Below are 115343 nucleotides of genomic sequence, written 5' to 3'. Positions count from 1 at the left end.
TTGAGATCGGTCAGAAGCTGATCTTCAAGGACATGTCCCACTACACCATGGTCAAGACCACCACCTTCAATGGCACGCGCCTGCCGGCCATCGCGGTGTGGAACTCCGAGACCGGTGAGCTCAGGGTGATCCGCGAGTTCGGCTATCAGGACTTCCGCGAACGCCTGTCCTGACCGCAGGGTGGAAGGTTCGAGTCCGAGGTTCTGGCGCTCGACTGACGCGGATCGTGGTATCGATTCGATCGGACCGTCTTCGATACGCCAGCCGCCCGCCCCGTTCGGCAGTGCCGAGCGGGGCGGGCGTCTTTTCGTCTGCGCCTTAAAAACCTTCGAGCACGATCTTGCCCTTGGCCTTGCCGCTCTCGATCAGCGCGTGGGCGCGCTTGAGGTTGCCGGCGTTGATGGTGCCGTAGCTGTCAGTGGCGGTGGAGCGAACCCGCCCCGTGTCGATCAGCCCCGCCACCTTGTCGAGGATCTCGCCCTGTCGGGCGATATCGTCGGTGGTGAAGAGCGCGCGGGTAAACATCAGCTCCCAGTGGATCGACACCGCCTTGGGCTTGAACGGCGTGATGTTCAGCGTCTCTGGGTCATCGATCAGCCCGAAGCGGCCCTGGGGGGCGATCAACTCGGCCACCTGGGGGGCATAGTGCTCCGAATAGTTGGTCGAGAAGACGAAGGCTGGCGCACCCAGGCCCAGCGCCTCGACCTGTTCGGGCAGCGGTTGGCTGTGGTCGATCACATGGTGGGCGCCGAGTTCCTTCACCCAGGCCTGGGTCTCGGGGCGTGAGGCGGTGGCGATGATCTGCAGGTCGGTCAAGGCACGCAACAGCTGGATGGTGATGGAACCCACGCCGCCGGCACCGCCGATCACCAGCACCGCACGGGCGGCACCGGGGACCGGATCAAGCACCCGCAGGCGATCGAACAGCATTTCGAAGGCGGTCAGGGTGGTGAGCGGCAGCGCCGCTGCCTGGGCGGTGGGGATGGAGCGAGGCGCATGCCCGACGATGCGCTCGTCGACCAGGTGGTACTCGCTGTTGGTGCCCGGGCGGGAGATATCGCCGGCGTACCAGACCTGGTCGCCCACGGCGAAGCGTGAGGCCTGGTCGCCGACGGCGACTACTTCGCCGACCGCGTCCCAGCCGATCACCGCAGGCTGACCTTCTTCGGGGGCGCGGGCCTGGCGAATCTTGACGTCCACCGGGTTGACCGAAATCGCCTCGACCTTGACCAGCAGGTCAAAACCGCTGGCCTGTGGTGTGTCGAGGGTCAGATCGACCAGGGCGTCGTCGCGGTCGATGGGGCCGGGGGCGTGGTAACCGATAGCTTTCATGGGATCTCCCGTTAGGTGTTCATCAATGGCAACACCTTAGCGTGCTATGGAGTCGTGAAACACCGGCGGCCGCCAAACACACTATTCGGGATTCCCGGACAATGACTGGCTCAGATGGCGACAGGTTTTCGCTTTCCTTGGCGTCAGAGACATGACTACACTTGGCGTTTCCCATTGCCCACAGGACGTTGCATGGCAAGCTCGCGGCCCAGCTACGCAAGAATAAAGGAATATCTGCTGTCCGAGATCGAGAGCGGGGCCTACGTCGCCGGTGATCGAATCCCTGCCGAGAATGCGCTGGCTACCCAGTTTGGGGTCAGCCGCATGACCGCCAACAAGGCCATACGCGATCTGGTACAGAAGGGCTTGCTGGTGCGCCGGGTGGGGTCCGGTACCTTCGTCAGTCAGCGCAAGTCTGAATCGTCGCTGTTCGACATTCGCAATATCGCCGACGAGATCCGCCTGCGAGGCGGCGAGCACTCAAGCCAGATCATCGCCTTGAAGGAGGTGGCCGCATCCGAAGAGGTCGCCATCTTTCTGGGGGTGAGGACCGGGACCCGGGTGTTCTACTCCGAGATCGTGCATCGGGAAAATGGCGTGGCGATCCAGCTCGAGCGACGCCACGTCAACCCGAAGCTGGCGCCGGACTACCTGCAGCAGGACTTCGAGCGCCAGACGCCCAACGCCATCCTGGTGGCGCGTTATCCGGTCACCGATGTCGAGAACAGCGTCGAGGCGATGCTGCCAAGTGACGAGGAAGCGGCGCTGCTGGAGATGTCTCCCAGCGATGCCTGCCTGCTGGTGGTGCGGCGTACCTGGTCAGGAGAGCTGTTGATCAGCTACACCCAGCTTCTGCATCCCGGCAAGCGCTACAAGCTGAACGCCTCCCGCAATACCTGAAGCTACCCTGGCGCATCGCCGCGCTGTTCGGACGGCTTCCCTTCGCAGGTCTTTACTGTGAGGGTGGCGACGGCTGTGGCTTGGTGTCATGCAGCGCTCGCGTTTTCACCTCACTCTCTCGGTGATCTCCCCCGGCAAGCTCTCTCGCCGAACTCCCTCCTATCACCCTGCTATCTCTCTGCTGTCTCTCTACTGGCAGCGCTGACGAACGCTTGGCGCCCGTCGTTCTCCCCCTCCCTGAAGTTGCCCTCGATGACCATCTCTCGGGTTCCCGGCGGGCTTCAGGGTGTCGTGCCGCGGACTCCCTCGACATCGGTGCGGGCCGTCGATGACGCTAGATGTATATACCAATATATGCCACAAGCGCCTGGTGTCACCATTTTTCATTAGACCTTGGTCGATAATTTTCAAGGCCTGGTTTATAGAAAATGTTAAAAAAACAATAAATAAGTTTTGTTGTGAGATTTTTGGCAAGAATGTCTGGGTGGAAAGCTGAGCAGTTTGGCGATAGATATGTATATACATATCGAGCGGCCGTCAGCGCTCGATGTCACTGCCAACAACAAGACCGGAGGCAAGACGCTATGCAACCACTCAAGGGGATCACCGTCCTCGACCTGTCCCGGGTGCTCGCCGGGCCCTACTGCACCGCCATGCTGGCCGACCTGGGCGCCGAAGTGGTCAAGGTCGAGTCGGGGCAGGGCGATGACAGCCGTCATATTGCGCCTTACGTCGAGGGCGAAAGCCTGTACTTCTCGATGCTCAATCGTGGCAAGAAGAGCCTGTGTCTGAACCTCAAGGACCCCCAGGACCTGGAGCGCTTTCATCGGCTTTGCGAGCGCGCCGACGTGGTGGTGGAGAACTTCCGGCCCGGGGTGACCGAGCGCCTGGGAATCGACGAGGCGACGCTGCGTGCGCGCTACCCCCGTCTCATCTACTGCTCGATCTCCGGCTTCGGTCAGAGCGGTGCCATGCGCGCCAAGCCGGCCTACGACATCATCGCCCAGGCGCTGTCGGGCATGATGGCGGCCACCGGTCCCGATGGCGGCATGCCGACCCGCATCGGCGAGTCGCTGGGAGATGTGTGCGCCGGAATGTTCGCCAGCTGGTCGATCGCAGCGGCGTTGTTCGCGCGTGAACGTGACCCCGAGCGCCAGGGCTGCCACCTGGATGTGTCCATGCTCGATTGCCTGTTCTCGATGCAGGTCACCAACCTGGCGCAGTTCGTCGCCAGCGGCCAGGCGCCGTCCCCCATCGGCAACCGCCATCCGCTGTCGGCGCCCTTCGACAGCTTCGGGGCCAACGATGGCCAGGTAATCATCGCGGTGATCAACAACACGCTGTTTTCTCGCCTGGCCGAGTGCATGCAGGCGCCAGAGCTCGCCGAGGATGCGCGCTTCGTCGACGACGAGCAGCGCTGTCTCCACCAGGCCGAACTCAAGTCGCTGATCGAAGACTGGACCGGCCAGTTCACCGTGGAGGAGGTCTGCGCGCGTCTCGATCAGGCGGGAGTGCCGGCGTCTCCGATCTGGAACATCGCCCAGCTTGCCGAATCCCGGCATGCCGAAGACCGCCAGCTGCTGCTCGATATGGGGCACTGGCGCTCGCCGGCTCAACCGGTGTTCTTCAATGGCCGACGGGTCGTCTGCGATCGCCCTGCGCCGACGCTTGGCCAACACAACGCCTGTCTCGAATCACAGCACCTCGACAAGGAGATCGACGCATGAACTTTACCTTCAATGAAGATGACATCGCCTTCCAGGACGCCGCTCACCGCGTCTGCGCTGAGGTGCTCAAGACCAATGCGGCGCGCTACGACGAAACGCGGGAGTTCTGCCGCGAAAGCCTCGACGCCCTGGGCGAGCTGGGCTTCTGGGGCATGAACCTGCCCGAGCAGTACGGCGGTGTGGAGATCTCGAGCATCGCCATGTCGCTGGCGGTGGAAGAGATCGCCTACCACTGCGCGGCCACCTGTTCATCGCTGACCGCTCACTTTCTGGCCACCGACTCGGTGCTGATCGGCGCCACCGAGGATCAGAAGCAGACACTGCTTCCCCAGTGTGCCAGCGGCGAGAAGCTGGGCGCCTTCGCCCTGACCGAACCCGGGGCCGGCTCCAATCCCGCCGAGATGCGCACCCGGGCGGTACGCACCAGCGACGGCTGGCACCTGACCGGCACCAAGCACTACATCACCAACGGCGCCTTCGCCGACTTCCTGGTGGTCTACGCCAAGACCGACCCCGATCAGGGCCACCGCGGCATCTCGGCCTTTCTGGTCGATCGCCACACCGCGGGTCTCGAGTTCTCGAGCCCGGAGAAGACCCTGGGCCTGCGCGGTAGCCATATCTACGAGATCGGCTTCGACTGCGTGCTGCCATTGGATGCGCTGATGGGCGAGGAGGGGGCCGGATTCGCCACCGCCATGGAGGTGCTGGATCGCGGCCGGGTCGAGGTGGCGGCGATGAGCGTCGGTATCTCGCGGGCCGCTCGGGATGCGTCGCTGGCCTGGTCGAAGGAGCGCATCGTCGGTGGCAAGCCGCTGTGCCGGCACCAGGGCATCCAGTGGATGCTGGCCGAGATGCACGCCCAGCTCGAGGCCGCCAAGCTGGTGACCTACAAGGCGGCCGACGCGCGGGACTCCGGCCAGCGCTTCAGCCTTGAGTCGGCGGTGGCCAAGCTGGTGGCATCCGAGGCGGCGGCCAAGGTCACCGACGCCGCGGTGCAGGTCCATGGTGGCTACGGCTACATCTCCGACCTGCCGATCGAGCGCTACTACCGTGACGCCCGCATCACCCGCATCTTCGAGGGCACCTCGGAGATCCAGAAGATCATCATCGGCCGTGCCATCACCGCCTGACCGCCCAGCAAGGGAGATAGCCCATGAAAATCCTTGTCGCGGTCAAGCGCGTCATTGATCACAACGTCAAGATCCGGGTCAAGCCGGACCACTCCGGCGTTGACCTCACCAACGTCAAGATGGCCCTCAACCCGTTCTGTGAAATCGCCGTGGAGCAAGCGGTTCGCCTCAAGGAGGCCGGCCTTGCCAGTGAGGTACTGGTGGTCAGTGCCGGGCCGAAGGCGGTGCAGGAGCAGTTGCGCACGGCGCTGGCCCTCGGCGCCGACCGTGCCCTGCACATCGACACCGAGGTCGCGCTGGAATCGCTGGCGGTGGCGCACCTGCTCAAGGCGGTCGTCGAGCAGGAAAAGCCGGAGCTGGTACTGCTCGGCAAGCAGGCCATCGACAGTGACAACAATCAGACCGGCCAGATGCTGGCCGCCCTCGGCGGCATGCCCCAGGGCACCTTCGCTTCCGCCCTGGAGGTAGAGCAGGGCCAGATCAAGGTCACCCGCGAGATCGACGGCGGCCTCGAGACCCTGTCGCTGGCGCTGCCGGCGGTCATCACCACCGACCTGCGCCTCAACGAGCCTCGCTACGCCAAGCTGCCGGACATCATGAAGGCCAAGAAGAAGCCCCTGGCCATGACCACGCCCGACGCCTTGGGCGTCGACGTCAGCCCTCGGCTCAGGCTCAAGGCGGTCGAGCCGCCGCCCGAGCGGCAGGGCGGGATCAAGGTGGCCTCGGTGGCCGAACTCGTGGACAAGCTCAAGAACGACGCCAAGGTGATCGCATGAAGATTCTGGTCGTGGGGGAACATCATCAAGGACAGCTCGGCGAGGCCACCGCGCGGGTAGTCGCCGCCGCCCGGCAGATAGCACAGACCGCAGCGGACCCAAGTGGCGTCGATATCGACGTGCTGGTAGCCGGTGAGGGCGTCGCGGGTATCGGCGAGGCGGCGGCAAGGCTTGAGGGCGTCAGCCGGGTACGGCTGGCCGATCAGGAGAGCCTTGCCCATCAACTGGCCGAGCCAGTGGGAGATCTGGTGGCGGCGCTGGTCGGGGACTACACCCACGTGCTGGCGGCGGCATCGACCAGCGGCAAGAACGTGCTGCCGCGGGTAGCGGCGCTTGCGGATGTCGCCCAGCTCTCCGAGGTCATCGCGGTAGAGTCCGCCGATACCTTCAAGCGGCCGATATACGCCGGCAACGCCATCGCCACAGTACAGAGCCTGGACCCGGTCAAGGTCATCACCGTGCGGGTCACCGCCTTCGAGGCGGTGGCCGAGGCCTCAAGCGCAGCACCCATCGAGTCCGTCGACATCGCCATCGTCAATCAGCACTCGCACTTTGTCGGCGAGACCCGGGCGGTGAGCGAGCGCCCGGAGCTGGGCGCTGCCAGGGTGGTCATCTCCGGCGGTCGCGGCATGGGCAGCGGTGACAACTTTGCCCTGCTCGAAGGTATCGCCGATACCCTTGGCGGCGCCATCGGAGCGTCGCGGGCGGCGGTGGACGCCGGCTTCGTGGCCAACGACCTGCAGGTGGGGCAGACCGGCAAGGTGGTCGCGCCGGAGCTGTATATCGCGGTGGGTATCAGCGGCGCCATCCAACACCTGGCGGGGATGAAGGACTCGAAGGTCATCGTCGCCATCAACAAGGACGAGGAGGCGCCGATCTTTCAGGTCGCCGACTACGGTCTTGTCGCGGACCTGTTCCAGGCACTGCCCGAGCTGGACCAGGCACTGGCCGAGCGCTGATTCGGGTATTGCGGCACCCGTTCTTCTCCTGCCCATCACCCGTTCCGCAGGCGCCGATGACGGCGCCGGCACCACCGAGCATCCGCCCCCGCGGGCGGTGCTCATCGCAAGCCCCACTGGAGACACAACATGAACAATCCCAAGGTGGCAGCCCCTCCACGCAGCGCTGGCGTGACCTCGCTGGTCGGCAGCCTGATTGGCCTTTGCATCTTCTTTTTCCCCTTCCCGACGGCAGATGGCTCGCTGAAGATCCCGCTGGTGATCATCATCGACTATCTGAAGTCTTCGCTCGGCGGGACCCTCGAGTATCTGACGCTTGGCCTGGTCGCCCTGTTGTGCGTGACCTGGCTGCTGTCACGCCTGGTGGCTTCCTCCGGGGCGTCTTCTCCATGGCGCCGAGCCGTCGCCGCCTACCATGAGAAGGATGGCACGATGACCGGTCTGACCTTCCTGCTGGCGGCGGTGTTCACCTTCATGCTGGTGTTCCAGATCGGGCCCGACTGGCTGCTGCACAAGGATGTCGGTGGGCTGGCGCTGTATCTGGGGGGCAGCGTCTTTCTGACCGTGGCCATCGCCGGCCTGTTTGTGCTGTTTCTGACCGAGTTCGGCTTCCTGGAATTTGTCGGCACCCTGATGGAGCCCTTGATGCGTCCGCTCTATCGTCTGCCGGGCAAGTCTGCGGTGGACGCGGTTGCCTCCTTCGTTGCCGCCCCGGCGGTGGGCATCTTCATCACCAACAAGCTCTATCTGGAAGGCCACTATACCCAGCGGGAGTCGGCCAGCATTGCCACCAACTTCAGTATCTGCAGCCTGGGCTTCTTCGCCCTGCTGGCGTCCATCGGCGGCATCATGGCCTACCTGCCGCACATGATCATCGTCTCCTTCATCATCAACTTCACCCTGGCGGCGCTGATGGTCCGGATTCCGCCGTTGTCGCGCAAGCTCGACGTCTACCATCAGGGCAACACCCAGACGGCTCAGGATCTTGAGGTTTCCAGTGATGGACACATCCTGGCCCGGGCCTGTGGTGCCGCCGCCGAGCGCGCCTCCCAGACCCGTCTCGATGTGTTCTACAAGGGCTTCTGGGAGGCCATCACCTTTGCCCAGAAGATCGTCGCCTACATCCTGGCCATCGCCACCCTGGCGCTGCTGCTGGCGACCTACACCCCGGTATTCGACTACCTGGGCGTGCTGGTGGAGCCGTTGATCTCTGCACTTCAGTTGCCCGATGCCGCGGCCATTGCCCCCACCGTGCTGGTGTCGATCGCCGAGATCGCGCTGCCGGCGATCATCATCTCCGGCGCCGACGTCGACCCCATGGCGGTGTTCTTCGTGTGCACCCTGTCGTCGGTACAGATCATCTTCTTTACCGAGAGTGCCAACGCCATGCTGGAGTCGGACATCCCGCTGACGGTGCGTGACCTGGTCGTGGTATTCCTGCTGCGCACCCTGGTGGCCATGCCCATGGTGGCGCTGGCGACCCATCTGCTGTTCTAAGGCTTGACCAAAGCCTAGGGCTTGTCTGAAAAGTGCCTGCACTCGGTAATACGGCGTTAAAAATCGGATCAAAATGCTCATTTACACCCCGTAAACTGCGCTTTCTCACCGATTTTTGCCTTGTCTAACCTTCGCTCGTCGACTTTTCGGACAGCGCCTAGGCCTCGTCTCTTTGCATCGCGCATTGGCGCTTCCGTCCTCCGTCGGCAGCGCTTTTTCATGTCGGGCGCAAGGCGCAGGTCATACGCCAGGGTCGGGATAGGCGAGGCTGCCGGCGTGGTGCAGGCGATGGCTTTGCAAGAAAACCGAAAACTGATTGCGCCGCTTGCCGGCTTATCGTCGGCACAGGGCTGCACTAGCATGGGGGAAAACATGTCGCCGCACCGTTATCCGGTGACCGGCGCCGCCAGGAGATTGCCATGAAGACGATATTGATCACCGGGTCCACCGATGGGATTGGCCTTGCCACCGCCAGCGAGCTGGCGTGCCAGGGCCATCGCGTCATCCTGCACGGACGCAATCCGGACAAGCTCGCGGCGGCCCGTGAGCAGTTGGCAGCGATCTCGCAAGGCGAGGTGCCTGCAGGGCATGTCGCCGACCTGTCACGTCTGGCCGAAGCGGCGGCGCTGGCGGCGGAGGTCGAGCAGAGCGACAAGCGCATCGATGTGCTGATCAACAACGCCGGGGTCTACCGCACCCCGGACACCCGTACCGCAGACGGCCTCGATGTGCGATTTGCCGTCAATACCCTGGCGCCCTATGTGCTGGCCCGTCGCCTGGCGGCTTTGCTCGGAGACAAGGGGCGGGTGGTCAATCTGGCCTCCGCTGCCCAGGCGCCGGTGTCGCTGGCGGCACTTGCCGGCACTGCCGACGCCGACGGTGACTTCGACGCCTACGCCCAGAGCAAGCTGGCGCTGATCATGTGGACCCGCGACCTGGCCGCCAGGTCCAGTGCCGGTGATCCCATGGTGGTGGCGGTCAACCCCGGCTCCTTGCTGGCCAGCAAGATGGTCAAGGAAGGCTTTGGCGTGGCCGGCAACGACCTGTCCATCGGCGTCGACATCCTGGTCCGGGCGGCGCTGTCCGAGGAGTTCGACAACGCCGGTGGCCAGTACTATGACAACGACGGCAAGGGCTTCTCGTCTCCCCATGCCCACGCCATGGACGATGGCCGATGCCGTCGCCTGGTCGAGGCCATGGAAGAGGTGCTGGAGCACTGCCTGGGCTAGGCCTGGGTCGTTTGGCCCAGTGCACAAGATAAAGCCCCCGCTCACCGTGAAGGCGAGCGGGGGCTTTGGGTTGCCTGCTGTTGGTGACGGCTCAGGTGGTCTGATATTCGCCGCTGGAGGTGGTCGTTTTCTCGGCGGACGACGTCGTGCGCCAGATGGCGATATTGGCGTAGCCGTAGAACAGCGAGATGGCGATGACCAGCATGTGATACCAGAGGAAGGGCAGGTAGGCCATGGTGGATACGCCGAGGGTGGTGGCCATGAACACGCCACCATCGGTCCAGGGCACCATCGGGGTGGTCACGGTGCCACCGGCTTCGGCGTTGCGCGACAGCACCCGACGATCGATGCCCTGGTCGTCGTAGTTCTTCTCGGTGATGGTGCTGGCGGTGATCAGCGAGACGTAGGCGGCGCCCCCGAAGAAGTTGCCGAAGAAGCCACCGAGCATGGTCGACAGGGTCAGCCGGCCCGGGTTGTTGGCCCAGCGCAGGAAGCCGTTGCTGATCGCCTTGAGGATGCCGACCCGGTCCATCAGGCCACCGAGGCCCAGGGCGAAAAGGATCAGTGCCACCACGCCGAGCATCGACTGGATGCCGCCGCGATTGAGCAGTGTATTGAGGAATTCCACATCGGAGGTCATGGCGTTGCCGTCATAGGCGATGCGAATGGCATCGACCGGAGACACGTCCTGGGCCCACCAGGCGCAGATGCTGCCCAGCACGGCGCCGAAGGTGATTACCGGGATGGCGGGGAATCGGCGCGTCAGCAGGCCGATCACGATCACCGCCGGCAGCAACAGCCAGGGGCTGATGGTGAAGTGGGTCTCCAGCGCCTGCATGGCGACGGTGGCACGGGAGGTGTCGACGTCGCCGTCGATAAAGAAGAAGCCGACCACCAGAAACAGCACGCCGGCGATCAGGATTGCCGGTGCACTGACCAGCATCATCGAGCGGATATGGTCGATCAGGTTGACCTTGCACAGCGAGGCGGTCATCACGGTGGTATCGGACAGTGGCGACATCTTGTCGCCGACGTAGGCACCGGAGATCACCGCGCCGGCGACCAGCGGCAGCGGGATGCCGAAGCTGTGGCCGATGCCCATCATGGCGACACCGGCGGTACCTGCGGTACCGAAGGAGGTACCGGTGGCCAGCGAGGTGAGGGCACAGATGATGAAGGCAGCGAACAGGAAGATCTGCGGGTCCATCACCGTCAGACCGTAGTAGATGATGCTCGGCACGATGCCACCGGCGATCCAGGTGCCGATCAGGGCGCCAACGGTGGTCAGCACCAGCACGGCTTCCATGCCGTTGTGAATGCCGTTGATCAGTCCTTCCTGCATGCTGGCGTAGCGGATCTTGAGCCTGACGCCCAGCGCCATGACCAGAAACCAGGAGGCGAACAGGGCAAGCTGGATGGGCAGGCCAAGGACATTGATGCTCAAGAACATGATGGCGATGAAGCCGATCATGACGGCCAGAACCTCGGCCATGCCGGGTAGGCGGATGGGGGTGGAAGACGACGTCATGGGATCTCCTTTGGTGTTGTTGTGGGTTCTGCGGTGCAGAGGCCGAGCGGTCATGCTCAGAAGCGCTCGAGCCGATAGGGCGACAGTGGCGGGAGTGGCGATGGTGGCGGGAGTGACACCGGGCCGGATCCGGTCGCTGGGCCCGTCCGCCCCGTCGCCAGGCGGGCGACAAGCTGTGCCGTCACAGCGGCCTGGGTCAGTCCCAGGTGGTGGTGCCCGAAGGCCAGCAGCACGCGGCCGTCCCGGACGCTGTCGATGATTGGCAGCGAATCGGGAAGGGAAGGGCGAAAGCCCATCCAGGGCTTGGCATCGGTGCTGTCCAGGTCGTGCTCGAACAGACCCTGGCTCAGGCGGTGGAGCTGCCAGGCGCGGGCCATGTTGGGGGGGCGCTTGAGGCCGGCGAATTCGACAGTGCCGGCCAGGCGCAGGCCGTCACTCATCGGCGTCATGATGAAGCGGCGCTCCAGCGAGGTGACCGCCACCGGCAATCGGTGTCGCTCTGCCGGCAGCATCAGGTGATAGCCACGCTCGGTATCCAGTGGCACACGGCGACCGCTGAGGTCTGCGGCCAGGGGGGCCGAGTGGGCGCCGCAGGCCAGCAGTACCCGTTCACAGTCCAGCGCCCCCGAATCGGTCTGGAGGCTGACGCCCTGGCCATGGACACGGGCAGTGCGTACCTCTGCCGTGGCGAAGGTAACGCCTTCCTGGCGGGCGGCGTCGACCAGGGCCCGGGAGATGGCGGCGGGGTCGACCACATGGGCGGTGGCGGGAAAGAAGAGGCCGCCACGGAGCTTGGCCGAGAGGGACGGCGCGAGCTCGCGTATGGCGTCGCCCGACCAGGATTCGAGGGCTACCCCCTGGGCCGACATGGCACCAGCCAGCTGGTCGATCCGAGGCTTTGACAGGTCCTGCTCATAGACCAGCAGCGAGCCGTCTTCCTTCATCAGATGGCGACCATCGATCGAATCGAGCAGCTTGCGCCAGGCGTCCAGGCTGGCCTCGTTGAGGGCGCGAATCCCGGCCACGCTGCTGGCGTAGGGGGCTGAGCGCAGGTTCAGCAACAGACGAGTGAACCAGGGCAGGGCGCGGGGCAGGTAGCGCCAGTCCAGTCGCAGCGGCCCCATCGGATCACGCAGCATGGCGGGAAGCTGCGTCAGAATCGAGGCGTCGGCGATGGGAAAGACCTGCTCGGTGGCCATATGCCCGGCGTTGCCGTATGACGCCCCCATGCCGGGAGCCTGACGATCCAGTACCTGCACCGAAAAGCTCTGGCGGCGTAGCTCGAGTGCGCAGGTGAGGCCGATGACGCCAGCACCGATCACGGTAATGCGCGTGTCGCCGGGTTGGCGGTCTTGTCGCGAGCCGGGTGAACCCATGGTTTGCCTCTGCAGCGTTTGTCTTTGTCGATTGTATAAAATATAAGATAGGTGCCCTTTCGGATCAATAGGGGCGATATTCAACGTTGTCGTTATCCGCTGGGGCGGTCTGCATGGGCGACGCACCGAGGGGGAGCACATGAACGACGTGCTGGGGCCGGAGCGCAAAGGAATGCGCCGGGTTCGGGGCGCATGAAAAACCGCGCCGTGTTCGGGGCGCCGAGAAAGCCGTGCTGGGGTCGGAGCGCATAGGAAGCCGCGCCGTGTTCGGGGCGCATGAAAAACCGCGCCAAGGGGATGGAGCGTCAGGACGGTGCGTTCAGGGCAGGGCCTTGAACAAGCCAGCGCAAGGGGGAACCTTGATGCCAGGCGGCTGGCGCCGACGGGGGCGATAACGCCACTGGCAGGCCAAGGGCGACGACCGCGAAAGCGGGCAGCTCACCCGCGGACGTTCAGGGGGCTATGGCGTTGACGCCAGGGTTCTAGCGAGTCGGCGCCCGCAAGGCGCCGACAGGGCAAGCACAAGGGGAGGGATGGCGCATTAGTCTGCGTCGCCGCGCTGGGCGCGTTCTTCGAGCAGGGTCACGATGCCTTCACAGGCTTCCTGAATATGGCGCTGGAGCAATTCGCAGGCCTCGTCGGCCTGGCCCTGGCGGGCGAAGTCGAGCAGCCCATGGTGTTCGCGCTCGGCCTTTTCGATCTCCTGGGTGTAGAGCAGTTGCATGCGGATGTAGCGATCCGACTTGGTGTTGAGCTGACTGATCAACGCCAGGGTTTCGGGCAACCTGGCCGGTGCATAGAGGGCCTGGTGGAAGGCGAAATTGTACTCGCTCCAGTTGTCGATCTCGCCGCCGCTGTTCAGGGCATCGTCGTACTTCTCGAGGATGCGCTCTGCCTTGAGCAGGTCGTCTTCCGTCAACTCGCTGATGGCATGGCGCAGGACGTAGGTCTCGAGCAATACTCGCAGGTCGAACAGTTCGCGAATCTTGGCGACCGACAGTTCGGTGGTAAAGGCACCGCGGTGGGCATGGAACTCGACCAGCCCTTCGGACTCCAGGGTCAGCAGGGCTTCGCGCACGGGAATACGGCTGACGTCATAGTCCTTTGCCAGGGCATCCTGGCGCAGCTGGGTTCCGCCCTGGAACTCTCCGCCCAGGATACGCCTGCGCAGGTCATCCGCGACGAACTGTGCGCGTGTCTTGAAAGTCGCCATAGCCTCTCTCTGCCCATCGGATGTTATTGCACACTGTATACAAACCGCGATGAATGTCCATGGGCAGGCGGCGGCCCCAGGGGGCCGCCGCCTGGGCAAGGGACCTGATTCAGGCCTCGCGCTTGCCGTCGACGAGGCGGCCAAGGGCCCAGGGGTTGTCGTCGCGCAGTGCCTGGGGCAACAGCGCTTCGGGCAGATCCTGATAGCACACCGGGCGCAGGAAGCGCTGGATCGCGGCGCTACCCACCGAGGTGGTTCGGGCGTCGGAGGTGGCGGGGAAGGGGCCACCATGCACCATGGCGTGGCATACCTCGACCCCGGTTGGCCAGCCGTTGACCAGGATACGTCCGGCCCGGCGTTCGAGGATCGAAAGCAGGCCGCGGGCCGTCTCGGTATCGCCGTCGTCCATCTGCAGGGTGGCGGTCAGCTGGCCCTCGAGACCTTCGGCCAGCGCCTTGACCTCACTTATGTCGGCACACTCCAGCACCAGGGACGTCGAACCGAATACCTCGGCCTGTAGTGCTTCGTCGCCGAGAAAGTCACTGGCCGTGGCCACGAACAGACCCGCCTGACACTGATTGACACCTTCGCCTTGCGGCCCGCGTGCGATTTCTCGGACCTTGTCGCTGTCGCCAAGGGTCTCTACGCCCTGGGTGTAGGCGTCATGGATACCCGGGGTCAGCATGGTCTGGGCGCCCGCAGCCTTGACGGAGTCGGCGGCCGACTCGATGAAAGCGTCCAGGGCCTCGCCCTTGACCGCGATCACCAGCCCCGGGTTGGTGCAGAACTGTCCGGCACCCATGGTCAGTGAGCCGACAAAGGCCTCGCCGAGGTCCTTGCCGCGGGCCTTGAGCGCCTCGGGCAGCAGGAACACCGGGTTGATCGAGCTCATCTCTGCGTAGAAGGGGATGGGGTCCGGTCGGCGCTGGGCGCTTTGCCACAGGGCCATGCCGCCAGAGCGAGAGCCGGTGAAGCCGGCTGCCTTGATGCGGCGGTCCTCGACCAGCGCCTGGCCTACCACGCGGCCGGAGCCGAAGATCAGCGAAAACACGCCTTCGGGCAGCTCGCACCGGGCCACCGCCTGTTGTACTGCGCGGCCGACCAGCTCGGACGTGCCGGGGTGGGCCGAGTGAGCCTTGACCACCACCGGGCAGCCAGCGGCCAGGGCCGAAGCGGTGTCGCCGCCGGCCACCGAGAAGGCCAGCGGAAAGTTGCTGGCACCGAATACCGCGACAGGCCCCAGGGCGATCTGACGCTGACGCAGTTCGGCACGGGGCATGGGCTGGCGTTGTGGCTGGGCAGGGTCGATGCGAACGTCGAGCCATTCGCCCGCGCGTACGGTGTCGGCAAACAGTCTGAGTTGTCCGCAGGTGCGTCCGCGCTCTCCGGCAAGGCGGGCCTGGGGCAGGCCGGTTTCCTGCATGGCGCGCTCGATCAGCGCATCGCCGAGTGCCTCGATTTCCGATGCGATGGTCTCGAGAAAACGAGCGCGTGTCTCGAGCGTGGTTTCGCGGTAGTCATCGAAGGCGGCCTCTGCCAGGGCGCAGGCGCGCTCCACCTCGGCCTGGCTGCCGCCCGGGTAGGCCGGCTCCAGGCGCTTGCCGGTGGCGGGGTCGATGGCGTGGATCGGCGCCTGGCTGCCAGTCACGGCGTCCTGTCCGATCAGCATCTTGCCTTCCAGTGTCATTTGACTCTCCTGTCGAGGGGGAAGTGCGGGAAACAGCATGGGCGAAAGGGGTGTTGTGCCAACGCCCCTGTCGCCCATGCCGAAAACAACAGGAGGCCCGGCGTCGAGCGAGCCTCCCCGGTGGTTTCAGGACATGTCGGGCTTCAGGACAGGTCGAGCGAGGCTGACCAGCCGGCGTACCAGGTGCGGAAGAGGTCGTACTGGGTCTCGACGTAGCGACGCTGGGCATCACTGAGGGCGTCGCTCTCGTTGAAGTGCAGGCGATACTCTTCGTCACCGTTGAGCACCATCAGGTGCTTGTAGTAGAGCACCAGGTCGGCACCTTCATCGAAGGAGGACAGCACCCCCAGGGCCTGCTCGAGTTCCTGGGCCCGGCGGCGGGCCTCGACATCGCCCTTGGCAGCCTTCTTGCTGAGGGCCACCAGCGTCAGCACCTCGTGGGGCAGAGCATTACCGATGCCGGTGATGGCGCCGGTGGCGCCGCAGTTGACGAAGCCATGGAAGACGGTGGTGTCGACGCCGACCATCAGGGTGACCTGATCATCCTGGGAGGTGATGTGCTCGGCGGCGTAGCGCAGGTCATCGGCGCCACCGAATTCCTTGAAGCCGATCAGGTTGGGATGCTGGCGACGCAATTCGAAGAACAGGTCGGCGCGGGTGGCAAAGCCATAGTAGGGGCTGTTGTAGATGACCGCGGGGAGGTCCGGCGCGGCGTCCAGGATCGCGGCGAAGTGTGCCTTCTGGGCGGTCACCGAGGTGCCGCGAGACAGCACCCGGGGAATCACCATGAGGCCATGGGCGCCGACCTTGGCGGCGTGGGCAGCGTGGGATACCGCTTCGCGGGAATTGACCGCGCCGGTGCCGACGATGGTGGGGATGCCGGCTTCCACCAGGCGGGCGACGCCTTCCTGGCGCTGGGCCTCGGTCAGCAGCGGCCAGTCGCCCATGGAGCCACAGTAGACCACGCCGCTCATGCCGGCCTCGATCAGTTCACGGCCCTTGGCGACCAGGGCGTCGAAGTCGGGCTGGCGGTCCTTGGTGCACGGGGTCATCAGGGCGGGGATGCAGCCGGTGAAGATATTGTCGTTCATGTCGGGTCCTTGAGTGGGACGATGTCACGGGTCAGGGAGGCGCCGCCCTTCTTGGGCAGCCGCCGATGGGTAAAAACGTCAATGGCCGTCGTCGGGTACTGGGGCGCCAGCCGCTGGGGCTTCAGCCGCCGATGCCCCAGGCGAAGGGGTCTTGCTCGTCGATCAGCAGGGTGCTGTCGGCGCTCATGAAGGCGCGTCCGGTGATGCTGGGGCGGATCTGATCGCCCTGCCATTCATAGCTCGCCTCGAACAGGCCGCCGCAGACGCTGGCCTGGCGCCAGCGTTCGCCGGGAGCGAGCTTGCCGTCGGCGGCCAGGCACGCCAGCTTGGCGCTGGTGCCGGTACCGCAGGGGGATCGGTCGTAGGCCTTGCCGGGGCACAGCACGAAGTTGCGGCTGTCGGCCTCGTCGTCATCGGCGAACAGCTCGATGTGGTCGATTTCGCCCCCGTTATCGCCGGTGATGCCCTGGCCTGCAAGCGCCTGACGAATGGCCCAGGTATAGCCGGTCAAGGTCTCCACATTGTCCAGGGCGATGCGCTGTCCATGGTCGCTGACCAGAAAGAACCAGTTGCCGCCCCAGGCAATGTCGCCATGGACCATGCCGTGGCCGGGCACTTCCACCGCGACCTGCCGGCGGTAGCGGTAGGAGGGGACGTTGCGCACGGTCACGGCACCGTCAGCATGCAAGGTCGCCTCGACCTGGCCCACCGGCGTGTCGATGCGGTGGTCGCCGGGGCTGAGGTGGCCCAGGTGATGCAGCGAGGCGACCAGGCCGATGGTGCCGTGACCGCACATGCCGAGGTAGCCGGCGTTGTTGAAGAAGATCACCCCGCAGGTTGCGTCCTGAGATACCGGCTCACAGTAGAGTGCGCCGACCAGCACGTCGTGGCCGCGGGGCTCCAGCATCACCGCGCGGCGCCAGTGGTCGTGTCGGTCGCGCAGACAGTCGCGTTTCTCGGCCATGGTGGCGCCGGCAAGCGTCGGAAAGCCGTCCATGACCAGGCGCGTGGGCTCGCCGGCGCTGTGGGAATCGATGACGTGTACGCGTTGCATGGAGTACCCCGGTTTGTTGTCGGTTGTGGTGATCGACGATCATCTGGGCGTCGTTGATCAGGTTTTATATTTTATACAATCTTCAAGAGGCGTTGTGAAGTCATCAAAGAGGATTCTTCGCGGGCGACGGGAAAGCCGGTGTCATGAGCGGAGAGGAAGGCCTGTGGTTGGGCGCTTTGCCGACACGGGGGGTGGTCAGCCAGAGGGCTCGTTGTCGGCCGAGGCACACGTCACAGGGCGCGGGGGCTGGCGCGAGCAGGAAGAGCGGCAGGCACAGGAAAGACCGGGAGGCCGGCGCGGAAGGACAGCGGTTGGGTACGAAGGGCGAGCAGCAGGCACAAAAAAGGCGAGGGGCAGGGCCCTCGCCAAGTCGTCAAAAGGAGGGGGCTGGTGTCATTGAGCGGTGATCACGCTCATCACCAGGTTGCCGTCGACCTTGACCGGGCCGTCTTCGCTGGCGCCCAGGGTGTATTCGAAGATGCCGGTCTGCATGCCGCCGTCCTCGCCGTGGAGCATCAGCATCAGATGTTCGCCGCTGCTGACCTCTTCGGTCAGGATGGCCGCGATGTCGGTGTTCTCACCGGCCTTGAGCGGGGCGTGACCGACGACGCGCCCTGGTTTGTGGCTTTCGTCGGTACGGTGGACGACCAGCCAACCGTTGTTCTCGGCGACGATGCGATCGGCGGTGACGGTGCCGCTCTCCACCGACTGATCTTCGGCCCAGACGCCGAGATGGCCGGCTTCGTCCATCTCTCCATGGTGGGCGGCCTGGGCGCCGGTGGCCAGGGTGGCTGCGCCGACGAGGAGGGCTGAGGTGATGAGGGTACGTGCTGCCAATGGCTTGAACATGGTGATGGTCTCCTGGTGTTGCTGATTGGCTTGCCGAAGGTGCTCCACGACAGGATGGCTGCCGAGTTGATAACAGCTACGTGCCGATGCCACCGAGGGTTTCAGGTCATCGAAAAAAATGTTGTGCCCTGACGCCAAGGCGAGAGCCGACGTCCAGATAAAAAAGGCCACTCGAACGAGTGGCCAAGCAGGGAAGTCGTGGTGCGGGGCGTACGCCTCGAGGGTGTCGAAACCCACGCCCGCCACGATGACCCCGCCATCGGCCATTGCCGGTGGCGGGGTCATCGACTAGCTACGCAGGGAAGGCGAAAAGGTTTCAGTGAGGGCTGAAATTCTCAGAGACGCTGGCCGCCGCTGGGCTCGGTGGGGTACAGGTAGCCGTGGATAGCGGGGCCGGTAGGCTGGCCGGTGGGCGAGCCACCCGGAGGCTCGACGCTGATGCCAAAGGTGGCATGCTTCAGCAATTCAGGTTCGTAGTCGCGCAGGGCGGCCTGGTCGAGGCTCAGGTCATCGTCGAGTACACCGACGGACCGGGGAGCGGAGCCCAGATCATCATGCTTGATCCAGAGCTGATAGGAGCGGTCGGGCAGAGGTTCGGCGCTGACCGGGCGGACATGCAGGCGGCGCTGCTCCAGGTTGACGCTGAGCATGAAGGCGGGCTGGCGATCGTCCTGCTGGAACACCGCCACAAAGTTGGACTCACTGGTGGACGGCGACGGCTGTGCCAGCAGCACCGCCGCCAGGATGACCGCCGCGGCGCTGGACAGGCCGGTGGCGGCCTTCCAGAAGGCCAGGCGGCGGTGCAGCGGCGTGACGCTGGCGGTGCTCGGGGGGGCGTCGGATGCCGTATCGCCACGCGCGGCGTCCTCGATGGCCTTGATGCGTTGCTGGATAAGCGGCAACAGGTCCGGGCCCGGGGTGAGGTCCTGGATCTCGTCGGCCAGAGGCGCCAGCCGGCTCTCCCATTCACCGATACGCTGCTCGAGTTCGCTGTCGTGTTGACGCTGGCGGCGCACCCTGTCGCGCTCGTCACGATCCAGGGTGCCCAGCACGAACTCGGCGGCCAGCATGTCCTTGTCGTCGCGGTCGCTCATGATCCCAGGCACCCCTTGAGTTGTTTCAGTGCACGATGCAGCCAGGTCTTGACGGTATTGACCGGCTGGTCGAAGTGGCTTGCCAGTTCGGCCCGCGACCAGCCCTCCAGATAGGCCAGGCGCACCATTTGCTGCCGGCTCTCTTCCAGTTCATCAAGGCACAACGTCAGCTGTGTCGACGTCTCGTCCTGGTGACGCTGATCGTAGGCGGAGGGCGTCTCGGCGACCCAGTTCTCGAGGATACTGTCGCTCTCGGTGGGCCGTGTCGGTGCCTTGCGTAGCTCGTCGATGGCCGCATTACGGGCGATGGTCACCATCCAGGTGATGGCGGAGGCGCGCTCGCTCTCGAAGCGTCCGGCCTTCTGCCAGATGGTCACGTAGACCTCCTGGATGACATCGTTGGCCCAGGCCTGCTGCTTCAAGATACGTAGCACCGTGCCGAAGAGTTTCGCCACGCTGGCCTCGTACAACTCGGCGAAGGCATCCCGGTCCTTGTCGGCGACTCTGGACAGCAGATGCACCAGCCGCTCCGGGGAGGACAGCGGCGGGGATTCCTGGTGCGCCGGGGGTGGGGCGCGAAAGGCATTGGACATGGCGGCGATCTCTGCGCTGCGGAGTGTTGTTGTCGTGGTGGCAGAAGGGTGACGCTGCCTGACCGGCAAGGTCAAGCAGCCTGTAACGACGGTATCGGGCTGCCGTTTAGACGATGCCAGTGGGGTGGGAAGGTCTGCCTTCAGGCTCGAGCCCGGATAGGCGGGCCTCGCGCACCGGCGTATCCCGGGTGACGTGTCGGGGTTCCGCTGCGGCCGCTGCCACGAGGTGACCCTTGGCCAACAGTGCCTTGAGCTCTTCGGCCGGGACCGGTTTGCTGAACAGGTAGCCCTGGTACTCGTGGCCCTGCAGCTGGCGGATAAAGGCCAGCTGTTCTTCGCTCTCGACACCTTCTGCGATGATATGAAGCCCCAGGCACCTGGCCAGCGAGATCACCGCCTGGACGATGGCCGCGTCCTGTTCGCAATCGACCACGCCTTGCATGAAAGTGCGGTCGATCTTCAGACGGTCCACGGGCAGATACTTCAACTGGGTCAAGTTGGAATAGCCGGTGCCGAAATCGTCGATGGACAGCAGCACACCCATGTTGCGCAGGGTACTCAGTACTTCCAGGGCGCGATCAGGGTTCTGTACCAGGGTGCTTTCGGTCAGTTCGAGTTCCAGCAGGTGAGGGGGAAGCTCCGATTCGGCAAGCGCAGCCTCGATGGTGGCCACGAAGCCGCGATGATTGAGCTGAATGGCCGAGATGTTGACCGCCACCGGCAATGGCTCGCCGGACTCCTTGAGCCACTCGCTCGAGAACCGGCAGGCGGTGCGTAGCACCCATGCGCCCAGGGGAAGGATCAGGCCACAGTCTTCGGCGACGGGAATGATCTCGTCAGGAGTGACCTGGCCGAGTTCCTCATCGTGCCACCGCAGCAGCGCTTCGACGCCAGAGACCTCACCGCTGTCGACGCGGATCTTCGGTTGATAGGCCAGGCTCAGGCGATCCTCCTCGATGGCCTGAGTCAGGCGTCGCTCGAGGGTACTGCGCCGGTCCGCCTCGGAGGTCATGTCCAAGGCGAAGAACTGGAAGTTGTTGCGTCCCTGCTGCTTGGCGCGATACATGGCGGCGTCGGCGTGGACCATCAGGGCGTGCTTGCTGCGCCCGTGGTCGGGGTAAAGGCTGATGCCCAGGCTGGTGGAGACCTTGACCATGCTGTTGCCGATCTGGAAGGGCTTGTCCAGCGAACTGACGATGCGCTGGGCCAGCGCTTCAGCGTCGCCGCGCCTGGCAACCTGATGGGTGACCACCATGAATTCGTCGCCGCCCACCCGGGCGACCAGGTCGCTGTCGCGCACCGCCATCTGCAGGCGTCGGGCCGCGCCCTTGATCAACTCGTCACCCACATGGTGGCCGAGGCCGTCATTGACCTGCTTGAAGCGGTCCAGGTCGACGAAGAACACCGCGAAGGTATCGATGTTGTCCTCGAGCAGTTCATCGAGGTGCTCCTCGAGCTTCAGTCGGTTGGGCAGTTGGGTCAGGACGTCATGATGGACCAGGTCCTTGAGCTCCTGATTGGCCTGCTGTAGCGAACGTGCCAGCTGAGCATTGCGCGAGGACAGATGGGCGTCGTAGATCGACATCATCAACGCTGCCAGCATGATGCAGGTGGCGATCAGCGCCACCACGATGGCCAGCCGGTCGGTGCCGATGCCCGGGGCCGAGGCCGAGTAGCTCAGGGTGCGGTAGCTGGTGGCGGCCATGCCGGTGTAGTGCATACCCGAAATGCCTGCGGCCATGACCAGCGAGGCCAGGCCACGTTGCCACAGCGGGGAGCGTCCCCCCACCGGGTTGAGTCGAAAGGCCAGGCTGAGGGCGACCGCCGAGGCCAGCACGGCGATGACTACGGACAGGGCAAACAGGTCCGGTCGGTAGCGCAGGCTGTCTACCGACAGCATGGCCTCCATGCCGATGTAGTGCATCAGGCAGACGCCGCTACCCATGATCAGCGCGCCGACGGCCAGGCGAGGACCGGTGAGGTGGCCTGACTGCACTGTTGCCAGTGCCAAGGCGGAAGCGAGAAGGCTCGCCAGCAGGGACGCCAGGGTAAGGGGGATCCCGTAGGCGAAGTGCGAGTCGGGGTCCATGGCCAGCATGCCGACGAAGTGCATCGACCAGATGCCGGTGCCCATGGCGAAGGCACCGCCGGCAAGCCACAGGTGGCGGGCAAGGCCCTGGCTCGCTCTGACGCGTCCGGCGAGATCGAGGGCAGTGAGCGAAGCGATGGCGGCGATGCCAAGGCTCAGGGCGACCAGTGCCGGGTTGTAGGACGCAAGCGAGTGGTCCATGCAGGTGAGATCCTTGAGAGTAAAGTATTAGTATCGGCCAGGTGTCGCATTCACTTTACCCTCAGCCTTGTGCAGGAGGTGAGGCAATCTCCTGAAAAGCCAGCTTTTCTTAAGTTTCTGACGGAGTCTGGAGGGGGGATCTGTGGGTCGGTGGGGGAGCCGCAGGCCCTGCCGGGTATCCTCGGCGGGACGGGGTAGCAGAAGATAACCGTGCCGCCCGGGAGAAGGCTGCGCTTCTCCCGGGGGACTCAGGGTGTGTACACGCTAGCCATTGGCGGTGCACAGGTACTTGGTCTCGAGGTATTCCTCCATGCCCTCGAGGCCGCCTTCACGACCGAGGCCGGACTGCTTGACGCCGCCAAAGGGGACCTGGGGCCCGGTGATATCCATGGTGTTGGTACCCACCATGCCGACTTCCAGACGTTGCTGGTAGCGACGGATGCGCTGCTGGTCCTTGGCATAGACGTAGGCGGCCAGACCGTAGACCGTGTCGTTGGCAGCGGCGATGGCCTCGTCATCGCTGTCGAAGGCGCGCACCGGGGCGAGGGGCGCGAAGGATTCTTCACTGGCGATGCGCATATCATCGGTGAAGTCGGCCACCAGGGTCGGCATGAAGAAGCGTGGCCCTGGGGCCTGGTCCTGGCCGCGACCGAGCACGCGCGCCCCCCGGGATCTGGCGTCCTCGACCAGTTCGCGGGCCCTGGCCACCGCGTCGCGGTTGATCAGCGGGCCGATCTTGCTGTCCTCATCGAAGCCGTTGCCCACCGGCATGTCATTCATGCGCTGGGTGAAGCGCTCGATGAAGGTGTCGTAGAGAGAACGGTGGACGAACAGGCGGTTGGCCGCCACGCAGTCCTGGCCGCTGGTCTGGAAGCGGGCGGCGATGGCGCCTTCCACGGCGGCGTCCAGGTCGGCGTCCTCACAGACGATGAAAGGGGCGTTGCCACCCAGCTCCATGGCGCTGCGCTTGACCGTGTCGGCGGCCTGAGCCAGCAGCGTCCGGCCGACCTCGGTGGAGCCGGTGAACGACAGCGCGCGAACGCGATTGTCGTCACAGACCTTTTCGGAAAAGCGCTTGCCGGGGCAGGTGAGGACATTGAACTCGCCCCGGTTCAGCCCGGCCTGTTCGGCCAGTCTGGCCAGGGCAAGTGCGCAGAAAGGGGTCTGGCTTGCTGGATTGACCAGGGTGGTGCAGCCCGCCGCCAGCGCGGCCCCGACCTTGCGGGTAATCATCGCCAGCGGGAAGTTCCAGGGGGTAATGATGGCCACCACGCCGACCGGCTGGCGCAGCGTGCCAAGCGAGATGTCGGGGTCATCCGAGGCCAGGGTATCACCGGCGATGCGTCGCGCCTGGCCGGCAAACCAGCGCAGGAAGCTGGCGGCGTATTCGACCTCGCCACGGGCCTCGGCCAGGGGCTTGCCCTGCTCCAGGGTCATCAGGCGGGCCAGCGCCTCGGCGTTGTCCTGCATCGCCTGGTACCAGGCCATCAGCGCGTCGGCGCGCTCCAGGGCGGGGGTGTCACGCCAGCGCTCGAAGGCCTGGCTGGCGGCGTCGATGGCCTCGCCCAACTGGTCCTCGGTCAGCTGGGGCACCTTGCCGATGGTCTTTTCGGTGGCCGGGTCTTCGACCTCCCGGGTCTTGCCGTCACTGGCCTCGACCCAACGTCCGCCAAGATAGGCATGGTCTGTCATCAGCTGGTTCTCAGGGGTGTGCATAGGGGCAATCTCCTGAAGAAGTTCCGTTTCCGACCTCCCCAAACTACGCTGCAACGAGCATGTCCTCAAGCCGGGCTCGGAGTGGTAGGGTGGGGACGAATCGACACCGGACGTCCCTGTGGATCCCCCGCAGTGGCGATGACAGGAGGTCCCATGAACGTTCGCAGTGAAGGCGTGGTGATCGTAGGTGGTGGTGCCGGCGGCCTCGAGCTTGCCATCCGGCTGGCCAAGGCAGGCCACAAGGACGTATTGCTGATCGACCGTAGCGCCACCCATGTGTGGAAACCGCGGTTGCATGAGCTTGCCGCCGGTTTTCGGCGTGGCGAGGTCGATGAGCTGGACTACGCAGGGCTCGCCGAGCACTGGGGGTTCGGCTTCGAGCGCGGTGAACTCGCGGACATCGATCCCGAGGCGCGTACCCTGACCCTGGCCGAGTGGCACGAAGACGACGGTCGGGTGAGGGTGCCCGGTCGCTGCATCGGCTACCAGGCGGTGGTGCTGGCGATTGGCGGGGTGACCCCGGACATGGGAGTGGAGGGCGTGCTCGAGCATGCCCTGATGCTCGACAGCGAGGCCGACGCCGAGCGACTGTTCGAGCGCTTCTCGACGGGTCTGCTGGCACATCGCGCCAAGCAGAGCAGCGATCCCTTCCATATCGCCATCGTCGGTTCAGGGGCCACCGGGGTAGAACTGGCAGGGCTGCTGGCCACCGAGGCGCGGGCCTCGAGTGTGGCACCACGGGAGTGCCAGCCCAGGGTCAAGGTGACCCTGCTGGAGGCGACCGATACCTTCATGCCAGGCATGGAGGATGAGGTGCGCCAGTCCATCCGCAAGCGCCTTTTGAATGTCGGCATCGACATTCATACCGAACAGCAGGTCAGTCGCGTCGATCGCGACCGTCTGACCACCGATGGCGGCGACGAGTTTCCGGCGGACCTGACCATCTGGGCGGCCGGACGCGTGGGGCCGCCGGTGGCCGATTCGATCGACGCGCTGGCGACCAACAAGAAGCGCCAGTGGCGGGTGAAGCCGACCCTGCAGAGTGTCGACAGTGATCACGTCTTTGCGCTGGGTGACTGCTCGGTTATCGACGACGAGCCCGCACCGCCCACCGCCCAGGCGGCCAGCGAGCAGGCAGAACACCTGGCCAAGGAATTGCCGCGTTTTCTCGCGGGGGAAACGCCCGCGCCCTTCGTCTACGAGGACAAGGGTACCCTGCTGTCGCTGGGTGAGGCCGGCAGCGTCGGCGAAGTGAAAGGCTGGTTCGCCGACGACGTCCAGCTGCGCGGGCGACTCGCACGGGCGGCCTACCAGGGGCTGCAGCGTCAGCACCAGTTCATCCTGCTGGGGCCGCTCAAGGGTACCGCCGAGGCGCTGAGCGACGTCCTCGGCCGCTCGGTCGGGCCGCGCCTCAAGATCCACTGATCACGCGTTGTGTGGGGTGGCGGCCGACGCCGTATTCCTGCGATATCGTCGGCGGCCGCTCGACTCAGTTCGGATCGATGGTCAACAACAGGCGCGTCTCCCCTGCCTGCTGCGCCGGGCTGCGGTGTACCAGTCCGCGGCCCTCGTTGCCGCTCCAGCCGTCTCCCTTCAACAGTGCCAGGTCGCCGGTGCCCAGCCGCTGAATGGCATGGGCCTGGCGAAGCGTCTCGGGCTTGTCCGGCGAGGGCGCGCCGAGCCCGGCGCGATTGACCGCAGACTCCGGCAGCCATTCGCTGCCCGGCCCCCGATAGCTGGTGACCAGTCGCACCGGCAACTTGTCGCAGTGAAAGCGTGGACACATGGCGCTGTCCAGCAGACGTAGCCGTACCCCCAGGGTGTCGGTGTCGAACAGCATCGCCATGGCCTGGGTCAACAGCACGACGTCGTCTACCAGCGGGCCGGCTTGCTCCGGGGCGGGCATGCTGCGCCGGAGTTCGCGCTTCATGGCGGCGTCGGGAACTCCCAGCCACTGAAAGCTCCAGCGACGCTCGGTATCGCACTGTGCCTGGATGCTGTGTTCCAGGCTGGGGGACAGCGCGCGCTGCATCACCGCGATGGTGATGCCTTGCTCGAAGATGCGCGGCAGGATCGAGGCGTCGATACCCTGGGCCCAGTGGACACTTGGCTGCGCCTCGATAGGCGGGACCGGGGCGTCTCCGTCGACGCAGGTGGACAGTGAACTGGACAGCGACATCTTGGCGTCTCCATGGGATGTGTTTACAATGTTATAACGTAACATTTTGAGCATGGAAAGCACCTCGTGCGGCGAGGGGCTTTGCCTCGCGAGCGCACATGGGGAGAACAGGTTCATGAGTGATGCCAGGTTGCCGGTCACGGTGCTGTCAGGCTTTCTTGGGGCCGGCAAGACCACACTGCTGAATCATCTTCTGGCCAATCGCCAGGGCCGTCGGGTGGCGGTCATCGTCAACGACATGAGCGAGGTCAATATCGACGCCGCCCTGGTGCGCGGTGGGCCAGCGGCGTCATCAGGCGAGCCGTCGGGCGAGGTCACGCTGAACCGCGCCGAAGAGCGCCTGGTGGAGATGAGCAACGGCTGCATCTGCTGCACCCTGCGCGAGGACCTGCTGATCGAGGTGCGCAGGCTGGCCGAGGAGGGCCGCTTCGACAGCCTGGTGATCGAGTCCACCGGCATCTCTGAACCCTTGCCGGTGGCGGAGACCTTTACCTTCGCCGGTGAGGACGGCCAGTGCCTGTCCGAGATCGCCAGACTCGATACCCTGGTCACCGTGGTCGATGGCGCCAACTTTCTGAGCCAGTACGCTGAAGCCCGCTCTCTGAAGGAGGCGGGGGAATCGCTGGGCGAAGACGATGAGCGCAATGTCGCCGACCTGCTGGTGGACCAGATCGAGTTCTGCGATGTGCTGGCGATCAGCAAGTGCGACCTGATCTCGGTGCAGCAACTGGCAGAGGTCGAGGCGGTGCTGCGCGCCCTCAATCCCGAGGCCGACATCGTCCACATGGTTCGGGGCGAGGTGGCGCTGTCGCGGGTGCTGGATACCGGGCGCTTCAGCTTCGAGCGGGCCCAGCAGGCGCCGGGCTGGCTCAAGGAGTTGCGCGGTGAGCATGTGCCGGAAACCGAGGAGTACGGTATCTCGAGTTTTGCCTATGAGGCGCGCCGTCCCTTCCACCCGCGCAGGTTTCATGAGCTGCTGCATGGCGACTGGTTCGGTGGCACCTTGCTGCGCTCCAAGGGGTTCTTCTGGCTTGCCAGCCGTCCGCAGTTCGCCGGTCAGTGGAGTCAGGCGGGAGGCATCGCTCACCATGGCCTGGCGGGTCGCTTCTGGCGGGCGGTACCCGAGGAGCAGTGGCCCGAGGACCCGGAGTATCGCGAGGCGATTCTGGCCAAATGGCAGGAGCCCTTCGGCGATATGCGCCAGGAACTGGTGTTCATCGGCCAGAACCTGGCTGAGCATCGCATTCGTCAGGCCCTGGATGAGTGCCTGCTGAGCGAATCGGAGATGGCCCTCGGCATGGACGCCTGGGCCGACTCGGATGACCCCTTCCCGCCCTGGTAAAACCAGGCTATCGACGCTGGTTCAGTCAGTCAGCTCAGGGCGCTCGCTTAGACGATCAAGCCTGCTAAAGGTGCCACCTGCCTGCTGTCGGGAAAGACCTGCTCGGCCAGGGGGGCCAGGTCGAGGCCAAGGTGGTCACGCAGCACCCCCTTGAGAACGGCGCGGGTGTCCTGGGCGGCGATCAGATCACGGTCGTCACGTAACCGGGCGAGCCCCGGCCACTGGCCGTGGACGCGCCCCCCACGGATGGCGCCACCGGCCAGCAGGATGCAGCTGGCGGTGCCATGATCGGTGCCACCGGTGCCGTTGACGGCCACCGTGCGGCCAAACTCGGTGATGACCACCACGGCGGTGTGCTGCCAGCGCTCACCGAGCTTGCCGTGCAGCGCTGCCATCCCCGCATCCAGCTGTTCGAGCTTGCGTGACAGCACCGCGTTCTGGCGAGCGTGGGTGTCCCAGCCGTCGTCCTCCACCATGGCAATCTGGGGGCCATCCGCGGCGGACAGGAACTGCGCTGCCGCCGCCAGGGTGTCCTCCAGCCGGCCACCGCTGTCGACGCCAGTGGGGGCCATCTGCTGCATCGCCAGGGCGCGCTCGAACACCGGGCCCAGTCGGGCATCCTGTCGATAGAGCGCGGCGACCCGCTGGGCCAGCGACGGCTGGGTGGTGCCACGCGCCGACGGTGACCAGGTGGCGAAGGGGGCCGGCCCGCGGATCAACAGCGGGCGCGAGGTGGTGAGGCCCAGCCCCTGGGTGTCGCCGAGGCTGCCCACCGCACGATTAAGCCAGCCGGTGCGGCTTCCTGTGGGGGTGGCGGTGCCGTTTTCCAGGCACTCCTGGGCGTCGAAGTGCGAGCGTCCCTGATAGGGCAGTCCGCAGGCGTGAACCACGGCGAAGTCGCCGGCCTGGTAGAGACGGTGGCAGAAGGCCAGTGACGGATGCAGCGAAAAGGTCCCGTCCAGTCGTGGTGCAACGCCTCCTTCCAGCGAGGCCAGGCTGCCGCGCAAGCGCTGGTAGGCGGGGTCGCTGTCGCAGGGGACGGCGGCGAGGCCATCGAGGGCTCCGCGCAGCAGCACGACGACCAGGCGGCGCTTGCCGAGCGGGGAGTCTGCCGCAGCCAGCGAGGGCCACAGTAGCAGGCTGGTGCCTGCACTCAGGGCCTTGAGAAACTCGCGTCGGTTGAACATGGCGGATTCCGTTGGGTGGTGTCGCGGCGGCGCTCAGCGCCACTGAAACTCGGGGCTTGCCAGCACCATGGCAAGGCCCTGGGTGCGGGGTGCCTGACTGAGCGCCACGGCGGTGGTTTCACGCAGGCGTGGGCCCAGGCTCTGCTGGGCCAGCTCCATGGGTTCGCCGCTGGCGTCACCGGCGTGGCGCTGGGCCACCAGCAGTCGCTTGTTCAAGGCGTCGGCACCGATCCAGTCATTGGCATCATCGCTCCATCCGGCCGGGGCGCCGGCGAGAAAAGGTGGCTGGCCCAGCAGGCGAAGCTGTTGGCCCCAGTCACTGCCATCGGGCGTCGGCGCCTTGCCCAGGGCGCGATACAGCGCGACCAGATATTCCTGCGGACGGCGAAACTTGAGCGCTTGCGGCTGCCACGCCTGGGGGTGGCTGAACAGGGTGCGAAACAGCGCCGACAGGCGACCGTTCTCGCGCTGGAAAGTGGAGGCCAAGGCCGATACCAGCTCACTGGGTGGGTCGTCGGCGACAAAGTGACGGGCAAGCTTGGTGGCAATGAAGGCCGCTGTGGCCTCCTGGCCAGCCACAAAGCGCAGCATGTCACGCCCCTGCCTGGCCCCTCCTGCAGCGAAGCGTCGCCCCAGCAGTTCTCGCTCGCCGCCCTGATGGGCGACGCCATGAAACAGGCTGCCGTAGGGCCCGAGGGCCGGCGCCTCGGCGGATGGTGGCAGTTCGAGTCGTGTCCGCCAACCGGTGATAGCCTTGGCCAGTTCGATCACGTCCTGCTGTTGATAGGGGCCGTCGACGCCGAGGGTATGCAACTCCAGGATTTCCCGCGCCAGGTTCTCGTTGAGCCCGAGCCGTCCGGCAGAGGCTCTGGCACTTCTGGCCAGCGGCGAATCGGGGCCCACCGACGCCGCATTGTCGAGATAGAGCAGCATGGCCGGATGCTGCTCGACGCCCAGCAACATGGCCGAAAAGCTACCCGACACATAGGGCCGGATGGCCTCGCGCTCGAAGGCCCCGGGCAGCAACTGTACGCCGCCGCGGTCGGCGGACACGGTGAAGTGGTTGCTCCAGAACATCACCCAGCGCTCGAGTACCGGAAACGGACTCAGACACTGCTGGCGCCCCCTGGCCTGGATCTCGGCCTGTTTCATCGCGCCAAAACGCTCGAGCAGGGTCGGCAGGCTCTGTGTGGACTTGTCATTGGCGGCGGCCTCGCTCATGCGTCGACGGGCGGCCGCGTGGTCGCGTCGAAAGCGCTCAAAGTGCTCCAGGTAGGTGATGGTGGATGGCAGGGCGGCGAGAGGCTCGATCAGTGGCGCTCGCTCGGCCTCGTCGATCTGCGCCAGTACCCAGCCCTGGGGATCCTGGGCGATCTCGGCAAGCTCACCTGGCCCCGCGCCGAGGCCAAAGCGATTGGCGGCGATTTCCGCCTGAACGAGAGTGGTGGTCACAGCTGACGCCTCCTGTTGGCATGGTTGACGAAGCCTGGGGCAGGACCCCGGGGGCCGGCGCTGGGTTGAGGCCCTGAGGTGAGGCGCTGGGGGGAGGCCCTAGAGACGGCACATCCAAGCAGGACGTCGGGTGTCAGGAAGGCTTGGTGCCAGCGCCGGGGATCGCCAACAGTTTGGCCGGAAAGCGGTGGGGGAGTTCAGCAGAGCGGGGGTGGATGATCGAGCAGGCCCAGCTCCGAGGCCAGGGCTACGCTTACACCGGCCTAAGGCGCACTTTTCGTGCATTTTCGATAGGCGTGTCGCGACAACGCCAACGTCTCAGGTCAGAGCCTTCGGCGGCGGCGCAAGCCATAGGCTCAGGGGGTGTGCAGGGCAATACTCAACAGCACCCGCTTGCCCTTTTCGATTTTCGAGACGCTGTGCTGGTAGAGGTCGGGACGAAACAGGATCACCCGATCGAACAGATTGAAGATCACCTTTTCGGTCTCGAACACTCCGCCGGCCCGTGGGGTCTTCAGGATCAGGTTCAGCTTGTAGTAGCGGCCGCCACCCATGGGATCGTTGTGGCGATAGACGCTGTGGCCTTCGGGGTAGGTGACCAGGTTGGCGGTCAGCCGCCCCAGATCCAGCAGGGTTCGATTGGTGACGCTTGCCATGGGGACTCCTTGGAGGGGCACGGGACGACTCGGTGATGTCGTGTGTGGCCGACATTCAAACGCATTTTGAGTAATTGCTCAATAATGGGCGGTCGCTCCGACCAGGCTAGGACCATCTGGACGATGTCTCGGGGGCGAGCCGAGCCGGCTGGCTGGCCGGTAGTGAGGGCGAACGGCGGCGTGGTCGAGCCTTGTGGACTGAACTAGGCTGAAACGAGCTGGAGGCAATGGTTCCTCGGCGCCCGAGACTGCCGTCGACCGGGATGGCAAGGGGGAAGCATGTCGGGTCAGATGATGTATCGCTTGCCGGTGGAAGGTGTCGAGCGTGTGCACATGCGCCGCTACATCGCTGCACTAGGCGCGTCCAAGGCTCGACAGGATAATCGAGGCTTCTACCACTACGCCGGCATCCATGGCGCCCCGGGGCGCTGGTGCTGGCATCATCAGTTCTCGCCTCGCACCAGCCTGAGCGCCAGGCTTTTTCTGCCCTGGCACCGGGCCTACCTGCATCGCCTGGAGCAATCCCTGCAGGATATCGATGAGGAGGTGTCGATTCCCTGGTGGGACTGGACCCGAGGCGAGGGCATTCCCGAGGCCTTCGATGTTGCGCTGATCGATGGCGAGGAGAATCCGCTCCACTCCTCGCGCATCCAGCTTTATCCCCCGCAGGTGCCCGAACCGGTGGATCTGGTGACCGAGCGCAATCCTGACGGCCTGTTGCCGGTGTTCTCCTTTCTGGTGGCCGACGTGAATGGTGATGGTCGGGCGACGCTGGGCGAGATCGCGGCCTTCCTGGTAGAGCGGGTGGACACCTTCGAGCAGTTCAATGACCTGATCGAGACGGTGCACGATCAGCTTCACGTCTATGTCGGTGCGACCATGGCCAGCACCACCTACGCCGCCTATGATCCGATCTTCTATTCCCACCACTGCATGATCGACCGGCTCTGGTCCCTGTGGCAGAAGCGCCACGGCATCACCAACTTTCCCCCGGGGCTCGAGTCGATCGTGCTGGAACCCTTCGGCCTGACCGTCGGCGAAGTGCTCAATGTCCAGTCGCTGGGCTACGAGTATGCCCGTTCGGTGGCGGACCTGACCCTGGCCGGTAGCGGTCTGGAGGAGGCCTGATGATCGAGCAACGCTATCGTCTGCCGCGGCTCGACCTGGGTGCGCTTCGCGCCGATGACTTCGAGGAAGCCTTCGTCGAGCTTTATGGCATCCACCACCTGCGCCCCAGCTACACCGCCTGGCTCTTCTTCAGCGCGCGGCTGCCGGCCAGGGTGACCCCGCAAAGCCGGGGCTATGCCGGCACCTTTGCGCTGTTCGGCCACGCCGAATGCTGGGGCTCGCCCGGACACTGCCATGGCCCGGACGGGCTCAGGCGGTTCGATACCCGACCTTCCCACCCGATGACACCGGCCTTCAAGCGGGTGCCGGTGACACAGGCCCTGAAGCGCCATCTGCACGCCGGCAAGAGCACCCTGGACATCCAGATCTACGCCTATACGCGCGAGGCCTGGCCCGATCGTGGCGACAAGTCACTGGTGTGTTGCAGCGGGGTGCAACTGGTCACCTTGTGATCGAGCCCAGGCGCTGTTCGATTCGGCCTTGTCACTGCGCGGCAGGCGTGTTGCTTTCTGGCTTGCCGAGCTGGCTTGCCGAGGCTCTGTCCGAAAAGTCGACGAGCGCAGACACTTTTCAGATATGCCCTAGGCTCTGTCCGAAAAGTCGACGAGCGAAGGTTAGACAAGGCAAAAATCGGTGAGAAAGCGCAGTTTACGGGGTGTAAATGAGCATTTTGACCGGGCTGGCGCACCAGCCGATTTTTAACGCCGTATTACCGAGCGCAGGCACTTTTCAGCCAAGCCCTAGGCCTTGGAGGACTGGGCCCACAGATTGACCCCACCATCCACCGCGTAGCGGTCGATGTCGGCCAGCTCCTCGTCGCTGAAGTCGAGGTTGTCCAGGGCCTCGACGCAGTCGCTGACTTGATCGGGGCGGCTGGCGCCGATCAAGGCGCTGGTCACGCGGCCGTCGCGCAGCACCCAGGCAATCGCCATCTGCGCCAGACTCTGGCCACGCCGCTCGGCGATGGCGTTGAGCGCCCGGACACGCTCGAGGTTGTCGTCGGACAGGTGCTGTTCGCGGATCGCACCGCCGCGAGCAAGACGGCTGTCGTCAGGCACCCCACCCAGGTACTTGGCGGTCAAAAGGCCCTGGGCCAGTGGCGAGAAGACGATCGAGCCGATGCCTTCATCGTCCAGCACATCGAGCAGCCCGTCGTCCTCGATCCAGCGGTTGATCATCGAGTAGCTGGGCTGGTGGATCAGGCAGGGGGTTCCCAGTTCGCGCAGCAGGCGAGCGGCCTCGCGGGTGCGCTCAGGGCTGTACGAGGAGATACCGGCGTAGAGCGCCTTGCCCGAGCGTACCGCCTGGTCCAGCGCGCCCATGGTTTCTTCCAGCGGTGTCTCGGGATCGAAGCGGTGGGAGTAAAAGATGTCGACGTAGTCCAGCTCCAGGCGCTTGAGACTCTGGTCGAGGCTCGACAGCAGATACTTGCGGCTGCCCCACTCGCCGTAGGGGCCGGGCCACATGTTATAGCCCGCCTTGGTGGATATGATCAGTTCATCGCGGTGGCCGGCGAAGTCGGTCTTGAGGATGCGCCCGAACATGGACTCGGCGCTACCAGGCGGCGGGCCATAGTTATTGGCCAGGTCGAAGTGTGTAATGCCGTGATCGAAGGCGGTACGGCAGATCTCGCGAGCGTTGTCTTCATGGGCGTTGTGGCCAAAGTTGTGCCACAGCCCGAGGGACAGGGCAGGCAGCTTGAGGCCACTGCGACCGCAGCGGTGATAGCGCATGCGTTCGTAACGGTCTTCGGTGGGACGATAGCTCATGGTGGTCTCCTGTCAGGGCGCACGGGCGCCGTGGCTGTCGTCTCAGCACTTTAGCTGCCTTCGTCGAGGTATCAAAAGGTTCTGGTCAAAAGGCCCTTGTCGAAAGCTCCGACGATGCCGTATTCACGCTTTCGTTGCGGCAGGTGGTGGTGGCTCCACTGGGGCTGGGTGACTCGGCGCGGTGGCGGCGGAAGGACCCCCTAGTAACAGGTCCTCGAGGGCCTCGAGCCCATGAGATGGCTGTTGACGCATCAGACCGTCGAGCCATAGCAGTGCACTCTGCTGGCTGACGTCGGGCAGTCCCATGCTGCGAAGGTAGGTCCTGGCCAGTGTTACCTTGGCGGTAGGGTGACCCTGACGTGCCGCCGCCAGCAGCAGGGCTATCCCCTTGCGCGGCGCGGGCTCGAGCCAGTCACCCTCCAGGTAGGCGCGTCCCAGGGTGGCCTGGGCGCCGGCATGCCCGGCGTTGGCGGCCTCGAGCAACATGGCTTCGGCCGTGTCGCTATCCTGTGGCTGCCCGTGCTCACCGCGCAGCAATGCGGTGCCGAGTAGTACCTGGGCGGCCGGCTCGCCAGCCTGGCTGGCCCATTCAAGCCAATGGCGTGCCTTGGCAGGTGCCTGTGGAAGGTCAGGGTGGTCGAGGTAGAGCTCCCCCAGGGCCAAGGCACTGTCGACATCACCCGCCTGGGCAAGGGGGACCAGCTGCGCTGCTCCGACCTCGAACTCGCCCTGATCGATCAACAGTCGTGCCAGGTCTCGCTGGGCGCTGGGTTGGTGTTGGATGGCGGCGAGGTCCAGGTAGTGTCTGGCCAGGTCAGGGTCCACCGGCACGCCCAGGCCGTCGCGATAACGCCTGCCGAGTTCGGCCGCGGCGCCGGCATGGCCTGCGTCGGCAGCCCGAGTCAACCAATCGGCACCAGCCTCGATGTTTCTGGCAACGCCTTTGCCGTCCATCAACGCTGTTCCCAGGCTTGCCATGGCGGATGGATGTCCTTGTCCAGCGGCCAGCCTGAGGGCATCGATATCGCCTTGGGCGGCGCGCTGGCGGGTCAGTCCGGCCAGGGCTCTGGCAGCACCCGGGTGCCCCGCAGAGCGTGCGCGGACGAACCAACGGTGGGCGATCTCGAGGTTGGCAGCGACACCCTGGCCGTCACGATAGGCGCGTCCCAGGTGCATCATGGCGCTGACGTCGCCCTGCTCGGCGAGGCCCAGCAACCGGTGGATGCCTTCGTTGCGCCTTGGCGCGCCGAGGACCCCGTCGGCCAGGGCGATGGCGAGAATCCGGGAGGACGCAACATCACCGGCGTCGATGGCCTGGTGCAGTAGACGCTCGGCCTCGCCTGGCTGTGGGGGCAGCGTGCCGCCGGGCAGCTGGGCCTCGGCGAGCACACGTGCGGCGGTAATTTCCCCGCCAGCCAGAGCCGCTTGCAGCAGGGCTTTTCCCTCCTCGAGGTCAGCCTCGGTCCTCGGATGCTCGACCATCCACTGACCCAGGCGCAAGGCCGCACTGGGTTCGCCGCCCGACCACGCCTGGCGCAGACGATCGAGGGCCAGTCGGATGCGTGGAGGGGACGCGGCGAGATCCCGCTGCGCCAGTGCGACCAAGGCCTTGAGGTGGCCAGAGCGAGCGGCCTGTTCCAGCAGGCGATAACCGCGCATCGGGTCGGTATCGAGCGCTTCGCTGTCGCCCGCTTGCCTGTCAGTACTCAGCTCCCGCCCCAGCAGGTAGGTCGCCTCGACGCTGCCCAGGCCGATGGCCTGTTGCCACCAGCGCTCAGCCCCTTGGGGGTCTGCATGTTCAAGGGCCAGTTTGCCCAGGATCAGCATGGCGGGAACGTCGCCGGACTCGGCGGCTTGCGACAGCAGGGTCTTGGCGCGCACCTTCTCGCCGCGTTCGAGGGCGGCTTTTCCGGCCTGGGTCAGGGCGTAGGTTGCGCCGGCCTTGGCGGCTTCCTGATACCAGTAGTCTGCGGTGGCGGGGCGGCGAGGCGCCAGCTCGCCGTTGTCGCAGTAACGGGCGAGCGCCACCATTGCCGAGACGTTGCCGTCAGTCGCCTGCTGGCGTAGCTGGCCGGCGTACCGCTCGGCCCATTGCCGTGAGCGAGTCGCAGATGCCGGCAGCCAGCCATCGGGCGCGTAGGCGCGGGCGAGGGCCAGCATGGCGTCGTCGCTGCCGGCGTCGGCAGCCGCCTGGAAGAGCGCAAGGGCGCGCGTGGAATCGGCTGCAATCTTTTCATCGCCATGGATCAACAGGGTCGCCAGGGCGACCTGGGCCCGCTCGCCAACCCCTTCGGCGACGGCGTGTTCCAGCAGGTAGTAGGCGAGCAGCGGCTGGCGGGCATTGTTTGCGCTATCCAGCAGCAGGCGGGCGAGGCGGAAGGCTGCCTGGGGATGAATGTGGGAGGGGTGCTCCAGGGCATGGCGGTAGGCCGCCATGGCGGGCTCAGGATCCTCGGGGAAGCGCTTTTCGTTGAGCTTACCCAACTCGTAGTAGCCACGGGGAAGGCCTTGGGCTGCCAGCGCCGCAAGACGTCGGTAAGCCTCATCGATATGCCCTGAAGCCATCGCTGTCCGAGCGGCTTCCACCTCCGGCTTGTGCATCCACTCGGCATTGCGCGCCGGTTCCTGGTCGAACCAGCCGGCGGCCTCGACGGGAAGCGGTGCCAATGCCTGAGGTCCCGGGGGCATGTCGTTGATAGCGCATCCCGTCAGTCCCGCGCAGGCGGCGATACACAGGGCGCGAGACAGTCGAATGGCGGCGGGCGGCGTTGCGGGCATCATGACGAGACCTCCGCTGAGCTGGCTGGGGGATGGCGTCGAGCCTGACGCTGTTGCTGGCGGAAGGGAGCTGATGATGGCTGCATGAAGTAGAGGCTCACGTAGCCCCCGTTGCTGCGGTTGTAGATCGGTCTTCTGCCATCGAGAAAGGCGTCGATGCGCGGAGAATGGACGTGGTTCTGATAGATTTCCATCCAGGCGAAGTACTGTGGATCTTCGAGAAAGCCCAGGTACTGTTCGTGGGGCGCCAACTCACCCAGAGCGGAGGGGTCGTCGATGACGTCCATGGCAAAGTCGACCGCGTCACCGATGTGATGGCCGTCGACCACCAGATCGAAGATGGGATAACCCTGCCTGGAGATGATCTGCATATTGGTGATCAGGTAGAGCAGAGCATAGTTCTGGTAGTGAGAGGCACGTCGTCCACGGGCGATTTCCAGTGGAAGCGCGCCCTCTGTGGTCAAGTCATGGAGGGCGGAATAGATGGCACTGACGCCAAAGCGGAACAGCTCGTCATCTTTGGTCAGGACACCGATGATGCTGGCGTAGAGGGCCCGCCGATAGAAATGATTGTTGCAGCAGCTGGCCTGTTCGCCTGGAATGGCCATGTGATGACGTGCGACCCGATTGAGCCAATGGTCGATTCTGGAAAGTGCCTCTGGGCGATGCTGGACGTATGGACGGACGATGGAATAGGACAGGCCGGCAGCAAACAGCATCGACTCGATGCCATACCAGGCCTGTCGATTGCGGGCGTTATAGTAGAAGTCGTAAAGCGCGTCGGCGCGTGCCCATTGGTCGAGCATGGATACCAGGCAGTCGGCGTAGTAAGGGTCGGCGGTCACCGTAAAGGAGCCAGCCAGCATCGAGACGCTGTCCTCGAAGCGAAATAGCGGCTCCGCTGCCAGCCGCCAGGCATTGTGATCTGGATAATAGGCGGGTAGCCGAATGCGCTCCGCCAGGGGTGGAGTGGCGAGATACTGGCGACAGCTTGGTCCCAGGCGCACTTGATCGGCCTGTTGGATCAGGATGGGGTCACGGGTCTGCGAAAGCAGCGTCATGCGCTTTCCGACATCGAAGAAGCCGGCGTCGGGATCATTGACGCGATAGTCGTTCAGATCCAGTTGCCGGCGTTCTTCCAGGGTCATGGCGTGCGCCGGCGACAACGGTAGAAGGGCTAACCAGGCGCCTAGCATGAAGATGCCTGATAGGCGCAGACGAGCGCTGTCCCGTTGGCGTCGTGGATGTGCTGTCGGAATCAAGGTTGTACGCCTCCCATTGCCTTGGCAGGGCCAAGAAGCCTGAAGTCGGAGAAATCGATGAACTGGTCGCGGGGGCTGCGCCATGCGGGGCCGTGACCGCCGAAGAAGGTGGAGAACATGATGCCGTCGAGCAGCAGGTCAGAGCGGGTGCGAAAGACCACCTGACGATGTTCGAGCACCGCCTTGCCATCGAGCCAGACCCGCAGCACACCATCGTCATGGCCCACTCGATTAAGCACGACCTCCAGTTCTAGACGCTGCCAGCGACCCTTGGCGAAATCCCACTGACCTCGCCCGAGGGAGCTGCCGTAATCCCCCTGGGCGGCGGGCTCGAGCACGTAGGCGTAAAGCTCACCGGCGCCGCCCTCCCGCCACATGAAGCGCAGCGAGAAGCCATTGTCGCCGGTGACCTTGTCACCGCCGCTTGGGGCGCTACCCCCGTAGAGCCCGGGCAGTTTGCCGCCGCGCACGAAGTCGAAGTCCGCAGGAAAACGCAGGCGATAGGAGAGGCAGGCCCTGTCGGAGGGATGCCAGCCCGGCGGACGGGTGGAAAAGCCGGCGCCACCCGTTCCACCGTCACTGGGAGCAGAGGTGCCAGCCGGAAAAGTGATACGCCAGGCGAGTCGGTCAGATGTCGATGAAGGCTCGGCCAGCGACAGATTGCGGTCGAGCCCCCAGGCGCCTTCTACCCCAAAGGCGCTGCGAAGGCTGTCGACAACGTTGCCGCCGTCATCGACAGGGGTGGCCGAGGCCATGAGCGCATAGCGTTGAGAGCACGGCGTCAGCGAACGCTGGCTCACCTGGCAGGCGGCCACCGCCACAAGGGTGGAGATGCCGATGATCCCGATACAGAGCGTGGACCAGCGGTCGCCGATGAGGCTCATCCGGGCATTGCCTCGCGGTCGTCACTGGGTGACAGGCTGAGACGTTCGATGAAGCCACGAGACACGTCGATCGTGTGTTCGATCAATCGGCGAGAGGCATTGACGGAGCGCTCGAAGATGTCTTTCGCCCAGGCGGTGGCTTCATCGACAAGGGGGGCGTCGCTGAAGCGCACATCCACCGGCGTACCGATCCTGTCGGTGGGGAGGGGCTGCTGCGGGACAACCAGCACGCTGGCGATGTTCTGCTGCTGGCGCACCCACTCCGGGAAGCCGGCGCGAGGCTGTCGCTCCACATCCAGCGCCAGACTCCTGACCTTGGCAGGGATGGTCTGGTGAGACCCGGGGAGGCTGATGAAGGCGTCCTGTCCCGCGTGAATGCGGTGGATATCACGCATGTGCACCAGCGCCTCGACCATGACGTCACCGGGCGTCGTTCTGACCAGTGTCATCAGCCTGTCGCCCTTGTCGACGAAGGTGCCTCCGGCGCTGCTCAAGGCCCAGGCGACTCGGCAGTCGCAGGGACTGTACAGGGTGTTCTGGGATTGACGGGTACGCAGAGCGTCGACGCGGGCGCTGTGAAAGTCTCTTGCCGAGATCACCTGGTCGAGACGAGCACGTGCGGCTATCGGTGAGATATCGCTGAAGTTGGCAATGCCGGTGGTGGTGGCTTGCGCGGGGTCGATCAGATCGATGAGGTGGCTTCGGCTCGTCAACTCCTGCTCCAGATGGGTCGCGAGTCGCTGATTGAAGCGCTTGGCAGCCTCGGCCAGGATCAGGTTTGAGTTCAGGTCCACGTCTTCGATGTGGGTCAGGGGTTCATCTCGATGGATGACGTCGCCGGCTTCGACATCGTGCCCGGAGACGATGCCTGAACTGGGGGCTCGAATCTCGACGCGAGGGGCAGTGACCGCCGCAAAGTCGGGCTCGATCAGGAAGAAGTGCTGATATAGCGTTGCCGCGATCACCAGCAGCAGGGTGAGAAAGGCGGTCAGCAGCAACAGGTAGCGAAACCAGGGGCGACGGCGCCCGGCCGTCGGCTCAGACGGAGGCTCTGCTGAGGCGCGCTTGCGCGGTGTCTGCTCGGTGTGCGAGTCGAGCAGGGCGGGAAGGTGCAGTCGCCTGCCTGCCAGGTGCGAGCGTATCAACGCGCGTAGCAGTTCGGTCTGGCCCGCGCCGATATCCACTATCTGAAAGCGCCAGATTTTCGAGGGTGTCTTTTCGCAAAGGCTGACCTTGCCCAGGCAACTGGCGGTCAGGGGGAGGTGGATTTCGCCTTCGGCGGAAGGCAGCACGAGCTGCCCACTCATTCGCTGCCCCGGCGCCAGAGGGCCCTTGGCCTGAAGCGAGAAGCCGTCCTGGGAAAGATTTTGACCTGGCCACCTATCTCCCTTGGGGGTCACGAAAAAGAAGCTGGGAGTGATACGCAGGTAGCGCCGTTCGTCTCGGGATTCGTGTCTGATGCTGGCGGTACCGGACATTCCGTCAGCGCTGGCCTTGGTGTTGACGATAGCGGATCGTCCGGCCCCGGGGGTAGCAAGGGTATTCATCGAGAAGAGCTCTCCATGCTGATGACTGATGGTTCGTCCTTGAGTTCTGCGGTGAAGTTGCTGAAGATCTCGTCGACAAAGGTGGCGTGTGGAAGTGACAGGACACCGCTGGAAAGTGCCAGAACAAAAGTTAGAGAAAGCAGGAAGAAAAGATGAATAAGGTTGCTGACCATTCTTTGGCGAAAGACGGCTGCACGAGACGACGGCTCACCCGATGAAATACCCTGTCGTGTCCATTTCTGACGATTGAAACGAAAACTGACGTAGGTCTTGACTATCGCGCCATATACCTGGTTGTAGTAGAGGAGGGGGATCCAGGTAAGGCTTATTCTACCGTGCTGTGAACCGAGAATGAGTGTCGCGATAAACCGCGTTGCCAGGATCCAAAGAACATACGCCATAATGAAGGAAGGGCGCACAAATGCGGTGACGAGAATTGCCACGATAGGTCCCACCATCGTTGTCCACATCGAAAGGCGCTGGTCAACCAGACTCCACCAGGTGAAGAGGCCAATGCGTTTTGGTCCAAGAGCGATCGCCCGCCCACTGGTACGCAACATGTTGCCGTACCAGCGCTTCATCAGTTGAGTGGTGGAAGAGATAAAGCGATGGCGGTCAGGCAGTTCTTCGAATCCAGAGACGTAGACATCGGGTAGATACATCATTTTCCAGCGGTGCTTCAGTAGCCAGTACCAGGTGGACTTGTCATCACCAGACAGAAACTTGAATGTTCCGAAGCGCCAGTGATCGATATGATCGCTTTCCACGATATCGATAAAGTCGCTTTGCGTGGCCAGGTCGGCCCTGAAAACGCTGTATCGTCCGGTAAGTACCAGCAGGCGTCGGGATAGTGACATGGAGCTCATCACCAAGTGCCGCTGTGCGTAGCGCAGGTCATACCATTCCTTGGTCAAGTCGTTTCCGATGACGATCGCGCTGTTATTGGTGGTGATGGCCCCAAGATCGCCTTGCAGTTCAAAGAAGGGTAGCGATCGAATCAGCGTGCCGGGTTCTAGCTTGATATCGCCGTCCATGCTGATGACTAGCGCTCCCGGGCGTGGCTGTCGGCGCGAAATGGCGCGAAGCACGTCGGCCATGGCGGTACGCTTGCCATCGCCCTTCTGGAACATGTAACGAACCTCGAGCAGGGATGGCCAGCCGTGTTCCTGCAGCAGGTGTGTGAGCACATCGGCATCGGTCTGGTCCGACACGCTGGCGAAGAGCGTTGTGGGGACGCCGTAGTCGATGACCTCGCAGATCAAGGCGTCGTAAACCTGAAAGCTGATATCTGGGTCTATGCGATAGGAGGTGCAAAGCACAAAGAGTTCGGGGGCTTTATGAATTTCCCCGTGCTTGTCAGCAAGATGACGAAGATGAGGAAAGACACGGTGGTTGTACCACCACGAGCGTATCACCTGAATCAGCCACCAACCGTAGCGCCAGGCTCCTATGATGCCGATGGCAAGAATAAAGCTGGTCGAGTGGGGGGAGAAGACATCGCCAGGTATCTCAGATAGCACTAGAACAATTAGCGAGCAGAGAAAGAAGAAGGTAGTAACTTCTGTCGCAAAGCTGGCAACCGTTCTGGAGGAACTGCGTTTGTTCATTACTGCATCCGCCTGACATCATTTGATAAAAAGATCGTCTTGCATTGAGGCTATCTGTTGGTTTTCAACGGTTGGTGAGGATGACTTGCTGTTTGTCTGGATAGACGCTCTTCGAATGGCAATCTTGTCTGGCGGTGTTGGGGCCGTCAAAACGCTATGAACTGCATATTTTTTTCTGCATAGAGATGAAGTGTTTGTTTTGCCAATGGGGTGGAAAAGAACCAGTGGACCGATCTCTATGCAAAAGAGGAACTGAGTAGAATGCTCGGTAGGCGGGGGCAAGATGCAGAGGCCGAAAGAGAATGAATGCGCAATGGAGTGAGGGTGCAAGCGTCTGGAGAGACGGTTTACCTTGGAAGAAGTGCCTGAGAGTGGAAATAGAGGGGGGCTGGAAGGAAGAACTTGCGGCGTGACGTCGGGTGACGCTAGGCCGAGGGAGATAAGGAGAGAGGGAGAGAGGAAGAAAGAGCTGGCGTTGCGCAATGACAACGGTTAGCCCTGGCGCCATGTGCCAGGTCGTGGGCACATGGCGCCAGGGCTATGACGCCCCAGGCGCAGCCTTTGCGGCGTGGCGTCTAGGGCGTGACGCTAGAGGCGTGGCGACTGAGGCATGACACCAGGGCGCAGGGGTCAGCCGCCGGCGTTCATGGTCTCCGGCATGGCAGCCAGGGTAGCCTCGTCGGAAAGCAGGTCGTGCAGGGTCTGGGACGCCATCTGGGAGTTGCCGTCCATGACCCCGTCGAGCCATACCAGCGCCTGCTCACGGTTGGCGTTCTCCAGGCCATTGGCGGCCAGGTAGGCCTTGGCCAACGCCAGTCGCGCGGTTTCGTGGCCCTGACGCGCGGCCTTGAGCAGGTAGTCGGCGCCCTGGCGGGTATCCCGCTCGAGGTTTTCGCCGCGCAGGTACTCGCGGCCGAGGCTGGCCTGGGCGCCGGCGTGTCCCTGTTCGGCGGCGCTGGTCAGCAGCTGTTCGCCCCGGCTCGGGTCCTGAGCCAGGCTCTGGTCGCCTCGCACCAGGGCGGTGCCGAGCAGGGCGCGTGCCGACAGGCTGCCTGCGTCGCTGGCCCGGGTCAGCCAGCGCTCGGCCTCGGCTGGGTCGGCGCTGACGCCATTGCCTTCGAGGTAGGCCTCGCCAAGGGTCTGGGCGGCGTACTCGTTGCCGGCCTCGGCGGCTTCGCTCAGCAGGCGACGACCCCGCTCGGGGTCGGCTTCCACGCCGTTTCCGGTCAGCAGCATGCCGCCCAGGTCAGCACGCGCGCCGGCGTGGCCACCGGCCACCGCCACCTGGAGCAGTTCGGCGCCCTTGGCCGGGTCGCGGGCGACGCCTTCACCGTCCAGGTACATGCGGCCAAGCGCGGCGGCGGCGCCTGGATGACCCTGGCGGGCGGCACGCTCGAGCCAGCGGCTGGCCTCGGACAGGTTGCGTCCGACGCCCTGGCCGTCGCGATAGGCGCGGCCCAGGTCCGCCATGGAGTTGACGTTGCCCTGGCGGGCAGAGGCGATCAGTGCCTGGATGTCACCGGCCTGGCCGCGATCGCGCTGGGTGCGCATCAGCGCCTCGGCGGCGGAGGGATGGCCGGCGGCCTCGGCCCGTTCGAGCCACTCGGTGGCCTGGGCAAGGTCACGGCTCACCCCGGTACCGTCGCGGTAAGCGCGGCCGAGGACGACCATGGCGTAGGCGTCGCCCTGCTCGGCGGCGTTCTCCAGAAGGCGCCGTCCGTGATCCACCCGAGAATTTCCACGCTGGGTCGAAGCACCATCGGCCACGGCCATGGCGTCGCCGCCCGGTTCCTGGGTGGGATTCGGGCCAGTCGGGACCTGTGAGGTGCTGTCCGACGTACTGGTCGACGTTGTGTTCGAAGTCGTGTTCGAAGCTGTGTTCGAACCCCCGGCCAGTGCTTGTGTCGACTGGCCTGTCGTCTCGGGGCTCAGTTCGCCGCTCAGTTCTCCGGTCAGCTCGCCAGTCAGATAGGCCTCGCCCAGGCGGGTGGCGGCGCTGGTATCGCCGGCTTCCACCGCCTGGGTCAGCAGGCGCTCGGCCTCACGGGGCTGATAGGGCAGGGGGCCGTCCTCGGCCAGATAGGCCTCGCCGAGGGTGCGCAGGGCGCCGCTCTGCCCCTGGTCGATGGCCTCGCGCAACAGCCGTTCGCCCCGGGCCGGATCGGTGGCCACGCCGCGGCCGCTGAGGTAGAGCGCGCCCAGCTGTTCGGTGGCAAAGGGATGGCCTAGCTCATGTGCGCGCTCGAGATAGCGGGCGGCGATCACCGGCTGGGTCGGCACCACCTCATCGGCCAGGTAGGCCTGGCCGAGCATCGCCAGTGCCAGCGGATCGTCGTGTCGGGCGGCCTGCTCGAGCAGGCGGATGCCGCGCTGGGGCTCCGCCGGCAGAGCATCGCCTTCCAGCAAGGCGCGACCCAGGGTCACCCGGGCGTCGACCGAGTCCTCGTCGATGGCCTTTTCGAGCCAATTGCGTGCCTCGATTGGCCGCGCCCTGAGGCCGTCGCCCTCCAGCAGAATCCGGCCCAGGCGCTCCATGGCGTCGACGTCACCGTTCTCGGCCGCCTGGGTCAGCAGGGTCACGCCCTGCTCGGCGCGGCCGCTGTCGAGCATCTCGCGGCCAGCCTTGGCCACCGCGTCGGGGTCACCGGCCTGGGCGGCCTGGGTCAGCCAGTGCAGGCGGCGATCGTCGTTGCCGGCCAGCAGGCCGTCGGCCGAGTACAGCTCAGCCAGTTCGGTCATCGCCTTGATATCGCCGCCGCCGGCGCGCTCGCGCAGGCCTTCGGCGTAACGCTCGGCGTACTCGCGCGAGCGCGCCTTGTCGGTGTCGAGCCAACCGCCTTCGGCGTAGGCGTTGGCCAGTGCCAGGATGGCATCCGGGTTACCGTTGTTCGCCGCCTGACGATACAGCGCCAGGGCGCGCTGGGGGTCCGCCGCGACGCCTTCGGCGCCGCGGGCCAGCAATGAGGCCATCACCACGCCTTCGTCACGGCCGATCTCCTCTTCCATGGCCTGCTCGAGCAGATAGTAGGCCAGTACCGGACGATAGGGCGCACCCTGCTGTTCCAGGCTCAGCTTGGCCAGGTTGAGCGATGCGTGGCCAAGGATATAGGACGGCGTGCGCACGGCGTCCTCGTAGTAGGCAGCGGCCTTGGCGGGATCCGCCTGGATGCCCTTGCCCTGATCCCAGATCTTGCCGAGTTCGTAGTAGGCCTTGGGGATGTCCTGGGCGGCCAGCCCCTTGAGCTTGAGGATTGCCTCTCGGGTCTGGCCGGCAGCGACGAGCTGCTGCGCCTCTTCCAGGGTGTTGTCATGCATCCATTCGGGGTTGCGTGGCTGCTCCTTGTCGAAGAAGTCCTGATACTCGGCAGGCAGCGGGTCGACGCCGGTACTCTGGAACTCGGTACCAGGGGCGGCGCAGCCGCCGAGCCACAGCGCCACGGCGACCGAGGCGGTGAGCGGAAAGGCCCGGGACCAGCGTTGGCCCTGGGCGGTGTGGGGGCGAAAACGGGGGAGCATCATAAGCAGGCCTCCTGGTTGATCGTGTGCTGTCACTGCGACGCGCTGTCGTCGTCGAGACCCTCGAAGGCGGTGGTCTCGCGCTCCTGTTCATCGACGACGAGGTGCTGCTGCGCCTCGGGTGACATGAAGTACAACGTCTGGTAACCGCCGGCGCTGCGGTTGTAGACCGGACGCACCTGGGCCAGGAACCGTTCGATGCGCGGGTCATCGAAGCGGCTCTGATAGATCTCCATCCAGGCGAAGTACTGGTTGTCCTTGAGAAAGCCGGTGTACTGCTCGTGGGGTGCCAGGTCTCCAAGCGCCTCGGGATCGTTGAAGATGGTCATGGCGAAGTCCACGGCGTCGTGGATGTCATGGCCGTTGATCTCGAGTTCGAAGATGTCATAGCCCTGGCGTGCGATGACCTGCATGTTGGTGATCAGGTAGAGCAGCGCATAGTTCTGGTAGTGGGTGGCGCGACGACCACGCTCGATCTCCAGCGGAAAGGCGCCGCGCTCGGTCATGTCGGAGAGCGCAGAATGGATGGCGCTGACGCCGAAGCGAAACAGCTCATCGTCCTCGGTAATCACGCCGATCATGCTGGCGTAGAGGGCGCGGCGGTAGAAGTGGTTGTTGCAGCAGCTGTTGCCGGGCTGCCCCTGAATGGCGGCGTGCTTGTGGGCGAGCCGGTTGAGCCACTGCTCGACACGTTGCTTGGCCTGGTCGCTGCCCTCGACGCGGGGACGCACCACCGAGTAGGCCATGCCCGCGGCGAAGATCATCGATTCGGTGGCGAACCAGGCCTGAGGCTCCTTGGGATCGTAGTGGAAGTCGGTCAGGGCATCGTGCTGGGCCCATTGATCGAGAAAGGACACCAGGCAGTCGGCGTAGTAGGTGTCGCCGGTAGCCACGAAGGAGCCGGCGAGCATCGACACACTGTCCTCGAAGTCGAACAGGGGTTCGGATGCCAGTTCCCACTCCTTGGGGCTGGGATAATAGCCGGGGATCCGCAGGCGCGTGGTGATCGGCTCCTGGGCCAGCAGTTGCTGGCAGCTGGGTCCGTTGGTCAGTTGATCGAGCTCCTGCAACAGGATCGAGTTGTCGGTGTCGGCCAGTGTTTCCATGCGGGCCTCTACATCGAAGTAGGAGGCGTCAGGTCTGGTCACTCGGTAGTCGCTGAGGTCCAGCTCGGCCCGTTCTTCCAGGGTCATGGCGTGCGCGGACGATACCAGGGCGGCACCCATCGTCAGGCCGAGCGTCAGGCCCGTTGCCAGCTTTCCCGACAACCTGGCCGTCGGCCATCCCATCACTCTGTGTGCCAGACGCTTGAGCGGATTTGCCGAGCGTTGGTCGAAGTGGTGGCACCGGCCGGATTCGAATGCCGGCATCGATGGGCCCAGGCCTCGGGTGGGGAGGGGACCGGGGGATGAGCCATGGGATGGGTGCATCAAGCGTCTCCTTGGCGGCGCCCCTGGGGGCGCCGCGATCATGAACGGGGGGCGTAGAAACGGAAGTCGGCAAAGTCGGCGTGCTGGTCACTGGGGGTGCGCCAGTCCTCACCGTGGCCACCGAAGAAGGTCGAGAACATCAGGCCATCGATGTGCACGTCGTCGTCGGTACGGTAGGTGAGATCGGTCTGCTCGAGCACCGGCCGACCATCGACCCACACCCGGGCAATGCCGTTGGCCTTGCCGGGGTCGTTGAGGATGATCTCCTGCTCCAGGGTGACCCACTGACCGGTGGGGAAGGTGAAGCGACCTCGGGCCACCGAGTCGCCGTAGTCGCCCTCGCCGCCGACCACGTATTCGTAAAGTTCACCCTGGCCGTCTTCGCGCCACATGTAGCGCATGGAGAAGCCGTTCTCGCCGGTGACGTCGTCACCGCCGCTGGGCGCTTCGCCGCCGTAGAGCCCCGGCAGCTTGCCGCCCTTGACGAAGTTGAACCCGCTCTCGAAGCGAACCCGGTAGCTCAGGCAGGCGTGATCGCGCCCTTCGAGCGCGGAAGGCTCGGTGTAGAAGCCGGCGCCTCCGGTGTCGGTGTCGCCAGGCGAGGAGGTGTCCTCGGGATAGAGGACCCTGAGCGCCGGTGTCGCCGAATGACCCGACAACAGCTCGACGTTCTCCTCGGTACCCCAGGTACGGGTGGTGTCGAAGCCTTCGCGGATGGCGTCGTGGGCGCTTTTCTCACCCAGCGCAGGGGCGGGTGAGGCGACCAGCGGATGGCGCGCCGAGCAGGCGGCGACCTGGGGGACGCCGGGGCCCTGCTGATCGGCGTCGCTGTCATTGGCGCCGTTATCCGCCAGGGCGGGTTGGGTAGCGCAGATGGCCAGCAGGGTGGCGGACAGGCGCGTCGTCAGTGTCGACATGGCGTTCGATCTCCTGTTGGCTCACGACCACCGCGGTGGTCGTGGCAAGTGGGACGGATGCGTGTGAAGAAAGAGCGTGGCTCAGCCGGCGGTGTCGGCGGCGTCGTTGTCACCAATGCCCGAGAACATTTGGCTGGCCTGCTGGACCACCCGTCGGCCGCTCTGCCAGATCCACTCGGCGGTGGCACCCAGCAGGGCCTGTTCGGTAAAGCGCACGTCCACCGGAGTACCGACGCTTTCCACCGGCAGCGGCTTTTCCGGTACCAGCAGCACGCTGGCGACGTTCTGCTGTTGGCGTACCCAGCTCGGGAAGCCGGCGCGCGGCTGGCGCTCGATGTCCAGCGCCACGCTGCGCACCCGAGCGCTGATCGGGCCTGAGGCGTTGGGCAGCGACAGATAGGCGAGTTGATCGGGCTCGATGCGATCGATGTCGTCCATATGCACCAGCGCCTCGACCATGACCTCGTCGTCGCCGGTACGCATCAGCGTCATGATCTTTTCGCTTTCGTTGATGTAGGTGCCGTCGGAGCTCGACAGCGCCCACGCCACCAGACAGTCGCAGGGGCTGTAGATCTCGTTCTGGGACTGGCGCGCCTGCAGCGCGGTGACCCTGGACGCCTGGAAGTCTCGGGCGGTCTCGAACTGATCGATACGTGCACGAGCGATGTCCGGGGACACCGTCTCGAAGCTTACGGCGTCACCGTTGCCGGGCTCGGCGGAGTTGGCCAGGCTGACCTGTCCGCCATTGGCGCCGTCGAGGTTTTCCTGAAGGTTCTCGATCAGTTGGCTGTTGTAGCGCTGGGCGGCCTCGGCCAGGATCAGGTCGGACTCCAGATCGACGTCCTTGACCCGGGTGAGCCGCTCGTCCCGTGTGACACGGTCACCTGCCTTGAGCTCGTGCGCCATCAGGATGCCGGGGCTCGGTGCACGAATGTCGATGCGTGGCGCGGTGACAGCGGCGAAGTTGGGCTCGATCAGCATGAAGTTGCGATAGGCGGTGGCCGCGGCCACCACCGCGAGCACCGCGAAGCCGATGAACAGTGCCACGTAGCGGCCGATGGGTCTGGGCGGTCGAGCCGCCGCCTGGGGCGTGCTGCCGGTGCCGCGACGCTTGCGTGGGGTCTGGGCATCCTCGCCCTGGACCATCTGCTCGACGTCCAGCGGCCGACCGGCCAGGTGGGCGCGGACCACGCGGCGCAGCAGCTCAAGGTGGGAGGGGGAGATGTCGGTGATCTCGAAGCCGGCGTGGTGTGCGCCACCGCGACCTTCCAGCGCCAGGCTATGGCGGCACTGGGCGCTCACGGGTACCAGTAGCTCGCCGCTGGCGGTGGTGATGGCGATGCTGCCGCGCACCCTGGCGTCCTGGCGCATCGGGCGCGGGCTCTCGATGGCGAAGCCGCCCTGGGACAGGTCCAGTCCACGGAAGCGGTTGCCGTCATCGAAGCGCACCTCGAAGGTCGGCGAAACGCGGATGTAGCGGCGTTCATCGCGGCGCTCATGGGCCAGTCCCGAGCCTGCCGGTGCCTCTTCTTGGCGCGGCTGAGAGCGCGCATCGCCCAGATGGGGTTCGGCGCGCGGCGCGGGGTCCGGCTGACGAGCAGGCTCGTGGCGGGGTGTTGAGGTGTCCTTGTCGTCGAAGTAATCGCTCATATCGGTGTCCTGAAGTCAGTATTCGCTGAGCCGTGGCGGTGTCTGGCCGTACATGCGGTCCAGCGACAAAGTGTGGCCGTGTCGTCGTTGTCAGCCGTGGCGTGGCTGCACCTGGATGCGCAGGTCACTCAGCGACAGCCTGGTGTCGTGAAGATCGAGCGAGCAGCGCTGCTGGTCGGTGCAGCTCAACAGATCGCCGGGGGCTGGAGTGGTGCCCTGGGCGTCCTTGAGGTGATCGATCAAGGTCGGCGGAACCTCTAGCGTGGTGCCCTGGGGGCTGCCGCTGAGGTTGGTGGCTTCGCCGATGCTGCTTGCGCCCAGGCGTTCGATCAGCCGATCGCTGATCCGTAGCTCACCGGCGGGCAGGTGTAGCTCGCCCGAGCCGTCCTCGATGCGGCTGGCCAGCCAGCGACTGGCGTCAGGCAGCGCGGCACTGTCGCCGGGCACCGGGCCTGCACGCTCGAGGATCTTCAGCGAGGTAGCGTCAGGTACCTTCAGTACGCCGGTGGCCAGGGTCAGCACGAACAACATCAGGCAGACATGAAAGCCATGCAGCAGATGCCCCATGCGACGCTGGCGGCGTACCGCCTTTTCGTCACCAGGCTCACCGGCAGAAATGCCCTGGCGTGACCACTTCTGACGGTTGAAGCGAAAGCTCACGTAGGTCTTGAGCAGGGCGCCGTAGACCTGGTTGTAGTAGATCAGCGGGATCCACAGAAGGCTGAAGCGACCACGCTGCCAGGCCAGGATCGAGGTGGATATCCCGCGGGTGAACAGGATCCACAGGGCATAGGCGAAGATGAACGACGGCCGCACAAACAGCGTCACCAGGATCGCCACGATGGGGCCGATCAGGGTCGTCCACATGGACAGCCGCTGGTCGATCAGGCTCCACCAGGTGAACAGCCCCATCGGCCTCGGCCCCAGGGCAATGGCGCGACCGCTGGTGCGCAGCATGTTGCCGTACCAGCGACGCATCAGGTCGGTGGTCGAGGCAAAGAAGCGCTTGCGGTCCGGCAGCTCCTCGAATCCCGAGACGTAGACATCCGGCAGGTAGAGCATCTTCCAGCCGTTCTTGAGCAACCAGTACCAGGTCGACTTGTCGTCCCCGGACAGGAACTTGAAGTTGCCGAAGCGCCAATGCTCGACGTGGTCGTTCTCGACCATGTCGATAAAGTCCGGGTGGGTCGCCAGGTCGGCGCGGAAGGCGCTGTAGCGGCCGGTCAGGACCAGCAGCCGCTCGGACACCGACATCGAGCTCATCACCAGATGACGCTGGGCGTAACGCAGGTCGTACCACTCCTTGGTGGCATCGTTGCCGGTGACGATGGCGCTGTTGTTGGTGGTCAGGGCGCCGAGATCATCGCGCAGGGCAAAGAACGACAGCGAGCGCTCCAGGGTTCCGGGCTCGAGCAGGATATCCCCGTCCATGGACACCAGCAGGGCGTCGGGGGCCGGGGCCCGGCGCGAGATCGCACGCAGCACCTCGGCCATCGCCGAGCGCTTGCCGTCGCCCTTCTGGAACATGTAGCGGACCTCGATGTGCGACGGCCAGCGGTGTTCCTGCAGCACGTGGGAGATGATGTCCACGTCGGTCTGGTCCGAGACCGAGGCAAAGATGGTGGTCGGCACTCCATAGTGCCGGGTCTCCTCGATCAGCGCGTCGTAGACCCGGAAGCAGACGTCGGGGTCGATGCGAAAGGAGGTGCACAGCACGTAGAGCTCTGACGGCTTGCCGGACTCTCCCAGGGCGTCGGCCTCGGCCCGCATCTGTGGAAAGACGCGGCGGTTGTACCACACCGATCGCAGCGCCTGGACGAACCACCATGAATAGCGCCACGCACCGACCGCGCCAATGGCGAAGAAGAAGCTCTTCGACGCCGGCGAGAACACCTCGGAGGGCAACTCGCTGACCAGCACGATCAGCAGCGACAGCAGCAGCGCCAGGGTGGTCAGCTCCGTGGCCTTGCTGGCCACGGAGGTGTGCTTGGGTAGCGATGACATGGTGGCGTCCTTACACCCGGGGGTGTTGCAGGGAGGCGCCGCGACCCATGGCGTAGTATTCGAGACCCGCCGCTTCGACGTCCTCGGGTGAGAAGAGGTTGCGTCCATCGATCACCAGCGGGTGATTGAGGGTGCGCGCGATCTTGTCGAAGTCGACGGTGCGGAAGGCCTTCCACTCGGTGCAGATGACCAGGGCGTCGGCGCCTTCCAGGGCAGCGTCACGTTGCTTGGAGAGACACAGGTCCGAGCGCTCGCCGTAGATGCGATGGCACTCGGCGGCGGCCTCGGGGTCGTAGGCCTGGACCCGGGCGCCGGCTTGCCACAGCTGTTCCATCAATACCCGACTCGGCGCCTCGCGCATGTCATCGGTGTTGGGCTTGAAGGCGAGCCCCCACAGGGCGATGGTGCGGCCCTTGAGGTTGCCGTGGAGCGCCAGTTCCAGCTTGTCGAACAGCCGCGTCTTCTGGGCGTCGTTGACCGTTTCCACCGCCTGCAGCATGCGGGCGGGGGCGCCGACCTCGCTGGCGGTGCGGGCCAGTGCCTTGACGTCCTTGGGGAAGCAGGAGCCGCCGTAGCCACAGCCGGGATAGATGAAGTGGTAGCCGATACGCGGGTCGCTGCCGATACCGTGGCGGACCTGTTCGACGTCCGCACCCAGGTGCTCGGCCAGGTTGGCGATCTCGTTGATGAAGCTGATCTTGGTGGCGAGCATGGCGTTGGCGGCGTACTTGGTCAGTTCGGCGCTGCGCACGTCCATGAACATCAGCTTGTCGCGCTGCCGGCTGTAGGGGCCATAGCACTCGCGCATCAGCTTGCGGACCTTGTCGCTGTCGGTACCGATGACGATCCGCGCCCCCCGCGAGAAGTCATCGATAGCCGCGCCTTCCTTGAGGAATTCCGGGTTGGAACAGACGTCGAAGTCGACCTCGGCCTGGCGTCCCTCCAGGGTATCGGCCACCGCCTGATGAACCTTGTCGGCGGTCCCCACCGGGACGGTGGACTTGTTGATGATGACGCGATACCCATCCATGTATTGCCCGATGGTACGGGCCACACCAAGGACGTGGGTCAGGTCGGCGCTGCCGTCCTCGTCAGGGGGCGTTCCGACCGCGATGAACTGCAGCAGGCCATGGGCCACCCCTTCCTCCGGGCTATCGGAGAAGGTCAGGCGCTCGTCTTCCATATTGTGGCGGATCAGGTCCTCGAGGCCTGGTTCGTAGATCGGTACCTCACCGCGCTTGAGGCGGGCGACCTTGACCTGATCGACGTCCACACACATCACGTCGTGTCCCACATCGGCCAGGCAGGCGCCGGTGACCAGTCCTACGTAACCCGAGCCGTGAATCGTGATTTTCATGAACTCACTCCTTGCCGTCGCTTGTGATATTGGCGGCCTTGCCTCGGGCGTCGGAGGGACGCCGGGAAAGCCTTGTTCTGACCGCAATGAGGGCAAGGATCGATCCAGTTATTTTTTTGTCTTTAAAAAACAAAGATTTATTGGATTGTGTGCTCTAGTGAGCGTTCTCCGGGATGGCCGATGGTCGGCTGGGATGTCGCTATTAGGAGACAATGGCGTGCGACGTTCGTATAAATCATTAAAAATCAGTGGCTTATATGTTGCTCTATGGATACGCCGATGATTTTTCTTGTAGTAACTTGTTGAAATACAAGTGAAAACACTGTTCTTTTACGTTTCTTCGAACGACAGGTGATCATGGCATCATGCTTGAGACGGTTTTTGCGGCATGACGATCGCCATGCTGACGTTGTCGACGCCGAGTAGCGGCAGAGCTGCCAGGCGTCGAGCCGCGGCGAACGTCGAGCTGGACGACCCGGCAGTGAAACAGCGCCATCAGCGGATGAGGGGAGGAATGCTTTGTTTAACAGTGGCTTATGCCTTGATCGGGGCCCGGGCGGGGATGCCTCGAGGAGCTGATGCTTATATGCGTCCACTGAAAAGCATGAGGTTTCTAGCCATTCGCGGAGTTAGTTAAGCATGAGTGACAAGAAGTTATTAGCGTTAAATATATAGACGTTGTTTTCAGAAGTTTGCATAAAACACCAATTAAATAGATGTGCCCTTAAAATACTGTACTTGAGTCCAATGCTAGTCATAAAAGAGCTTCGCTAATACTGCTTCCACAGTGTGCCGATAAAGTGCGCTATCGAGGACAAGAGTGTCCTTGGGCGCGCTCGATAAACGACAACGAGCGTCAGGGGAAGCGACATGAGCACGGCGACAGTGGTGATGGTACAGGGGCAGGCATTTGTTCAGGGCACCGATGGTAGCCTTCGCGAACTCAAGCCGGGAGACGTGATCTCCGATGGGGAACGCCTGGTGACGTCACAGGGTGGCGAAATCTCGATTTCGCCTGGTGGCGTCGGCGACCCCGTGACACTTTCCGGTAGCGGACAGGTGCGCCTGTTGCCTTCCACCACTGAGCCGGCCGGCCCTTCTCTGGTCGATCAGGGTATCGTGCAGATTTCCGACGACTCGGCGCCCATCGCCGCGCCCGCGACCCCTTTGGGCAGCCCGGTGACGGCTGGCGCGGCTGTTGGCATCGATTCACCGGTTCCCGAGGGTACCCAGGCGGCCGCCTCCACGGACGCCGAGCTCGCGGCCCTCGCCCAGATCGCCGAGCAGGCCGACAACGTGCTGGGTGACGAAGAACTCAACGAGCTGTTGGCCGCCATCGACTCCGGCGAAGGCGACCTGTTCGATGATCTTGAAGATCCGGCGGCCGGCGGCACTGGTGGGGGAGGGGACGACGAGGGCAGTGGGTTTGTCCGTCTGCTGCGCATTGTGGAGACGGTGGATCCTCTGGCCTTCCAGTTTGGCCTTGAGGGGCGCGATGGTCCCATCGAGCGCGATTTCACCGGTGTCGACGCGGTGGATCCCGGCGATGACGATGAAGGTGTCACTCTGACAGGTCTCGACGGCCCAGAAGATCCTGCGGGTTCCGGTGGTCCTGGCAGTCCCGACGGTCCTGGCGGCCCCGGCAGCCCTGGCGGACCCGATGGCCCCGATGGCCCCGATGGCCCCGGTGGCCCTGGCGGATCAGGCGACCTGCCGATCGGCGCCGCTGGCGCCGAGCAGGTGCTGTTCGAAGCGGACCTGGCGGGTGGTAGCCGTGGCGATGCCTCCCAGCTGGTTCAAACCGGCTCCTTTGGTTTTAGTTCACCTGACGGCCTGGCCACCCTGAGCGTGGGGCCGGTGTCCTTGACGCTTGCCCAGCTCAATGCCCTGGGAACCTCGCCGGTGACGATCGTCACCGATCACGGTGTGGTGACGCTGACCGGCTTCACGGGCTCGGCCTCGGGGGGAACCGTCAGCTACACCTATGAACTGACCGATAACGTCGACAATGACAGCGTTGCCGGCGCCACCGATGGCGGCTATCTCGAGAGTCTGAACGTCCAGGCGGTGGATGTGGACGGCAGCAGCGCCAGCGGCTCGCTCGACATTTTGATCGTGGATGACGCGCCCCGCGCCGAAGACGATCCTACCGTCGAGACCACCGACGATACAGCGGTTAGTCTCAACGTCATCACCAATACGACCGGCGCCGATACGCTCGGTGCAGACGGCGCCGAGCTGACCGCTGCAGAACTGGTGGACAGCACCGCCGGTAGCCTGGACTTCAACGCCGACGGTACCATCACCTTTACCCCGGCGGCGGGCTTCGAGGGGACCGCCGAGATCCTCTATACCCTGACCGACAACGACGGTGATACCAGCCAGGCGACCTGGCGGGTGGTGGTGGAGGACGATGAGCCCGAGATCGAGATCAATCCCGAGTCGCCCAATGCCTCGGGCAACAACGAGGTGGACGAGGCGGGTCTCGACGACGGCGGGAGCAAGGCACAGACCGACCTGGAGACCACCAGCGGTGCGATCAACATCGACACCGGCAGTGACACCCTGGCCTCGCTGAAGATCGTGGACAAGGATGGCACCCAGGTCGACGTGACCAATGGCGGTACCGTGCAAGGCGTCTACGGCACCCTGACGGTGACCGAGTCGAACGGCGACTACAGCTACAGCTACACCCTGGCTGACAACACCGAAGACCACACGACCCAAGGCACCGCCACCGATGATGTGAAGGACGACTTCGCGCTGGTGATCGAGGACAGCGACGGCGACGTCAACGACAGCGCCACGCTGACCATCGACATCAAGGACGACGTGCCCCTGGCCAACGACGACGAGACCATCGGCGCGTCCGACAATGCCCCGGTCATGTTGAATGTCATCGACGATGGGCCTGGTGCCGATACGCTCGGTGCCGACGGCGCCGAGCTGACCGCTGCGGAGCTTTCGGACAGCACCGCCGGCAGCCTGGCATTCGACGCCAACGGTACCATCACCTTTACCCCGGCGGCGGGCTTCGAGGGGACCGCCGAGATCCTCTATACCCTGACCGACAACGACGGTGATACCAGCCAGGCGACCTGGCGGGTGGTGGTGGAGGACGATGAGCCCGAGATCGAGATCAATCCCGAGTCGCCCAATGCCTCGGGCAACAACGAGGTGGACGAGGCGGGTCTCGACGACGGCGGGAGCAAGGCACAGACCGACCTGGAGACCACCAGCGGTGCGATCAACATCGACACCGGCAGTGACACCCTGGCCTCGCTGAAGATCGTGGACAAGGATGGCACCCAGGTCGACGTGACCAATGGCGGTACCGTGCAAGGCGTCTACGGCACCCTGACGGTGACCGAGTCGAACGGCGACTACAGCTACAGCTACACCCTGGCTGACAACACCGAAGACCACACGACCCAAGGCACCGCCACCGATGATGTGAAGGACGACTTCGCGCTGGTGATCGAGGACAGCGACGGCGACGTCAACGACAGCGCCACGCTGACCATCGACATCAAGGACGACGTGCCCCTGGCCAACGACGACGAGACCATCGGCGCGTCCGACAATGCCCCGGTCATGTTGAATGTCATCGACGATGGGCCTGGTGCCGATACGCTCGGTGCCGACGGCGCCGAGCTGACCGCTGCGGAGCTTTCGGACAGCACCGCCGGCAGCCTGGCATTCGACGCCAACGGTACCATCACCTTTACCCCGGCGGCGGGCTTCGAGGGGACCGCCGAGATCCTCTATACCCTGACCGACAACGACGGTGATACCAGCCAGGCGACCTGGCGGGTGGTGGTGGAGGACGATGAGCCCGAGATCGAGATCAATCCCGAGTCGCCCAATGCCTCGGGCAACAACGAGGTGGACGAGGCGGGTCTCGACGACGGCGGGAGCAAGGCACAGACCGACCTGGAGACCACCAGCGGTGCGATCAACATCGACACCGGCAGTGACACCCTGGCCTCGCTGAAGATCGTGGACAAGGATGGCACCCAGGTCGACGTGACCAATGGCGGTACCGTGCAAGGCGTCTACGGCACCCTGACGGTGACCGAGTCGAACGGCGACTACAGCTACAGCTACACCCTGGCTGACAACACCGAAGACCACACGACCCAGGGCACCGCCACCGATGATGTGAAGGACGACTTCGCGCTGGTGATCGAGGACAGCGACGGCGACGTCAACAACAGCGCCACGCTGACCATCGACATCAAGGACGACGTGCCCCTGGCCGAGGACGACGAGACCACCGGTGCGTCCGACAATGCCCCGGTCACCCTGAACGTTATCAACGATGGGCCAGGCGCCGATACGCTCGGTGCCGACGGCGCCGAGCTGACCGCTGCGGAGCTTTCGGACAGCACCGCCGGCAGCCTGGCATTCGACGCCAACGGTACCATCACCTTTACCCCGGCGGCGGGCTTCGAGGGGACCGCCGAGATCCTCTATACCCTGACCGACAACGACGGTGATACCAGCCAGGCGACCTGGCGGGTGGTGGTGGAGGACGACGAGCCCGAGATCGAGATCAATCCCGAGTCGCCCAATGCCTCGGGCAACAACGAGGTGGACGAGGCGGGTCTCGATGACGGCGGCAGCCAGGCACAGACCGACCTGGAGACCACCAGCGGTGGGATCAACATCGACACCGGCAGTGACACCCTGGCCTCGCTGAAGATCGTGGACAAGGATGGCACCCAGGTCGACGTGACCAATGGCGGTACCGTGCAAGGCGTCTACGGCACCCTGACGGTGACCGAGTCGAACGGCGACTACAGCTACAGCTACACCCTGGCTGACAACACCGAAGACCACACGACCCAAGGCACCGCCACCGATGATGTGAAGGACGACTTCGCGCTGGTGATCGAGGACAGCGACGGCGACGTCAACGACAGCGCCACGCTGACCATCGACATCAAGGACGACGTGCCCCTGGCCAACGACGACGAGACCATCGGCGCGTCCGACAATGCCCCGGTCATGTTGAATGTCATCGACGATGGGCCTGGTGCCGATACGCTCGGTGCCGACGGCGCCGAGCTGACCGCTGCGGAGCTTTCGGACAGCACCGCCGGCAGCCTGGCATTCGACGCCAACGGTACCATCACCTTTACCCCGGCGGCGGGCTTCGAGGGACCGCCGAGATCCTCTATACCCTGACCGACAACGACGGTGATACCAGCCAGGCGACCTGGCGGGTGGTGGTGGAGGACGATGAGCCCGAGATCGAGATCAATCCCGAGTCGCCCAATGCCTCGGGCAACAACGAGGTGGACGAGGCGGGTCTCGACGACGGCGGGAGCAAGGCACAGACCGACCTGGAGACCACCAGCGGTGCGATCAACATCGACACCGGCAGTGACACCCTGGCCTCGCTGAAGATCGTGGACAAGGATGGCACCCAGGTCGACGTGACCAATGGCGGTACCGTGCAAGGCGTCTACGGCACCCTGACGGTGACCGAGTCGAACGGCGACTACAGCTACAGCTACACCCTGGCTGACAACACCGAAGACCACACGACCCAAGGCACCGCCACCGATGATGTGAAGGACGACTTCGCGCTGGTGATCGAGGACAGCGACGGCGACGTCAACGACAGCGCCACGCTGACCATCGACATCAAGGACGACGTGCCCCTGGCCAACGACGACGAGACCACCGGTGCGTCCGACAATGCCCCGGTCACCCTGAACGTTATCAACGATGGGCCAGGCGCCGATACGCTCGGTGCCGACGGCGCCGAGCTGACCGCTGCGGAGCTTTCGGACAGCACCGCCGGCAGCCTGGACTTCAACGCCGACGGTACCATTACCTTTAGTCCGTCGGCGGGCTTCGAGGGGACCGCCGAGATCCTCTATACCCTGACCGACAACGACGGTGATACCAGCCAGGCGACCTGGCGGGTGGTGGTGGAGGACGATGAGCCCGAGATCGAGATCAATCCCGAGTCGCCCAATGCCTCGGGCAACAACGAGGTGGACGAGGCGGGTCTCGACGACGGCGGCAGCCAGGCGGCCACCGATCTGGAGACCACCAGCGGTGCGATCAACATCGACACCGGCAGTGACACCCTGGCCTCGCTGAAGATCGTGGACAAGGATGGCACCCAGGTCGACGTGACCAATGGCGGTACCGTGCAAGGCGTCTACGGCACCCTGACGGTGACCGAGTCGAACGGCGACTACAGCTACAGCTACACCCTGGCTGACAACACCGAAGACCACATGACCCAGGGCACCGCCACCGATGATGTGAAGGATGACTTCGCGCTGGTGATCGAGGACAGCGACGGCGACGTCAACGACAGCGCCACCCTGACCATCGACATCAAGGATGACGTGCCCCAGGTGTTCTCCGAGGCGGAGCACGCCCTGGAAAGTGGCAACGGCACTTTGGACTTCGGACCCAACGTCGGAGCCGATGGGGTCGGGGAGGTGGTCTTTGCCGCCGCCCTCGACGGACAGCCGGCGACGGATAGCCAGGGCAACGCGCTGCGAGTCGACGGCAAGCCGCTGAGTTATCGTTTGAGCGTTGATGGAACGACGCTGTACGCCGAAAGCGCTGACGGTGCCGAGGACGGCTTCAGCGTCACGCTCAACGCAGCAGGTGATGGCTACAGCGTCGAGGTGATCGGTGCGATCACCAATGGCGAGGCGTTCGACTCAAGCCCGGCAGATGCAGAGACGATCGGTGACTATCTGGCCTTGCACGCCGGTGATGACGTCGCGGTCAACGACCTCTTGCTATCGGGAACGACCGACCAGGATAGCGACGGCCGTATCGCCCTTGGTACCGACGGGACCCTGCGCATCGATGCGCTCAAGGGCGTTAGCGCCTCCGGGACGACGCCCGAGTGGCAGGACCACGTTGGCCTGACCAGCTATTCGCAGAAGGTCCACGTGACCAACGGTGTCACCGCCGCTCTGTTGCTCTCTGCCGTCGTGTTCGATGCTGAAGGCGCAGGCAGCGGTGATCCAGGGGCGACCAGTGGTGTCGCCATGGATCTCGGCGTCGATGATGTCAAGGTGTTCGACGCTCGGGGCGTGGATGTCACGGGAAAGGTGTCGCTGGTCGATACCGGCGATGGCGTCAAGATCGACGGCTTAAAGGATGGCTGGGAAGTGCGCCTGAGCACCGGTGACGATCGCCCCTTCGAGGCGGTCTCCATCGAGGCGCAGCAGAGTGGCAGTGAGTCCCCTGGCGATCTGTCATTGGGTGACATCAACCATCGCAGCGGCGAGCAGCGCGAGGACTTCGAGGTCCCCCTCGGTCTGGTCGGTGTCGATGGCGACGGCGATCGGCTCGAGAGCACCCTGACCCTCAACGGAGAGGCACCGGATACTCTGTACGTGGATGACAACGACGACAGCGAACAGGCCGGTGGTGATGGCGACGACGTGCTGATCGGCGACGCCGGCGGGGTGGACCAGCAACAGCCTGAAAACTACAACCTGTCGCTGATCATCGACAGCTCGGGCAGCATGGGCAATGCCTCGGGCACTGCCGGCAAGACGCGGATGCAGCTGGCCAAGGACGCCCTGGAGAATCTGCTGGAGCAGCTCCAGACCTACGGCGGGACCATCAATCTACAACTGGTGGATTTCGACAGTGGTGTCCGGAGCAACAGTGATGGCTCTGGTGTGGTCGGGGTCGACACGCTCGTCATCGAAGACTTTGACGCTTCAGATCTGACGCAAGCCTTGGACTTTATCGACGACATGGTGGCCCAGGGCGGCACCAACTACGAGGCGGGCTTCCGTGAAGCTCAGACCTTCTTCAGCGAGCAATACACGTCGACACCCGGATACAAGAACCTGGCCCTGTTTCTCACCGACGGTGAGCCGACGTTCTATCTGGACGACGCTGATGGAGATGGCACCCCCGGCCGCTACGGCCCCGGCGGAAACAACAGCGTACCCGTCATGAACAATTCCCTGGAAGCGTTCCAGGATCTTGCACCAGCCACGCCAGGGGCAGACTATCCGGCGGTGGAGGTGGCCGCCATCGGCATCGGCAACGGGATCAACGAGGAAACGCTTGAGTACTTCGATAACAGCAACGTCGATGGCACCGGAAGCCTGACCATCGGCGGTACGACCTTTGATGATCCGGTCGGCCAGGTGCAGATCGTCAACGACGAGGATGGACTCAACAACGCCATCCAGGAAGCCGCGGGAGGGCTTCTGCAACTTGGCGATGACGTCCTGTCGGGCGGAGGCGGCGACGACATCCTGGTCGGCGATGTGCTCAACAGCGACCATCTGGCCTGGACGAATACCGACACCGGTGAGGTCTTTACCGCGGGAGGGCATGACGGTCTGGGCTACGAAGGGCTCTACGAATACGTCAAGTGGGGAGTCAATGGTGGTACCGAACCCACCGATGGCGAAATGATCGGTTATATCCGGGACAATCTCGACGATCTGATCGACGACACGCGAAATGATGGCGGTAGCAACACCCTGGACGGCGGCGAAGGCAACGATACTCTGATCGGCGGCTCGGGAGCGGATAATCTGCTCGGCGGTGTGGGCGACGATACCCTGGTCGGTGGGGCCGGCGCGGATACCCTGGTCGGAGGCGCGGGCAACGATATCATCGACCTGGGCACCGGTGCCGATGTGGTCGCCTGGAGCGATGGCGACGCTGGGACCAGTGCTGCGCCTGCCAGTGATGAGGTCAACGACTTTACCCTGGGGGACGTCGGCAGTGACGCCGAGGCCGATCGCCTGGAGATGGCAGACCTGCTTGATGGGGCGACCGAGGCAAGCGTCAATGACTACCTCTATGCCGAGGAGGACGGCAGTGGCAATACCGTGCTGTACGTGAAGAGCGATGGTGGTATCGGTACCGGAGGAAACGATGCCGATCAGGTCATTACCCTCAATGGCGTCGACATGGGGGGGCAGGACTCGGCGGCCTTCCTGCAGCAGATGATCGACGACGGCCAGCTGCAGGTGGAGTAGCAGGTTGAGTTGCAGGGCTGCGGTCTCTCTCGGCGCATCCGGGGGAGGCCGACGCCGGACAGGGCTGTCCGGTCTCGGCGAGTGAAAAGGAACAGAGCCCGGCTATCGTCGGGCTCTGTGTCGTCGAGACGAGCGGCTCTTGTGGCACGCGGCGCTAGGCGCCTATCGGCGCACGGGACGCGTGCCGGAGTTGGATGTGATCAGAAGTCGATGCCGCGGCGGGCCTTGAGGCCATTGGTGAAGCCGTGCTTGACCTCCTGCATCTCGGTCACGGTGTCGGCCATGGCAACCAGTTCGCGATGGGCGTTGCGCCCGGTGATGATGACCGTCTGCTCGGCAGGCCGGTTGGCGATGGCCGTGCGCACGGTGTCGATGTCCAGGTAGCCGAACTTGAGCATGTAGGTGATCTCGTCGAGCACCACCAGATAGACCTCGGGGTCGGCCAGCATGCGGCTGGCCTCCTGCCAGACCTCGCGGCATGCCTGGGTGTCCGATTCGCGATTCTGGGTATCCCAGGTGAAACCGGTGGCCATGATCGCCACCTCGAGGTTGTCGTCGGCCTCGAGACGGTCGCGTTCTCCGCACTCCCACAGTCCCTTGATGAACTGCACCACGCCCACCCGGTAGCCGTAACCCAGGGCGCGGGTGACGGTGCCCCAGGCGGCGGTGGTCTTGCCCTTTCCGTTGCCGGTAAACACCAGCATCAGCCCGCGCTCCTCGTCGGCGGCGGCGACCTTGGCGTCGACGTGGGACTTGAGCTTCTCCATGGCCTTCTTGTGTCGGGTGTTTCTGTCCTGCTCGCTCATGCCGGCTCCCGCTGTCTGGTGAAAAGCGCAGGGTAGCCGAGGCGGACGCCGGCGTCAGCCCGGATATGCCTTTCCGCCTCAGCCGGGATCATTGGCTGGAAGGCTCTGGCGTCCCGCCTGGGGCGAAGCCGTGTTGGCCGAGCGTGCCTGTCGGCGCGCCTCCATGCGCCTGGCAAAGACGTCCATCAGGCGATCGTAGAGCGCCGCCCCCAATACACTGTCCTCGATGCCCGCATCGATGTTGGGATTGTCGTTGACCTCGATCACCAGCACGCGGTCGCCGATCTGCTTGAGGTCGACACCGTAGAGGCCATTGCCGATCAGCCGGGTGGCCTTGAGTGCGGTACGCAGCACGTCGGCCGGCACCTCGTCGATGGGGTGGCTGCTGAAGCCGCCGCTACGGGTACGAGCCCCGGAATGATCGTAGATCTGCCAATGGCCACGGGCCATGTAGTAGCGGCTGGCGAACAGCGGAGCACCGTCGAGCACGCCGATTCGCCAGTCGTATTCGGTAGGCAGCCATTCCTGCAGCAACAGCAGATCCGAGCTCTTGAACAGGATATCGGCTTCCCGCGCCAGCGATTCGCTGGACGTCACCTTGACGATGCCACGGGAGAAGGCGCCGTCAGGCACCTTGAGCACCCTCGGATAGTTGAGACCCTGCGTCTGTTCGAGTAGACGTGCTCGATCCGAACGCTTGAGCAACAGCCCCTGGGGAGCGGCGACCCCCCGGGTGCGCAGCAGTTCATGCAGATAGACCTTGTTGGTGCAGCGCAGAATGTCCTGGGGCGCGTCGATCACCACCATGCCTTCGTGCTCGGCACGCCGGGCCATCCGCCAGGTGGGGTGGTCGAGGGCGGTGGTCTGGCGCAGAAACAGCCCGTCGAACTCGGCCAGTCGAGCGCTGTCGCGATGGGTGATCAGCGAGACGTTGATGCCCTGGCGCCGACCGGCGCGGATAAAGCGCTTGAGCGCGCCCTTGTTGCTGGGCGGCAGGTGTTCTTCAGGGTCGATCAACATGGCCAGGTCGAAGCGATAGCGTCGTCGTGCCCTGGGGGTGCGCCAGACCTTCAGCGAATGGCGATTGAGGGCGCGAGCGAAGGCGTCCTGCTCGTCTTCGTGAAGCCGCCCAAGCGCAAGCGGGCGCAGCCGCACCAGTCGATAGCCCTGGGCGGTGCGATTCAGGCGCGCTTCCATCAGCGGACAGGGAAGTCGCTCGAACAGGCGGCGGGCGACACGTGCCAGCAAGGGCTCGACGCATTCGCCGAAGAACACCCTGAAATGGACGTCATCGCCGAGTCGCTCGACAGCAGCGGGCCGGCTCAGTTCATCGAGCAGCCCGGTAAGGCCCTCGAGCTGCATGTCGGTGGTCGACTTGCGGCGTAGTGAGTTGAGGGTGTCGACGCTGGGGATCACTCTGGCACCTCGCGCCTGGGCAAGCAGCGAGACATAGTAGCCTCGGCCCAGGTAGCCGAGGTCGGAACACAGGTTGATGACCTGTGAGCTGGTGGCGCCCGAGGTGGCCTTGGCATCGGCGATGTCCGCGGCGTCGACATAGTGGTCGGCGTCGATCACAACGTCACTGGGGTGGTAGGGCTGCCAGTCGCGCTGGCGGTCGACAACGATACGCAGGGCGCACATCGCAAGAATTCCTCGGCAAGGGGCGAGATAGGGGCGAGACAGGGGCGGAACTGGGGCAAGACAATGGCGAAACAGGGGTGCAGCAAGGGTGCAACAAGGCCGAAACAAGGTGAAAGCCTGAAACTGGACGACAACGCTCGAGCCGGGGGAGGGGGCCGGGCCGACGGTGGCAGGATGCGCCTGGGGTGGCGGCAAAGCAATACGGCGAGAAAGTGAAAAATATTCATTCTGTCGGCGGCTGACAGCGGCGCGTGGGCCAGACAGAATCAACAGATGACACACCTCGCCCGAGTCGGGCGGCGGGCTGCCGAGACGGGACCTCTCACTATGCCACTTGCCTTGCGTTTGGCCACCCCAAGCGATCTCGATGCCCTGGAGGGACTGGAGAGCCGCGGTTTTTCGGGGGACCGCTTCACTCGCCGCCAACTGCGCCACCTGCTCCAGCGCGCCCATGGGCTGACCCTGATCGCCGAGGGCTCCACGGACACCGGTGTGCCGCTCGGCTACGGCACCCTGCTGTTTCGCCGCAACAGCCGCGCAGCACGCCTCTATTCACTGTGTGTGGCCCCCGAGGCGCGTGGTCAGGGAGTGGGCAAGGCCTTGCTCGAGGCGCTGGAGCGCGATGGACGCAAGCGTGGCTGCGAGCGCATGACGTTGGAGGTGCGCGCCGACAATCGTGTTGCCCTTGGCCTCTATCGACGGGCTGGCTTTCGCCTGTCTTGCTGGCTCGACGACTACTACGAGGATGGCTGTGCCGCCTGGCGCATGGTCAAGGCGCTGGGCATGCCTCGCGAGCGGCCGGCCGTGGCGCCTCCGGGTTCACCGTCCGTGGCAGCTCTCGCGACATCTTCTGCGCCGACTTCTACACCACCTGCCGAGCCGCCCTCCGTCACATCCCGGAAGGACGCGGTAGCGACACCCTGCGGGTCGCCGTCGATGGTAGACTAGCGTCTTTGTCAGCGGAGCGGAGCGAGCATGCCCTCTTTCGATATTGTGTCCGAATTCGATCGTCACGAAGCCCAGAACGCCGTGGACCAGGCTAACCGTGAGGTTCAGGGGCGCTTTGACTTTCGCGGTGTCGACGCCGGTTTCGAGCTGTCCGATGAATCCGTGGCGTTGCATGCCGAGGTCGACTTCCAGCTCAAGCAGATGCTCGACATTCTGCGCAACAAGCTGATCGCCAGAAGCATCGACCCGCGCATCATGGACGTTCAGGACGCCGAGCTGTCCGGCGTCAAGGCGCGCCAGACGGTCGCTCTCAAGCAGGGGCTGGAGCAGAAGGAAGCCAAGGACATCGTCAAGCGCATCAAGGACTCGAAGCTCAAGGTCCAGGCCCAGATCCAGGGTGACAAGGTGCGGGTGACCGGCAAGAAGCGCGATGATCTTCAAAGCGTGATGGCAATGCTGCGCGGCGATGAGGGCCCTGATCTGGCGCTGCAGTTCGACAATTTCCGCGACTGACAGGATCGGCGGCTGACATGTCTCTGTTGCCGGCATCCTGAGGCGAGTGGCCCTGCGGATTCGGCAGGCTACTGGCCTGATAGCGGCGTCCGATTGGCCTCGTCGCACCCGCTGCGTTTCAATAAGGGAATTCTTGACCAATTGGCGTGGCGAGTGCGCCGCCGGAGTTCGCCCTTGATTTCCACCACCCGTCGCCTGGCCTGGCAGTTGCTGGCCTGGACCAGCTTCGCCCTCGGGGTCATCGGGGCCTTCGTGCCGCTGTTGCCCAGCACCTGCTTTCTGCTGGTGGCGGTGTGGGCGGCGTCGAAGGGCTCGCCGCGTTTCGCTCGCTGGATTCGCAGTCACCCTCGGTTCGGGCCTGCGGTGGTGGCCTGGGAAGAATCCGGTGCGATTCCCCGTCATGCCAAGTGGATGGCGCTGGCGATGCTGTCGCTGTCGGTGGTGGTACTGTTGATCAGCGTGTCGCTGTGGTGGTTGAAGCTTGGCTTGACCGTCATGCTGATCGGGATCGCCATCTGGATCGTGACCCGCCCCGAGCCCGCCTCCTCGTCCTGATGCCTGTCGCCCTGATCCGTTTCGCCTGATGGTTCCGACGTGCTCCGGGTCGCGCCGGTTCTTTGAGCCCGGCACGTCCGTACCCGTACAATATCGACGACTTTTCTGATTGGAGCATCCCCGATGTCCGACCCCCAGCCGATTCATCTGAGCGACTATCGTCCGCCGGCCTACCTTGTCTCACGCACCGAGTTGACCTTCGACCTGGCGCCTGGCGCCACCCGCGTCAAGGCACGCCTGCATCTGGAGCGTCATCCAGAGCGCGAGGCCGGTGCACCGCTTTGGCTGGATGGCGAGCAGCTTTCGCTCAAGGCCATCGCCATCGATGGCCAGCCGCTGGAGGAAGGCGAGTACGAACTGACCCGCAAGGGACTGTCGATTACCGGTGCGCCGGAGGCGTTTGTTCTGGACACCGAGGTCGAGATCTCGCCCGAGGACAACACCGCGCTATCCGGGCTCTACCGTTCCGGTGGCATGTTCTGCACTCAGTGCGAAGCGGAAGGGTTCCGTCGCATCACCTTCTACCCGGACCGCCCGGACGTGATGGCGACCTTCTCGACCACCGTGATCGGCGACCTGACCCGTGAGCCGGTGTTGCTGTCCAACGGCAACCCGGTGGAGCGGGGTGAGCTGCCGGATGGTCGCCACTTCGTGACCTGGGACGATCCTCATCCCAAACCCGCCTACCTGTTTGCACTGGTGGCCGGTGACCTGAAGAAGGTCGAGGACCGCTTCACCACCATGAGCGGCCGCGACGTCACCCTGCAGATCTGGGTCGAGGAAGAAAACCTCGACAAGACCGACCACGCCATGGGCTCACTCAAGCGCGCCATGCGCTGGGACGAAGAGGCCTACGGTCGCGAGTACGACCTGGACCTGTTCATGATCGTGGCGGTCAACGATTTCAACATGGGCGCCATGGAGAACAAGGGGCTCAACATCTTCAACTCGGCGGCGGTGCTGACCCACCCCAACACCGCCACCGACGCAGCCTTCCAGCGGGTCGAGGGCATCGTCGCCCACGAGTACTTCCACAACTGGTCGGGCAATCGCGTTACCTGCCGTGACTGGTTCCAGCTGTCGCTGAAGGAAGGTTTCACCGTCTTTCGAGATCAGAGCTTCTCGGCCGAGGTCAATTCCGCGCCGGTCAAGCGTATCGAGGAAGTGTCGTTCTTCCGCACCGCCCAGTTCGCCGAGGACGCGGGGCCCACGGCCCACCCGATTCGCCCCGACTCCTACATCGAGATCGGCAACTTCTACACCCTGACCATCTACGAGAAGGGTGCCGAGGTGGTGCGGATGCTGTCCAACCTGGTGGGGCCGGAGACCTTCCGCAAGGGCTCGGACCTGTACTTCTCGCGCTTTGACGGGCAGGCGGTCACCATCGAGGACTTCGTCGACTGCATGGCCGAGGTGTCCGGACAGGATCTCGGTCAGTTCATGCGCTGGTACTCCCAGGCGGGTACGCCGGAGATCGACGCCTTCGGCGAATACGACTACGCCAACTCCCGCTACCGCCTGATCCTGCGTCAGCGCACGCCGGCCACCCCCGGTCAGCCGGAAAAACAGGCGCTGCATATCCCCATTCGCCTGGGCCTGGTCGGTACCAAGAGCGGCCGCGACCTGTCGATGACCCTTGACGGTGAGAGCCTGGGTAGAGACGCCGTCATCCATCTGCGTGAAGACGAACAGGAGTTCATCTTCACGGATATCGAGGAAGCCCCGGTGCCCTCGCTGCTGCGCGGGTTCTCGGCGCCGGTCAAGCTGTCCTTCCCCTATTCGCGGGAGGAACTGGCCTTCCTGATGGCCCACGACAGCGACGGCTTCAACCGCTGGGACGCCGGCCAGCGGCTGACCCTGCTGGCACTCGATGATCTGATCGCGGCCCACCGCAATGGCGTCGAGAAGGTCATGGATACCCGTCTGGTCGAGGCCTTCCGTGCACTGATCGAGGAAGGCAACGACGACAAGGCGGTGCTGGCCGAGATGCTGCAATTGCCGAGCGAGGCCTACATCGCCGAACAGCAGCCGCTGGTCGACGTGGACGCCATCCACGCCGCGCGCACCTTCATCCAGCAGTCGCTGGCTCAAGAGCTGCGTGACGAACTGCTGGCACTGTATCGCGACAACCAGAGCGACGCCGCCTACGCGCCCACGCCCGAGCAGATCGGCCAGCGTGCCCTGAAGAATGTCGCGCTGTCCTATCTGATGAGCATCGAGGACGAGGTGGCGATCGAGCTGGCCCAGGCCCAGTTCGAGGCCGACCACAACATGACCGACGTGCGCCATGCGTTGACGTTGCTGGTCCACAGTAGCCGCTCGGATATCGCCGATCCGGCGCTCAAGGCCTTCGGGCGCAAGTGGTCTCATGATCCGCTGGTAATGGATCAGTGGTTCAGCCTGCAGGTAACCCGTCCCCAGGCGGACGCCCTGGATCGGGTGCGCTATCTGATGGAACACCCGGCCTTCTCGCTGAAGAATCCCAACAAGGTGCGCGCGTTGATCGGTGCCTTTGCCGGGCAGAACCGGGTCAACTTCCACCGCCTGGATGGCGAAGGCTATCGCCTGCTGGCCGACGTGGTGATCGAGTTGAACCGGCTGAACCCCGAGATCGCCGCACGCATCATCACGCCGCTGACCCGCTGGCAGCGCTTCGACGAGGCTCGCCAGGCGCTGATGCGCGCCGAACTGGAGCGCATCCGTGGCGAGGAACTCTCGCCCAACGTCTACGAGATCGTGGAAAAGGCGCTGGCCTGATGTAGCGACGACGATCGCTGCTGGAGAGCCACCGTCACAAATGCCAACGCCGCCCCTCGGGGCGGCGTTGTGCTGTGTGCTACCGGCTCGGCTGGCCTTGAAGACCGTCCCGCTTCAGGGCAGCAGCATGCCCAGGGTCAAGAGGCCCAGCAGAGCCCACAGCAGGGCGGCGATGGGGGAGCCTGTGAGGATCGCGCGCAGCCCCCGCCAAAGGAAGAAAAGGCCCAGCACCAGCAGCGCCAGGGTGAAGAAGGTCGGTGCGATGCCCAGCGAGCGAGACAGGCCGTCGATAAAGCCGGCGGCGGCGTCATCGATGCTGTTGAAGAAGGTGCCCAGGGTATCGACCACAAAGCGAATCAGGGTGCCAAGGGCCTCGCCCAGCCAGGTAAAGACGTCTTCCACCGCCATGCATCCTTGTCGTGGAGCTTGCAAAGGGCCTCGGCGTGAGCCTTGAGCTCGCGCCTTGGCCATGAGAGCCCCGAGTATCCGCATCCGACCTGTCCACGGCAAGCCCCGTGGCCGAGCGCGTCTGGGTGTTGCACAGGTCTGCGCGCGCCACTTGCTAGGGCTTGTCTGAAAAGTGCCTGCGCTCGGTAATACGGCGTTAAAAATCGGATCAAAATGCTCATTTACACCCCGTAAACTGCGCTGTCTCACCGATTTTTGCCTTGTCTAACCTTCGCTCGTCGACTTTTCGGACAGCGCCTAGCCGAGTTGTTCGGTACGCGAGATGATTCCCGCTTCCTCCGCCGCGCTGTCGGCCAGGGCGCGGCCGGCCTCGTCGTAGACGTGGTAGACCGCGTGGGCGCCCAGTTCGCGGATGGTGTCGATCTCCTCCAGGTACTCGACCACGGCGGTGATCTTGCCCGGGAAGTGGCGGCTTCGCAGCTGCTTCAGGGCGAACAGGTTACCGGCATGGTGGGGCATCGCCAGCACCACCAGTTCGACCTGAGAGGACATCAGCATCTTGTCCCAGAAGTCCGAGTCAACGGCGTCGCCCTCGACGATATTGAAGCCCTTGTCGGCCAGCATCTTCACGCTCTTGGGATTGGAATCGACCCCCAGCACCTTGAGTCCATACTCCTTGGTCAGGCGACGGTAGACGCTGCGACCGATACGGCCCATGCCCAGCACCACCGCTTCGGCGTCGCCGACCTCGATGGGGCGGTCGCTGGGCGACAGCGACGCCTCGTCGACCGGTGGCAGGCGTGGCTCCAGCCAGCGGTAGAACTGCTCGCTGACGGCATTGAGGATCGCCGATACCACGAAGCTCAGCGCGACCGCGAGCGACACCACCACCAGCCACTGCGGTGCCAGCCAGCCGCTGGATACCGCGATGGCGCCGACGATCAGACCGAACTCGGAATAGTTGCTCAGGCTCAGGGTGGCCAGCACCGAGGTGCGGTGGCGCATGCCGAAACGCATCAGAATAAGCTGGTAGAGCAGGCTCTTCAGCGGCAACAGCGCCACCAGCAGCAGGGCGATGCCGAACAGCGACCAGCTGGGCAGGGCGGTAAGGCCGATGCTCAGAAAGAAGCCGACCAGCAGCAGTTCCTTGATATTGAACATCGAGCGCGACAGCGTCTGAGCGGCGGGGTGGGGCGCCAGCAGCATGCCGATGATCAGCGCGCCGAGATCCCCCTTGACGCCGACCGCCTCGAACAGGCCGTAGCCCAGCACCAGGGCCATCACCACGCCACACAGCATCTGCATCTCGCCGTGGCCCATGCGGTCGAGCAGCCGCCGCAGCAGTGGCGCCAGCGGCAGCAGCGCGAACAGTCCCAGGGCCCAAGGGCTCGGTAGCTTGCCGGTGGAGGCGGTGAGAAAGATCACCGCAAACAGGTCCTGCATGATCAGGATACCGATGGCCAGGCGTCCGTAGGCCGCATGGGTCTCGCTTCGCTTTTCGAGGACCTTGACCACGAAGACGGTACTGGAGAAGGACAGGGCGAACGCCAGCACCAGCAGCGTCGTCAGGTCGAGTCCGGCGAGTAGACCGTTGGGTGACGTCAGCCAGCCGAGGGTGACGATCGCCTTCAGGACAGCCAGAATACCTACGAACAGCACGACGCTTGCCAGCATATGCAGGCTGGCGCCTCCCCAGACGTCCGGGCGCAGCAGGGTCTTGACGTTGAGCTTGAGACCGATGGTAAACAGCATCAGGGTGACGCCAAGGTGGGCGATCAGCGTCAGGACCGGCGTTTCGTCGTAGCCGAGCGCATTGAGGATGAAGCCACCGGCGAGAAAACCCACCAAGGGTGGTAGTCTGAGGGCCATGGCGGCCAGGCCTGAAACAAAGGCGGTCAGCACAAAAATTGGTTCAATCATGCAGGAACTCGGTCGCAAAGGGAGGCGTGTCTTGATCAATTGTAAGGGAAATACGGGTCAAGTCAGCGCTATGGCTGCGATTGTGCCCGTCCCGCAACAGCATAGGTGCGGCGTTTGCAGCAGGATGTGGCTGGAGGCCGGCAGGTGTCGGATCGTCGCTGCGGGCCTCCATGCCGGGGGAAGGATGTGATGAAATAGGCGCCGCACAGGGAGGATGTGCGACTTTCATGAACCTCATGTGAAAAAGGAAGCGTCAGGATGACCCAGCCGCCGGGCACCAATCGGCTGATCCTCAACGGACAATCGGCGCAATTGCCGGAAGTGCGAAGCGCTGTCTTCGCCTGTCGGCGAGGCGGCCTCGATGTGGACGTGCGTGTCACCTGGGAAAAGGGCGACGGCGAACGCCAGGCCACCCAGGCTGGACGCGATCGGGTCAAGCGGGTCATCGCCGGCGGTGGTGACGGTACCGTGCATGAGGTGGTCAACGGGCTGATGCAGTTACCGCGCGAAGAGCGTCCGGAGCTTGCCATCATGCCGTTGGGCAGCGCCAACGACCTGGCCAAGTCCCTGGGCCTGCCGCTCGGCCAGGCAGCGTCGCTGGACGCCGCCTGTCGTCTGCCCAGCCGCTGGGTGGATGTGCCAAGGATGAACGATCGCTATTTCATCAACATGGCCACCGGAGGTTTCGGTGCCGAGATCACCACATCGACGCCGAAGCCGCTCAAGCGCTTGATGGGCGGGGGAGCCTACTCGGTGTTCGGTGCCTTCAAGGCCTGGCGTTACCAGCTCTACCAGGGCCACCTGGCCTGGGATGGCGGGGAGAGTCGAGCGGGCATTTTCCTGCTGGGTATCGGCAATGGCATCCAGGCCGGTGGCGGTCAGCAGTTGACGCCGGCGGCGCGACTGGACGACGGCCTGTTCGACGTGCTGCTGGTGCGTGACTTCCGCTCGCTGCGCCAGCTTCGGGCGATGATGCAGGAACTGCGGGCCAGGCCCTACCATGGGCAGTACGTCGACGCCTTTCGCAGCGCCTGGTTGCGCTTTGAAGCCGATGGCGAGGCGCGCCTGCCGCTGACGCTGGACGGCGAAGCCTGCTATCAGCGCGCGTTCGAGGCCCGGGTCATGCCGTTGGCGCTGCGTCTGACCATGCCCGACAGCTGTCGCATGGCCTCACCCCGGGGAGAATGATCAGGGCGGGAGCCGCCAGAGACGTCGCCCGATAGGCGAGATTGCGGCGTGCTGAAGCGCCGACGCAAGTTGCGTGGCCTGGGTGGCTTTGGTGCAATAGCGCGCGATCAATCATGGAGATTGGGCGCATGGACAAAGGCTTTATGGAGAGAAGACGATGGCAATGACCCCTCGAATGGCGGCGGCCCTGGTGGCGCTGAGCGTACCGCTTTGGCTGGTTGGGTGTGATGGAGAGGAGCCCCCGGCGTCTCAGAGTCAGCCTTCAGCTGCTCAGGAAGAGCCGTCAGCAACTGACGAGGAGCCTTCAGCTACTGAAGAAGAGCCGACCGCTGCTCAGGAAGAGCCTTCAGCTACTCAACAAGAGCCTTCAGCGACTCAACGAGAGCCGTCAGCTACTCAACAACAGCCATCCGCTTCCGAGAGCGGGATGTCCGCAGCCCAGTCCGAGTCATCGAGTGAAGCGGCGTCGACCGGGGCCGACGGCGCGGAGAGCAATAGTGGCGCCGACGGAGCCAACGTAGACCTCAGCAGCAGCGCCACCGACACCCTGGAGCAGGGCCAGGCGCTACCGGGGGAAAGCACCGAGTCGGATGTCGATGCCATCCTCGAGGAGACCGAGCGGCGCTTCGAGGAAGCGCAACGCAAGATCGACGAGACCTATAAGCAGGCCGAGGCAACGAGCGCTACCCAAGGCACACCGGATAGCGAAGGGCAGCAGATCGACGCAGGCGGCCAAGAAGCCTCATCGCCTTCGGTGCCGGACCCTGCCGAGGAACCGGTGCAACTCGAGGGATCGAGCGAGGAGGTCGACGCCATTCTTCAGGAAACCGAACGTCGGTTCGAGGAAGCGAAGCGCAAGATCGACGAGACCTTCGAGCAGGCCGAGCGTCAGGTCCCTGAGGAGGTGCCCGCCGACGCTGACGCCTCCTTCGATGCTGACGTCAACGCCGAAGGCGATGTCGAGACCCGTACCGACAACGCGCCCTGAGCTTCTGTTGGCCGGGCGTCACATCTGCGCGTCTTCGTCATAGGCGCAAGGCTTGCCCGTCGGCAAGCTCCCATGGCATCCCTCCCGGCCCACCCCAGCCGACCCTGTCGGCCAACAAGAAAGGCCCACCGTACGGTGGGCCTTCTTGTCGCTTGGGAGAGGATCGTCCATCACCTGCGGCAATCCTGTTCAAGCGCTGTTGCTTCACGGGGTGGCTAGATCACGTTTCATGCGATCTCCCCGTGGCAAGGTCAGACAGGCGCTAGGCTCAGTCGGCGACCTTGATGTTGGAGGCCTGAAGGCCTTTCTTGCCCTGAGTCACCTCGAAGGAGACCTTCTGGCCGTCCTGCAGGGACTTGAAGCCTTCAGCCTGAATCTCGGAGAAGTGAGCGAACAGGTCGTCTCCGCCGTCGTCCGGAGAGATGAAGCCGTAGCCCTTGGTATCGTTGAACCACTTGACAGTGCCAGTTGCCATTGTCGATTTCCTTAACTCGCTAAATGATGGTGCAGGCTCAGTCACCCGGGGAGCTTTTCTCCCGTCGTGTGGTCTGAACCCTGTTGCGTGGGCATGACAAGAAAGAAGGGCGCATTGCGTGTTTCGACAATAGAGCGATCGAACTACCACTGCTGACGTTTCTACTTGCTGTCCTACGCTGCGGTCGAGTTCGCAATTCCGATCACCCGGGAAACGACACCACTGGTGTCGACCACCCCAGGCAGGCGAGAATGGCTTACCTCGACTCGCCAAGTTACTGTAGATCGAAAGGCCAGCAGCGTCCAGCCGGACGCCCGTTGCTGCCTCTTAACGGAAAAGATGACACAAGGAATTCACATGACTGCCCCCGTGATCCATAGCGACGATACCCACTCCAAGGTGGTGGGCTACCTGTTGTGGCTGTTCGGTTTCCTCGGCGCCCACCGGTTCTATTACGGCAAGCCGGTGACCGGCACCATCTGGTTTCTGACCCTCGGACTGTTCTTCATCGGCTGGATCATTGACCTGTTCTTGATCCCGAGCATGGATCGCGAGGCCGACCTGCGGTTCCGCGGTGGTCCCACCAACTACACCCTGGCCTGGGTGTTGCTGACCTTCCTCGGGGTATTCGGCTTGCACCGTTTCTACATGGGCAAATGGGTGACCGGCATCATCTACCTGCTCACCGGTGGTCTGTTCTTGATCGGCATCCTCTACGACTTCTGGACACTCAACGACCAGATCTCGCTGAAACACTCCGATAGCCTCGAGTCTGTGCGCTGATGGAAGCCTGGATCGATGCCCAGCTGTTGGGCTTCGTGGTGGCGATCACGCTGTTGAGCGTCACCCCCGGGGTCGACACCCTGCTGGTGATTCGCAATACCGCTCGGGGCGGTCTGCGCGACGGTGTGCTGACCAGCCTGGCGATCTGTTCGGGACTGTTTGTCCACGCCACCATCTCCGCCCTGGGGGTATCGCTGATCCTGCTGCAGTCGGCCTGGGCATTTTCGGCGTTGAAGCTGATCGGGGCCTGCTACCTTGCCTGGCTGGGAGTCACCAGTCTGCGTCAGGCCTGGGCCGGCAAGGGGCTCGCGGTGTCGGCGGCGAGTGGCGCCCGCCGCCAGCGTGTGTCGGCGTGGCGGCCTCTGCGAGAGGGACTGCTGTCCAATGTGCTCAATCCCAAGACGGTGGTGTTCTACATGGCCTTTCTGCCCCAGTTCATCGCCCCCACGGATCCTGCCTTGCTGAAGTCCCTGTGGCTCGCCGGCATCCACTTCGTGATCGCCAACCTGTGGCAGATCCTGGTCGCGGTACTGGTGGGCAGCGCCAGCCACTGGCTTGCCCGGCCGGCGTTCTCGCGGGTGCTCAACGGCTTGACCGGCGGTGTGCTGGTGGCCTTCGGCGTCAAGCTGGCGCTGACGCGAGCGCCGTCCTGAACCGGCTCGCTCTGCGGTCAGGCCAATAGCTCGAGACACAAGCCGGGGTAGCTACCGCAAAAGCCTGGCGTCCGACAGCAAGAACCCCCGACCACTGGTCGGGGGTTCTTGCTTTCCGAGGCGATCTCGGCGGCTTCGCCATATCATCGACGTACCATGGAACCGTTGTAGCGCGCGCTCTTCTCGGCCGCTGTGAGCACCTGAACGCCCTGGGTCGAGCCCTGGGCCAGGCTCTCGAACACCACCCGGTACTCGAGCACGGCACGGACGTAGCGGCGGGTCTCCTTGAAGGGAATCTCCTCGACGAACAGGTCGAACTCGCCCGGCGCGCGGGCAAGCCAGGTGTCGACCCGATGGGGGCCAGCGTTGTAGGCCGCCGCAGCGGCGATACGGTTACCGCCGTAGCGCGCGATCATGTCACGGATATAGGTGCTGCCAAGGCGAATGTTGGTGGCCGGGTCGAGTACGCCGTAGGGACCAGGGTCACCGATGCCTGCCTGGCGTCCCACCAGGGCGGCGGTACCCGGCATCAACTGCATCAGGCCCCTGGCCCCGGCGGGTGACAGCGCCTCGGGGTTGTAGGCGCTCTCGCGGCGGGCGATCCCCATCAGCAGGTAGGGGTCGACGTTGTTGGCCTGGCCCCAGCGGCGGAAGTCCTCCCGATAGGCTTCGGGAAAGCGCCAGGGCAGGGCGTCGAGCATCTTGCCGACGATGGTCGTCTGCACCAGGCGCACATGCCAGCCGCGTCCTGCCGCGTAGTCTGCCAGGCGCCGGGCGTCGGTGGCGCCTGCGGTGCGTACCGCATGATTCCACTCGAGGTTGGCAAGCCCTTCCTGGCCGACGCGCAGCAGCGCCTCGGTGCGACGTACCGCCGGCCAGTCGGCGACCTGGGCGCGCTCGGCCTCGCTGAAACGCGTGTCTTCCATATTGAGATCGTAGGGCTGGCCGAGGCGGTCGGCGGCGACAAAGCCGAAGAAGTCGCGTTGGCCCGCTGCCCGGGCGTAGGCGGCCTGCGCGCCTGCCTGTTGCCCACGCAGGGCCAGTGCGCGGCCCAGCCAGTATTGCCAGCGTGCCTTGGCCTGGGTCTCGGCAGGCATGATGCCGACGGTCCGCTCGACGGCGGCCCAGTCGCGATCACGGATGGCCAGGCGTGCGCGCAGTTCGAACACCTCCGGATCCTGCTGGCCGGCCAGGGCGCTGTCGATCCAGCCGAGCAGGTTGCGCTGGTCGCGGCGCAGGGCGTAGTAGATGATCTCGCGCTCAAGCGCCTGGCGTGACTGGGCCGGCAGGCTGACATTGGCGGAGACCTGCTGCCAGGCAGACAGCGCCGCTGCGGGGGATGACTCTGCTGTGGCGATGACGGCGGCCCGCACGAAGGAGGCGGTGCCAGCGCAGTCGGGACCGACGCAGCGCGCTACGCTGGCCAGTCGCGAGGGGGTGGCGGCCACGCTTTGCTGCGCTGCTGCAGCGGAGCTCCAGGCGGGTCCCAATTGACGGCCAAGATAGCTGACCAGTCCGTCCTCGCCGTTTTCCCAGGCCAGCATCATGCGCTCGAAGATTTCCGTGCCACCGATTTCGCCGCGGGCGCGCAGGGTGGAGAACAGCGAGTCACAGGCGTCCGGCTGGGAGCGACCCACCAGCCATAGTTCGCGGCCGCCCTGGGCGGCGACGGAGGGACTCTGACCCAGTTGCGCGGTGTAGTAGTAGCACTGTTCGGCGGTGGTCTCGGGGACGCCGCCGGCGACCGCCAGCAGGTCGCCGTAGCGCCCGGCCTTGCCGTAGCGCAGGATGGCCTGCTCACGCATCCAGCCACCCAGCGGTGCATCGGCGTTGGCCGAGATGTAGCTGAGAACTTCCTGGGGGCTGGCGTTGGGCAGGCGATCGCGCAGACGATAGTACGCCACATAGCCGGCCAGTTCGTGGCCACGAATGGCGGCGTCGTTGATGTTGTGGAAGTTGCCGCTACGGGCGGCTTCCAGGGCGCTGCGTATGGCGCCGTCACTGCCCTGGGCGGTTGCCGTCAATGGCATGCACAGTGCCGTGGCTGCCACCAGCGGCACGAGGCGACGAAACAAGGCGAATGGCATGGAGACCCTCCTGGTCTATGAAGATGAAGACATTGCTGCCTTTTTGTGCCGTAGGCGGCGAGACGATGTTGGATCGAAGCCACATGGTGACCGAACCGGCGGGGCTTGAACAGTTACCCGGCCAGGTCGCGAGACTTGACCCCGGTCAGCTTCGCCCCCATGTTGCGAGAAGACGACGTCGACGCCATGAAGATAGCCGTTGACACCCGATGAATACCATCGGCAATCGTTGGTACGGAATTGAGTCGAGGAGACTATCCATGGCCCTGTTTGATCGAATCCCCGTTATTGGCCGGTTTACCCAACGCACGCGAGCGTTCAAGCATATAATGCGGGCGCTCAAGCTGTTTATCCCGATGCTGCAGGATGTGCTCAGCGGTCGCTACCGCCCGGTGCCCTGGGCGGCTTTCGGCTGGATGGCGGTGGCCTTTGCCTATCTGGTGTCACCGCTGGACCTGATTCCCGATGTGCTGCTGCTGTTCGGCCTTCTCGACGATGTGGTCATCGTCGGCTGGTTGCTGACCAAGGTGGACAATAGTCTGGCCGACTATCGCGCCTGGCGTGGTATTGGCGAGGACGATGCTCCGCGGGAGGAGCGGGATATCAATGACATCTAGTGTGTCTTGCTCTTGATGCGCTGGCTCGTAATGTGCTGATTCGAGCTTTCTGATCTTGCTGCAGGATAAATTGTCTGCCGCTAACGCTTGGCGAGCTTTTGGCGGGTAAAAGAGGAAGATGCGGACCAAGGGCGTATTGTGACGGTGACCGGCTGCGTCTAGATTGTCAGTCAAACGTTTGAATTCGAGCCTGCTCATGTCCTCCTCACGCAGCACCCTGACGCCACCCTCCGTGTCGCTCTGGCGGCAGGCGCTTCAGCGCTTTGTCGATGTCATTCCGCATACTCAGGCGCTGGGCATGCGCGTCGTGGCGGTGGATGCCAGCTGCGTCACGTTATATCTGCCCGGGGGCGCCGAGTTGTGCGGTGATCGCTCGAGAAGCCTGGTGCACAGCGGGGTGCTCAGCGTCCTGCTGGACACCGCCTGCGGCGCCTCGGTCCTGCCGGCGCTGCCACGCCCCGAGGTCTGTCCCACCCTGGATCTGCATATCAGCCATCGTCGTCCCGCCTGTCAGGGGGCGTCGCTGTGGGTACGTGCTGAAGCAGAAGCCATCACCGACTCGGTGGTGTTCACCGAGGCGCGGGCCTGGCAGCAAGAAGGGCAGGTGGTGGCCTGTGCCCGCGGGCATTTTGCACGGCTGGGGGCACGCAACACGCCAGCAGGTTTTGCCGAGGCCATGTTCGCCGGTCTTGTGGAGGACGAGGGCGATCCCCGTATTGAAGACAAGGTCCCAGTTGGCGGTGCCGACAGTGGCGCGATGACGGCGGCCCCATACGGGTGTGATATCGGCTTGCTGGAGCGTGGTCGTGCCAGCGGTGATATCAACGCCTGGCTTGGTGAGGTGCCTTACGCCGATTTCATCGGGGTGACGGTGGACAGCGATGATCGCGGCAGGCGCTTTGAGCTGGAAACGCGCCAGCGCAACGTGGGCAATCCAATGCTGCCGGCGTTGCACGGTGGTGTGGTGTCGGCCTTTCTGGAGACGGCTGCAGCACTGGATACTCTGGCGCAGACCCGCGAGCCGCGCCTGCCGAGGCTGGTCAATGTCACCGTGGACTACCTCAGTTCGGCCGGGGTGAAGCCAACCTTCGCGCGCTGTCGTCTGGTGCGCGAAGGGCGGCGCATGGCCAACGTCGAGGCGTGGGCGTGGCAGGACGACGAAGACGCGCCGGTCGCCCGGGCACGCTTGACCTATGTGCTGGGGGCATCGGCGTGAGAGAGCCAGCCCGGGCAGCCGGTCGTCTGGTGACCACGGCCAAGGGCGCCGCCCTGGGTCCGGGAACGTCGACCTGCTGGCGCCAGCCTTGACCTGAAGGCGCGAGCCTTGACCTGAAGGTGCCAGCCTTGACTTGGTAGCGCCAGCCTTGAAAAGCGCAGCGCGGACCCCATATCGATTGTCATCTTGAATGACGTGCGGCGCTAGCCGTGCACTCTGGACCGCCAGCGACCCATCGCTGGCCCGGAAATCGCCATGTCGAAAGGGGTTCGATCCACCATGACCACCGCTACTCACGAAGAAACCCTGGGCTTTCAGACCGAGGTCAAGCAGCTTCTCAACCTGATGATCCACTCGCTGTACTCCAACCGCGAGATCTTTCTTCGGGAGCTGATCTCCAACGCCGCCGACGCCTGCGACAAGCTGCGTTATCAGGCGCTGGACAATGATGCGCTCTACGAGGGTGACAGCGAGCTGCGCGTCGAGATCGAGCACGACAGCGAGGCCGGTACCGTCACCCTTCGTGACAACGGCATCGGCATGAACCGCGAGGACGTGATCGCCAATCTGGGCACCATCGCCAAGAGTGGCACCGCCGAGTTTCTCAAGCAGCTCTCCGGCGAACAGCAGAAGGACGCCCGGCTGATCGGGCAGTTCGGGGTCGGCTTCTATTCAGGCTTTATCGTCGCCGACGAGATCACCGTGCGTACCCGCAAGGCCGGCGACGCCGCCGATGCAGGCGTCGAGTGGCGCTCGAAAGGCGAGGGCGAGTTCGTGGTCGCCGAGATCGAGCGCGAGAAGCACGGCACCGAGATCATCCTCCACCTCAAGGAGGACGCCAGGGAGTTCGCCGACGACTATCGCCTGCAGAGCCTGGTGCGCAAGTACTCCGACCATATCGAAGTGCCGGTGAAGATGCCTCGGACTGAAAAGGCCACCGACGACGATGGCAACGAGGTCGACGGTAGCGAGGTCACCACCTGGGAGACCGTCAACGAGGCGACCGCGCTGTGGGTGCGGCCCAAGAGCGAGGTCTCCGAGGACGAGTACAAGGCCTTCTACAAGCACGTGGCCCACGACTTCTCCGACCCCCTGACCTGGAGCCACAATAAGGTCGAGGGCAACCTGGAGTACACCAGCCTGCTGTACGTGCCAGGTCGCGCCCCCTTCGACCTGTACGAGCGTGACGGCGCCCGTGGGGTCAAGCTGTATGTTCAGCGCGTGTTCATCATGGACGACGCCGAGCAGTTCCTGCCGCTGTATCTGCGCTTCATCAAGGGCGTGCTGGACACCCGCGATCTGTCGCTGAACGTGTCCCGTGAACTGCTGCAACAGGACCCGAAGGTCGAGAAGATCAAGTCCGCGCTGACCAAGCGTGCCCTGGACATGCTCAAGAAGCTGGCCAAGGACAAGGAGGCGTACCAGACGTTCTGGAACACCTTTGGTTCGGTGCTGAAGGAAGGCCCGGCGGAGGACTACGCCAACCGCGACAAGATCAGCGGCCTGCTGCGCTTCTCTTCCACCCACACCGACAGCGCCACCCAGGATCAGTCCCTGGCCGACTACGTGGAGCGGATGAAGGAAGGTCAGGACAAGATCTACTACATCGTCGCCGATGGCTTCAATGCCACCAAGAACAGCCCCCACCTGGAGATCTTCCGCAAGAAAGGTATCGAGGTGCTGTTGCTCCACGATCGCATCGATGAGTGGCTGATGAGCCATCTCACCGAGTTCGACGGCAAGAAGTTTGCCGATGTTGCCAAGGGCGATCTGGACCTGGGGGACGTCGAGGACGAGGACGAGAAGAAGGCCCAGGAGGAGACCGCCAAGTCCAAGGAAGATCTGGTCAAGCGAGTCAAGGAAGCGCTCGGCGAGGAGGTTCAGGAGGTCAAGATCACCCACCGCCTGACCGATTCACCGGCCTGCGTGGTGCTGCCCGAGCACGAGATGGGCTTCCAGATGCGCCGTATCATGGAGGCCGCGGGCCAGAGCCTGCCTGAGGTCAAGCCGATCCTCGAGCTCAACCCGGACCACGCTCTGGTCGCTCGTCTGGAAGGGGCCGACGGTGACGGCTTCGGTGATCTGGCGCGGATCCTGCTCGATCAGGCGATCATCGCCGAGGGCGGCCATCTCGACGATCCGGCCGCCTACGTCAAGCGTCTTAACGCCTTGCTAAGCGCCTGACAAGCGTCAAGCGCCTCAATGCTCTTCGTTGACGGCGCCAGATAGTCGGGCAGCCAACTGCCTGCATGCCAACAGCGACGCCACCTTCGGGTGGCGTCGTTGCGTTCAGGGGGGAAGGGCGGGGGGCGTCTTCGCCACGCCGATGGCGGTGGTTCAGCGTTTCAGGCTGGCGAAGAGGTCTGGGCACTGGCGCTGCAGCTCCCTGTCGTCGAGCATGGCCTCGCGCTGGCGCTGGATGGCGTGCCCCCGGCGCTTGAGCACCGCATCGAGGTCATCGCCGCTGGCGCAGCTCACCTTGAGCAGGTTGATCAGTGCGTCCAGCCGCTGGGGAGAACTCGCCAGGGCCGCCTCGATATCGGCTCGGGCATTGTCGTACTGGCCCAATCGGTAGTAGGCGTAGCCACGATAGGAGAGGGCGTCGTTGTTGTTCGGGTCGATCGCAAGCGCCCGGGTGTAGTCGGCCACCGCTCCCTCGAAGTCGCGCTCGATGCGCTTTTCACGTCCCGCGCTGACCTGCTGCTGGGCCGACTGCATGGGGGCCTGGCGGGTGATGATGGTCAGGTAGCGCGGGGCCACGTCGCTGCCGAGGGCCAGTGCGGCCTCGAAGTAGCTTCGAGCCTTGTCGAGCTCACCGGCGGAAAAGGCGTTGATGCCAGCGTTGTTGAGCGTCTTCAGGCGTACCTCACGCAGGCCGTCATCACCTCGACTGGCCCTGAGCGCCTGCTCGAACAGCGCTGAGGCGTCGGCGTGTCGGCCTTCCCGGTAGAGAATCCAGCCCTGGGCGTTCAAGCCTTCCACCCGGGCCAGCGGATCAGGACTTTCGAGCAGAGGGCGTAGTTCGCGCAGAGCGGCCTGGTTGTCACCCTGCTGCAACAGCGCCTTGGCCCTGGTCAGCGGGGCCTGCTGGGCAACCACCGGCCACGCCAACCCGGCGCTCAGCAGCACGACCAGCAGGGCTTTCACGAAAGTCGCTGGATAGCGTCGTCGCCTTCCCTTCATAGCTCGCGCGAGGTCTATCGCCATCGGTCGTGACGCCGAAGCGCGCTGCTTGCTCTTCATTAGAAGCCTACCTGCGGAGAATCTCGCTCCGCTGCGGCGATGACGTCGGCCAGTTGGCTCTTCAAGGCGTCGCGCTCCTGCTCGATGGAGATCAGGCGGCCGTGCAGATCGTTGTTCAAGATGCGCAGCACATTGTCGTCCTGGACCTTCAGCACGACCGTGCCCCGGCCATCCAGCGGCATGTCCCGCTCCTGCAGGCGGATGACCGGCAGCACGCCCTCGGGCGGGGCGATGGACAGATTGACCTGGCTCGAGGGTTTCATCATCGCCATGGCCAGCCCACCGACGAAGAACAACAGGCTCAGCGCCATGAACAGCCTGGCGTTCTTGGAGATCTCCTGTAGATAGCGAATGCGCAGCTCGGTGCCCTCACGGGTCTCGCCGGAGCGCTCGTTGAGCAACAGGGTGTGGGTCTTGTTGAGCAGGTGGTAGCCAAGGATCAGCAGCACCACGGCGAAGCCTGGCAGACCGTACTCCAGTAGCGTGGGAAAGCTGTTCATCACGGGCATCCGGCGGTGGGACAGGGCTCAGGCCTACGTATGCCTTTCTCAGCATAGCGCAGGCGGCCGTCCTCGCCGCGCGAAATTGGCCTGGTGCAGGTTTCTGGGCCGCTTCGCTATCGCGGCGCCGCCGTTATGTGGAGCCATGATGCGGGTCAAGTAGGAGCGACGGGACTACTGCTAAGGTCGAATTGTGCTCTCGAGGGCAGGTGTTTTTTCGCCGAACGAGAAGCGAGCAGCAGACACGCCGTCTCCGATGCGGCGACCGCTGCTGCCACCGAACAGGCGGGTCGGCTGCCATCTCCGAGGGATGGCCGTCGCTCAGCATACAGGACTAGCGTTGTCATTTACTCTGTTGAGGTGCAAGTCGATGAAAGAGCAATTCGCGCAAGCGTGGGAAGGGTTTACCGGCGGCGATTGGAAGCAGGACGTCAACGTACGGGACTTTCTGCTGGCCAACGTGACCCCCTACGAGGGTGACGAGGGCTTCCTGGTCAGTGAACCGGCCGCCAGCACTCGGAAGCTCTGGGACACTGTCATGGAAGGCGTCAAGCAGGAAAACGCCAGCCATGCGCCGCTGGACTTCGACACCTCCCTGGTCTCTACCATCACCGCGCACGACGCCGGCTATATCGACCAGAGGCTCGAGACCATCGTCGGGCTGCAGACCGAGGCGCCGTTGAAGCGGGCGATCATGCCCAATGGCGGTATCAAGATGGTGGAGAGTTCGTGCCAGGCCTATGGCCGTGAACTCGATCCTCAGGTCAAGAAGGTCTTCAGCGAATTTCGCAAGACCCACAATCAGGGCGTGTTCGACGTCTACACGCCGGACATCCTCAAATGCCGCAAGTCAGGGGTGCTGACCGGGCTGCCGGATGCCTACGGTCGCGGACGCATCATCGGCGATTACCGCCGGGTGGCTCTCTACGGCGTTGACTTCCTGATGCGTGACAAGCAGGCGCAGTTTGCCTCGCTGCAGCAGCGCTTCGAGCAGGGCGAGGACCTGGAAGCGGTGATCCAGCTGCGTGAGGAAGTCGCCGAGCAGCACCGTGCACTGGGCCAGCTCAAGGAAATGGCCGCCAAGTACGGTTTTGACATCTCGGTACCGGCTGCCACCGCCCAGGAGGCCATTCAGTGGACCTACTTCGGCTATCTTGCCGCGGTGAAGTCCCAGAACGGTGCCGCCATGTCACTGGGGCGTACTTCCAGCTTCCTCGATATCTACCTGGAGCGCGACCTGCGCCAGGGCGTGATCGACGAGGTCCGCGCCCAGGAGTTGGTCGATCACTTCATCATGAAGCTGCGCATGGTGCGCTTCCTGCGTACCCCAGAGTACGACGAGCTGTTCTCCGGCGATCCGATCTGGGCCACCGAGTGTCTGGGCGGGATGGCGCTGGACGGACGCACCCTGGTCACCCGTACCAGTTTCCGCTTCCTCAACAGCCTCTACACCATGGGCCCGAGCCCGGAGCCCAACCTCACGGTGCTGTGGTCCGAACAGCTGCCCGACGGCTTCAAGCGTTACTGCGCCAAGGTGTCCATCGACACCTCGTCGATCCAGTACGAGAACGATGACCTGATGCGTGTGGACTTTGCCTCCGATGACTACGCCATCGCCTGCTGTGTGTCTCCCATGGTGATCGGCAAGCAGATGCAGTTCTTCGGCGCCCGGGCCAACCTGGCCAAGACCCTGCTCTACACGATCAATGGCGGCGTCGACGAGAAGCTGAAGATCCAGGTGGGCCCCAGAAGCGAGCCGATTGCCACCGAGGTGCTCGACTTCGACGAGGTATGGGCGCGCATGGATGGCCTGATGGACTGGCTGGCACGCCAGTACGTGACCGCGCTCAATGCCATCCACTATATGCACGACAAGTACAGCTACGAGGCGGCGCTGATGGCGCTGCATGACCTCGACGTCAAGCGCACCATGGCCTGCGGCATCGCCGGGCTGTCGGTGGCGGCGGACTCGCTGTCGGCGATCAAGTACGCCAAGGTACGCCCGGTACGTGACGCCGACGGCGTGGCGGTGGACTTCGAGATCGAGGGCGACTACCCCTGCTTCGGCAATAACGATCCGCGCGTCGACGATATCGCCTGCGAGCTGCTCGAGACCTTCATGAACAAGATCCGCAAGCTCAACACCTACCGCGGCGCTGAGCCGACCCAGTCGGTGCTGACCATCACCTCCAACGTGGTCTATGGCAAGAAGACCGGCACCACGCCGGACGGTCGTCGCGCCGGCGAACCCTTCGCACCGGGTGCCAACCCCATGCACGGGCGTGATACCAAGGGCGCGGTGGCGTCGTTGACGTCGGTGGGCAAGCTGCCCTATGCCCACGCCAAGGATGGTATCTCCTATACCTTCTCCATCGTGCCCAGAGCGCTGGGCAAGGACGAGGGCGCCCAGCGCAGCAACCTGTCCGGCCTGCTTGATGGCTACTTCCATCACAGCGAGCGCCAGGAAGGCGGCCAGCACTTGAACGTCAACGTGCTCAACCGCGAGATGCTGGAAGACGCCGTGGTCAATCCGGACAAGTATCCCCAGCTGACCATCCGCGTGTCCGGCTATGCGGTGCGCTTCAACTCCTTGACCGCAGAGCAGCAGCGCGACGTGATCTCGCGGACCTTCACCGAAACGCTCTGAGCCGATAGTCGTCTCGCCCGGGGCCGCGACAGTGGCCCCCTTCCGGGCTCCGGGTCACACCCGGAGCCCCTTTTGATGAGGAGTCCCGATGTCGTCGAGCACAGGTCGTCTACACCACCTGGAGAGCTGCGGTGCGGTGGATGGTCCCGGCATTCGCTTTCTGGTGTTTCTGCAAGGCTGCGTGATGCGCTGTCAGTACTGCCATAACCGTGACAGCTGGGATCGCCAGGGCGGGCGCGAGGTGACGGTGGACGAGATCCTCACCGAAGCCAGGAGCTATCTGCCGTTCATGCGCGCGTCGGGGGGCGGTATCACCTGCACCGGTGGCGAGGCGTTGCTGCAACCGGCATTTGTCCGCGACCTGTTTCAGGCGGCGAAGGCCGAGGGCATGCACACCTGCCTCGACACCAACGGCTACGTCTGTCACTACGATGAGGTCCTCGACGAGCTGCTCGCTGCCACTGACCTGGTGCTGCTGGATCTCAAGCATCTCGACGAGGGCGTGCACCGTGAGCTCACCGGCATCCCTCGACGCCGCCCCCTGGCCTTTGCCCGTCACCTGGCGGCGATCGGCAAGCCCACCTGGATTCGTCAGGTGATCGTGCCGGGTTTTACCGACAGCGAGGCATCCATGCACCTGCTGGGGGAGTTCATCGAGACCATGGACAACGTCGAGCGTATCGAGCTTCTGCCCTATCACGCGCTCGGCGAGTACAAGTGGCAGGCGCTGGGAGAGCGCTATCCGCTGACGGGGGTGGAGCCACCGAGTGGTGAGACCATGCAGCGTCTGGTGACGATCGCCTCTCAATATCACCCAGAGGTCGTTGCTGGCTGAAGCAAGTCATCGACCCTTCGAAGAAGGTAGCGAGCCCCATCACTTCACGGTGATGGGGCTCGCTGTCTTGCGGGGTCGACAGGGATGGCAGCGTCCTGGGCGTCAGTCGCTCAGTTCGCCCCTGCGGCTGGCGGCGGCGGTGAACAGTACGTCGGTGGACGAGTTGAGGGCGGTCTCGGTGGAGTCCTGGACCACGCTGATGACGAAGCCGATGGCGACCACCTGCATTGCCACGTCGGCGGAGATGCCGAACAGGCTGGCGGCCATGGGAATCAGCAGCAGCGAGCCACCGGCCACACCGGAGACGCCGCAGGCGGCCAGGGCCGAGACCACGCACAGCAGCAGGGCGGTGACGAAGTCCACGCTGATGCCCAAGGTATGGGCGGTGGCCAGCGTCATCACGCTGATGGTGATGGCAGCACCGGACATATTGATGGTGGCGCCGAGCGGAATCGAGATGGAGTAGGTGTCCTCGTCCAGCTTCAGACGCTTGCACAGCTCCAGGTTGACCGGAATGTTGGCTGCGCTTGAGCGGGTGAAGAAGGCGGTGATGGCGCTACCGCGCAGGCAGCTGAAGACCAGCGGATAGGGGTTCTGGCGAGTGGCCAGGAAGACGATCAGCGGATTGGTCACCAGGGCGACGAACAGCATGCAGCCGACGATCACCGACAGCAGTTGGGCGTACTCCAGCAGCGCAGCGATACCGGCTTCGGCCAGAGTACCGGCGACCAGTCCGAAGATGCCCAGCGGTGCCAGGCGAATGACCCAGCGCACCAGGGTCGATACCGCCTGGGACAGGTCCTCGATCATGCCCTTGGTAGCGGCACTGGCGCTGCGCAGCACCAGGCCGAGGCCGACGGCCCACACCAGAATGGCAATGAAGTTGGCGTCCATCAGTGCGCTGACCGGATTGGCCACGGCGCTCAGCAGCAGGTTGCGCAGGATCTCTACCACGCCGCCTGGCGGATTGCCGCTGGCCTGGGCGGTATTCAGGGTCAGTTCGGTGGGGAAGGCGAAGCTGGCCACTACCGCCACCAGCGCCGCCACCAGGGTGCCGATCAGATACAGCACCAGCACGCTGTGGATCTGGGTCGGCTGGCCGCGCTGATGGCCGGCGATGGCCGCCATCACCAGCACGAAGACCAGTACCGGGGCAATCGCCTTCAAGGCCGAAATAAATACTTGGCCGAGTAGCGATACCGAGGTGGCGAACTCGGGGGAAAGGGTGGCGACGGCGATACCACAGAGGATACCGATCACGATCTGAGGGATCAGCCCCAGACGATTCAGCGCCTTGAAGGGGGCGCTCAAGGAGGTGGACATGGCTCTGGTCTCGAAGCGTGGAGTGTGCATCGACCGTCGCGTCAGGACGGATGGGCGTCGGCTTGTGGCCGGAAGGAGCGCGATTCTATCACCACCGGTCATCGCCAACGGTTCGACTTAAGCATGATATCAGGAGTAAGAATCTGGCATGGATCAGCAGTTGGATAGATGGTGTGGCTGCATTCCAGGTGTCAGCTGAAAATATTGACTGGGTCGTGAAGATGTTCGGCCCGATGGCAGCAAGCCCCGCCTGATCGGCTGGGCTCGCGTGGGGGAGGAGGCGTCTTTCGAGAAAGGATGTGGCGCGAGGCTGGGACATCGAGGGGATGCTGCTGGAATCTTGCCACCCGTGTCTGTCTACCAGGGTTTAGCGGGCGTCGATGAGCGCCTGGGCCAGTTCGCGGGTCAACGCGAGAACGGCCTGGGTGCCTTCGCCGGGGGAGTCGCCGCTGGCCTGGGCATCGATCAGCGCCGAGCCTACCACCACGCCATCGGCGAAGGCGCCGATCTGCCTGGCCTGGGCGGCGGTGCGAATACCGAAACCCACGGCGATGGGAATATCGCTGTGCTCGCGGATCCGCGCGACTTCCTGCTGCACGCGCTCGGCGCTCGGCGCAGCACCGCCGGTGACGCCGTTGCTCGAGACGTAGTAGAGAAAGCCTGAGGTATTGGCGAGTACGCCCGGCAGGCGTCGGGCGTCGGTGGTGGGGGTCGCCAGACGAATGAAGTTGAGCCCGGCTTGATTGGCAGGCAGGCACAGCTCGTCGTCGTGTTCCGGCGGCAGGTCGACCACGATGAGACCGTCGACGCCGGCAGCCTTGGCCTGATCGAGAAAGCGTGTCACGCCACGGGCGTAGATGGGGTTGTAGTAGCCCATCAGCACGACCGGTGTCTGTTGATCGGTCCGACGCAGTTGGCGGACCATCTCGAGGGTCTTGTCCATGGTCTGGCCGGCATCCAGCGCCCGGCGGGTCGCATGCTGGATGGCGGTGCCGTCGGCCATGGGGTCGGTGAACGGCATGCCGAGTTCGATCACATCGGCGCCGGCCTCGCCCAGGCCCTTGAGGGTCGCGAGGCTGGTGTCATAGTCGGGATCACCGGCGGCGATGTAGGTCACCAGGGCGGCGCGTCCCTGCTGGCGAGTCTCGGCGAAGCGACGTGCGAGGCGCCCCTCGGCAGTAGTGGTCGTGGTCATGGTCTCTCTCCTGGAATCCGGGGTGTCAGTCCTGCTGGTCGGGCTTTCCCAGGCCCAGTTCATCGGCAAGACATTCGGTGGCGGTGGCCATGTCCTTGTCGCCGCGGCCGCTCAGGTTGACCACCATCAGATGATCCGCCGGCAGTCGCGGGGCGCGCTTGATCACCTCGGCCAGGGCGTGGGAAGACTCCAGCGCCGGGATGATGCCTTCCTTGCGACACAGCAGGGTGAAGGCGTCCAGCGCCTCACGATCGGTGGCCGCCACGTACTCGGCGCGCTCGATGGCATGCAGCCAGGCGTGTTCGGGTCCGATGCCGGGGTAGTCGAGGCCGGCGGAGATGGAGTGGGCGTCGCTGATCTGGCCCTCGTCGTCCTGCAGCAGAAAGGTACGGTTGCCGTGCAGCACGCCGGAACGTCCACCCTTGAGGCTGGCCGCATGGCGTGGGGTGTCGAGGCCTTCGCCGGCCGCCTCGACGCCGACCAGCGCCACTTCAGGGTCGTCGAGGAAGGGGTGAAACAGGCCCATGGCGTTGGAGCCGCCGCCGATACAGGCGACCAGCGAATCCGGCAGGCGTCCTTCCTTGGCGGTGATCTGGTCGCGCACCTCTCGCCCGATCACCGACTGGAAGTCGCGCACCAGCGCTGGGTAGGGGTGGGGGCCGGCCACGGTGCCGATGATATAGAAGGTGGAGTCGACGTTGGTGACCCAGTCTCTCAGCGCCTCGTTCATGGCGTCCTTCAGGGTACCGTCGCCGGCGGTGACCGGAATCACCTTGGCGCCCAGCAGTTGCATGCGCTGTACGTTGGGCTGCTGGCGATGGATATCGGTGCTGCCCATGTAGATGACGCAGTCCATGCCGAAGCGTGCGGCGACGGTGGCGGTGGCCACACCGTGCATGCCCGCGCCGGTCTCGGCGATGATGCGACGCTTGCCCATGCGACGGGCGAGCAGGATCTGGCCGAGGGCGTTGTTGATCTTGTGGGCGCCGGTGTGCATCAGGTCTTCGCGCTTGAGATAGATGCGCGCGCCGCCCAGATGCTCGGTCAGGCGCTCGGCGAAGTACAGCGGACTCTGGCGTCCGACGTAGTCGGCCGACAGCGAGGCCAGCTCGTCAGCGAAGCTCGGGTCCTGGCGTGCGGCGTCGTATTCCTGCTCGAGATCCAGAATCAGCGGCATCAGGGTCTCGGCCACGAAACGACCGCCGAAGTCACCGAAGAAACCACGAGGGTCGGGTCCGTGACGGAGGCTGGGAGTTGGGCGTTGCTGGTTCATGACGGGCTCCAAGGCTGACCAGGCGCGATCTGCGCCCCGAATGGCATGGACAGCAGCGTAGCGCTGCATAAGGCCGGAAAAAATCGAAATAACGGCCAGGATGTGTGAGAAAATCTCACCAGTTGAGGAGCTGCAAGACCACTTGGCCCTTCACTGTGGTCCCGAATGCGGCCGTGAGCCGTGCCCCGGAAGTCCGCCCGCACGGCACGCGGTGGCACCATCAGCTGACCTCTGGGCGCCGGGTCACACCAGGCCCAGACAAGACAAGCCCAGCCCAGACAAGCTAAGACAAGCCCAGACAAGACAAGCCCAGAAAGACAAGCCCAGAAAGACAAGCCCAGAAAGACAAGCCCAGAAAGATAAGACAAGACACCCCATGCCAAGCCGGGAGAGACGCTCGCCATGACATCGCACAACCAGGACGTCCCGTTGCCCTCGCTCAGGGCGCTCAGGGCTTTCGAGGCGCTGGCGCGCCACGGTAGCGTGTCGCGGGCGGCGGCCTCGCTGCACCTGACCCATGGTGCGGTCAGTCGTCAGATCAAGCTGCTCGAGGACCAGTTGGGGGTTGCCCTGGTCGAGAAGGAAGGGCGGGGGTTGAGACTAACCGATGCCGGCCGTGAGCTGGCTGACGCCGCCGGCTTCCATCTTGGCGCCCTGGCACGGGTCTGCGCCGAGGTCGCTCGCACCAGCGTCCAGTCGCCCTTCGTGCTGAGCTGCCCAGGCTCCTTCCTGGCGCGCTGGTTCATTCCTCGACTGGCCCGCTTGAAGCAGGCTCTGCCGCAGTTGGAGTTGCATCTGACCGCCGGTGAGGAAGGTGTCGCGACGCTATCCGGGGTCGATGGTGTGCTGCGCTTTCAGCGCTTGCCGGAAGGGGAGCCGCCGGGCGAGGTCACCCGTATCCTCGGGCAGGAACGCATCGGTCCCGTGCTCAGTCGTGAGCTTGAGCTGCATCGGTCCGGCGGGGCTACAGCAAGCCCGCCCGACCCGCGGGTACTGCTCGGCCAAGCGCTGTTGCATACCCGTTCACGTCCTTCTGCCTGGGGGGACTGGAGTCGCCGCCAGGGGATCGCGCCGGAGCGGCTGACGATGGGCCAGGGCTTCGAGCACCTCAACTACCTGCTGGAGGCGACCCTGGTGGGGCTTGGGGTCGGCATTGCGCCGGACTACCTGGTGGAAGAGGACGTGCGCACAGGGCGCCTGGTGGCGCCTTGGGGCTTTGTCGCCACCGACGCCTGCCTGGTGCTGGAACTGGCAGCCGGGCCTAGGGGGGCGCGCCATCCGCTGGCAAATGATCTGGCCGACTGGTTGGCGGCAGAGCTGGCCGAAGCGCCGGTGCTGGGCTGATACGAGGTGCTGGGCTGATACGAGGTGCTGGGCTGATACGAGGTGCGAGCCGGCAATGATGTGGCTTGCCGCGCTGTGAACGGCTGCTTGGTCGCGCTGCTGCGTGCTGGTGGTAGGGCAGGATGTCCGAATGCAGTCGTTATTAATGTTATGTTATAACGTAGTTTTTTATCAGACTGAACCGGCGGTGAAAGGATGAATGACGCACAGATCGAGGCCAACCAGGCCGTCAACGACACAGTCAGCGATACGGTCAACGACACGGTCAGCGACACAGACGCCCGGGGGAGGGAGCCCATCGACGATCCACAAAGGCTGTCGGATGTAGCCTTGCAGCAGCTGAGCCAGGGCGCCGCCCTGGACTGGGTCGGCATGGAGGGCATCGCGCTGCCCGTCGAACTGGCGGGACAGCGGATCGAAGCCAGGGTGAACGCAGGGGTCAGTCTTGACGCCCCGGAGGCCCGCGGGATTCATATGTCGAGGTTGTACCTGGCGCTTGAGGAGCTGACCGAAGAAGCGCTGACGTTGCCTCGACTGGACGCCTGCCTGGCACGCTTTCTCGACAGTCACGAGGGTCTCTCCCGGTCTGCCAGCCTGTCTCTCGAGGGACGTTTGCTGTTGAAGCGTCCGGCGTTGGTCAGCGACCTGGCTGGCTGGAAGGCCTACCCCTTTCACCTTGAAATCGAGCAACGAGGTGGCCTGCGGTCGGTAATCCTGCGTCTGGAGGTGGGCTATTCCTCCACTTGCCCCTGTTCCGCGGCGCTGGCGCGTCAATTGATCCAGCAACAGTTCAACCGTGACTTTGCCGCAGAGCCTCATCCGGCGCGTGATGAGGTGCACCGTTGGCTGGGACGGGAGTCGGGGATCGTGGCGACGCCTCATAGCCAGCGCAGCCAGGTGATCATGGCGCTCAGGCTGGGCCTCGAGGTCGAGGACGTCCCCATGGTCGAAGTCATCGACAGGGTGGAGCAGAGCCTGGGCACGGCGCTGCAGACCGCGGTCAAGCGTCCCGACGAACAGGCCTTTGCATTGGCCAACGGGCAGAACCTGATGTTCTGCGAGGACGCCGCGCGCCGCGTGCATGGTTGCCTGATGACCATCCCGGGCATCGATGGCTTCGAACAGAAGGTGATCCATGCCGAGAGCCTGCACGCCCACGACGCCGTGGCCCGCAGCAGTTGGCGCTGGTAGCGTGGGCAAGTACCTGAAGCGGCCTTGCCCTTGTATGGCCGGCCGGCAGGCTAGCGAGGATGCGTGCTGTGATCTGGTAGCGTGCGCAAGTACCTGAAGCGCACTTGTCCTTGTAGTGCCGGCCGGCAGGCTAGCGAGGATGCGTGCTGTGATCTGATAGCGTGCGCAAGTACCTGAAGCGCACTTGTCCTTGTATAGCCGGCTGGCAAGTTCGCGAGGATGCGTGCTGTGATCTGGTAGCGTGGGCAAGTACCTGAAGTGCACTTGTCCTTGTAGAGCCGGCCGGCAGGCTAGTGAGGATGCGTGCTGTGATCTGGTAGCGTGCGCAAGGGCCCGAAGCGGTCTTATCCTGGTATGGCCGGCTGGCAAGCCAGCAAGGATATGTGCTTCGGCACGCGTAGGAGACCACTTGGTGGGAGGGCAGGTCGAAACAGGGGTTTGAGACGTGGTTTTATAGGACGGAACACACCGTTCAGGGCGTGGTCATGACAAGGCCATGAAACATCCATGACGTTGCGAAAACAGCACGCCATTGTTGCCTGGTGGGTAGACGCGTCCGTGTCGACTGGTGTCTCCCGAGGGTCGTCTTTCACCATGGAAGGGTAGTAGAGAGGCGCTTCAGGTTTCTAAACGTGACGGTTTGTGTCTTTTGCTTTACTCTTTTCACATCATCGGTAGCTGATTCAGCATATAAGCGAAGATTGCTTCCACGCCCAAGCAGGTGGCCATAGGGGGAGATGTGAGATATTGCTGGCGACTCATGGTCCTGGGGCTGACACTGGCGTCGCCCCTGTCGATGGCGCTCGAACAGCCCTCGGGCACGCCTTTGTTGAAGGTGTCCGGTGACATCGGGGTCACCAATGTCGGTGATCAGGCCTGGTTCGACCGCGACATGCTCGAGGCGCTGCCCCAGGGCACGATCACGACCCATCTCCCCTGGTTTGACGGTGCCTCTGTCTATCAGGGGCCTCTGCTCGAGGGGCTGCTCGATGCGGTCCAGGCGCACGGTACCGAGCTGCGTGTTTCCGCATTGAACGATTTTGTGGCGTCGGTTCCGGTGCAGGATGCCTCGACCTTCAACCTTGTGCTGGCGATGTGGCGCGATGGCGAGCGCCTGGAAGTGCGCAATCAAGGGCCCCTGTTTGTGATTTATCCCTTTGATCAGCATCCTGAAATCTACAACGCTGTCTACCTGACGCGGTCCGTCTGGCAGGTGGAGTCCATCGATGTCCACTGAGCCGCCGGTGGCCGAGGTCAGATTATGCTGAAACTGCCGTATCGCTCGAGGGTGGCGGCCACCGCAACGGTGCTGTTTTTTGTCGCGGCACTGGTGGCGGGAGGCCTGACCTTCGATCGGCAGCAGGAATTGCAGCATCGCATCCTCGATACCGTCACCTGGAACCTCTACCAGTTCGATCGCATGGTGCGCGAAATGCGCATTCAGGCCGCCGAGGTCAGCGCGGATGATATCGATAGCCTGGTCCTCGACTACGAGATTCTGCACGGACGAAGCGACTTGTTGCGTCAGGGGCAGACTCGGGACTTTCTGCGTCAGACCAGTGCCTCCCAGGAACTGTATCGGCGCGCGGAGCAATTGATCGACGATCTGGGGGGGCGAGTCGAGCCTCTGGAGCAGGGGGGGCGCCTGCTCGACGACGACAGGGATGCACTCAAGCAGACCCTGGGGCAGTTGCAGAACGTCAGTCGCGACATGCTGTTGCAACACAAGGCCAGTGTGGCCGAGTTGCGCACCCGAGATACCCAGTCGATGCTGCGTCTCTATGGTGTCGTACTGGCCTGCATCGTGCTGATCATGGTGACCGGTACCGTGCTGGTGCTGGCGCTGATGCGTGAGGGGCGTGCCCACACCCTCAAGGCGGAGTTGCTGCAGGCCCAGTCGCGAGCATTGAAGGAAGCGGTGGAGCGTGCCGAGAACGCCAGTCGCGCCAAGTCCGATTTCATGGCGATCATGAGCCACGAGATGCGCACTCCGCTCAGTGGCGTCATGGGCATGACCGATCTGCTGCGCGACGAATCCCTGAGCGATCAGGGCAAGCGTCATATCGAAGGCCTGGAGGCCAGCGCGACGGGACTGCGCTCGGTGATCAACGATGTACTCGACTATACGCGGCTGGAGACCGGCCGGATCGAGGTCGAGCGCGAACTGTTTGCGCTGCGCCATATGCTCGACCAGACCACCCTGGGCTATCGTTCGCAACGCCTGGGCGATGTGCAGTTTCTGATGCGCCTGGCCCCGGACCTGCCCGCTTGCGTGGAAGGAGATCAGCATCGGCTGCGCCAGGTACTGCAGAACCTGTTGAACAACGCCTTCAAGTTCACCCGCCAGGGGTTCGTGATGTTGAGGGTTTCCTGTGCCCAGGATCAGCGCATTGCCTTCGTCGTCTACGACACCGGGTGCGGGATATCTCAGCTGGATGTCGAGCGCATCTTTGAGCCCTTCGAACAATCCGATCCGGTGATGGCCAGGCGTCATGACGGTGCCGGTCTTGGCCTGCCCATCGCACGTAGCCTGGTGCGCGCCATGGGGGGCGACCTCAAGGTGGACAGCCAGCTGGGCAGCGGTTCCAGATTCTGGTTCGAACTTCCCTTGCCCGCCAGCGATCAGAAAGAGGAGAAGGTCGAGGTGGCGTCTGCCCCGGCGCCGCTGGCGCCGCACCATGTGCTGGTGGTGGACGACAACCTTCTCAACAGGGAGCTGGTGGCCAGTATGCTGGCCCGCCTGGGCCAGTCCTGCGAAGTCGTGTCCAACGGCGAGCAAGCGCTGCAGGCGCTGTCACAGCGTGACTTCGATCTGGTGCTGATGGATCTGCAGATGCCGGTCATGGATGGTCTGGAGACGACCCGGCGCTGGCGCGAGCGGGAAGCGGCGATCCACCGTGGTGATGGCGACGACGACGCTCGGCTGCCGATCATCGCGGTGACGGCCAACGTTCTGCCGGAACATCGCCGGGCCAGCCGCGAGGCGGGGATGGATGACCTGATCGGCAAGCCTTTCACGCGTCAGGATCTAGGCCAGGTGCTTGGTCGCTTTCCCTCTCGGGTCTATCCCTCCCTCGACCCCGACGAAAACTTCTGGACGACTCCGAGTACATCCGCCCACGAAGGGGCCTCCGCGCCCAGCCAGACGGCGACGGAAGAAAGAGTCGCCAGTGCCGACCTGCTGTCGCGAACGACGCTTCAAGAGTTGCGCTCGATGGTCTCGGCGGATGCTCTGGAGCGCATGGTACGCGGCTACCTGGCCCGCTTTCCTGCTCGCATCGCGAGGCTCTACACGGCCCACGAAGAAAGGGACTTCGACATGCTGGTCGGTGAGGCCAGGGAGCTTCATCATGCGTCAACCACCCTGGGGTGCACGGCAGTGGTCGCGGTGGTGGAGGCGATCATCGAGCACGGTGAGATGGGCCGTCACGAGCCGCTGGTGCCGCTGATCAAGGAACTGGAGGACATCGGCACCCGCACCGGTCTTGCCTGGCGAACCACCGGAGTGCTCGACAGCTTTCGCTGAATCCTGAGCGTGAATGCCTTCCCTGGCCGTTGAACTGGCAGTAGCATGTCGCTGGTACGGCAAAAATTCGTCGAGAATGCCGATTTTCAATGGGAGAGGCGTCATGGGATGGCGAACCATCGCGTTGGTGATGCTATGGGGAATGGTCGGACAGGCTCTTGCGCTGGACGCCCCCGGTGGCAGGGTGATCCTCGAGGTGGGTGGGCGCATCTCCGTGACCAATGTGAGTGATGAAGCCCACTTCGACCGCGCCATGCTCGAGGCGCTGCCCCAGCATGTCGTGGTGACCGGCAATCCCTGGATCGATGGTCAGTCTCGCTTTGAGGGGCCGCTGCTCAGCGATGTACTGGCGGCGGTGGAGGCCGAGGGCGACGAGCTCAGGGTGGCCGCCATCAAGGACTACGAGACGCTGATGCCGGTGAGCGACGCCCACGAACATGGCGTGATCCTCGCCATGCGCCGCGATGGAGAGCGCATGAGAATCCGCGACAAGGGCCCCTTGTTCGTGGTCTATCCTTTCGACGACCAGCCGGAACTCAAGACCAATATCTACTTCAGTCGATCTGTCTGGCAGGTCGCCCGCATCGACGTCAACTGAGTTCTCATGGCCCATCGTCTGCGCATCAGGATTCCTGCCATTGCCGCCGTCGTCTTCATTGTCGCCGTGATGGTGACAGGAGGGCTGATCTATGACCGCAACAAGGCGATCTACCACCGAGACGTCGATACCGTCACCTGGACCCTGTATCAGTACGATCGCTCGCTGCGCGATCTGCGGCTGGCCATCTGGGAGCGCGGCGATAGCCGGCTGGACGAGACCCTTTTGGATTTCGAACTGCTGTACGGGCGCTTCATGGTGCTGCTGGAGGGCCAGACGAGCAACTTCCTGGATCGCTACGAGACCGGTCGTGAGCTGATCGACGAGCTGGATCGTGGCATGCAACGGCTGGATCGACGCTTCATTGCGGTGGCCGATGGAGACGTTGCCTATGACGCTGCACTGCGACGCGAACTGATAGAGCGTCTCGGCGAAGCGCAGGAACTGAGTCGGCAATTGATGCTGCATCATGGTCGAATCGCCGCAGAAGAGCGCAGCGCGGACATGGGCGTGCTCGGGCGATTGTACATCGCAGTGCTGATCTCGATCCTGCTGTCGCTGATCGCCGGTGGCGTGCTGATTCGTGCGCTGGTGAAGGAGGCGCGTCAGCATCGCCACAAGACCCATTTGCTCGAATCCCAGTCCGAAACCTTGCGCGAGGCCTATCAGCGCATGGAAGTGGCCAATCGCGCGAAGTCCGACTTCATGGCCATCATGAGCCATGAAATCCGCACGCCACTCAACGGCGTGCTGGGTATGGCCGAGCTGCTGCATGACGAGCCCTTGAGTGATCAGGGGCGCCGTCAGATAGAAGGGCTGCGTGACAGCGCCGCTGGGCTGCGTTCGGTGATCAATGACGTGCTCGACTACACCCGTATCGAGGCAGGGCACCTGGCGGTCGAACGTCAACCCTTCCACCTGTCGAGAATGCTGGAGCAACTCGCGACCGGCTATCAGACCCAGAGCCGCAGCGGGGTGCAGTTCCTGATGCGTGCCGCTCCCGCCTTGCCCACCTGGGTCGATGGCGACGTGCACCGGCTGCGCCAGGTGCTGATGAATCTGCTCAACAACGCCTTCAAGTTCACCGAAAGTGGCTTTGTGATGCTCCGGGTCTCCGACAATGGGGACGGCCGGCTGACCTTCATGGTCTACGATACCGGCTGCGGTATCGCCCAGCAGGACCAGCAGCGCATCTTCGAGCCCTTTGCCCAGACCGACACCGCCCTGTCACGCCGTCATGAGGGTGCCGGCCTGGGGTTGGCGATCTGCTCGCAGCTGGTCGCGGCCATGGGCGGAGAGCTCAAGGTGGAAAGCCAGCCGGAGTCCGGCAGCCGATTCTGGTTCGATCTTCCCTTGCCGGTGGTGGCGGGGGTGGAAGAGGGGGCTGCCAGCACCGGGCAGCAGGAGCCGCTGGAAAGCCAGCACGTGCTGGTGGTCGAGGACAATGCCCTCAATCGCGAGCTGGTGGCCGCCATGCTGACCAGACTGGGACAGACCTGCGAACTGGTGGGCAATGGCGAGCAGGCGTTGGAGGCCCTGGGCCAACGACGTTTTGATCTGGTCTTGATGGACATGCAGATGCCGGTGATGGACGGGCTGGAGACCACGCGTCGCTGGCGCCAGCACGAAGAGGCTCTACGCGAACAGGGCCAGCGGATCCAGCGTTTGCCGGTCATCGCGGTGACCGCCAACGTCATGCCCGAGCATCATCGCGCCTGTCTCGATGCGGGAATGGACGACGTCATCGGCAAGCCGTTCTCGCGCAAGGAGCTGTCTGCTGCGCTGCGCCGTTACAGCCGGGTGCACGCGGCACCGAGCTCCGCTGCCGCGAGTCCATCAGGTGGCGACAATGCCGGCAGGGGGGGCGATGGCAGGGGTTGCGATGGCAGGGCGAGTGGTCCGGACCGCGGCCTGGATAACGAGACCTTCGGCGGTACTGTCGAAGCGGCACCCGCCGTCGTTGCCCCGATGCTCGAGGATCGGCTCCGGATCGACGAGACGCTGCTCGCCGGAGACACGGTAGAGGAGCTGCGTCAGGTGATGTCGCCCCAGGGCCTCAGTCGCATGGTGGCCAACTATCTGCAGCGTTTCCCGGAGCGGCTCGAGCAGATGCGAGAGGCGCTGTCGGTCGGCGACCACCAGGCACTCGGTCAGATTGCTCATGACGTCAAGGGCGTGTCTGCTTCGCTGGGCTGCCAGGCCCTGGAGGCGCAGGCCGCCCGAGTGGAGCGCATGGCAAACGACGGCCAGCAGGCGGAACTCGAGACACAGCTCGAGATACTCGCCCGGCTGGGCCCGGCGACCGGCCAGGCTCTGCGATCGGCGGGGCTGTTGCAGACCTGAAAGCGGCCCTGGGCGGGACCCTTCGATGAGGTGACGTCCCGCCGCTGGCGGGGCCTAGACGTCGCCGGGAGCCACGCCGCTGGCCCAACGTTCGTCCGGATGCACCTCATTGGCCGGCATCACCGGATCGTAGCCCTCATGGCGCAGGGCCTCGATGACCTCTCGGGTATGTTCGCTGCCCAGCGTCTCCAGGGTGGCTTCGACCTCGGTGGCGCGCAGCGACAGGTCGGTGAAGGTACGCTGGTGGGTGATGCTGATGACGTTGGCACGCTGCTCGGCGAGCAGTTGGGTCAACTCCGACAGCGAGCCGGGTACGTCGGAGATGCCCACGCGAACGCGCACGATGCGACCAGAGCGCACCAGGCCGCGCTGGATCACCGACGACAGCGCCTGCATGTCGATATTGCCGCCGCACAGGACCAGCCCCACCTTGCGACCGCGGAACCGCTCCGGCTGGCTCAATACGGCAGCGAGTCCCGCCGCACCGGCGCCTTCCGCGACCGTCTTCTCGATCTCCAGGAACATCAGGATCGCCCGCTCGATGGTGGCCTCGTCGACCAGCAGGATGTCACTGACGTGCTCGCGCACCAGTTCTCGCGTGATCTTGCCGGGCTGCTTGACCGCGATCCCCTCGGCAATGGTAGCGAGGCTGCAGTGGATCTTTTCACCCGCCAGCGCCTGCTGCATGGCGGGAAAGCGGGCGGTCTGCACCCCGATGATCTCGATGTCGGGATTGAGTCCCTTGGCGGCCACGGCATTGCCGCCGATCAGGCCGCCGCCGCCGATGGGGATGACCAGCGCATCCAGATCCGCCACGTCTTCGAGCATCTCCAGCGCGATGGTGCCCTGGCCGGCAATCACGCGCTCGTCGTCGTAGGGGTGGACGAACACATAGCCGTGCTCCTCGGCCAGGCGAGCCGCGTAGTCTCCGGCCTCGTCCACCCCATCACCGACCAGGTGCACTTCGGCGCCAAGGGCCCGGGTATTGCTGACCTTGAGATTGGGGGTGTGGCGCGGCATCACGATGACCGCCCGGATGCCTAGCCTTGAGGCGTGGTAGGCCACCGCCTGAGCGTGGTTGCCGGCCGACATGGCGATGACCCCCCGCTGGCGCTCGTCTTCGGACAGGGACAGCAGGTGGTTGAGGGCGCCGCGTTCCTTGAAGGCGGCGGTGAACTGGTGGTTCTCGAACTTGATGTACAACTCGCAGCCGGCCAGCCGCGACAGCGTGGCGGAATGCAGAAAGGGAGTACGGGCGATATGGCCGACGGTCGCATCGGCGGCACGTCGAATGTCTTCAAGGGTCACACTCATCCGGGATCTCCAGCGGGTAACAGACAGATGGCCGGAGGTCGTCCGGCACAAGGTGTCGCCGGCGGGGTCGCCGGCTCGATCCGAGAGCCTGGCGTGGCCGGCATTGCCGAGGGGAAGGGCGGCGCTCAGTCGGTGGTAGCCGGGTGAGTCGCCGCCTGGCGCATTCGACGGCGCAGGGCGGTCGCCAGGCCGAAGACGTGGTCGTCTTCGCCTCCCATGGCATGCAGGGCGTCTGCCAGGTGCAGCAGGTAGTCGCTGTTGGGGCCGCTGGGGCCATGGGCGTGGGCGATCTGCTCGGCGATGCTGTCATCGGAGGCGTCACCGAGATAGGCCGGGTTGGCATCACCGGCGATGTAGACCAGCCCCTCGGCGGTCCTGGCGGTGGTCAGGCCGTCATCGTCGAGCGGGTCATCGACATCAGGCTGATCGTTGTCGGCGAGATCGTTGTCCAGAAAATGCAGCGTGACACGCTCACGCAGATAGCCGTTCTTTTCACGCAGGTCCAGGGGGGCCAACACCTCCGGCCCGATCAGGTAGGCCATGCCCAGGCACCGCGAGCCCGGCTGGTGGATCAGCGTCGCGACGCGACCAGGAGCCTCAGGAGTGCCGCGATGATCGTGGGAGCCCTGCCAGAACCGGCGGGCGTAGCCTTCGATCAGCGCTGGACGACGTGCGCGATAGGCGAAGTCCGCCTTCCAGATCAGCGAGCCGTAGCCGAACAGCCAGATCGCCTCGCGAGAGCCGAAATGGTCCTGGCGTCGATTGGCTTCCCGGGTGTCCACGCTGACAGGCATTGGCCGGTTGGAAGGGGAGTCCTGCGGGTGCATCGAAGATCCTTGTCGAATGAAGTCAGACGGACTGGTGGTGCTCGAGTCGATACCGCCACGCCGTCACTGCGCCGGGCAACCGGTTTGTCAGTACAGGAGGCGCGGGTATGATGGTGAGCGCCACGCAAGAAGCCACGAGGGCCAGGTTCCTTGGACCGCCAATAGGCAAATTATCAGCTCCGAAGGCCAGGATGAAGTCCGAATGTCCTGGTCCCTCTTTCGGGTGACGGCCGGTGGCGGCGTCCTGGCACTCCGACAATGATTCATGCAAGACCGAGAAAAAGGAAATGAGGCCATGAGTTTTACCGTCTATCTGTCCGGTGAGATCCATACCGACTGGCGTGAAGAGATCAAGCAGGGAGCCAGAGACGCCGGGCTCGACGTGGTGTTCACCCAGGCGGTGACCGACCATGATGCCAGCGACGCCGCCGGAGACATGCTGGGTGTGCCGGAAAGTGGCTTCTGGCGGGATCACCAGTCTTCCAGGGTCAACGCCATCCGGACCCGGACCCTGATCGAGCAGAGCGATCTGGTGGTGGTGCGCTTCGGTGACAAGTACAAGCAGTGGAACGCGGCCTTCGACGCCGGTTACTGCTCGGCTCTCGGCAAGCCCTATGTGACGCTGCACGGCGAGGACATCGTACATCCGCTCAAGGAGGTCGATGCCGACGCCCAGGCCTGGGCCACGACCACCGACCAGGTGGTAGAGATCCTGCGCTACGTGCTGCGGGACTGATGTCGGCGCTGCCTCGAGCCTCGCACGATGGCATCCACTGGCGAGGGTGGGCACTGCCATTGCCCAAGCCCTTGGCTTCAGCGATAACGCTCGGGGCAGTAACGACATGGCCCGGGATCCTGAAGGAGGATCCCGGGCCATGTTTCAGGGGCCTTGGCCCCTGGCTGGACGTCCCGTCTGGTGACGGCAGAGGTCGACAGCGCTGTATCAGGCGTTCTGGTCGATGAACTGGGTCAGCTGGGACTTCGACTGGGCACCTACCAGGGATGCCACCTTGGCACCTGACTTGAACAGCATCACGGTGGGGACGCCACGTACGCCCTGCTCGGCGGCGATTTCCGGGGCATCATCGACGTTGATGCTGACGACCTTGAGGGCGCCGTCACGCTCCTCGGCGACTTCATCGACCACCGGTGCCATGACCTTGCAGGGGCCACACCAGGGAGCCCAGAACTTCAGCAATACCGGGGAGTCGGCCTGCAGAACTTCCTGCTCGAAGTTGGCATTGGTGACATCGACATTGTTAGCCATGTGTTTCTCCATCTACGTTGCGCTTCATCGAGCGGAATGTGGGACATGTCTGCCATGTCCGGTGGGACGATGGTAGCGGTCGGCCCATACGCTGGCAAATATTGGGTCGATAGTTTCTTAGTCAGCTTACGAATCGCTGCATCTCATCTCATTATGCTATAAAGTAATCACAAAGGTGGTTTTTTATGGCGCTTTGGCATGTTGTCATGCCCGAGGTCCAGTGCTTGAACCCGGGCAAGGACGCTGTCACGCCGCCAACGCGATGGCTCCAGTCTAGTCCGCTTCCGCGACCACCGTGCCAATCCGTCGACTTCGGACGAGGTAAGCCCCGGCCATGAAATTACAGCAGCTGCGCTATATCTGGGAGGTTTCCCGCCACAACCTGAATGTGTCGGCTACCGCTCAGAGTCTTTTTACCTCTCAGCCAGGCATATCCAAGCAGATTCGTCTGCTGGAAGACGAGCTTGGCGTAGAGATCTTCGCGCGCAGCGGCAAGCACCTGACTCGCGTGACACCCGCAGGGGAGGCGATCATCGAGCTGGCAGGCCAGGTGCTCAGGCTGACCGCCAACATCAAGGATGTGGCCCAGGAACACAGCGACGAGCGGCGGGGGAGCCTGTCCATCGCCACCACCCATACCCAGGCGCGCTACTGCCTGCCGCCGGTGATCCAGAACTTTACCCAGCGCTACCCGGATGTCGCCCTGCATATGCAGCAGGGGACGCCCAAGCAGATCGCTCAGATGGTCAGCGAGGGACAGGCCGACTTCGCCATCGCCACCGAGTCGCTGGAACTGTTTAACGACCTGGTGTTGCTGCCGTGTTATCGCTGGAACCGCTGCATCCTGGTGCCGCGGGATCACCCCCTGGCCGAGGTCGAGCGTCTGGGACTCGACGAACTGGCCAAGCACCCGCTGGTGACCTACGTGTTCGGTTTCACCGGACGCTCGCAACTCGACGACGCCTTCCGTGCCCGTGGACTCTCTCCCAATGTGGTGTTGACTGCCGCCGACGCCGATGTGATCAAGACCTATGTGCGTCTGGGGCTGGGGGTCGGCATCGTGGCCCACATGGCGGTGGACGAGGTGCTCGATGAGGATCTGGTGGCGCTGGACGCCAGCCATCTGTTCGAGAGCTCCACGACCAAGATCGGTATCCGCCGCGGCACCTTCATGCGCGGCTACATGTATGACTTCCTTCAGCAGTTTGCCGACCATCTGGACCGTGATCTGGTCGACGCTGCCCTGGCAGCGGGACCGCGCCATGAACACGCGCTGTTCGAGAAGATCAGCCTGCCGGTGCGCTGACCGCGGCGAGGTGGCGCCAGGCGAGCTTCACTGACGTCACCATGAACGGCGTCGCCATGAACGGCGTCGTCATGAACCGAACGGCCCCGGACTCAAGCGAGTCCGGGGCCTTTGCGATCTTGTGAGGATGTGCAGCCAGGTACCTCAGAACGTCAACTGGTGGCCGCCTGGGGCAGGTTGAGGGCATGCAGCCCGCATTCCTTGCCACCCTGGTCTTCCCACCACCAGCGACCCTCACGTTCATGCTGGCCCGGCAGAATGGGGCGGGTGCAGGGCGCGCAGCCGATACTGACGTAGCCCTTTTCGTGCAGGGCGTTGTAGGGCACATCGAAGGAGCGAATGTAGTTCCACACGTCTTCGCTGGTCCAGTGGGTCAGCGGGTTGATCTTGTAGAGGGGTTGATCGTCACTGCCGAAGGCGGTGTCGCGCTCGGCGATCTGCAGCTTCGAACGGGTGCCCGGGCTCTGGTCCCGACGCTGCCCGGTGACCCACACCGGCAGGCCTGCCAGGCGCTGGCGCAGTGGCGCTACCTTGCGAATGCCGCAGCACTCGTGGTGACCATCCTGGTAAAAGCTGAACAACCCCTTCTCGGTGGTCAGCGCCTGCACCGCCTGTTGATCGGGGAAGCGAATATCGAGCTCGATATCGTAGTGATTGCGCACTCGTTCGAAGAACTCGTAGGTCTCGGCGTGCAAACGCCCGGTGTCCAGGCTGAACACCTTGACCTTGTCCCTGGGCGCCACCTTGAGGGCCAGGTCGACCAGCACCACGTCCTCGGCGCCGGAGAATGACACGGTCAGTTCGCCGAAGGCCTCGTAGGCGGCTTTCAGGATATTCTTGGGTGTCGCCTGGTCATTGGCCAGGACGAACGCATTGGGGTCAAAGGACGTCACGGCGACCTCCACTGGGGGTTTTGCCGATACCCTACCAAAACCCGGCGCCATCGCCCCAATATCGATTGGTTCGGTTCTTATATAGCGTTTATCGATTAGCGGTAAGGTTTCTTATTACCATTTGGCAGGTGTGCCCAGGGCGGCCATCAGATGGCGAATCTTGTCCTGGGTCTCTGTGTACTCGGCTTGCTCCTGGGAATCCGCGACGAGACCGCCGCCGCCCCAGATGTGCAGGCGGCCGGCGTCGGCGACCAGGGTGCGGATGGCAATGGACGTATCCATATGGCCACGCACATCGACGTAGCCGAGGCTGCCGCAGTAGGCGCTGCGCCGATCCGGCTCAAGTTCGTCGATGATCTGCATGGCGCGAATCTTGGGGGCACCGGTGATCGAGCCGCCGGGGAAGGCCGCTTCCAGCAGCTTGAGCGGTGGCGTCTCGTCGGGTAGGCGACCCTTCACCACGCTCACCAGATGGTGAACATTGGCGTAGCTTTCCAGTCCGCAAAGCTGGGGGACCTTGACTGTCCCTGGCTGGCACACGCGGCCCAGATCATTGCGCAACAGGTCCACTATCATCACGTTCTCGGCGCGATCCTTGATGCTCGAGGACAGCTCCTGTGCCAGGGCAGCATCCTCCTGCTCATTGGCTCCCCGTGGGCGCGTGCCCTTGATGGGACGCGTCTCCACCTCACCCTGGCGGCTTTCGATGAAGCGTTCGGGGGACAGCGACAGCAGCGCCTGTTCACGCCCTGCACGATGCCAGGCCATGAAGCCGGCGAAGGGGGTCGGGGTCGCGTCGCGCAGGCGCAGATAGGCCTGCCACAGGTCGCCCTGGTAGTCCGCCGAATACCGTTGAGCCAGATTGATCTGGTAGCAGTCCCCGGCATGGATGTAGTCCTGCACCCTGGCGAAGCGATCGCGGTAGTCCGCTTCGGTCAGGTTGGAGGTAAATACGGAGCTTAGCGAAAAGTCGCCGGCAGGAGTCCGTGTCGCCAGCCACGCCTGCACCTGCTTGCGCCGCTCGGGGGAAGCGACGAGATGGCAGCGGCGTTCCTGGTGGTCCTGGATCAGCGCCCAGTCGTACAGGCCGAGTCGGGCCTGGGGCAGGGCGGTGGCGGTCCGTGAAGGCCCTTCGATTCTCGCCAGTTGCCGGCCCAGATCGTAGCTCCAGAAGCCGATCAGACCGCCGACGAAGGGCAGCTCAAGCTCCTGGCATGGGCGAGGCAGGCGCTCGAGCAGGCGCTGCTGGGCGTCGAAGGCACAGCCGTCGAGGGCGGTACCGCTGGAGTCTCTGGGCTGGCCGTGCTGATCCACCTCCAGCCATTCGATAGGGTCGCTCGACAGGATGTCGAATCGTCCGCCGGGGGCCTGGGGCCGGCCGCTGTCCAGCAGCACCGCCCCGGGCCTCGAGCGCAGGGCCTCGAAATAGCGCAGGGGGGTCGCGTGGTAGGGCAGGGAGGTGGTCTGGAGCTCGGCGTTCATTCGGGGCCTCGGGCGTTGCAGGCGGCATATTCTACGGGCAACGACAGGGCTTGTCGTTGGGCAAGGATGGCGTGAGTCAACGCTGCATTGTCGACAGGACAAGGAAGATGGATGGCATTGTCTACAACCAATGGTTAAGGTTGTGAGCCCGATCAGGCCATTGACCCGCGCCTTGGCGTATCTTACATTTCCGTTATCCCAACATTGTCGACAATGATCCCATGACCAGCGCCGAATACGAGACCCCCGCCACCCCCGAAGTCAGAACCCTCGCCGAGCGGGTCTTTCATCAATTGCAGGACGCCATCGTCCGGGGAGAGCTGGCGCCGGGCAGCAAGATCACCGAGCCGGGACTGTCCAAGGCCTACGGTATTTCTCGCGGGCCGCTGCGCGAGGCCATGCGACGGCTCGAGGCTCACCGGCTGATCGAACGGGTACCCCATGTGGGTGCCAGGGTGGTCAAGCTGTCGATGAAGGAGCTGATGGAGCTGTTCGACGTGCGCGAGGCGCTGGAAAGCATGGCTGCCAGGATCGCCGCCGAGCATATGACCGCCAGCGAGATCGCCGGCCTCAGGGAAGTGCTGGCGGTGCACGAGAAGCAGGCCGATCTGGCCAGCGGTGAGGCCTACTATCAGCGCGAGGGCGACCTCGACTTCCACTATCGTATCGTGGTGGGCAGCCACAATCGCATGCTGATGGCCCTCTTGTGCGACGACCTTTACTACCTGGTGCGGATGTACCGCACCCAGTTCAGCGCCAGCGGTGCACGTCCGCAGAAGGCCTTCGTCGAGCACCACCGTATCGTCGACGCCATCGAGGCGGGTGACGCCGAACTGGCGGAGCTGCTGATGCGCCGCCACGTCAGCGCCTCCCGCGAGAACGTGATGGCGCGCTACGCCGCCTCGCTGGAAGGTCGCGATGAACCCCAGGTGGTCGCCGGCAACGGCCTTGCGACCTGATATCACTTTTTTTCCTGACTGGAGCCCCTCATGACATCCTTGTCCTCCTCGACCCCAGGTGCCCGCTTTCGCGCGGCGCTCAACGCCAATAGCCCGCTGCCCATCGTCGGTACCATCAACGCCTACACCGCGATGCTGGCCGAGCGGGTCGGGCATCAGGCGATCTATCTGTCCGGTGGTGGTGTGGCCAATGCCTCCTTCGGTTTGCCGGACCTGGGCATGACCACCATGAACGATGTGGTGGAAGACGCCCATCGCATCTGCGGGGCCAGCGACCTTCCGCTGTTGGTGGACATCGATACCGGCTGGGGGGGCGCCTTCAATATCGGGCGCACGGTCAAGGAGATGCAGCGGGCGGGTGTTGCGGCTGTGCATCTGGAAGACCAGGTGGCGCAGAAACGCTGTGGCCACCGCCCCAACAAGGCCATCGTGTCCCAGCAGGAGATGGTGGATCGGGTCAAGGCGGCGGCTGATGCGCGCATCGATCCGGAGTTCTACCTGATCGCCCGCACCGATGCCTTCCAGAAGGAAGGGCTCGACGCGGCCATCGACCGGGCCAACGCCTGCATCGAGGCCGGTGCCGATGCGATCTTTGCCGAGGCGGTACATACCCTCGACGACTATCGCGCCTTCTGCGAGCGAGTGGACGCCCCGATCCTGGCCAATATCACCGAATTCGGCGCTACTCCGCTGTTCAGTCAGCAGGAGCTGGCCGAGGTGGGGTGCAGCATGGTGCTCTACCCACTGTCGGCGTTCCGCGCCATGAACGCTGCCGCGCTCAAGGTCTACCAGAGCATTCACGACAACGGACACCAGCGCGACGTGGTCGATACCATGCAGACCCGCGATGAACTCTACGACGTGCTGGGCTACCACGACTTCGAGCGCAAGCTTGACGCGCTGTTCGACGAGGGCAAGGACTGAGAGACCCTCAAGCGTCCAGCACGCCTTTCATGCCTATTTTATAACAACGACCAATGACGAAAATGGAGATACGCCATGGCTGATAAACCGATTGGAGGAGCCGGTCTGCGGGGACAGAGTGCCGGCGCCACTGCACTGTGTACCGTAGGCCAGAGTGGTTCGGGCCTGACCTATCGTGGCTACGACATCAAGGAACTGGCGGACAAGGCCCGCTTCGAGGAGGTGGCCTACCTGCTGCTCAAGGGCAAGCTGCCCAACCAGAGCGAGCTGGACACCTACATCACCAAGCTGAAGGGGCTGCGTGGTCTGCCCGAGGCGCTCAAGACGGTACTCGAGCAGATCCCGGCGGACGCCCACCCGATGGACGTGATGCGCACCGGTGCTTCGATGCTCGGCAACCTCGAGACCGAGGCCGACTTCAGCCAGCAGCAGGACGCCTCCGATCGCCTGTTGGCGGCGCTGCCCTCGATCATCTGCTACTGGTATCGCTTCAGTCACGATGGCGTGCGTATCGACACCGAGACCGACGATGAGTCCGTGGGCGGGCACTTTCTGCACCTGCTGCGTGACGAGCCGGCCTCCGAGCTGCATGCCAGGGTGATGAACGTCTCGCTGATCCTCTACGCCGAGCACGAGTTCAACGCCTCGACCTTTACCGCCCGGGTCTGTGCCTCGACCCTGTCCGATATGCATTCCTGCGTCACCGGGGCCATCGGCTCACTGCGTGGCCCGCTGCATGGCGGCGCCAACGAGGCGGCGATGGCGATGATCGAGAACTGGCAGAGCGCCGAAGAAGCCGAACGCGAGATCCTCGGCATGCTCGAGCGCAAGGAAAAGATCATGGGCTTCGGACACGCCATCTACCGCGAGTCCGACCCGCGCAACGCCATCATCAAGCACTGGTCGAAGAAGCTCGCCGACGACGTGGGCGACACCCGCCTGTACCCGGTGTCCGAGCGGGTCGAAGCGGTGATGTGGCGCGAGAAGAAGCTGTTCTGCAACGCCGACTTCTTCCACGCCAGCGCCTATCACTTCATGGATATCCCGACCAAGTTGTTTACTCCGATCTTCGTGTGTTCTCGGGTGACCGGCTGGTGCGCCCACGTGTTCGAACAGCGCGAGAACAACCGCATCATCCGCCCCAGCGCCGACTACACCGGCCCGGCCCACAGCGAATGGGTACCCATCGAAGAGCGTGACTGAGCCCGGGGCTCTCCCGAAGGTACCCCAAGGGTATCCCGAGGCTCGAGCGGCGGGGCGCGCACATGGTCATGGTTGTGGTCATGGTCCAGCGCAAGTGCAAGAAGCTCCGCCGCCTTCCTACCATATTCGCGCCGCGAGGGCCGTGCCCTCGGGCGCCCGAGACCGTGACGCCCATGAACACCGACTATCGCAAACCCCTGCCGGGGACCGAGCTTGACTACTTCGATACCCGGGAGGCGGTGGACGCCATCTCTCCCGGCGCCTATGACCGTCTGCCCTACACCTCCCGAGTGCTGGCCGAGAACCTGGTGCGCCGCTGCCCGCCGGAGGATCTCACGGCGGCGCTGTCCCAGATCATCGAGCGCAAGCGTGAACTCGATTTTCCCTGGTTCCCTGCGCGGGTGGTGTGCCACGACATCCTCGGACAGACGGCGCTGGTCGACCTGGCCGGCCTGCGTGACGCCATCGCCGAGAAGGGTGGTGACCCGGCCAAGGTCAACCCGGTGGTGCCGACCCAGTTGATCGTCGACCATTCGCTGGCGGTGGAGCACCCGGGATTCGAGGAGGGCGCCTTTGACAAGAACCGCGCCATCGAGGATCGGCGCAACGAGGACCGCTTCCACTTCATCAACTGGACCCGCGAAGCCTTCGAGAACGTCGACGTGATCCCCCCCGGCAACGGCATCATGCACCAGATCAACCTGGAGAAGATGTCGCCGGTGATCCAGGCCCGTGACGGCGTGGCCTTCCCCGACACCCTGGTGGGCACCGACAGCCACACGCCCCACGTGGACGCCCTCGGCGTGATCGCCGTCGGGGTGGGCGGGCTCGAGGCCGAAAGCGTGATGCTGGGGCGTGCCTCCTACATGCGACTGCCTGACATCGTCGGGGTGGAGCTCAGCGGCAAGCCCCAGCCTGGCATCACCGCCACCGATATCGTGCTGGCGCTGACCGAATACCTGCGCAGCGAACGGGTGGTGTCGAGCTATCTCGAGTTCTTCGGTGAAGGCGCGGGGCACCTGACACTGGGTGATCGTGCCACCATCTCCAACATGACGCCGGAGTATGGCGCCACCGCCGCGATGTTCTACATCGACGATCAGACCCTCGACTACCTCAAGCTGACCGGGCGCGAGCCGGAGCAGATCGAACTGGTGGAGACCTACGCCAAGGCCGCCGGCCTGTGGGCCGACAGCCTCGTCAACGCCGACTACGAAAGGGTGTTGCACTTCGACCTGTCCAAGGTGGAGCGCACCCTGGCGGGGCCTTCGAGTCCGCACAACCGGGTCTCTACCCGAGAGCTTGCCAGTCGCGGCATCGCCGCTCCTTACGAGCAGAAGGACGGCGAGATGCCCGATGGCGCGGTGATCATCGCCGCCATCACCAGCTGTACCAATACCTCCAATCCGCGCAACGTCATCGCCGCGGGGCTTCTGGCCAAGCGCGCCAACGAGCTGGGCCTGACCCGCAAGCCCTGGGTCAAGACCTCGCTGGCTCCGGGGTCCAAGGCGGTGCAGCTGTATCTGGAGGAGTCGAACCTGCTCGGTGAGCTCGAGCAGCTAGGCTTCGGCATTGTTGGCTTTGCCTGCACCACCTGCAACGGCATGAGTGGTGCGCTCGATCCGGTGATCCAGAAGGAGGTGGTCGAGCGTGATCTCTACGCCACCGCCGTGCTGTCGGGTAACCGCAACTTCGATGGGCGTATCCACCCCTACGCCAAGCAGGCGTTTCTGGCCTCTCCGCCGCTGGTGGTTGCCTACGCCATCGCCGGCAGCGTGCGCTTCGATATCGAGAAGGACGCCCTGGGCGAAGACGCCGAGGGCAACCCGATCACCCTGAAGGATCTGTGGCCGGCGGATGACGAGATCGATGCGATCATCGCCGAGAGCGTCAAGCCGGAGCACTTCCGCGACGTCTACATCCCGATGTTCGACACCACCTTCGACAGGTCGAAGGACATCAGCCCGCTGTACGACTGGCGCGAGATGAGCACCTATATCCGGCGTCCGCCGTACTGGGAGGGTGCGCTGGCCGCCGAGCGCTCGCTGACCGGGCTGCGCGCCCTGGCGGTGCTGGGGGACAACATCACCACCGACCACCTGTCGCCGTCCAATGCCATCCTGCCGACCAGCGCGGCGGGGGAGTACCTGGCCAAGATGGGCCTGCCGGAGGAGGACTTCAATTCCTACGCCACCCATCGAGGTGATCACCTGACCGCCCAGCGGGCGACCTTCGCCAACCCCAAGCTGATCAACGAAATGGCGGTGGTCAACGGTGAGGTCAAGCAGGGCTCACTGGCTCGCCTCGAGCCCGAGGGCGAGGTCATGCGCATGTGGGAGGCCATCGAGACCTACATGGCGCGCAAGCAGCCGCTGATCGTGATCGCCGGGGCCGACTATGGTCAGGGTTCCTCACGTGACTGGGCTGCCAAGGGGGTGCGCCTGGCCGGTGTCGAGGTCATCGTGGCCGAGGGCTTCGAGCGCATTCACCGCACCAACCTGATCGGCATGGGGGTACTGCCGCTGCAGTTCGAGGAGGGCACCACACGCAAGACCCTCGGCATCGACGGCAGCGAGACCTTCGATGTCCGTGGCGACATCCAGCCGGGGGCCAGCCTGACCCTGGTGATCAAGCGGCGTGACGGGGAAAGCCTCGAGGTGCCGGTGACCTGTCGTCTCGACACCTTCGAGGAGCTGTCGATCTACGAAGCCGGTGGCGTGCTGCAGCGTTTCGCCCAGGACTTCCTCGAATCGGAGGTGGCGTGATGGCCGCTTTTGCTCCGCAGCTCCGCATTCCCGCCATCTACATGCGTGGCGGCACCAGCAAGGGTACCTTCCTGCGCAAGGACGATCTGCCCGAGGCCGCGCGTGAGCCCGGCCCCGTGCGCGACGCCCTGCTGATGCGTCTGGTCGGTAGCCCCGATCCCTACGCCAAGCACACCGACGGCATGGGTGGCGCCACCTCCAGCACCAGTAAGGTGGTCATCGTCAGCGCCAGCGAGTCGCCGGATCACGATGTCAACTACCTGTTCGGCCAGGTGGCCATCGACAAGGCCTTTGTCGACTGGAGCGGTAACTGCGGCAACCTGTCCTCGGCGGTCGGTCCCTTCGCCATCGAGAGCGGACTGATCCCGCCTGAGCGAATTCCTGCCGACGGCGAGGTGGAGGTACGCATCTGGCAGGCCAACATCGAAAAGACCATCGTCGCCCGAGTGCCGATACAGGACGGTCAGGTGCAGGAAAGCGGTGACTTCGAGCTCGACGGCGTGGCCTTCCCCGCCGCCGAGATCGGCCTGGCCTTCAAGGACCCCGCCGACGGCGAAGGGCGGATGTTCCCGACAGGCCAGGTGGTGGATGAACTCGAGGTTCCCGAGGAGGTGGTGGCCGGAGGTCGCATTCAGGCAACCCTGATCAATGCCGGTATTCCGACCATCTTCGTCAGCGCGGCCGACCTTGGCTATGACGGCACCGAGCTTCAGGACGATATCAATTCAGACCCCGCCACCCTCGATCGGCTCGAGACGCTACGGGCCCACGGCGCGCTGAAGATGGGTCTGATCTCGAGACTCGAGGAGGCCGCGAGCCGTCAGCACACGCCGAAGCTGGCCTTCGTCGCCTCGCCTCGGGGCTACCGGGCGTCCAGCGGCAAGCAGATCGACGAAGGCGATATCGATCTGCTGGTGCGGGCCATGTCCATGGGCAAACTGCATCACGCCATGATGGGCACCGCGGCCGTGGCCATCGGAGTGGCCGCCGCGGTGCCGGGGACCCTGGTCAGCCAGGCCGCCGGCGGCGACGATGGGCGCAGTTCGGTGGTCTTCGGTCATCCCTCCGGCACCCTGCGGGTCGGGGCGCGAGCTGAACAGCTAGACGGGGAATGGACCGCCACGGAGGCGACCATGAGCCGCAGTGCCCGCATTCTGATGGAGGGCAAGGTCAGGGTGCCGGCTGACGTCCTCGATTCATAACGCTCTCGACCGATGAAGCCCGCCAGTGTCGATACTGGCGCCAGTGGCGCACCACGACGATACTGACAACGGACCTTTTGCATTAGCGCCGCCGCCAGGCGGCGCTGTCGTTCTCCCCCATTCTCGAACCTCTCGCCATCCGCCCACGCTGGTCCTCGGACTCCCGGCTCTGGCTCAGGTGCAGGCACGCCGGCAGCGGGCGATAGCGCTCACTGGAAGGAGGCAGACATGAGCACCGTCGAATCCAATGTTCGTCCCGACTACGACGACGAACTCAAGGCCATCGCCGACTATGCGCTGGACGCCGTCATCGATAGTGACGAGGCCTTCGATACGGCGCGCCACTGCCTGATGGATACTTTGGGCTGTGGCCTGCTGGCATTGCGCTTCCCTGAATGCACCAAGCATCTAGGGCCGCTGGTGGAAGGCACCCAGGTGCCATGTGGCTCGCGGGTGCCTGGCACGTCCTATCGACTGGACCCGATCAAGGCGGCCTTCGATATCGGAGCCATGGTGCGCTGGCTGGACTACAACGATACCTGGCTCGCGGCGGAGTGGGGGCACCCGTCGGACAATCTGGGCGGTATCCTGGCGGTGGCCGACCATCTCTCACAGTGCCGCGTGGCCAGGGGCGAAGCCCCGTTGGTCATGCACGAGGTGCTCGATGCGATGATACGGGCACACGAGATACAGGGCGTGCTGGCGCTGGAGAACTCGTTCAATCGTGTCGGACTGGACCACGTGTTACTGGTCAAGGTGGCGTCCACTGCCGCTATCGCCAGGCTGCGCGGCGCCAGTCGTGAGCAGACGCTGTCGGCGCTATCCCATGCCTTCGTCGACGGTCAGAGCCTGCGCACCTACCGCCATGCTCCCAATGCCGGTTCGCGCAAGAGCTGGGCCGCCGGTGACGCCACCTCGCGGTCGGCGCGTCTGGTGGACATCGCGATGCGCGGGGAAATGGGCATACCCGGCGTCCTGAGCGCTCCCCAGTGGGGCTTCTGTGATGTCTCCTTCAGTCACTCCAATCGTGATCTCTCGCTGAAGCCCGAGGACACCCGGCGTCTACGTCTGCCTCAGTCGTTTGGCAGCTACGTGATGGAGAACATCCTGTTCAAGCTTTCCTTCCCCGCAGAGTTTCATGCCCAGACGGCCTGCGAGGCGGCGGTCACCCTGCACCCCGAGGTCAAGGGGCGGCTGGATGAGATCGAGCGCATCGAGCTGACTACCCATGAGTCGGCAATACGCATCATCTCCAAGGAAGGGGCGCTGGCCAACCCGGCAGATCGAGACCACTGCCTGCAGTACATGGTGGCGGTACCGCTGATGCTGGGTGAGCTTCAGGCCGAGCACTACGAGGATGACTTTCATCAGGCTCATCCGGAGATCGATGAGCTGCGGGCAAGGATGGTGGTCGTCGAGGACGAGGGCTATACACGGGACTATCTGGACCCGGACAAGCGATCGATCGCCAACGCGGTCAGGGTGGTGTTCACCGATGGTAGTGCGACCGACAAGGTGGAGGTGGCCTATCCCATTGGTCATCGCCGTCGTCGCGAAGAGGGCATGGCGGTGCTCGAGGCCAAGTGTCGACGCCACCTGGCCACCCGATTCGCCCCGGGACGTTGTGACGAGATCATGGCGCTGTATCAGGATGCCGAGCGCCTGGCGGCGACGCCGGTCCATCGCTTTGTCGATCTGCTGGTGCTGTAGAGACCAACGAGGGGAGGGCGGCTTGGGCAGCGCTGTCCCCGGGCGCACCCATGGGCCTGCAAATTCCGTCGCCGGGCAGGCTTAGCCTTTGGTCGAAATTTTTTTACACGAAGTGCTTGCCAAGGCCTGAGGTGATGCGTAAAGTACGCATCCGCTGCCGGCGACGAGCAAACGTCACAGGCGGTGGAGAGTGGTAAAAGTGATTGTTTTGAA

At 64.3% G+C, this 115343-nt stretch carries 85 protein-coding genes (1 of these 85 cut by a window edge); 41 read left to right on the top strand and 44 right to left on the bottom strand.

From position 1 onward, the window contains the following. Positions 1 to 173, top strand: partial view of a carboxynorspermidine decarboxylase gene (gene nspC, locus NKF27_RS14900; RefSeq protein WP_253552815.1) — the final stretch only. 1003 nt of this gene lie to the left of the window's left edge; only the last 173 of its 1176 coding nucleotides appear in the window; its start codon lies beyond the left edge, outside the window; the stop codon is at positions 171 to 173. A 145-nt stretch (positions 174 to 318) separates the two neighbouring features. Here the strand turns inward: nspC and NKF27_RS14895 are convergent, their stop codons facing one another. Then, the gene (locus NKF27_RS14895; protein WP_253552807.1) at positions 319 to 1332 is read right to left on the bottom strand and encodes a zinc-binding alcohol dehydrogenase family protein; all 1014 of its coding nucleotides are present in this window, start codon (positions 1330 to 1332) and stop codon (positions 319 to 321) included. Between the two features lie 192 nt (positions 1333 to 1524). Here NKF27_RS14895 and hutC point away from each other — a divergent pair, with 192 nt between their 5' ends. The 7 genes from hutC (at position 1525) to NKF27_RS14860 (ending at position 9550) form a co-directional block, all read left to right on the top strand. After that, the gene (gene hutC / locus NKF27_RS14890; protein WP_253552805.1) at positions 1525 to 2232 is read left to right on the top strand and encodes a histidine utilization repressor; all 708 of its coding nucleotides are present in this window, start codon (positions 1525 to 1527) and stop codon (positions 2230 to 2232) included. A 584-nt stretch (positions 2233 to 2816) separates the two neighbouring features. Then, positions 2817 to 3959, top strand: coding sequence for a CaiB/BaiF CoA-transferase family protein (locus NKF27_RS14885; protein WP_253552803.1), 1143 nt, complete (start codon positions 2817 to 2819; stop codon positions 3957 to 3959). Then, complete coding sequence (locus tag NKF27_RS14880; RefSeq protein WP_222515862.1) at positions 3956 to 5089, top strand: acyl-CoA dehydrogenase family protein; 1134 nt, start codon at positions 3956 to 3958, stop codon at positions 5087 to 5089. The genes NKF27_RS14885 and NKF27_RS14880 overlap by 4 nt, the downstream gene beginning before the upstream one ends. A 23-nt stretch (positions 5090 to 5112) precedes the next feature. After that, the gene (locus NKF27_RS14875) at positions 5113 to 5865 is read left to right on the top strand and encodes an electron transfer flavoprotein subunit beta/FixA family protein (protein ID WP_253552802.1); all 753 of its coding nucleotides are present in this window, start codon (positions 5113 to 5115) and stop codon (positions 5863 to 5865) included. Then, on the top strand, positions 5862 to 6824 hold the full coding sequence (locus NKF27_RS14870) for an electron transfer flavoprotein subunit alpha/FixB family protein (RefSeq protein WP_253552800.1): 963 nt from the start codon (positions 5862 to 5864) through the stop codon (positions 6822 to 6824). The genes NKF27_RS14875 and NKF27_RS14870 overlap by 4 nt, the downstream gene beginning before the upstream one ends. A 129-nt stretch (positions 6825 to 6953) precedes the next feature. Then, on the top strand, positions 6954 to 8321 hold the full coding sequence (locus NKF27_RS14865; protein ID WP_253552798.1) for a YjiH family protein: 1368 nt from the start codon (positions 6954 to 6956) through the stop codon (positions 8319 to 8321). A 419-nt stretch (positions 8322 to 8740) separates the two neighbouring features. Beyond that, on the top strand, positions 8741 to 9550 hold the full coding sequence (locus NKF27_RS14860; RefSeq protein ID WP_253552796.1) for an SDR family NAD(P)-dependent oxidoreductase: 810 nt from the start codon (positions 8741 to 8743) through the stop codon (positions 9548 to 9550). A gap of 91 nt (positions 9551 to 9641) precedes the next feature. Here the strand turns inward: NKF27_RS14860 and nhaC are convergent, their stop codons facing one another. The 11 genes from nhaC to NKF27_RS14805 all read right to left on the bottom strand — a co-directional run bounded on the left by nhaC (position 9642) and on the right by NKF27_RS14805 (position 24041). After that, positions 9642 to 11078: a Na+/H+ antiporter NhaC gene (gene nhaC / locus NKF27_RS14855; protein WP_253552794.1), complete on the bottom strand. Its 1437-nt coding sequence runs from the start codon at positions 11076 to 11078 to the stop codon at positions 9642 to 9644. Between the two features lie 56 nt (positions 11079 to 11134). Next, positions 11135 to 12454 (bottom strand): FAD-binding oxidoreductase, encoded by a 1320-nt coding sequence (locus tag NKF27_RS14850; protein WP_253552792.1) that lies wholly within the window; start codon positions 12452 to 12454, stop codon positions 11135 to 11137. A gap of 541 nt (positions 12455 to 12995) precedes the next feature. Continuing rightward, complete coding sequence (locus tag NKF27_RS14845) at positions 12996 to 13667, bottom strand: GntR family transcriptional regulator (protein ID WP_253552785.1); 672 nt, start codon at positions 13665 to 13667, stop codon at positions 12996 to 12998. A 109-nt stretch (positions 13668 to 13776) separates the two neighbouring features. Continuing rightward, the gene (locus tag NKF27_RS14840; protein WP_253552783.1) at positions 13777 to 15354 is read right to left on the bottom strand and encodes an aldehyde dehydrogenase (NADP(+)); all 1578 of its coding nucleotides are present in this window, start codon (positions 15352 to 15354) and stop codon (positions 13777 to 13779) included. 143 nt (positions 15355 to 15497) lie between these two features. After that, positions 15498 to 16445, bottom strand: coding sequence for a dihydrodipicolinate synthase family protein (locus NKF27_RS14835; RefSeq protein ID WP_045992549.1), 948 nt, complete (start codon positions 16443 to 16445; stop codon positions 15498 to 15500). Between the two features lie 121 nt (positions 16446 to 16566). Further along, positions 16567 to 17499: a 4-hydroxyproline epimerase gene (locus NKF27_RS14830; RefSeq protein WP_253552781.1), complete on the bottom strand. Its 933-nt coding sequence runs from the start codon at positions 17497 to 17499 to the stop codon at positions 16567 to 16569. Between the two features lie 393 nt (positions 17500 to 17892). After that, positions 17893 to 18348, bottom strand: a complete 456-nt coding sequence (locus tag NKF27_RS14825; protein ID WP_045992551.1) for a hypothetical protein — start codon at positions 18346 to 18348, stop codon at positions 17893 to 17895. 335 nt (positions 18349 to 18683) lie between these two features. Then, positions 18684 to 19442 (bottom strand): anti-sigma factor, encoded by a 759-nt coding sequence (locus NKF27_RS14820; RefSeq protein ID WP_253552779.1) that lies wholly within the window; start codon positions 19440 to 19442, stop codon positions 18684 to 18686. Continuing rightward, positions 19439 to 20035, bottom strand: a complete 597-nt coding sequence (locus tag NKF27_RS14815) for a sigma-70 family RNA polymerase sigma factor (RefSeq protein ID WP_253552777.1) — start codon at positions 20033 to 20035, stop codon at positions 19439 to 19441. The genes NKF27_RS14820 and NKF27_RS14815 overlap by 4 nt, the downstream gene beginning before the upstream one ends. A gap of 106 nt (positions 20036 to 20141) precedes the next feature. Next, positions 20142 to 22325 (bottom strand): bifunctional diguanylate cyclase/phosphodiesterase, encoded by a 2184-nt coding sequence (locus tag NKF27_RS14810; protein ID WP_108450068.1) that lies wholly within the window; start codon positions 22323 to 22325, stop codon positions 20142 to 20144. Between the two features lie 264 nt (positions 22326 to 22589). Then, positions 22590 to 24041 (bottom strand): NAD-dependent succinate-semialdehyde dehydrogenase, encoded by a 1452-nt coding sequence (locus NKF27_RS14805; protein ID WP_253552766.1) that lies wholly within the window; start codon positions 24039 to 24041, stop codon positions 22590 to 22592. 153 nt (positions 24042 to 24194) lie between these two features. Between NKF27_RS14805 and NKF27_RS14800 the strand changes: the two genes are divergently transcribed. Beyond that, on the top strand, positions 24195 to 25466 hold the full coding sequence (locus NKF27_RS14800; protein WP_253552759.1) for an NAD(P)/FAD-dependent oxidoreductase: 1272 nt from the start codon (positions 24195 to 24197) through the stop codon (positions 25464 to 25466). Positions 25467 to 25530: 64 nt separating this feature from the next. Here the strand turns inward: NKF27_RS14800 and NKF27_RS14795 are convergent, their stop codons facing one another. After that, complete coding sequence (locus NKF27_RS14795) at positions 25531 to 26220, bottom strand: DUF1826 domain-containing protein (RefSeq protein WP_253552752.1); 690 nt, start codon at positions 26218 to 26220, stop codon at positions 25531 to 25533. Positions 26221 to 26335: 115 nt separating this feature from the next. Here NKF27_RS14795 and zigA point away from each other — a divergent pair, with 115 nt between their 5' ends. Beyond that, positions 26336 to 27562 carry a zinc metallochaperone GTPase ZigA gene (gene zigA, locus NKF27_RS14790; protein ID WP_253552750.1) on the top strand — a complete coding sequence of 409 codons (1227 nt, stop codon included), beginning with the start codon at positions 26336 to 26338 and terminating at the stop codon, positions 27560 to 27562. 47 nt (positions 27563 to 27609) lie between these two features. Here the strand turns inward: zigA and NKF27_RS14785 are convergent, their stop codons facing one another. From NKF27_RS14785 to NKF27_RS14775, 3 genes are all read right to left on the bottom strand, one after another. Next, positions 27610 to 28749 (bottom strand): DUF1501 domain-containing protein, encoded by a 1140-nt coding sequence (locus tag NKF27_RS14785; RefSeq protein WP_253552742.1) that lies wholly within the window; start codon positions 28747 to 28749, stop codon positions 27610 to 27612. A gap of 33 nt (positions 28750 to 28782) precedes the next feature. Continuing rightward, positions 28783 to 30201, bottom strand: coding sequence for a DUF1800 family protein (locus tag NKF27_RS14780; RefSeq protein WP_253552740.1), 1419 nt, complete (start codon positions 30199 to 30201; stop codon positions 28783 to 28785). A 356-nt stretch (positions 30202 to 30557) separates the two neighbouring features. Beyond that, positions 30558 to 30857, bottom strand: coding sequence for a hypothetical protein (locus tag NKF27_RS14775; protein WP_253552739.1), 300 nt, complete (start codon positions 30855 to 30857; stop codon positions 30558 to 30560). Positions 30858 to 31136: 279 nt separating this feature from the next. Here NKF27_RS14775 and NKF27_RS14770 point away from each other — a divergent pair, with 279 nt between their 5' ends. Beyond that, entirely contained in the window at positions 31137 to 31985 is an 849-nt protein-coding gene (locus tag NKF27_RS14770; RefSeq protein WP_253552737.1) for a tyrosinase family protein, read from the top strand. Next, on the top strand, positions 31985 to 32437 hold the full coding sequence (locus NKF27_RS14765; protein ID WP_253552735.1) for a hypothetical protein: 453 nt from the start codon (positions 31985 to 31987) through the stop codon (positions 32435 to 32437). Before NKF27_RS14770 ends, NKF27_RS14765 begins: the two co-directional genes overlap by 1 nt. Before the next feature lie 288 nt (positions 32438 to 32725). Here the strand turns inward: NKF27_RS14765 and mgrA are convergent, their stop codons facing one another. The 12 genes from mgrA to NKF27_RS14705 form a co-directional block, all read right to left on the bottom strand. After that, positions 32726 to 33754 carry an L-glyceraldehyde 3-phosphate reductase gene (gene mgrA, locus NKF27_RS14760; RefSeq protein ID WP_253552733.1) on the bottom strand — a complete coding sequence of 343 codons (1029 nt, stop codon included), beginning with the start codon at positions 33752 to 33754 and terminating at the stop codon, positions 32726 to 32728. Positions 33755 to 33877: 123 nt separating this feature from the next. After that, positions 33878 to 36535, bottom strand: coding sequence for a tetratricopeptide repeat protein (locus tag NKF27_RS14755; RefSeq protein ID WP_253552731.1), 2658 nt, complete (start codon positions 36533 to 36535; stop codon positions 33878 to 33880). Further along, positions 36532 to 37680, bottom strand: a complete 1149-nt coding sequence (locus tag NKF27_RS14750; RefSeq protein WP_253552724.1) for an alginate lyase family protein — start codon at positions 37678 to 37680, stop codon at positions 36532 to 36534. Before NKF27_RS14750 ends, NKF27_RS14755 begins: the two co-directional genes overlap by 4 nt. A gap of 110 nt (positions 37681 to 37790) precedes the next feature. Continuing rightward, the gene (locus NKF27_RS14745) at positions 37791 to 38678 is read right to left on the bottom strand and encodes a polysaccharide lyase (RefSeq protein WP_253552722.1); all 888 of its coding nucleotides are present in this window, start codon (positions 38676 to 38678) and stop codon (positions 37791 to 37793) included. Next, entirely contained in the window at positions 38675 to 40225 is a 1551-nt protein-coding gene (locus NKF27_RS14740) for an HlyD family efflux transporter periplasmic adaptor subunit (RefSeq protein ID WP_253552715.1), read from the bottom strand. Before NKF27_RS14740 ends, NKF27_RS14745 begins: the two co-directional genes overlap by 4 nt. Further along, positions 40222 to 41832, bottom strand: coding sequence for a glycosyltransferase (locus NKF27_RS14735; RefSeq protein ID WP_253552713.1), 1611 nt, complete (start codon positions 41830 to 41832; stop codon positions 40222 to 40224). The genes NKF27_RS14740 and NKF27_RS14735 overlap by 4 nt, the downstream gene beginning before the upstream one ends. Before the next feature lie 630 nt (positions 41833 to 42462). Then, entirely contained in the window at positions 42463 to 45351 is a 2889-nt protein-coding gene (locus NKF27_RS14730) for an SEL1-like repeat protein (protein WP_253552711.1), read from the bottom strand. 29 nt (positions 45352 to 45380) lie between these two features. Beyond that, positions 45381 to 46541: an alginate lyase family protein gene (locus NKF27_RS14725; RefSeq protein WP_253552709.1), complete on the bottom strand. Its 1161-nt coding sequence runs from the start codon at positions 46539 to 46541 to the stop codon at positions 45381 to 45383. Positions 46542 to 46816: 275 nt separating this feature from the next. Then, positions 46817 to 47695 (bottom strand): polysaccharide lyase, encoded by an 879-nt coding sequence (locus NKF27_RS14720; RefSeq protein ID WP_253552707.1) that lies wholly within the window; start codon positions 47693 to 47695, stop codon positions 46817 to 46819. Positions 47696 to 47776: 81 nt separating this feature from the next. Then, the gene (locus NKF27_RS14715) at positions 47777 to 49345 is read right to left on the bottom strand and encodes a PilZ domain-containing protein (protein WP_253552705.1); all 1569 of its coding nucleotides are present in this window, start codon (positions 49343 to 49345) and stop codon (positions 47777 to 47779) included. 90 nt (positions 49346 to 49435) lie between these two features. Then, positions 49436 to 51349 carry a glycosyltransferase gene (locus NKF27_RS14710; RefSeq protein WP_253552703.1) on the bottom strand — a complete coding sequence of 638 codons (1914 nt, stop codon included), beginning with the start codon at positions 51347 to 51349 and terminating at the stop codon, positions 49436 to 49438. 10 nt (positions 51350 to 51359) lie between these two features. Continuing rightward, complete coding sequence (locus tag NKF27_RS14705; RefSeq protein WP_253552696.1) at positions 51360 to 52706, bottom strand: UDP-glucose/GDP-mannose dehydrogenase family protein; 1347 nt, start codon at positions 52704 to 52706, stop codon at positions 51360 to 51362. Between the two features lie 870 nt (positions 52707 to 53576). Between NKF27_RS14705 and NKF27_RS14700 the strand changes: the two genes are divergently transcribed. Both NKF27_RS14700 and NKF27_RS14695 read left to right on the top strand, forming a co-directional pair. After that, positions 53577 to 57896: a retention module-containing protein gene (locus tag NKF27_RS14700; protein ID WP_253552694.1), complete on the top strand. Its 4320-nt coding sequence runs from the start codon at positions 53577 to 53579 to the stop codon at positions 57894 to 57896. 44 nt (positions 57897 to 57940) lie between these two features. Further along, the gene (locus NKF27_RS14695) at positions 57941 to 61705 is read left to right on the top strand and encodes a type I secretion C-terminal target domain-containing protein (protein ID WP_253552692.1); all 3765 of its coding nucleotides are present in this window, start codon (positions 57941 to 57943) and stop codon (positions 61703 to 61705) included. Between the two features lie 200 nt (positions 61706 to 61905). Here NKF27_RS14695 and cobO read toward each other — a convergent pair whose 3' ends face one another. Together cobO and NKF27_RS14685 are read right to left on the bottom strand one after the other, a co-directional pair. Then, positions 61906 to 62511, bottom strand: a complete 606-nt coding sequence (gene cobO, locus NKF27_RS14690) for a cob(I)yrinic acid a,c-diamide adenosyltransferase (protein WP_045992569.1) — start codon at positions 62509 to 62511, stop codon at positions 61906 to 61908. A gap of 78 nt (positions 62512 to 62589) precedes the next feature. Beyond that, the gene (locus NKF27_RS14685) at positions 62590 to 64152 is read right to left on the bottom strand and encodes a RimK family protein (protein WP_253552691.1); all 1563 of its coding nucleotides are present in this window, start codon (positions 64150 to 64152) and stop codon (positions 62590 to 62592) included. A gap of 327 nt (positions 64153 to 64479) precedes the next feature. On the opposite strand from NKF27_RS14685, the gene NKF27_RS14680 reads away from it, so the two are divergent. The 4 genes from NKF27_RS14680 (at position 64480) to pepN (ending at position 68925) form a co-directional block, all read left to right on the top strand. After that, positions 64480 to 65100 (top strand): N-acetyltransferase, encoded by a 621-nt coding sequence (locus NKF27_RS14680; RefSeq protein ID WP_253552690.1) that lies wholly within the window; start codon positions 64480 to 64482, stop codon positions 65098 to 65100. Positions 65101 to 65127: 27 nt separating this feature from the next. Continuing rightward, positions 65128 to 65613, top strand: a complete 486-nt coding sequence (locus tag NKF27_RS14675; RefSeq protein ID WP_253552688.1) for a YajQ family cyclic di-GMP-binding protein — start codon at positions 65128 to 65130, stop codon at positions 65611 to 65613. A 174-nt stretch (positions 65614 to 65787) separates the two neighbouring features. Continuing rightward, positions 65788 to 66168 (top strand): YbaN family protein, encoded by a 381-nt coding sequence (locus NKF27_RS14670; protein WP_253552686.1) that lies wholly within the window; start codon positions 65788 to 65790, stop codon positions 66166 to 66168. A 123-nt stretch (positions 66169 to 66291) separates the two neighbouring features. Continuing rightward, entirely contained in the window at positions 66292 to 68925 is a 2634-nt protein-coding gene (gene pepN, locus NKF27_RS14665; RefSeq protein WP_253552684.1) for an aminopeptidase N, read from the top strand. A gap of 114 nt (positions 68926 to 69039) precedes the next feature. Here pepN and NKF27_RS14660 read toward each other — a convergent pair whose 3' ends face one another. Then, positions 69040 to 69333 (bottom strand): hypothetical protein, encoded by a 294-nt coding sequence (locus tag NKF27_RS14660; protein WP_045992573.1) that lies wholly within the window; start codon positions 69331 to 69333, stop codon positions 69040 to 69042. A 297-nt stretch (positions 69334 to 69630) separates the two neighbouring features. Further along, positions 69631 to 71253, bottom strand: coding sequence for a cation:proton antiporter family protein (locus NKF27_RS14655; RefSeq protein WP_197037166.1), 1623 nt, complete (start codon positions 71251 to 71253; stop codon positions 69631 to 69633). Between the two features lie 258 nt (positions 71254 to 71511). Here NKF27_RS14655 and yegS point away from each other — a divergent pair, with 258 nt between their 5' ends. Together yegS and NKF27_RS14645 are read left to right on the top strand one after the other, a co-directional pair. After that, complete coding sequence (yegS, locus tag NKF27_RS14650; RefSeq protein ID WP_045993797.1) at positions 71512 to 72441, top strand: lipid kinase YegS; 930 nt, start codon at positions 71512 to 71514, stop codon at positions 72439 to 72441. A gap of 427 nt (positions 72442 to 72868) precedes the next feature. Continuing rightward, complete coding sequence (locus NKF27_RS14645) at positions 72869 to 73429, top strand: hypothetical protein (RefSeq protein WP_253552677.1); 561 nt, start codon at positions 72869 to 72871, stop codon at positions 73427 to 73429. A gap of 268 nt (positions 73430 to 73697) precedes the next feature. Here NKF27_RS14645 and NKF27_RS14640 read toward each other — a convergent pair whose 3' ends face one another. After that, positions 73698 to 73904, bottom strand: coding sequence for a cold-shock protein (locus NKF27_RS14640; protein WP_045993796.1), 207 nt, complete (start codon positions 73902 to 73904; stop codon positions 73698 to 73700). A 357-nt stretch (positions 73905 to 74261) separates the two neighbouring features. Here NKF27_RS14640 and NKF27_RS14635 point away from each other — a divergent pair, with 357 nt between their 5' ends. Together NKF27_RS14635 and NKF27_RS14630 are read left to right on the top strand one after the other, a co-directional pair. Next, complete coding sequence (locus NKF27_RS14635; RefSeq protein WP_045993795.1) at positions 74262 to 74687, top strand: TM2 domain-containing protein; 426 nt, start codon at positions 74262 to 74264, stop codon at positions 74685 to 74687. Continuing rightward, positions 74687 to 75340 (top strand): LysE family translocator, encoded by a 654-nt coding sequence (locus NKF27_RS14630; RefSeq protein ID WP_253552675.1) that lies wholly within the window; start codon positions 74687 to 74689, stop codon positions 75338 to 75340. Before NKF27_RS14635 ends, NKF27_RS14630 begins: the two co-directional genes overlap by 1 nt. Positions 75341 to 75483: 143 nt before the next feature. On the opposite strand, the gene NKF27_RS14625 is transcribed toward NKF27_RS14630, so the two are convergent. Continuing rightward, a complete protein-coding gene (locus tag NKF27_RS14625; RefSeq protein ID WP_253552673.1) occupies positions 75484 to 77427 on the bottom strand; it encodes a transglycosylase SLT domain-containing protein in 1944 nt (647 codons plus the stop codon). Positions 77428 to 77687: 260 nt separating this feature from the next. Between NKF27_RS14625 and NKF27_RS14620 the strand changes: the two genes are divergently transcribed. The 3 genes from NKF27_RS14620 (at position 77688) to htpG (ending at position 81444) form a co-directional block, all read left to right on the top strand. Continuing rightward, positions 77688 to 78044 (top strand): YkvA family protein, encoded by a 357-nt coding sequence (locus NKF27_RS14620; protein WP_253552671.1) that lies wholly within the window; start codon positions 77688 to 77690, stop codon positions 78042 to 78044. A gap of 196 nt (positions 78045 to 78240) precedes the next feature. Continuing rightward, the gene (locus tag NKF27_RS14615; protein WP_253552669.1) at positions 78241 to 79260 is read left to right on the top strand and encodes a PaaI family thioesterase; all 1020 of its coding nucleotides are present in this window, start codon (positions 78241 to 78243) and stop codon (positions 79258 to 79260) included. A gap of 279 nt (positions 79261 to 79539) precedes the next feature. Continuing rightward, entirely contained in the window at positions 79540 to 81444 is a 1905-nt protein-coding gene (gene htpG, locus NKF27_RS14610) for a molecular chaperone HtpG (protein ID WP_045993791.1), read from the top strand. Between the two features lie 153 nt (positions 81445 to 81597). On the opposite strand, the gene NKF27_RS14605 is transcribed toward htpG, so the two are convergent. After that, positions 81598 to 82407 carry a tetratricopeptide repeat protein gene (locus NKF27_RS14605; RefSeq protein ID WP_253552667.1) on the bottom strand — a complete coding sequence of 270 codons (810 nt, stop codon included), beginning with the start codon at positions 82405 to 82407 and terminating at the stop codon, positions 81598 to 81600. A 95-nt stretch (positions 82408 to 82502) separates the two neighbouring features. Next, entirely contained in the window at positions 82503 to 83003 is a 501-nt protein-coding gene (locus NKF27_RS14600) for a hypothetical protein (RefSeq protein ID WP_253552666.1), read from the bottom strand. 370 nt (positions 83004 to 83373) lie between these two features. Between NKF27_RS14600 and pflB the strand changes: the two genes are divergently transcribed. Both pflB and pflA read left to right on the top strand, forming a co-directional pair. Continuing rightward, positions 83374 to 85650 (top strand): formate C-acetyltransferase, encoded by a 2277-nt coding sequence (pflB, locus tag NKF27_RS14595; protein ID WP_253552658.1) that lies wholly within the window; start codon positions 83374 to 83376, stop codon positions 85648 to 85650. An 88-nt stretch (positions 85651 to 85738) separates the two neighbouring features. Then, positions 85739 to 86485, top strand: a complete 747-nt coding sequence (gene pflA / locus NKF27_RS14590; RefSeq protein ID WP_253552657.1) for a pyruvate formate lyase 1-activating protein — start codon at positions 85739 to 85741, stop codon at positions 86483 to 86485. Positions 86486 to 86587: 102 nt separating this feature from the next. Here the strand turns inward: pflA and sstT are convergent, their stop codons facing one another. The 3 genes from sstT to trpB all read right to left on the bottom strand — a co-directional run bounded on the left by sstT (position 86588) and on the right by trpB (position 90276). Then, positions 86588 to 87808 (bottom strand): serine/threonine transporter SstT, encoded by a 1221-nt coding sequence (gene sstT / locus NKF27_RS14585; RefSeq protein WP_253552650.1) that lies wholly within the window; start codon positions 87806 to 87808, stop codon positions 86588 to 86590. Between the two features lie 367 nt (positions 87809 to 88175). Beyond that, positions 88176 to 89003, bottom strand: coding sequence for a tryptophan synthase subunit alpha (trpA, locus tag NKF27_RS14580; RefSeq protein WP_253552648.1), 828 nt, complete (start codon positions 89001 to 89003; stop codon positions 88176 to 88178). 25 nt (positions 89004 to 89028) lie between these two features. Then, positions 89029 to 90276, bottom strand: coding sequence for a tryptophan synthase subunit beta (gene trpB, locus NKF27_RS14575; RefSeq protein WP_253552639.1), 1248 nt, complete (start codon positions 90274 to 90276; stop codon positions 89029 to 89031). 402 nt (positions 90277 to 90678) lie between these two features. Here trpB and NKF27_RS14570 point away from each other — a divergent pair, with 402 nt between their 5' ends. The 6 genes from NKF27_RS14570 (at position 90679) to NKF27_RS14545 (ending at position 99278) form a co-directional block, all read left to right on the top strand. Then, complete coding sequence (locus NKF27_RS14570) at positions 90679 to 91620, top strand: LysR family transcriptional regulator (protein ID WP_253552638.1); 942 nt, start codon at positions 90679 to 90681, stop codon at positions 91618 to 91620. Positions 91621 to 91815: 195 nt separating this feature from the next. Next, the gene (folE2, locus tag NKF27_RS14565; protein WP_253552636.1) at positions 91816 to 92811 is read left to right on the top strand and encodes a GTP cyclohydrolase FolE2; all 996 of its coding nucleotides are present in this window, start codon (positions 91816 to 91818) and stop codon (positions 92809 to 92811) included. 796 nt (positions 92812 to 93607) lie between these two features. Beyond that, entirely contained in the window at positions 93608 to 94048 is a 441-nt protein-coding gene (locus NKF27_RS14560; protein WP_253552628.1) for an oxidoreductase, read from the top strand. 24 nt (positions 94049 to 94072) lie between these two features. Further along, positions 94073 to 96337 (top strand): ATP-binding protein, encoded by a 2265-nt coding sequence (locus tag NKF27_RS14555; protein WP_253552621.1) that lies wholly within the window; start codon positions 94073 to 94075, stop codon positions 96335 to 96337. Positions 96338 to 96440: 103 nt separating this feature from the next. Continuing rightward, on the top strand, positions 96441 to 96935 hold the full coding sequence (locus tag NKF27_RS14550) for a molybdopterin-dependent oxidoreductase (RefSeq protein ID WP_108133826.1): 495 nt from the start codon (positions 96441 to 96443) through the stop codon (positions 96933 to 96935). A gap of 6 nt (positions 96936 to 96941) precedes the next feature. Beyond that, positions 96942 to 99278: an ATP-binding protein gene (locus NKF27_RS14545; RefSeq protein WP_253552619.1), complete on the top strand. Its 2337-nt coding sequence runs from the start codon at positions 96942 to 96944 to the stop codon at positions 99276 to 99278. A gap of 54 nt (positions 99279 to 99332) precedes the next feature. On the opposite strand, the gene NKF27_RS14540 is transcribed toward NKF27_RS14545, so the two are convergent. Together NKF27_RS14540 and NKF27_RS14535 are read right to left on the bottom strand one after the other, a co-directional pair. Next, on the bottom strand, positions 99333 to 100592 hold the full coding sequence (locus NKF27_RS14540) for a threonine ammonia-lyase (RefSeq protein WP_124803013.1): 1260 nt from the start codon (positions 100590 to 100592) through the stop codon (positions 99333 to 99335). Between the two features lie 125 nt (positions 100593 to 100717). Beyond that, complete coding sequence (locus tag NKF27_RS14535; protein WP_253552617.1) at positions 100718 to 101419, bottom strand: gamma-glutamylcyclotransferase; 702 nt, start codon at positions 101417 to 101419, stop codon at positions 100718 to 100720. Positions 101420 to 101714: 295 nt separating this feature from the next. Between NKF27_RS14535 and NKF27_RS14530 the strand changes: the two genes are divergently transcribed. Continuing rightward, positions 101715 to 102155 carry a YtoQ family protein gene (locus NKF27_RS14530; protein WP_045993777.1) on the top strand — a complete coding sequence of 147 codons (441 nt, stop codon included), beginning with the start codon at positions 101715 to 101717 and terminating at the stop codon, positions 102153 to 102155. Positions 102156 to 102362: 207 nt separating this feature from the next. Here the strand turns inward: NKF27_RS14530 and trxA are convergent, their stop codons facing one another. Next, positions 102363 to 102686 (bottom strand): thioredoxin, encoded by a 324-nt coding sequence (trxA, locus tag NKF27_RS14525; RefSeq protein WP_045993776.1) that lies wholly within the window; start codon positions 102684 to 102686, stop codon positions 102363 to 102365. A 334-nt stretch (positions 102687 to 103020) separates the two neighbouring features. On the opposite strand from trxA, the gene cysB reads away from it, so the two are divergent. After that, complete coding sequence (gene cysB, locus NKF27_RS14520) at positions 103021 to 103992, top strand: HTH-type transcriptional regulator CysB (protein ID WP_045993775.1); 972 nt, start codon at positions 103021 to 103023, stop codon at positions 103990 to 103992. A 152-nt stretch (positions 103993 to 104144) separates the two neighbouring features. On the opposite strand, the gene NKF27_RS14515 is transcribed toward cysB, so the two are convergent. Both NKF27_RS14515 and pabB read right to left on the bottom strand, forming a co-directional pair. Then, complete coding sequence (locus tag NKF27_RS14515; protein WP_253552615.1) at positions 104145 to 104885, bottom strand: phosphoadenylyl-sulfate reductase; 741 nt, start codon at positions 104883 to 104885, stop codon at positions 104145 to 104147. A gap of 114 nt (positions 104886 to 104999) precedes the next feature. Continuing rightward, a complete protein-coding gene (pabB, locus tag NKF27_RS14510) occupies positions 105000 to 106367 on the bottom strand; it encodes an aminodeoxychorismate synthase component I (RefSeq protein ID WP_253552607.1) in 1368 nt (455 codons plus the stop codon). 221 nt (positions 106368 to 106588) lie between these two features. Between pabB and NKF27_RS14505 the strand changes: the two genes are divergently transcribed. The 6 genes from NKF27_RS14505 (at position 106589) to NKF27_RS14480 (ending at position 115130) form a co-directional block, all read left to right on the top strand. Then, a complete protein-coding gene (locus NKF27_RS14505; protein ID WP_253552605.1) occupies positions 106589 to 107326 on the top strand; it encodes a GntR family transcriptional regulator in 738 nt (245 codons plus the stop codon). A 39-nt stretch (positions 107327 to 107365) separates the two neighbouring features. Further along, positions 107366 to 108250, top strand: a complete 885-nt coding sequence (gene prpB, locus NKF27_RS14500) for a methylisocitrate lyase (protein WP_253556484.1) — start codon at positions 107366 to 107368, stop codon at positions 108248 to 108250. Positions 108251 to 108325: 75 nt separating this feature from the next. Further along, the gene (gene prpC / locus NKF27_RS14495) at positions 108326 to 109453 is read left to right on the top strand and encodes a 2-methylcitrate synthase (RefSeq protein ID WP_253552603.1); all 1128 of its coding nucleotides are present in this window, start codon (positions 108326 to 108328) and stop codon (positions 109451 to 109453) included. A gap of 173 nt (positions 109454 to 109626) precedes the next feature. Beyond that, on the top strand, positions 109627 to 112218 hold the full coding sequence (gene acnD, locus NKF27_RS14490) for a Fe/S-dependent 2-methylisocitrate dehydratase AcnD (RefSeq protein WP_253552601.1): 2592 nt from the start codon (positions 109627 to 109629) through the stop codon (positions 112216 to 112218). Further along, entirely contained in the window at positions 112218 to 113420 is a 1203-nt protein-coding gene (gene prpF / locus NKF27_RS14485) for a 2-methylaconitate cis-trans isomerase PrpF (RefSeq protein WP_253552600.1), read from the top strand. The genes acnD and prpF overlap by 1 nt, the downstream gene beginning before the upstream one ends. A 228-nt stretch (positions 113421 to 113648) precedes the next feature. After that, entirely contained in the window at positions 113649 to 115130 is a 1482-nt protein-coding gene (locus tag NKF27_RS14480) for a bifunctional 2-methylcitrate dehydratase/aconitate hydratase (RefSeq protein WP_253552593.1), read from the top strand. Positions 115131 to 115343 lie beyond the last annotated feature (213 nt).

Origin of the sequence: Halomonas sp. DN3 (genome assembly GCF_024137905.1) — a bacterium.
GTDB lineage: Bacteria > Pseudomonadota > Gammaproteobacteria > Pseudomonadales > Halomonadaceae > Halomonas > Halomonas litopenaei.
This window is presented reverse-complemented; position numbering and strand designations above follow the sequence as displayed.

Coding starts and splice junctions, on each gene's coding strand:
- NKF27_RS14895 (WP_253552807.1), bottom strand. CDS start 1,332: ATGAAAGCTATCGGTTACCACGCCCCCGGCCCCATCGACCGCGACGAC.
- hutC (WP_253552805.1), top strand. CDS start 1,525: ATGGCAAGCTCGCGGCCCAGCTACGCAAGAATAAAGGAATATCTGCTG.
- NKF27_RS14885 (WP_253552803.1), top strand. CDS start 2,817: ATGCAACCACTCAAGGGGATCACCGTCCTCGACCTGTCCCGGGTGCTC.
- NKF27_RS14880 (WP_222515862.1), top strand. CDS start 3,956: ATGAACTTTACCTTCAATGAAGATGACATCGCCTTCCAGGACGCCGCT.
- NKF27_RS14875 (WP_253552802.1), top strand. CDS start 5,113: ATGAAAATCCTTGTCGCGGTCAAGCGCGTCATTGATCACAACGTCAAG.
- NKF27_RS14870 (WP_253552800.1), top strand. CDS start 5,862: ATGAAGATTCTGGTCGTGGGGGAACATCATCAAGGACAGCTCGGCGAG.
- NKF27_RS14865 (WP_253552798.1), top strand. CDS start 6,954: ATGAACAATCCCAAGGTGGCAGCCCCTCCACGCAGCGCTGGCGTGACC.
- NKF27_RS14860 (WP_253552796.1), top strand. CDS start 8,741: ATGAAGACGATATTGATCACCGGGTCCACCGATGGGATTGGCCTTGCC.
- nhaC (WP_253552794.1), bottom strand. CDS start 11,078: ATGACGTCGTCTTCCACCCCCATCCGCCTACCCGGCATGGCCGAGGTT.
- NKF27_RS14850 (WP_253552792.1), bottom strand. CDS start 12,454: ATGGGTTCACCCGGCTCGCGACAAGACCGCCAACCCGGCGACACGCGC.
- NKF27_RS14845 (WP_253552785.1), bottom strand. CDS start 13,667: ATGGCGACTTTCAAGACACGCGCACAGTTCGTCGCGGATGACCTGCGC.
- NKF27_RS14840 (WP_253552783.1), bottom strand. CDS start 15,354: ATGACACTGGAAGGCAAGATGCTGATCGGACAGGACGCCGTGACTGGC.
- NKF27_RS14835 (WP_045992549.1), bottom strand. CDS start 16,445: ATGAACGACAATATCTTCACCGGCTGCATCCCCGCCCTGATGACCCCG.
- NKF27_RS14830 (WP_253552781.1), bottom strand. CDS start 17,499: ATGCAACGCGTACACGTCATCGATTCCCACAGCGCCGGCGAGCCCACG.
- NKF27_RS14825 (WP_045992551.1), bottom strand. CDS start 18,348: ATGTTCAAGCCATTGGCAGCACGTACCCTCATCACCTCAGCCCTCCTC.
- NKF27_RS14820 (WP_253552779.1), bottom strand. CDS start 19,442: ATGAGCGACCGCGACGACAAGGACATGCTGGCCGCCGAGTTCGTGCTG.
- NKF27_RS14815 (WP_253552777.1), bottom strand. CDS start 20,035: ATGTCCAATGCCTTTCGCGCCCCACCCCCGGCGCACCAGGAATCCCCG.
- NKF27_RS14810 (WP_108450068.1), bottom strand. CDS start 22,325: ATGGACCACTCGCTTGCGTCCTACAACCCGGCACTGGTCGCCCTGAGC.
- NKF27_RS14805 (WP_253552766.1), bottom strand. CDS start 24,041: ATGCACACCCCTGAGAACCAGCTGATGACAGACCATGCCTATCTTGGC.
- NKF27_RS14800 (WP_253552759.1), top strand. CDS start 24,195: ATGAACGTTCGCAGTGAAGGCGTGGTGATCGTAGGTGGTGGTGCCGGC.
- NKF27_RS14795 (WP_253552752.1), bottom strand. CDS start 26,220: ATGTCGCTGTCCAGTTCACTGTCCACCTGCGTCGACGGAGACGCCCCG.
- zigA (WP_253552750.1), top strand. CDS start 26,336: ATGAGTGATGCCAGGTTGCCGGTCACGGTGCTGTCAGGCTTTCTTGGG.
- NKF27_RS14785 (WP_253552742.1), bottom strand. CDS start 28,749: ATGTTCAACCGACGCGAGTTTCTCAAGGCCCTGAGTGCAGGCACCAGC.
- NKF27_RS14775 (WP_253552739.1), bottom strand. CDS start 30,857: ATGGCAAGCGTCACCAATCGAACCCTGCTGGATCTGGGGCGGCTGACC.
- NKF27_RS14770 (WP_253552737.1), top strand. CDS start 31,137: ATGTCGGGTCAGATGATGTATCGCTTGCCGGTGGAAGGTGTCGAGCGT.
- NKF27_RS14765 (WP_253552735.1), top strand. CDS start 31,985: ATGATCGAGCAACGCTATCGTCTGCCGCGGCTCGACCTGGGTGCGCTT.
- mgrA (WP_253552733.1), bottom strand. CDS start 33,754: ATGAGCTATCGTCCCACCGAAGACCGTTACGAACGCATGCGCTATCAC.
- NKF27_RS14755 (WP_253552731.1), bottom strand. CDS start 36,535: ATGATGCCCGCAACGCCGCCCGCCGCCATTCGACTGTCTCGCGCCCTG.
- NKF27_RS14750 (WP_253552724.1), bottom strand. CDS start 37,680: ATGACCCTGGAAGAACGCCGGCAACTGGATCTGAACGACTATCGCGTC.
- NKF27_RS14745 (WP_253552722.1), bottom strand. CDS start 38,678: ATGAGCCTCATCGGCGACCGCTGGTCCACGCTCTGTATCGGGATCATC.
- NKF27_RS14740 (WP_253552715.1), bottom strand. CDS start 40,225: ATGAATACCCTTGCTACCCCCGGGGCCGGACGATCCGCTATCGTCAAC.
- NKF27_RS14735 (WP_253552713.1), bottom strand. CDS start 41,832: ATGAACAAACGCAGTTCCTCCAGAACGGTTGCCAGCTTTGCGACAGAA.
- NKF27_RS14730 (WP_253552711.1), bottom strand. CDS start 45,351: ATGATGCTCCCCCGTTTTCGCCCCCACACCGCCCAGGGCCAACGCTGG.
- NKF27_RS14725 (WP_253552709.1), bottom strand. CDS start 46,541: ATGACCCTGGAAGAACGGGCCGAGCTGGACCTCAGCGACTACCGAGTG.
- NKF27_RS14720 (WP_253552707.1), bottom strand. CDS start 47,695: ATGTCGACACTGACGACGCGCCTGTCCGCCACCCTGCTGGCCATCTGC.
- NKF27_RS14715 (WP_253552705.1), bottom strand. CDS start 49,345: ATGAGCGATTACTTCGACGACAAGGACACCTCAACACCCCGCCACGAG.
- NKF27_RS14710 (WP_253552703.1), bottom strand. CDS start 51,349: ATGTCATCGCTACCCAAGCACACCTCCGTGGCCAGCAAGGCCACGGAG.
- NKF27_RS14705 (WP_253552696.1), bottom strand. CDS start 52,706: ATGAAAATCACGATTCACGGCTCGGGTTACGTAGGACTGGTCACCGGC.
- NKF27_RS14700 (WP_253552694.1), top strand. CDS start 53,577: ATGAGCACGGCGACAGTGGTGATGGTACAGGGGCAGGCATTTGTTCAG.
- cobO (WP_045992569.1), bottom strand. CDS start 62,511: ATGAGCGAGCAGGACAGAAACACCCGACACAAGAAGGCCATGGAGAAG.
- NKF27_RS14685 (WP_253552691.1), bottom strand. CDS start 64,152: ATGTGCGCCCTGCGTATCGTTGTCGACCGCCAGCGCGACTGGCAGCCC.
- NKF27_RS14680 (WP_253552690.1), top strand. CDS start 64,480: ATGCCACTTGCCTTGCGTTTGGCCACCCCAAGCGATCTCGATGCCCTG.
- NKF27_RS14675 (WP_253552688.1), top strand. CDS start 65,128: ATGCCCTCTTTCGATATTGTGTCCGAATTCGATCGTCACGAAGCCCAG.
- pepN (WP_253552684.1), top strand. CDS start 66,292: ATGTCCGACCCCCAGCCGATTCATCTGAGCGACTATCGTCCGCCGGCC.
- NKF27_RS14660 (WP_045992573.1), bottom strand. CDS start 69,333: ATGGCGGTGGAAGACGTCTTTACCTGGCTGGGCGAGGCCCTTGGCACC.
- NKF27_RS14655 (WP_197037166.1), bottom strand. CDS start 71,253: ATGATTGAACCAATTTTTGTGCTGACCGCCTTTGTTTCAGGCCTGGCC.
- yegS (WP_045993797.1), top strand. CDS start 71,512: ATGACCCAGCCGCCGGGCACCAATCGGCTGATCCTCAACGGACAATCG.
- NKF27_RS14645 (WP_253552677.1), top strand. CDS start 72,869: ATGTCCGCAGCCCAGTCCGAGTCATCGAGTGAAGCGGCGTCGACCGGG.
- NKF27_RS14640 (WP_045993796.1), bottom strand. CDS start 73,904: ATGGCAACTGGCACTGTCAAGTGGTTCAACGATACCAAGGGCTACGGC.
- NKF27_RS14635 (WP_045993795.1), top strand. CDS start 74,262: ATGACTGCCCCCGTGATCCATAGCGACGATACCCACTCCAAGGTGGTG.
- NKF27_RS14630 (WP_253552675.1), top strand. CDS start 74,687: ATGGAAGCCTGGATCGATGCCCAGCTGTTGGGCTTCGTGGTGGCGATC.
- NKF27_RS14625 (WP_253552673.1), bottom strand. CDS start 77,427: ATGCCATTCGCCTTGTTTCGTCGCCTCGTGCCGCTGGTGGCAGCCACG.
- NKF27_RS14620 (WP_253552671.1), top strand. CDS start 77,688: ATGGCCCTGTTTGATCGAATCCCCGTTATTGGCCGGTTTACCCAACGC.
- NKF27_RS14615 (WP_253552669.1), top strand. CDS start 78,241: ATGTCCTCCTCACGCAGCACCCTGACGCCACCCTCCGTGTCGCTCTGG.
- htpG (WP_045993791.1), top strand. CDS start 79,540: ATGACCACCGCTACTCACGAAGAAACCCTGGGCTTTCAGACCGAGGTC.
- NKF27_RS14600 (WP_253552666.1), bottom strand. CDS start 83,003: ATGAACAGCTTTCCCACGCTACTGGAGTACGGTCTGCCAGGCTTCGCC.
- pflB (WP_253552658.1), top strand. CDS start 83,374: ATGAAAGAGCAATTCGCGCAAGCGTGGGAAGGGTTTACCGGCGGCGAT.
- pflA (WP_253552657.1), top strand. CDS start 85,739: ATGTCGTCGAGCACAGGTCGTCTACACCACCTGGAGAGCTGCGGTGCG.
- sstT (WP_253552650.1), bottom strand. CDS start 87,808: ATGTCCACCTCCTTGAGCGCCCCCTTCAAGGCGCTGAATCGTCTGGGG.
- trpA (WP_253552648.1), bottom strand. CDS start 89,003: ATGACCACGACCACTACTGCCGAGGGGCGCCTCGCACGTCGCTTCGCC.
- trpB (WP_253552639.1), bottom strand. CDS start 90,276: ATGAACCAGCAACGCCCAACTCCCAGCCTCCGTCACGGACCCGACCCT.
- NKF27_RS14570 (WP_253552638.1), top strand. CDS start 90,679: ATGACATCGCACAACCAGGACGTCCCGTTGCCCTCGCTCAGGGCGCTC.
- folE2 (WP_253552636.1), top strand. CDS start 91,816: ATGAATGACGCACAGATCGAGGCCAACCAGGCCGTCAACGACACAGTC.
- NKF27_RS14560 (WP_253552628.1), top strand. CDS start 93,608: ATGGCGCTCGAACAGCCCTCGGGCACGCCTTTGTTGAAGGTGTCCGGT.
- NKF27_RS14555 (WP_253552621.1), top strand. CDS start 94,073: ATGCTGAAACTGCCGTATCGCTCGAGGGTGGCGGCCACCGCAACGGTG.
- NKF27_RS14550 (WP_108133826.1), top strand. CDS start 96,441: ATGGGATGGCGAACCATCGCGTTGGTGATGCTATGGGGAATGGTCGGA.
- NKF27_RS14545 (WP_253552619.1), top strand. CDS start 96,942: ATGGCCCATCGTCTGCGCATCAGGATTCCTGCCATTGCCGCCGTCGTC.
- NKF27_RS14540 (WP_124803013.1), bottom strand. CDS start 100,592: ATGAGTGTGACCCTTGAAGACATTCGACGTGCCGCCGATGCGACCGTC.
- NKF27_RS14535 (WP_253552617.1), bottom strand. CDS start 101,419: ATGCACCCGCAGGACTCCCCTTCCAACCGGCCAATGCCTGTCAGCGTG.
- NKF27_RS14530 (WP_045993777.1), top strand. CDS start 101,715: ATGAGTTTTACCGTCTATCTGTCCGGTGAGATCCATACCGACTGGCGT.
- trxA (WP_045993776.1), bottom strand. CDS start 102,686: ATGGCTAACAATGTCGATGTCACCAATGCCAACTTCGAGCAGGAAGTT.
- cysB (WP_045993775.1), top strand. CDS start 103,021: ATGAAATTACAGCAGCTGCGCTATATCTGGGAGGTTTCCCGCCACAAC.
- pabB (WP_253552607.1), bottom strand. CDS start 106,367: ATGAACGCCGAGCTCCAGACCACCTCCCTGCCCTACCACGCGACCCCC.
- NKF27_RS14505 (WP_253552605.1), top strand. CDS start 106,589: ATGACCAGCGCCGAATACGAGACCCCCGCCACCCCCGAAGTCAGAACC.
- prpC (WP_253552603.1), top strand. CDS start 108,326: ATGGCTGATAAACCGATTGGAGGAGCCGGTCTGCGGGGACAGAGTGCC.
- acnD (WP_253552601.1), top strand. CDS start 109,627: ATGAACACCGACTATCGCAAACCCCTGCCGGGGACCGAGCTTGACTAC.
- prpF (WP_253552600.1), top strand. CDS start 112,218: ATGGCCGCTTTTGCTCCGCAGCTCCGCATTCCCGCCATCTACATGCGT.
- NKF27_RS14480 (WP_253552593.1), top strand. CDS start 113,649: ATGAGCACCGTCGAATCCAATGTTCGTCCCGACTACGACGACGAACTC.